Source organism: Pseudomonas sp. TWRC1-2 (assembly GCF_049896685.1).
In the GTDB taxonomy this organism is placed as follows: domain Bacteria; phylum Pseudomonadota; class Gammaproteobacteria; order Pseudomonadales; family Pseudomonadaceae; genus Aquipseudomonas.
The window spans coordinates 226481-341823 of sequence record NZ_JAFCUU010000003.1; the positions used below are offsets into that span (position 1 = coordinate 226481).

At 60.1% G+C, this 115343-nt stretch carries 100 protein-coding genes and 3 pseudogenes (2 of these 103 running past the window's edge); 50 read left to right on the plus strand and 53 right to left on the minus strand.

The genetic code is table 11. From position 1 onward, the window contains the following. Nucleotides 1-17 carry the beginning of an acyl-CoA thioesterase gene (locus ACP7B3_RS09880; RefSeq protein ID WP_003176975.1) on the minus strand. 388 nt of this gene lie to the left of the window's left edge, so 17 of the gene's 405 nt are visible here — the first part of the coding sequence; it begins with the start codon at nt 15-17; its stop codon lies beyond the left edge, outside the window. Between the two features lie 454 nt (nt 18-471). Between ACP7B3_RS09880 and ACP7B3_RS09885 the strand changes: the two genes are divergently transcribed. From ACP7B3_RS09885 to ACP7B3_RS09925, 9 genes are all read left to right on the plus strand, one after another. Then, nucleotides 472-1761 carry an MFS transporter gene (locus ACP7B3_RS09885; protein WP_426178719.1) on the plus strand — a complete coding sequence of 430 codons (1290 nt, stop codon included), beginning with the start codon at nt 472-474 and terminating at the stop codon, nt 1759-1761. 263 nt (nt 1762-2024) lie between these two features. After that, entirely contained in the window at nt 2025-3011 is a 987-nt protein-coding gene (locus ACP7B3_RS09890; protein ID WP_426178720.1) for a phosphate ABC transporter substrate-binding protein PstS, read from the plus strand. 486 nt (nt 3012-3497) lie between these two features. After that, a complete protein-coding gene (locus ACP7B3_RS09895; protein ID WP_426178931.1) occupies nt 3498-5531 on the plus strand; it encodes an ABC transporter permease subunit in 2034 nt (677 codons plus the stop codon). Nucleotides 5532-5546: 15 nt separating this feature from the next. Further along, the gene (pstA, locus tag ACP7B3_RS09900) at nt 5547-7217 is read left to right on the plus strand and encodes a phosphate ABC transporter permease PstA (RefSeq protein WP_369302823.1); all 1671 of its coding nucleotides are present in this window, start codon (nt 5547-5549) and stop codon (nt 7215-7217) included. Nucleotides 7218-7353: 136 nt separating this feature from the next. Further along, complete coding sequence (pstB, locus tag ACP7B3_RS09905) at nt 7354-8187, plus strand: phosphate ABC transporter ATP-binding protein PstB (protein ID WP_056860879.1); 834 nt, start codon at nt 7354-7356, stop codon at nt 8185-8187. Nucleotides 8188-8298: 111 nt separating this feature from the next. Continuing rightward, complete coding sequence (gene phoU, locus ACP7B3_RS09910; RefSeq protein ID WP_426178721.1) at nt 8299-9060, plus strand: phosphate signaling complex protein PhoU; 762 nt, start codon at nt 8299-8301, stop codon at nt 9058-9060. Between the two features lie 168 nt (nt 9061-9228). After that, nucleotides 9229-10125, plus strand: a complete 897-nt coding sequence (locus tag ACP7B3_RS09915; protein WP_369302824.1) for a response regulator — start codon at nt 9229-9231, stop codon at nt 10123-10125. A gap of 187 nt (nt 10126-10312) precedes the next feature. Then, on the plus strand, nt 10313-10636 hold the full coding sequence (locus ACP7B3_RS09920) for a type II toxin-antitoxin system RelE/ParE family toxin (RefSeq protein WP_426178722.1): 324 nt from the start codon (nt 10313-10315) through the stop codon (nt 10634-10636). 4 nt (nt 10637-10640) lie between these two features. Beyond that, nucleotides 10641-10940, plus strand: a complete 300-nt coding sequence (locus ACP7B3_RS09925) for a helix-turn-helix domain-containing protein (RefSeq protein ID WP_242201190.1) — start codon at nt 10641-10643, stop codon at nt 10938-10940. 45 nt (nt 10941-10985) lie between these two features. Here ACP7B3_RS09925 and ACP7B3_RS09930 read toward each other — a convergent pair whose 3' ends face one another. The 3 genes from ACP7B3_RS09930 to phoB form a co-directional block, all read right to left on the minus strand. Continuing rightward, nucleotides 10986-12326: a hemolysin family protein gene (locus tag ACP7B3_RS09930; RefSeq protein WP_010207573.1), complete on the minus strand. Its 1341-nt coding sequence runs from the start codon at nt 12324-12326 to the stop codon at nt 10986-10988. Between the two features lie 259 nt (nt 12327-12585). Continuing rightward, nucleotides 12586-13872: a phosphate regulon sensor histidine kinase PhoR gene (gene phoR, locus ACP7B3_RS09935; RefSeq protein ID WP_242201296.1), complete on the minus strand. Its 1287-nt coding sequence runs from the start codon at nt 13870-13872 to the stop codon at nt 12586-12588. 82 nt (nt 13873-13954) lie between these two features. Next, entirely contained in the window at nt 13955-14644 is a 690-nt protein-coding gene (gene phoB / locus ACP7B3_RS09940) for a phosphate regulon transcriptional regulator PhoB (RefSeq protein ID WP_003195617.1), read from the minus strand. Between the two features lie 153 nt (nt 14645-14797). Here phoB and ACP7B3_RS09945 point away from each other — a divergent pair, with 153 nt between their 5' ends. Next, nucleotides 14798-15178 carry a COG4315 family predicted lipoprotein gene (locus tag ACP7B3_RS09945; RefSeq protein ID WP_426178723.1) on the plus strand — a complete coding sequence of 127 codons (381 nt, stop codon included), beginning with the start codon at nt 14798-14800 and terminating at the stop codon, nt 15176-15178. 252 nt (nt 15179-15430) lie between these two features. Here the strand turns inward: ACP7B3_RS09945 and ubiA are convergent, their stop codons facing one another. Together ubiA and ACP7B3_RS09955 are read right to left on the minus strand one after the other, a co-directional pair. Continuing rightward, the gene (gene ubiA / locus ACP7B3_RS09950; protein WP_145158224.1) at nt 15431-16321 is read right to left on the minus strand and encodes a 4-hydroxybenzoate octaprenyltransferase; all 891 of its coding nucleotides are present in this window, start codon (nt 16319-16321) and stop codon (nt 15431-15433) included. Next, nucleotides 16321-16884 carry a chorismate--pyruvate lyase family protein gene (locus tag ACP7B3_RS09955; RefSeq protein ID WP_426178724.1) on the minus strand — a complete coding sequence of 188 codons (564 nt, stop codon included), beginning with the start codon at nt 16882-16884 and terminating at the stop codon, nt 16321-16323. The genes ubiA and ACP7B3_RS09955 overlap by 1 nt, the downstream gene beginning before the upstream one ends. A 195-nt stretch (nt 16885-17079) precedes the next feature. On the opposite strand from ACP7B3_RS09955, the gene ACP7B3_RS09960 reads away from it, so the two are divergent. The 3 genes from ACP7B3_RS09960 to ACP7B3_RS09970 all read left to right on the plus strand — a co-directional run bounded on the left by ACP7B3_RS09960 (nt 17080) and on the right by ACP7B3_RS09970 (nt 18899). Next, a complete protein-coding gene (locus ACP7B3_RS09960) occupies nt 17080-17247 on the plus strand; it encodes a rubredoxin (protein ID WP_003213373.1) in 168 nt (55 codons plus the stop codon). A 36-nt stretch (nt 17248-17283) separates the two neighbouring features. Next, nucleotides 17284-18432, plus strand: coding sequence for an NAD(P)/FAD-dependent oxidoreductase (locus ACP7B3_RS09965; protein WP_106575895.1), 1149 nt, complete (start codon nt 17284-17286; stop codon nt 18430-18432). Nucleotides 18433-18623: 191 nt separating this feature from the next. Beyond that, nucleotides 18624-18899, plus strand: coding sequence for an HU family DNA-binding protein (locus tag ACP7B3_RS09970; RefSeq protein ID WP_003213368.1), 276 nt, complete (start codon nt 18624-18626; stop codon nt 18897-18899). 609 nt (nt 18900-19508) lie between these two features. Here ACP7B3_RS09970 and ACP7B3_RS09975 read toward each other — a convergent pair. The 12 genes from ACP7B3_RS09975 to tssA form a co-directional block, all read right to left on the minus strand. Next, nucleotides 19509-19796 carry a hypothetical protein gene (locus tag ACP7B3_RS09975; RefSeq protein ID WP_145158218.1) on the minus strand — a complete coding sequence of 96 codons (288 nt, stop codon included), beginning with the start codon at nt 19794-19796 and terminating at the stop codon, nt 19509-19511. A gap of 3 nt (nt 19797-19799) precedes the next feature. Then, nucleotides 19800-24164 carry an RHS repeat-associated core domain-containing protein gene (locus tag ACP7B3_RS09980; RefSeq protein WP_426178725.1) on the minus strand — a complete coding sequence of 1455 codons (4365 nt, stop codon included), beginning with the start codon at nt 24162-24164 and terminating at the stop codon, nt 19800-19802. A gap of 12 nt (nt 24165-24176) precedes the next feature. Further along, complete coding sequence (locus ACP7B3_RS09985; protein WP_145158212.1) at nt 24177-24611, minus strand: DcrB-related protein; 435 nt, start codon at nt 24609-24611, stop codon at nt 24177-24179. Nucleotides 24612-24626: 15 nt separating this feature from the next. After that, the gene (locus ACP7B3_RS09990; protein WP_262207255.1) at nt 24627-26567 is read right to left on the minus strand and encodes a type VI secretion system Vgr family protein; all 1941 of its coding nucleotides are present in this window, start codon (nt 26565-26567) and stop codon (nt 24627-24629) included. Between the two features lie 158 nt (nt 26568-26725). Then, nucleotides 26726-29389: a type VI secretion system ATPase TssH gene (tssH, locus tag ACP7B3_RS09995; protein ID WP_426178726.1), complete on the minus strand. Its 2664-nt coding sequence runs from the start codon at nt 29387-29389 to the stop codon at nt 26726-26728. Next, the gene (gene tssG, locus ACP7B3_RS10000) at nt 29382-30425 is read right to left on the minus strand and encodes a type VI secretion system baseplate subunit TssG (protein ID WP_119737185.1); all 1044 of its coding nucleotides are present in this window, start codon (nt 30423-30425) and stop codon (nt 29382-29384) included. The genes tssH and tssG overlap by 8 nt, the downstream gene beginning before the upstream one ends. Next, the gene (tssF, locus tag ACP7B3_RS10005; protein ID WP_404485987.1) at nt 30389-32248 is read right to left on the minus strand and encodes a type VI secretion system baseplate subunit TssF; all 1860 of its coding nucleotides are present in this window, start codon (nt 32246-32248) and stop codon (nt 30389-30391) included. The genes tssG and tssF overlap by 37 nt, the downstream gene beginning before the upstream one ends. Further along, nucleotides 32245-32760 carry a type VI secretion system baseplate subunit TssE gene (gene tssE / locus ACP7B3_RS10010; RefSeq protein ID WP_242199548.1) on the minus strand — a complete coding sequence of 172 codons (516 nt, stop codon included), beginning with the start codon at nt 32758-32760 and terminating at the stop codon, nt 32245-32247. Before tssE ends, tssF begins: the two co-directional genes overlap by 4 nt. Before the next feature lie 93 nt (nt 32761-32853). Beyond that, complete coding sequence (locus ACP7B3_RS10015; RefSeq protein ID WP_005792512.1) at nt 32854-33342, minus strand: Hcp family type VI secretion system effector; 489 nt, start codon at nt 33340-33342, stop codon at nt 32854-32856. A gap of 171 nt (nt 33343-33513) precedes the next feature. Next, the gene (tssC, locus tag ACP7B3_RS10020; RefSeq protein ID WP_119737190.1) at nt 33514-35010 is read right to left on the minus strand and encodes a type VI secretion system contractile sheath large subunit; all 1497 of its coding nucleotides are present in this window, start codon (nt 35008-35010) and stop codon (nt 33514-33516) included. A gap of 2 nt (nt 35011-35012) precedes the next feature. Beyond that, complete coding sequence (gene tssB / locus ACP7B3_RS10025; protein ID WP_017135823.1) at nt 35013-35519, minus strand: type VI secretion system contractile sheath small subunit; 507 nt, start codon at nt 35517-35519, stop codon at nt 35013-35015. Between the two features lie 54 nt (nt 35520-35573). Beyond that, the gene (tssA, locus tag ACP7B3_RS10030) at nt 35574-36593 is read right to left on the minus strand and encodes a type VI secretion system protein TssA (RefSeq protein ID WP_426178727.1); all 1020 of its coding nucleotides are present in this window, start codon (nt 36591-36593) and stop codon (nt 35574-35576) included. Nucleotides 36594-36997: 404 nt separating this feature from the next. On the opposite strand from tssA, the gene tagH reads away from it, so the two are divergent. From tagH to ACP7B3_RS10095, 13 genes are all read left to right on the plus strand, one after another. Continuing rightward, entirely contained in the window at nt 36998-38335 is a 1338-nt protein-coding gene (gene tagH / locus ACP7B3_RS10035; RefSeq protein WP_426178728.1) for a type VI secretion system-associated FHA domain protein TagH, read from the plus strand. A 56-nt stretch (nt 38336-38391) separates the two neighbouring features. Further along, on the plus strand, nt 38392-38901 hold the full coding sequence (gene tssJ / locus ACP7B3_RS10040; RefSeq protein WP_404485980.1) for a type VI secretion system lipoprotein TssJ: 510 nt from the start codon (nt 38392-38394) through the stop codon (nt 38899-38901). An 18-nt stretch (nt 38902-38919) separates the two neighbouring features. Further along, complete coding sequence (gene tssK, locus ACP7B3_RS10045; RefSeq protein WP_404485978.1) at nt 38920-40254, plus strand: type VI secretion system baseplate subunit TssK; 1335 nt, start codon at nt 38920-38922, stop codon at nt 40252-40254. A 6-nt stretch (nt 40255-40260) separates the two neighbouring features. Continuing rightward, entirely contained in the window at nt 40261-41550 is a 1290-nt protein-coding gene (locus tag ACP7B3_RS10050) for a DotU family type VI secretion system protein (protein WP_426178729.1), read from the plus strand. After that, nucleotides 41547-45047 carry a type VI secretion system membrane subunit TssM gene (gene tssM / locus ACP7B3_RS10055; protein WP_426178730.1) on the plus strand — a complete coding sequence of 1167 codons (3501 nt, stop codon included), beginning with the start codon at nt 41547-41549 and terminating at the stop codon, nt 45045-45047. The genes ACP7B3_RS10050 and tssM overlap by 4 nt, the downstream gene beginning before the upstream one ends. Beyond that, nucleotides 45044-45697 (plus strand): type VI secretion system-associated protein TagF, encoded by a 654-nt coding sequence (gene tagF, locus ACP7B3_RS10060; RefSeq protein ID WP_262207243.1) that lies wholly within the window; start codon nt 45044-45046, stop codon nt 45695-45697. Before tssM ends, tagF begins: the two co-directional genes overlap by 4 nt. Further along, on the plus strand, nt 45698-46417 hold the full coding sequence (locus tag ACP7B3_RS10065; protein ID WP_106575876.1) for a PP2C family protein-serine/threonine phosphatase: 720 nt from the start codon (nt 45698-45700) through the stop codon (nt 46415-46417). After that, nucleotides 46414-49401, plus strand: coding sequence for a serine/threonine-protein kinase (locus ACP7B3_RS10070; RefSeq protein WP_426178731.1), 2988 nt, complete (start codon nt 46414-46416; stop codon nt 49399-49401). Before ACP7B3_RS10065 ends, ACP7B3_RS10070 begins: the two co-directional genes overlap by 4 nt. Next, nucleotides 49401-50105 carry an ABC transporter ATP-binding protein gene (locus ACP7B3_RS10075; protein ID WP_426178732.1) on the plus strand — a complete coding sequence of 235 codons (705 nt, stop codon included), beginning with the start codon at nt 49401-49403 and terminating at the stop codon, nt 50103-50105. Before ACP7B3_RS10070 ends, ACP7B3_RS10075 begins: the two co-directional genes overlap by 1 nt. After that, on the plus strand, nt 50105-51289 hold the full coding sequence (locus tag ACP7B3_RS10080) for an ABC transporter permease (RefSeq protein WP_426178733.1): 1185 nt from the start codon (nt 50105-50107) through the stop codon (nt 51287-51289). The genes ACP7B3_RS10075 and ACP7B3_RS10080 overlap by 1 nt, the downstream gene beginning before the upstream one ends. Beyond that, nucleotides 51282-52994 carry a formylglycine-generating enzyme family protein gene (locus ACP7B3_RS10085; RefSeq protein ID WP_242199564.1) on the plus strand — a complete coding sequence of 571 codons (1713 nt, stop codon included), beginning with the start codon at nt 51282-51284 and terminating at the stop codon, nt 52992-52994. The genes ACP7B3_RS10080 and ACP7B3_RS10085 overlap by 8 nt, the downstream gene beginning before the upstream one ends. A gap of 84 nt (nt 52995-53078) precedes the next feature. Continuing rightward, nucleotides 53079-54002, plus strand: coding sequence for a type VI secretion system-associated lipoprotein TagQ (gene tagQ, locus ACP7B3_RS10090; RefSeq protein WP_106575871.1), 924 nt, complete (start codon nt 53079-53081; stop codon nt 54000-54002). Between the two features lie 124 nt (nt 54003-54126). Next, the gene (locus ACP7B3_RS10095) at nt 54127-54501 is read left to right on the plus strand and encodes a helicase (protein ID WP_106575870.1); all 375 of its coding nucleotides are present in this window, start codon (nt 54127-54129) and stop codon (nt 54499-54501) included. A 131-nt stretch (nt 54502-54632) separates the two neighbouring features. Here ACP7B3_RS10095 and ACP7B3_RS10100 read toward each other — a convergent pair whose 3' ends face one another. The 6 genes from ACP7B3_RS10100 to exbB form a co-directional block, all read right to left on the minus strand. Further along, a complete protein-coding gene (locus ACP7B3_RS10100) occupies nt 54633-56033 on the minus strand; it encodes an aminoacyl-tRNA deacylase and HDOD domain-containing protein (RefSeq protein WP_119737208.1) in 1401 nt (466 codons plus the stop codon). A gap of 77 nt (nt 56034-56110) precedes the next feature. Then, entirely contained in the window at nt 56111-58186 is a 2076-nt protein-coding gene (gene recG / locus ACP7B3_RS10105) for an ATP-dependent DNA helicase RecG (RefSeq protein ID WP_119737210.1), read from the minus strand. A gap of 8 nt (nt 58187-58194) precedes the next feature. Then, the gene (locus ACP7B3_RS10110) at nt 58195-59115 is read right to left on the minus strand and encodes a hydrogen peroxide-inducible genes activator (RefSeq protein ID WP_015886540.1); all 921 of its coding nucleotides are present in this window, start codon (nt 59113-59115) and stop codon (nt 58195-58197) included. A 246-nt stretch (nt 59116-59361) separates the two neighbouring features. Beyond that, nucleotides 59362-60111 carry an energy transducer TonB family protein gene (locus ACP7B3_RS10115; protein ID WP_106575867.1) on the minus strand — a complete coding sequence of 250 codons (750 nt, stop codon included), beginning with the start codon at nt 60109-60111 and terminating at the stop codon, nt 59362-59364. Next, nucleotides 60108-60533 (minus strand): TonB system transport protein ExbD, encoded by a 426-nt coding sequence (gene exbD / locus ACP7B3_RS10120; protein WP_003195519.1) that lies wholly within the window; start codon nt 60531-60533, stop codon nt 60108-60110. The genes ACP7B3_RS10115 and exbD overlap by 4 nt, the downstream gene beginning before the upstream one ends. A gap of 6 nt (nt 60534-60539) precedes the next feature. After that, nucleotides 60540-61526, minus strand: coding sequence for a tonB-system energizer ExbB (gene exbB, locus ACP7B3_RS10125; RefSeq protein WP_145158163.1), 987 nt, complete (start codon nt 61524-61526; stop codon nt 60540-60542). 189 nt (nt 61527-61715) lie between these two features. Here exbB and ACP7B3_RS10130 point away from each other — a divergent pair, with 189 nt between their 5' ends. Next, complete coding sequence (locus tag ACP7B3_RS10130) at nt 61716-62573, plus strand: SDR family oxidoreductase (protein WP_145158160.1); 858 nt, start codon at nt 61716-61718, stop codon at nt 62571-62573. Between the two features lie 33 nt (nt 62574-62606). Here the strand turns inward: ACP7B3_RS10130 and ACP7B3_RS10135 are convergent, their stop codons facing one another. From ACP7B3_RS10135 to ACP7B3_RS10165, 7 genes are all read right to left on the minus strand, one after another. Next, entirely contained in the window at nt 62607-63344 is a 738-nt protein-coding gene (locus ACP7B3_RS10135; RefSeq protein WP_145158157.1) for a hypothetical protein, read from the minus strand. A gap of 77 nt (nt 63345-63421) precedes the next feature. Then, on the minus strand, nt 63422-64165 hold the full coding sequence (locus ACP7B3_RS10140) for a hypothetical protein (RefSeq protein WP_145158154.1): 744 nt from the start codon (nt 64163-64165) through the stop codon (nt 63422-63424). A gap of 56 nt (nt 64166-64221) precedes the next feature. Next, nucleotides 64222-64602 carry a RidA family protein gene (locus ACP7B3_RS10145; protein ID WP_003176922.1) on the minus strand — a complete coding sequence of 127 codons (381 nt, stop codon included), beginning with the start codon at nt 64600-64602 and terminating at the stop codon, nt 64222-64224. Nucleotides 64603-64626: 24 nt separating this feature from the next. Then, nucleotides 64627-66732 carry a bifunctional GTP diphosphokinase/guanosine-3',5'-bis pyrophosphate 3'-pyrophosphohydrolase gene (gene spoT, locus ACP7B3_RS10150; protein WP_083356111.1) on the minus strand — a complete coding sequence of 702 codons (2106 nt, stop codon included), beginning with the start codon at nt 66730-66732 and terminating at the stop codon, nt 64627-64629. A 60-nt stretch (nt 66733-66792) separates the two neighbouring features. Beyond that, complete coding sequence (rpoZ, locus tag ACP7B3_RS10155) at nt 66793-67056, minus strand: DNA-directed RNA polymerase subunit omega (protein WP_003176920.1); 264 nt, start codon at nt 67054-67056, stop codon at nt 66793-66795. 166 nt (nt 67057-67222) lie between these two features. After that, nucleotides 67223-67843, minus strand: coding sequence for a guanylate kinase (gmk, locus tag ACP7B3_RS10160; RefSeq protein ID WP_106575862.1), 621 nt, complete (start codon nt 67841-67843; stop codon nt 67223-67225). A 10-nt stretch (nt 67844-67853) separates the two neighbouring features. Then, the gene (locus ACP7B3_RS10165) at nt 67854-68717 is read right to left on the minus strand and encodes a YicC/YloC family endoribonuclease (protein WP_145158152.1); all 864 of its coding nucleotides are present in this window, start codon (nt 68715-68717) and stop codon (nt 67854-67856) included. 217 nt (nt 68718-68934) lie between these two features. On the opposite strand from ACP7B3_RS10165, the gene rph reads away from it, so the two are divergent. Next, the gene (gene rph / locus ACP7B3_RS10170) at nt 68935-69657 is read left to right on the plus strand and encodes a ribonuclease PH (protein ID WP_106575860.1); all 723 of its coding nucleotides are present in this window, start codon (nt 68935-68937) and stop codon (nt 69655-69657) included. Nucleotides 69658-69679: 22 nt separating this feature from the next. Continuing rightward, entirely contained in the window at nt 69680-70048 is a 369-nt protein-coding gene (locus ACP7B3_RS10175) for a DUF4870 domain-containing protein (protein ID WP_145158149.1), read from the plus strand. Nucleotides 70049-70106: 58 nt separating this feature from the next. On the opposite strand, the gene ACP7B3_RS10180 is transcribed toward ACP7B3_RS10175, so the two are convergent. Beyond that, nucleotides 70107-70886, minus strand: a complete 780-nt coding sequence (locus ACP7B3_RS10180; protein WP_003195493.1) for an exodeoxyribonuclease III — start codon at nt 70884-70886, stop codon at nt 70107-70109. An 82-nt stretch (nt 70887-70968) separates the two neighbouring features. On the opposite strand from ACP7B3_RS10180, the gene pyrE reads away from it, so the two are divergent. Then, nucleotides 70969-71613, plus strand: coding sequence for an orotate phosphoribosyltransferase (gene pyrE, locus ACP7B3_RS10185; RefSeq protein WP_063033848.1), 645 nt, complete (start codon nt 70969-70971; stop codon nt 71611-71613). Nucleotides 71614-71799: 186 nt separating this feature from the next. Here the strand turns inward: pyrE and argB are convergent, their stop codons facing one another. From argB to coaBC, 4 genes and pseudogenes are all read right to left on the minus strand, one after another. After that, complete coding sequence (gene argB / locus ACP7B3_RS10190) at nt 71800-72705, minus strand: acetylglutamate kinase (protein WP_017735763.1); 906 nt, start codon at nt 72703-72705, stop codon at nt 71800-71802. A 19-nt stretch (nt 72706-72724) separates the two neighbouring features. Beyond that, nucleotides 72725-74146 (minus strand): annotated as a pseudogene (locus ACP7B3_RS10195) (phosphomannomutase/phosphoglucomutase); the annotation flags it as partial. Between the two features lie 240 nt (nt 74147-74386). After that, a complete protein-coding gene (gene dut, locus ACP7B3_RS10200; protein ID WP_106575855.1) occupies nt 74387-74842 on the minus strand; it encodes a dUTP diphosphatase in 456 nt (151 codons plus the stop codon). A gap of 5 nt (nt 74843-74847) precedes the next feature. Continuing rightward, a complete protein-coding gene (coaBC, locus tag ACP7B3_RS10205; protein WP_426178734.1) occupies nt 74848-76056 on the minus strand; it encodes a bifunctional phosphopantothenoylcysteine decarboxylase/phosphopantothenate--cysteine ligase CoaBC in 1209 nt (402 codons plus the stop codon). Between the two features lie 143 nt (nt 76057-76199). Here coaBC and radC point away from each other — a divergent pair, with 143 nt between their 5' ends. Next, on the plus strand, nt 76200-76874 hold the full coding sequence (gene radC, locus ACP7B3_RS10210) for a RadC family protein (protein WP_426178735.1): 675 nt from the start codon (nt 76200-76202) through the stop codon (nt 76872-76874). 27 nt (nt 76875-76901) lie between these two features. Here the strand turns inward: radC and ACP7B3_RS10215 are convergent, their stop codons facing one another. Further along, on the minus strand, nt 76902-78494 hold the full coding sequence (locus ACP7B3_RS10215) for an ABC transporter substrate-binding protein (RefSeq protein WP_426178736.1): 1593 nt from the start codon (nt 78492-78494) through the stop codon (nt 76902-76904). 458 nt (nt 78495-78952) lie between these two features. Between ACP7B3_RS10215 and rpmB the strand changes: the two genes are divergently transcribed. Together rpmB and rpmG are read left to right on the plus strand one after the other, a co-directional pair. Next, the gene (rpmB, locus tag ACP7B3_RS10220; protein WP_003176907.1) at nt 78953-79186 is read left to right on the plus strand and encodes a 50S ribosomal protein L28; all 234 of its coding nucleotides are present in this window, start codon (nt 78953-78955) and stop codon (nt 79184-79186) included. Nucleotides 79187-79197: 11 nt separating this feature from the next. Further along, nucleotides 79198-79353, plus strand: coding sequence for a 50S ribosomal protein L33 (gene rpmG, locus ACP7B3_RS10225; protein ID WP_003176906.1), 156 nt, complete (start codon nt 79198-79200; stop codon nt 79351-79353). Between the two features lie 71 nt (nt 79354-79424). Here rpmG and ACP7B3_RS10230 read toward each other — a convergent pair whose 3' ends face one another. Next, on the minus strand, nt 79425-79787 hold the full coding sequence (locus ACP7B3_RS10230; protein ID WP_145158135.1) for a cupin domain-containing protein: 363 nt from the start codon (nt 79785-79787) through the stop codon (nt 79425-79427). Between the two features lie 230 nt (nt 79788-80017). Between ACP7B3_RS10230 and ACP7B3_RS10235 the strand changes: the two genes are divergently transcribed. Continuing rightward, nucleotides 80018-81511 carry an aldehyde dehydrogenase gene (locus ACP7B3_RS10235; protein ID WP_145158132.1) on the plus strand — a complete coding sequence of 498 codons (1494 nt, stop codon included), beginning with the start codon at nt 80018-80020 and terminating at the stop codon, nt 81509-81511. A 187-nt stretch (nt 81512-81698) separates the two neighbouring features. After that, nucleotides 81699-82841, plus strand: a complete 1143-nt coding sequence (locus tag ACP7B3_RS10240; protein ID WP_262207216.1) for an MFS transporter — start codon at nt 81699-81701, stop codon at nt 82839-82841. A gap of 124 nt (nt 82842-82965) precedes the next feature. On the opposite strand, the gene ACP7B3_RS10245 is transcribed toward ACP7B3_RS10240, so the two are convergent. Next, nucleotides 82966-84534, minus strand: a complete 1569-nt coding sequence (locus ACP7B3_RS10245) for a phospholipase D family protein (RefSeq protein ID WP_262207214.1) — start codon at nt 84532-84534, stop codon at nt 82966-82968. A 62-nt stretch (nt 84535-84596) separates the two neighbouring features. After that, nucleotides 84597-86021: a PLP-dependent aminotransferase family protein gene (locus tag ACP7B3_RS10250; RefSeq protein WP_426178737.1), complete on the minus strand. Its 1425-nt coding sequence runs from the start codon at nt 86019-86021 to the stop codon at nt 84597-84599. A gap of 165 nt (nt 86022-86186) precedes the next feature. Here ACP7B3_RS10250 and ACP7B3_RS10255 point away from each other — a divergent pair, with 165 nt between their 5' ends. Further along, on the plus strand, nt 86187-86411 hold the full coding sequence (locus ACP7B3_RS10255) for a DUF1127 domain-containing protein (RefSeq protein WP_242199583.1): 225 nt from the start codon (nt 86187-86189) through the stop codon (nt 86409-86411). Here ACP7B3_RS10255 and ACP7B3_RS10260 read toward each other — a convergent pair whose 3' ends face one another. Further along, nucleotides 86412-87704 carry an NAD(P)/FAD-dependent oxidoreductase gene (locus ACP7B3_RS10260; RefSeq protein WP_426178738.1) on the minus strand — a complete coding sequence of 431 codons (1293 nt, stop codon included), beginning with the start codon at nt 87702-87704 and terminating at the stop codon, nt 86412-86414. 115 nt (nt 87705-87819) lie between these two features. Here ACP7B3_RS10260 and ACP7B3_RS10265 point away from each other — a divergent pair, with 115 nt between their 5' ends. Beyond that, on the plus strand, nt 87820-88173 hold the full coding sequence (locus ACP7B3_RS10265) for a YkgJ family cysteine cluster protein (protein WP_016975913.1): 354 nt from the start codon (nt 87820-87822) through the stop codon (nt 88171-88173). 109 nt (nt 88174-88282) lie between these two features. Here the strand turns inward: ACP7B3_RS10265 and ACP7B3_RS10270 are convergent, their stop codons facing one another. Next, on the minus strand, nt 88283-88771 hold the full coding sequence (locus ACP7B3_RS10270) for an Lrp/AsnC ligand binding domain-containing protein (protein WP_003176896.1): 489 nt from the start codon (nt 88769-88771) through the stop codon (nt 88283-88285). Nucleotides 88772-88927: 156 nt separating this feature from the next. Here ACP7B3_RS10270 and dadA point away from each other — a divergent pair, with 156 nt between their 5' ends. The 6 genes from dadA (at nt 88928) to ACP7B3_RS10300 (ending at nt 95028) form a co-directional block, all read left to right on the plus strand. Beyond that, nucleotides 88928-90229, plus strand: a complete 1302-nt coding sequence (dadA, locus tag ACP7B3_RS10275) for a D-amino acid dehydrogenase (RefSeq protein ID WP_145158114.1) — start codon at nt 88928-88930, stop codon at nt 90227-90229. Continuing rightward, a complete protein-coding gene (locus tag ACP7B3_RS10280; protein ID WP_145158111.1) occupies nt 90201-90554 on the plus strand; it encodes a RidA family protein in 354 nt (117 codons plus the stop codon). The genes dadA and ACP7B3_RS10280 overlap by 29 nt, the downstream gene beginning before the upstream one ends. An 80-nt stretch (nt 90555-90634) precedes the next feature. Then, nucleotides 90635-91708, plus strand: a complete 1074-nt coding sequence (gene alr / locus ACP7B3_RS10285; protein ID WP_145158108.1) for an alanine racemase — start codon at nt 90635-90637, stop codon at nt 91706-91708. A gap of 116 nt (nt 91709-91824) precedes the next feature. Beyond that, the gene (locus ACP7B3_RS10290) at nt 91825-92373 is read left to right on the plus strand and encodes a cupin domain-containing protein (protein WP_017135864.1); all 549 of its coding nucleotides are present in this window, start codon (nt 91825-91827) and stop codon (nt 92371-92373) included. 182 nt (nt 92374-92555) lie between these two features. Continuing rightward, complete coding sequence (locus tag ACP7B3_RS10295) at nt 92556-92972, plus strand: c-type cytochrome (protein WP_065931891.1); 417 nt, start codon at nt 92556-92558, stop codon at nt 92970-92972. 133 nt (nt 92973-93105) lie between these two features. Beyond that, the gene (locus ACP7B3_RS10300) at nt 93106-95028 is read left to right on the plus strand and encodes an acetyl-CoA hydrolase/transferase C-terminal domain-containing protein (RefSeq protein ID WP_369301879.1); all 1923 of its coding nucleotides are present in this window, start codon (nt 93106-93108) and stop codon (nt 95026-95028) included. A gap of 147 nt (nt 95029-95175) precedes the next feature. Here the strand turns inward: ACP7B3_RS10300 and ACP7B3_RS10305 are convergent, their stop codons facing one another. Then, nucleotides 95176-95748: a xanthine phosphoribosyltransferase gene (locus tag ACP7B3_RS10305; RefSeq protein ID WP_094948722.1), complete on the minus strand. Its 573-nt coding sequence runs from the start codon at nt 95746-95748 to the stop codon at nt 95176-95178. A 58-nt stretch (nt 95749-95806) separates the two neighbouring features. Continuing rightward, on the minus strand, nt 95807-97816 hold the full coding sequence (gene rep, locus ACP7B3_RS10310; protein WP_053258644.1) for a DNA helicase Rep: 2010 nt from the start codon (nt 97814-97816) through the stop codon (nt 95807-95809). Nucleotides 97817-98084: 268 nt separating this feature from the next. Here rep and ACP7B3_RS10315 point away from each other — a divergent pair, with 268 nt between their 5' ends. Then, nucleotides 98085-99749: a putative bifunctional diguanylate cyclase/phosphodiesterase gene (locus tag ACP7B3_RS10315; protein WP_145158102.1), complete on the plus strand. Its 1665-nt coding sequence runs from the start codon at nt 98085-98087 to the stop codon at nt 99747-99749. Between the two features lie 113 nt (nt 99750-99862). On the opposite strand, the gene ACP7B3_RS10320 is transcribed toward ACP7B3_RS10315, so the two are convergent. Next, entirely contained in the window at nt 99863-101266 is a 1404-nt protein-coding gene (locus ACP7B3_RS10320) for a NorM family multidrug efflux MATE transporter (protein ID WP_404485924.1), read from the minus strand. A gap of 137 nt (nt 101267-101403) precedes the next feature. On the opposite strand from ACP7B3_RS10320, the gene ACP7B3_RS10325 reads away from it, so the two are divergent. The 3 genes and pseudogenes from ACP7B3_RS10325 to ACP7B3_RS10335 form a co-directional block, all read left to right on the plus strand. Continuing rightward, entirely contained in the window at nt 101404-102324 is a 921-nt protein-coding gene (locus ACP7B3_RS10325) for a LysR substrate-binding domain-containing protein (RefSeq protein ID WP_124418743.1), read from the plus strand. Nucleotides 102325-102491: 167 nt separating this feature from the next. Further along, nucleotides 102492-104468, plus strand: coding sequence for a methyl-accepting chemotaxis protein (locus ACP7B3_RS10330; RefSeq protein ID WP_426178739.1), 1977 nt, complete (start codon nt 102492-102494; stop codon nt 104466-104468). Between the two features lie 19 nt (nt 104469-104487). Next, nucleotides 104488-104649 (plus strand): annotated as a pseudogene (locus tag ACP7B3_RS10335) (TetR/AcrR family transcriptional regulator); the annotation flags it as partial. Between the two features lie 209 nt (nt 104650-104858). Here ACP7B3_RS10335 and ACP7B3_RS10340 read toward each other — a convergent pair. From ACP7B3_RS10340 to ACP7B3_RS10360, 5 genes and pseudogenes are all read right to left on the minus strand, one after another. Next, nucleotides 104859-105452: pseudogene (locus ACP7B3_RS10340) on the minus strand (ATP-binding protein); the annotation flags it as partial. 116 nt (nt 105453-105568) lie between these two features. Then, nucleotides 105569-106603: a S1 family peptidase gene (locus ACP7B3_RS10345; RefSeq protein WP_426178740.1), complete on the minus strand. Its 1035-nt coding sequence runs from the start codon at nt 106601-106603 to the stop codon at nt 105569-105571. Nucleotides 106604-106798: 195 nt separating this feature from the next. Beyond that, nucleotides 106799-107770, minus strand: a complete 972-nt coding sequence (locus tag ACP7B3_RS10350) for a hypothetical protein (RefSeq protein WP_426178741.1) — start codon at nt 107768-107770, stop codon at nt 106799-106801. 475 nt (nt 107771-108245) lie between these two features. Then, a complete protein-coding gene (locus ACP7B3_RS10355; protein ID WP_426178742.1) occupies nt 108246-108467 on the minus strand; it encodes a hypothetical protein in 222 nt (73 codons plus the stop codon). 113 nt (nt 108468-108580) lie between these two features. Then, a complete protein-coding gene (locus ACP7B3_RS10360) occupies nt 108581-108871 on the minus strand; it encodes a helix-turn-helix domain-containing protein (RefSeq protein WP_426178743.1) in 291 nt (96 codons plus the stop codon). Nucleotides 108872-109028: 157 nt separating this feature from the next. Here ACP7B3_RS10360 and ACP7B3_RS10365 point away from each other — a divergent pair, with 157 nt between their 5' ends. Genes ACP7B3_RS10365 through ACP7B3_RS10375 form a run of 3 tightly spaced genes read left to right on the plus strand, consistent with a single transcriptional unit; the run spans nt 109029 to nt 110443 of the window. Continuing rightward, a complete protein-coding gene (locus ACP7B3_RS10365; RefSeq protein ID WP_426178744.1) occupies nt 109029-109403 on the plus strand; it encodes a hypothetical protein in 375 nt (124 codons plus the stop codon). Between the two features lie 30 nt (nt 109404-109433). Continuing rightward, nucleotides 109434-109868, plus strand: coding sequence for a hypothetical protein (locus ACP7B3_RS10370; protein ID WP_426178745.1), 435 nt, complete (start codon nt 109434-109436; stop codon nt 109866-109868). Between the two features lie 41 nt (nt 109869-109909). Further along, complete coding sequence (locus ACP7B3_RS10375) at nt 109910-110443, plus strand: hypothetical protein (protein WP_426178746.1); 534 nt, start codon at nt 109910-109912, stop codon at nt 110441-110443. A gap of 3 nt (nt 110444-110446) precedes the next feature. Here the strand turns inward: ACP7B3_RS10375 and ACP7B3_RS10380 are convergent, their stop codons facing one another. The 3 genes from ACP7B3_RS10380 to ACP7B3_RS10390 form a co-directional block, all read right to left on the minus strand. After that, complete coding sequence (locus tag ACP7B3_RS10380; RefSeq protein ID WP_426178747.1) at nt 110447-113557, minus strand: DEAD/DEAH box helicase; 3111 nt, start codon at nt 113555-113557, stop codon at nt 110447-110449. After that, a complete protein-coding gene (locus ACP7B3_RS10385) occupies nt 113547-114359 on the minus strand; it encodes a Hachiman antiphage defense system protein HamA (protein ID WP_426178748.1) in 813 nt (270 codons plus the stop codon). The genes ACP7B3_RS10380 and ACP7B3_RS10385 overlap by 11 nt, the downstream gene beginning before the upstream one ends. 445 nt (nt 114360-114804) lie before the next feature. Continuing rightward, nucleotides 114805-115343, minus strand: the 3' portion of a protein-coding gene (locus ACP7B3_RS10390) for a hypothetical protein (protein ID WP_426178749.1). Its footprint extends 214 nt past the window's final position; 539 of the gene's 753 nt are visible here — the last part of the coding sequence; the start codon falls outside the window, past its right edge; its stop codon occupies nt 114805-114807.

The following is a 115343-nucleotide window of genomic DNA, read 5'->3' on the forward strand; positions in this document are numbered from 1 at the left end:
TGTTCGAGTTCGATCATGCCGAGGGTGCCTCTGACCCGTGACGCTTCATGGGTATTTCAAGTGGATAGCCGTCTCTGGAAAAACGTTTCAGCACCAACATACACCGCTCGATGCGTTTCTCGTAAGGCGTACTAAAGGGAAACTCTGCCAAATCGGCTGGATGGCACCCAACGACGTTTTGGCACAGCAGCCCCTCAAGACTGGGGTTCTTGCGCTTGCAGGGGCCGAGTATATCGAGACGCTAGCGCCACGACGACCTCCCGGCGCTCATTTGGTCGGCAAATCCTGGCTGTAATGCGGCTTTTTCCCGCAACTGTGCTTCTGATGGCTAATAAAGGGAAGAAACGGGTATTAACGCGCGCCTGCAAAGTGTTATTCGGTGGGCGCTGTGCTTTTTCAAGCGATTTGCTATCTTGCCAGACCCGCCGCAAGTCCCGGGCTTGCCGTCATTACTATAAGAGAAGCCTTGCCATGTCCTCCGTGCCCGCAAGCAGCGCGCAACCGTCGCGCCCGCTGACCCGCAACGACTACAAAACCCTGTCGCTGTCTGCCTTGGGCGGGGCGCTGGAATTTTACGACTTCATCATTTTCGTGTTTTTCGCCACCGTGGTCGGGAAACTGTTCTTCCCCGTCGATATGCCGGAATGGCTGCGCATGATGCAGACCTTCGGCATCTTCGCCGCCGGCTACCTGGCTCGTCCGTTGGGCGGCATCATCATGGCGCACTTTGGCGACCTGCTCGGCCGCAAGAAGATGTTCACGTTGAGCATCTTCATGATGGCCGTGCCGACCCTGATCATGGGCCTGCTGCCGACCTACGCGCAGATCGGCCTGTGGGCGCCGCTTCTGCTGCTGTTGATGCGCGTCATCCAGGGCGCGGCCATCGGCGGCGAAGTACCGGGCGCCTGGGTGTTTGTCTCTGAACACGTACCGCCGCGCCACATCGGCTATGCCTGCGGCACCCTGACCAGCGGCCTCACCGCCGGCATCCTGTTGGGGTCGCTGGTGGCCACCGCCATCAACTCGCTCTACAGCCCGGAACAAGTGTCCGATTACGCCTGGCGTATCCCGTTCCTGCTGGGCGGCGTGTTTGGCCTGCTTTCGGTGTACCTGCGCCGCTGGCTGCATGAGACGCCGATCTTCGCCGAGATGCAGCAACGCAAAACCTTGGCCGCCGAGCTGCCATTGCGCGCGGTATTGCGCGACCACCGTGGCGCCATCGTGCTGTCGATGCTGTTGACCTGGTTGCTGTCGGCCGGTGTTGTCGTGGTCATCCTGATGACCCCGACCGTGCTGCAAACCGTCTACCACTTCAGCCCGACCATCGCATTGCAAGCCAACAGCCTGGCCATCGTGACCCTGAGCCTGGGCTGCATCGCTTCCGGCGCCCTGGCTGATCGTTTTGGCGCTGGCCGCGTGCTGGTCATCGGTTGCCTGTTGCTGTTGGCAACGTCGTGGACGCTGTACCACAGCCTGATCGATCACCCGAACTGGCTTTTCCCGCTGTACACCCTGACCGGGCTGTTTGTCGGGGTGATCGGCGTGGTGCCTTACGTGATGGTGAAAGCCTTCCCGCCGGTGGTGCGTTTCAGCGGGTTGTCGTTCTCCTACAACGTCGCCTACGCCGTGTTTGGTGGTTTGACGCCGCTGGCGGTGTCGCTGCTGATGAAGGAAAGCCCGATGGGCCCTGCCTACTATGTCGCCGTGCTGTGTGTGATGGGGATGCTGGTGGGTGGCTATCTGTGGAAGCGCGGGCGCTAAAAGCCTGCAATGACGCTGTGGCGAGGGCACTCGCTCGCCACAGGGTTTGTGGTTGGCCAACGATTACAGAGTATTTCTGAAACACCGCTTCATGCGCTTCAACCCCCTCGCAAGTCCCGGATTTACTGATCTTTCCCCTTCCTGTCAGGTTTTTCACAAATGCTGGCCTTTCATCTAATTGTCACATTGCGGACATAGAGTGTTCACACGGCCTACCGATACTTGGCCCCGATCCAACTATCCCTATCTGCTAGGAGCAAGGCATGAAACTGAAACGTTTGATGGCGGCAATGACTTTTGTCGCTGCTGGCGTTGCGACCGCTAACGCGGTAGCCGCTGGTGTTGACCCGGCAATTCCGGCTTACGCCAAGACCACCGGTGTGTCGGGCAACCTGTCCAGCGTTGGTTCCGACACCCTGGCTAACCTGATGACCCTGTGGGCTGAGTCCTATAAAAAGGAATACCCGAACGTCAACATCCAGATTCAGGCTGCCGGCTCCGCCACTGCACCGCCTGCGCTGACTGAAGGCACCTCCAACCTGGGCCCGATGAGCCGCAAGATGAAGGACACCGAACTGGCGGCCTTCGAGCAGAAGTACGGCTACAAGCCAACCGCGATCCCGGTGGCTGTGGATGCCCTGGCCGTGTTCGTGCACAAGGACAACCCGATCCAGCACCTGACCATGGAACAAGTCGACGCGATCTTCTCCTCGACGCGTCTGTGCGGCGCCAAAGCTGATGTCAAAACCTGGGGCGACCTGGGTGTGACCGGCGACCTGGCCAACAAGCCGGTGCAACTGTTCGGTCGTAACTCGGTATCCGGCACCTACGGCTACTTCAAGGAAGAAGCCCTGTGCAAAGGCGACTACAAACCTAACGTGAACGAACAACCAGGTTCGGCGTCGGTTGTGCAGTCGATCAGCTCCTCGCTGAACGGCATCGGTTACTCGGGCATCGGTTACAAAACCGCCAGCGTGAAGACCGTGGCCCTGGCCAAGAAAGGCAGCACTGACTTCATCGAAGACAGCGAAGAAAACGCCCTGAACGGCAAATACCCGCTGTCGCGCTTCCTCTACGTGTACGTCAACAAAGCCCCGAACAAGCCTCTGGCTCCGCTGGAAGCTGAGTTCGTGAAGCTGGTTCTGTCCAAACAGGGCCAGGAAGTGGTCGTCAAAGACGGCTACATCCCGCTGCCAGCCAAAGTGGCCGCCAAGGCCCTGGCTGAACTGGGTTTGAAAGAAGGCAACTAAGCCTGCAAGACCTGGTGTAGATGCATGCTTTTGTGTGGGAGCGGGCTTGCCCGCGATGCTGGCGACGCGGTGTAGCGTTAAGACCGCATTGATGCCATCGCGGGCAAGCCCGCTCTCACATTAAACCGTCTACACCCCTAATTTTTTAGTCCGCTGCCAGCTCTGCTACGCGGCGGCTTTGCTGCGTCACTGCATTGTCATCTTTCTGTCATACAGGATCGCTAGGGTGTGCGCATGAATGATCTGGCCAATTCCACCATGACGACGACTTCTCCTCCCAAGCGCATTGATTTCAATACGCCTGAGCTGCAACGCAAGCGCCGCATTCGCGCGCTCAAGGATCGCCTGACCCGTTGGTACGTGTTGATCGGCGGCCTCGCCGTCCTCGGCGCCATTACCCTGATTTTCTTCTTTCTTGCCTACGTCGTCGCGCCACTGTTCCAGGGCGCCTCGCTGACCAAGGAAGATGCGCTGACGCCCGCCTGGATGCAGGACGCCGGCAAGCCGTTGATGATCTCCCTCGAAGAGCAGAACCAGGTTGCCATGCGGGTTTCCGACAAGGGCCAGGCGCTGTTCTTTGATGTGGACACGGGTGCTGAACTCAAGCGTGTCGACTTGCCGCTGCCGGCAGGCGCCAGCGTTGCGTCCATTGGTGAAGACCAGCCGGGCAGCCCGCTGGTGATCCTGGGTTTGTCGAATGGCCAGTCCCTGGTGTTCCGCCACACCTATAAGGTGTCCTACCCGGACGGCAAGAAAACCATCACCCCGGCCATTGAATACCCTTACGGCGAAACGCCGATCTTGCTCGACGAGCAGGGTCGCCCGCTGGAGCACGTCGCACTTAACGCCACCGATTCCTCGCTGGTCGTTGCCGGTTCCGCAGGTTCCTACTTGAACGTGCTGAGCCTGAGCCGCGAAGAAAACATGATGACTGGCGAAGTCACCAGCGAGCAGAAGCGTATCGAGCTGCCGCAAATGACCGAGCCGGTTAAGGCGATCTTCATCGACCCACGCCAGCAGTGGCTGTACGTGATCAACGGTCGTGCCCTTGCTGACGTCTTCAGCCTGCGCGACAAGAGCCTCAACGGTCGCTACAAACTGCTCGAAGACGGCAACGCCGAAATCACCGCCAGCACTCAGCTGGTGGGCGGTATCTCGCTGATCGTGGGTAACTCCAAAGGCGGCCTGGCCCAGTGGTTCATGGCCCGCGACCCGGACGGCGAGCAACGCCTGAAACAGATCCGTACCTTCCAGATGGGCACCGCGCCTATCGTTGAAATCACCGCTGAAGAACGTCGCAAAGGCTTCACCGCCCTCGACGCGTCCGGCAAGTTCGGCGTGTTCCACAGCACCGCGCACCGCACGCTGCTGGTCGACCCGGTGGTCGATGGCCAAGGCGTGTTCGGCCTGTCGCCACGCGCCAACCACGTCATCGTCGAAGCCGGCGGCAAGCTGCAACCGCTGTTGCTGGACAACCCGCACCCGGAAGTGTCCTGGAGCGCGTTGTGGAGCAAGGTCTGGTACGAAAACTACGACGAGCCTAAATACGTCTGGCAATCGACCGCCGCCAACACCGACTTCGAACCCAAGATGAGCCTGGCGCCGCTGACCTTCGGTACTCTGAAGGCCGCGTTCTACGCCATGTTGCTGGCCGCACCACTGGCGGTGGCCGCTGCGATCTACACCGCCTACTTCATGGCTCCGAGCCTGCGCCGCAAGGTCAAGCCGGTGATCGAACTGATGGAAGCGATGCCGACGGTGATCCTCGGCTTCTTCGCCGGCCTGTTCCTGGCGCCGTATGTCGAAGGGCATTTGCCGGGGATTTTCAGCCTGCTGATGCTGTTGCCGATTGGCATTCTGGTGGCCGGCTTCGTGTTCAGCCGCTTGCCTGAGTCGATCCGCCTGCGCGTTCCCGATGGCTGGGAAAGCGCGATCCTGATCCCGGTGATCCTGTTTGTGGGCTGGCTCTCGCTGTACATGAGCCCGTACCTGGAAACCTGGTTCTTTGGCGGCGACATGCGCATGTGGATCTCCCACGACCTGGGCATCACCTACGACCAGCGCAACGCTCTGGTAGTCGGCCTGGCCATGGGTTTTGCGGTGATCCCGAACATCTACTCCATCGCCGAAGACGCCGTGTTCAGCGTGCCGCGCGGCCTGACCCTGGGCTCGTTGGCCCTGGGCGCCACGCCATGGCAGACCATGACCCGCGTCGTCATCCTGACCGCCAGTCCGGGGATTTTCTCGGCGCTGATGATCGGCATGGGCCGTGCGGTCGGTGAAACCATGATCGTGTTGATGGCCACCGGTAACACCCCGGTGATGGAGATGAACCTGTTCGAAGGCCTGCGCACCCTGGCGGCTAACGTCGCAGTGGAAATGCCCGAGTCGGAAGTCGGCGGCAGCCACTACCGCGTGCTGTTCCTCTCGGCGCTGGTGCTGCTGTTGTTCACCTTCATCATGAACACCCTCGCCGAGCTGATTCGTCAGCGTCTGCGCAAGAAATACTCGTCGCTTTAAGAAAGGTAGAAGTCTGTGAAACAGAACTCCCTGAATGGATGGTTCAAGAGCGGCGCCCCGGGCGTCTGGATCAGCGGTGGCGCGGTGTCCATCGCGGTCATCATGACCATTGGTTTGCTGGCCGTGATTGCCGTGCGTGGCCTGGGCCACTTCTGGCCGGCCGACCTGATCCAGGCCAACTACAACGTGCCGGGCCAGGAAAACCATATCGTCATCGGCGAAGTGGTGCAGAAGGAAGAAGTGCCACGCGAGCGCCTGAAAAGCGCTGGCCTGCCGGTGCCCGACCAGGGCCCGGAGTTCATGACCCGCGAGCTGATCAAGGTCGGCAACCGCGACCTGAACGGCAACGACTTCACCTGGATCGTCGGCGAGTGGCTCAAGGACCAGACCAAGCCGGCCAACCTGATGGCCATCGAACGGCGTGAATGGGGCAACTTCTACGGCACCCTGGTCAACGTCAAACAGGACGGCAAGGTCATCGCCGAAGGCGAAGCCGCGTGGCCGGAGCTGCAGGCCCGCGTTGACCGCGTGAACAAGCTGGCTGCGCAACTCAAGAGTCTGGAAAAAACCGACATCGGCGCGATCAACGCCGGGCTGGAGCGTATCCGCCTGCACGGTCGCAAGCTGGAACTGGAAGGCAAGCTCGACGCTACCGCCCAAGCTGATATGGATTCGGACCGCGCAGAACTGAACAACCGCTACAAGGACATCGAAGCGCGCCTGGCGGACCTGCACACCCAGTTCAACCGCGACAGCCTGACGGCGCGCGACGCTAACGGCAAAGAAGTGGAAATCGGCATCGGCAAAGTGGTGCACGCCTACCAGCCGAACGCCATGGGCACGATGACCAAGGTCGGCTTCTACTTCAGCAAGGTCTGGGAATTCCTCAGCGATGACCCACGGGAAGCCAACACCGAAGGCGGGATCTTCCCGGCGATTTTCGGCACCGTGATGATGACCCTGATCATGGCGATGATCGTGACGCCGTTCGGTGTACTGGCGGCGGTGTACCTGCGTGAATACGCCAAGCAGAACACCCTGACGCGGATTATCCGCATTGCGGTGAACAACCTGGCGGGCGTACCGGCCATTGTCTACGGCGTGTTCGGCCTGGGCTTCTTTGTGTATGTGCTGGGTGGCTCGGTTGACCGTCTGTTCTTCGCCGAAGCCCTGCCGGCACCCACCTTCGGTACGCCGGGCCTGCTGTGGGCCTCGCTGACCCTGGCGCTGCTGGCGGTTCCGGTGGTGATTGTGGCCACCGAAGAAGGCCTGGCGCGGATTCCTCGGACCGTACGTGAAGGCTCGCTGGCACTGGGCGCGACCAAGGCAGAAACGCTGTGGAAGATCGTGCTGCCAATGGCCAGCCCGGCGATGATGACCGGCATGATCCTCGCCGTGGCCCGCGCCGCCGGTGAAGTGGCGCCGCTGATGCTGGTGGGTGTAGTGAAACTGGCGCCGTCGCTGCCGCTGGACGGCAATTATCCGTACCTGCACCTGGACCAGAAAATCATGCACCTGGGCTTCCATATTTATGACGTCGGCTTCCAGAGCCCCAACGTCGAAGCTGCGCGGCCACTGGTGTACGCCACCGCCTTGCTGCTGGTGCTGGTGATCGCCACGCTCAACTTGTCGGCGGTGTGGATCCGTAACCACCTGCGCGAAAAATACAAAGCGCTGGACAGTTAATTGAAGTGAACGCGGACTAAATGTGGGAGCGGGCTTGCTCGCGAAAGCGGTGTATCAGAAACACATAGGTCGACTGACCTGACGCCTTCGCGAGCAAGCCCGCTCCCACACAAATTGGTAGCACAGGGAGCATCCCATGCAACACGAAACCCACACCCACGGCATCAACATGTCGGCCCTGGGTCGCGACAAGCAGAGCCTGAGCCTGGCCCAGGAAACCGTGGCCATCGAAGTGCCGGGCCTGAGCCTGTACTACGGTGAAAAGCAGGCGCTGTTCGACGTCAGCATGAACATCCCCAAGCAGCGCGTGACCGCCTTCATCGGCCCGTCCGGCTGCGGCAAGTCGACGTTGCTGCGCACCTTCAACCGCATGAACGACCTGGTCGACGGTTGCCGTGTAGAAGGCGCGATCAACCTCTACGGCACCAACATCTACCGCAAGGGCGAGGACGTGGCCGAGCTGCGCCGCCGGGTGGGCATGGTGTTCCAGAAGCCCAACCCGTTCCCCAAGACCATCTACGAAAACGTGGTCTACGGCCTGCGCATCCAGGGCATCAACAAGAAACGCATCCTCGACGAAGCCGTTGAATGGGCGCTCAAAGGCGCGGCACTGTGGGATGAGGTCAAGGACCGCCTGCACGAGTCGGCCCTCGGTTTGTCCGGCGGCCAGCAGCAACGTCTGGTGATCGCCCGCACCATCGCCGTGGAGCCGGAAGTGCTGCTGCTCGACGAACCGTGCTCGGCACTCGACCCGATCTCCACATTGAAAGTCGAAGAGCTGATCTACGAACTCAAATCCAAGTTCACCATCGTCATCGTGACCCACAACATGCAACAGGCGGCGCGGGTTTCCGACTACACCGCGTTCATGTACATGGGCAAGCTGGTGGAATTTGGCGACACCGATACCCTGTTCACCAACCCGGCGAAGAAGCAGACCGAAGACTACATCACCGGTCGCTATGGCTAGCCCCAGCTGCACGCCGCACGTTTCAAGCGGCAAGTAAAAGCAGTTTGATCAACGACACACATCAGCTTGCAGCTTGTAGCCTGCGGCTTACAGCTTTTGCGGAGCAAACCCATGATTAGCAAAGAAGGCCTTACCCATCACATCTCCGCGCAGTTCAACGCCGAGCTTGAGGAAGTGCGCAGCCACCTCCTGGCGATGGGCGGGCTGGTGGAGAAGCAAGTCAACGACGCCGTCACCGCGCTGATCGAGGCCGACTCGGGCTTGGCCCAGCAAGTGCGTGAGATCGATGACCAGATCAACCAGATGGAACGCAACATCGACGAAGAATGCCTGCGCATTCTGGCGCGTCGTCAGCCGGCGGCGTCCGACCTGCGGTTGATCATCAGCATCTCCAAGTCGGTGATCGACCTGGAGCGTATCGGTGACGAAGCCACCAAGATCGCCCGTCGCGCCATCCAGTTGTGCGAAGAAGGCGAAGCGCCGCGCGGCTACGTGGAAGTGCGCCACATCGGCGACCAGGTGCGCAACATGGTGCGCGATGCCCTCGACGCTTTTGCGCGCTTCGACGCCGAGCTGGCATTGTCGGTAGCGCAGTACGACAAGACCATCGACCGCGAATACAAGACCGCACTGCGCGAGCTGGCCACCTACATGATGGAAGACCCGCGCTCTATCTCGCGGGTCTTGAACATCATCTGGGTGCTGCGTTCGCTGGAGCGTATCGGCGACCACGCGCGCAATATCTCGGAACTGGTCATTTACCTGGTACGCGGTACCGACGTGCGGCACATGGGCCTCAAGCGCATGAAAGCCGAAGTTGAAGGCACGGCCGATCAAATCCCTAATGTTCTGGGCGAATCTGACGATAAGTAAGGTTGCCCGAGAAATTAACGCCCGGCCTTTGGTCGGGCGTTTTCGTTTGCGGCATCTGAATTTTTTGCGCGGCAGGAACAATAAAGTCCTTCTGTGAATCGCGAGTTTTGGCAAAATGCCATCAGTCAGGCGTTTTGCGTGCCGAAGTTTTTATAGGATGAAGGGTCGATGAGTAAAGTCAGTGTATTGGTGGTGGACGACGCCTCGTTTATCCGCGACCTGGTGAAGAAGTGCCTGCGCAACTACTTTCCGGGGATCAAGATCGAAGATGCGGTGAACGGCAAAAAGGCGCAATCCATCCTGATGCGCGAGACCTTCGACCTGGTGCTGTGCGACTGGGAAATGCCCGAGATGTCAGGCCTGGAGTTGCTGACCTGGTGCCGTGAGCAGGCCCATCTCAAAGCCATGCCGTTCGTGATGGTAACCAGCCGTGGCGACAAGGAAAACGTGGTGCAGGCCATTCAGGCCGGCGTCTCCGGCTACGTCAGCAAGCCGTTCACCAACGAGCAATTGCTGAACAAGGTCAAGCAGGCCCTGCACAAGATCGGCCGCCTCGACGCGCTGATCGCCAGTGCGCCGACCAAAATGAATTCGGCTTTCGGCAACGACTCCCTGAGTGCCCTGACCGGCGGCAAGCCTGAAGCCGTCAAACCGGCGCCGGTGGCTGCGCCAAGCAAAGGCCTGCTCAACAGCCCGCCGGTGCAAACGCCAGCGGCAGCGCCGGCCGGCGGCCGTGGCCAGGGCCAGCTGCGCCTGTCCAGCGGCACCCAGCAATGCGTGATCAAGGCGCTGAGCATCAAGGAAGCTCTGCTGGTGGTACGTCGCGGTGAAGTCCTGCCGCAGGTACTGGAAAGCGCGGTGCTCGACCTTGAGCAAGGCGACAACGCCGAAGTGGCACGCCTCAACGGCTACCTGCACGCCGTCGTCGCCTACGAGCCCAAGCCCGACAGCGACTGGCTGCAACTGACCTTCCGGTTTATCGACCAGGACGCGCAGAAACTCGACTACATCTCCCGCCTGATCGCACGCGGCACGGCGCAGAAGCACTTTGTGCCGGGTGCGTGATTGCCTGCATAACGGGAATCAACCGACCGTCTGATTCCCGGTGCTTGGCTTGATTTATATCTGTTTCGATATAGGCTCTCGATAACGCATCAGTGTTATCGAGCTTTTGCTATGCCTTGAAACAAAGCTCCACTGCCGTAGCCCGAGTCGTCTATTACGCTTTTTCTTTCCAGCAAAGGAGAAGCCAATGCCCAGGCACAAGGATGTGGTGTTTCTAGGAAGCTCACTCAAGGACGTCAAGGAGTTTCCTCTCGACGCCCGAAGGGCAGCCGGTTTTCAGTTGGATCTTCTGCAACAGGGCGAACAGCCTTTTGATTGCAAGCCCATGAGAACTATCGGACGGGGCGTCAGTGAGATTCGGATCACTGAGCAATCAGGCGCGTTTCGAGTGTTCTATGTGGTCAATCGCCCAGAGGCTGTCTATGTATTGCACGCGCTGCACAAAACCACCCAGAAAACCGAAGGGTGCGATATCGAACTGGCGCGTGCCAGATTGCAGGAGTTAGGTTAAGCCTATGACAGACCCAAAAATTCACACCGAACGCTTCAGCAACGTCTGGGATGCTCTGGAGGACACTCCCCAGCAAGCCGCCAATATGCGCCTGCGCTCAAAGTTGCTGTTGGCGTTGTGCAACACCATCCGCAGTTGGGAGCTCTCTCAGAAAGCGGCCGCTGAGCGGCTCAATATCAGCCAGCCTCGGCTCAATGACGTCCTCAATGGCAAGATCGACAAGTTCTCGCTGGACGCGTTGGTCAATTTGTCTGCCGCAGCGCAGTTGGAAGTCGATATCTGCTTCTCCCCGCTGCCGGCCTGATCATCGGCGCGGGGGCGAGTTGCTCACCCCCCACGCTCTATCTGATCAATCCAGCAACAGCACCTTGGCCAGCACGATCTTCGGCCCTTTCATCTTCTTGATGATGATTCGCAAGCCTTCAACCTCCAGCACTTCTTCCTCTTCCGGCACGCGCTTGAGGGTGTCGTAGATCAGCCCGGCGAGGGTTTCGGCTTCGATGTGGTCCAGGTCGACGCCCAGCAGGCGTTCTACCTTGAACAGCGGCGTGTCGCCACGCACCAGCAGTTTGCCCGGCTGGTAGGCGAGGATGCCGCGCTCGGCCTTGCGGTGTTCGTCCTGGATATCGCCGACCAGCACTTCCAGCACGTCTTCCATGGTCAGGTAGCCGATGATCTTGCCGTCGGCTTCCTCTACCAGAGCAAAGTGCGCGCCGCCTTTGCGGAACTGCTCCAGCAACTGCGACAACGGCATATGGCGCGATACGCGCTCCAGCGGGCGGGTCAGCTCGGCCAGGTTGAACGACTCGGGGATGTGGTCCAGTGCCGCCAGTTCCAGCAGCAAATCCTTGATGTGCAGCAGGCCGACAAACTCATTGCGCACCGCGTCATACACCGGGTAGCGGCTGAATTTGTGGCGGCGGAACAGCGCGAGGATTTCCTTGAGCGGGGCGTTGAAGTCCAGGGTGACCAGGTCTTCGCGAGAGTTGGCCCAGTCCACCACTTCCAGTTCGCCCATTTCCACGGCGGAGGCGAGTACACGCATGCCTTGGTCGCTCGGGTCCTGGCCACGGCTGGAGTGCAGGATCAGCTTGAGTTCTTCACGACTGTAATGGTGCTCATGGTGCGGGCCAGGCTCGCCTTGGCCGGCGATACGCAAAATCGCGTTCGCACTGGCGTTGAGCAGGTAAATCGCCGGGTACATCGCCCAGTAGAACAGGTACAACGGCACCGCGGTCCACAGCGACAGCAACTCGGGTTTGCGGATAGCCCAGGATTTAGGGGCCAATTCACCCACCACGATGTGCAGGTAGGAGATCACAAAGAAGGCGGCAAAGAACGACACGCCCTTGATCACTTCCGGCGACTCTACGCCCACCGCGCCCAGCAACGGCTCGAGGATATGCGCAAAGGCCGGCTCACCGACCCAGCCCAGGCCCAGGGAGGCGAGGGTGATGCCCAGCTGGCAGGCCGACAGGTAGGCGTCGAGCTGGCTGTGCACGGTGCGCAGGATCTGCCCGCGCCAGCCGTTCTTGTGGGCGATGGCCTCGACCCGGGTGGCGCGCAGTTTGACCATGGCGAATTCCGCCGCAACGAAGAAACCGTTGAGCAGTACCAGGATCAGTGCAAAAAGAATCATGCCGAAGTCGGCGAAGAGTGTAGCGAGGGTGATGCCAGGGGAAGGGTCCATGATGGGGTTTTGCAGGTTCCGTGTGTTCAATAAGGGGTGACAGAAGTGCCTGAAAGGCAGGCGCAAGTCGGCCAATGTAGCGGCTGACGGGGCGCTTGCCTAGTGCCCGCTGCCGGGCGGGGCCTGCAGGAACGATACAAATCCAATGTGGGAGCTGGCTTGCCTGCGATAGCGGACTGTCAGTTGGGGGTATGTTCAGCTGACCCACCGCCATCGCAGGCAAGCCAGCTCCCACACTTAGACCGCCATCGTTCTCAGGTTATTCATCATTCCCGACCAGCCGCGAACGCGTCACCTGCGTCGGCGGAAAGTGGCAGGTAAACGTGCTGCCATGCCCCAGCACGCTGCTGATTTCCAGCCGTGCGCGATGGCGCAACAGCACATGCTTGACGATGGCCAGGCCCAGTCCGGTGCCGCCGGTGTTGGAGTTGCGGCTGGAGTCCACACGGTAGAAACGCTCGGTCAGGCGCGGCAAGTGTTTGGCGTCGATGCCGATGCCGGAGTCCTGCACGCTCAGGTGTGCGCCGTGGTCATCGGCCCACCAGCGAATGCGGATATTGCCCTTGTCCTGGGTGTACTTCACGGCGTTGAACACCAGGTTGGAAAACGCGCTGCGCAATTCGCCCTCGCTGCCTTTGAGCAGCACCAACGGGTCGGCTTCCAGGGTGATCTGCTGCCCGCGTTCGCCGGAAAGCGCCTGGGCGTCATTCTTGATGGTCTGCAACAGGCTCTGCACGGCGACGGGATGGTTGTCCGACGGGTAATCGGTGGCCTCAAGCTTGGCCAGCAACAGCAGGTCGTTGAGCAGCGTCTGCATGCGCGAGCCTTGCTGCTGCATTTGCTGCAGGGCGCGGCTCCAGCGCGGGTTGATCTCGTCGACGTTGTCCAGCAGCGTCTCCAGGTAGCCGCAGATCACCGTCAATGGCGTGCGCAGCTCGTGGGAGACGTTGGCAACGAAGTCTTTGCGCATCTGTTCCAGCTGGTGGATGCGGGTCACGTCGCGCACCAGCATCAGGTGCTCGTTGTTGCCGTAGCGCGTCAGGTACAGCTGGATGCGCACGCGGTCATTGGTGGGCGAGGGGATTTCCAGGGCTTCTTCGTAATTGTCCTGCTCGAAGTACTCCTTGAAGCGCGGGTGACGCACCAGGTTGGTCACCGGCTGGCCGCTGTCCTGGGGCGTCTTGAGGCCCAGCAGGGTTTCGGCGGCGCGGTTCCACCATTCCAGGTTGCCATCGCTGTCGAGCATGATCACCGCGTCCTTGAGCGCGGCGGTGGACTCCTGCACCCGGTCGATCACCGCCTGCAGGCGCCCGCGAACGCGTTGGTCGCGACGTTGCAAGTGGTAGATGCTGTCGAACACCTCGCCCCACAGGCCGTAGCCGTCGGGTGGTGCTTCGTCGGGTTTGTGCTGGCGCAGCCATTCATGCAGGCGCAGCAGCTGTTTGAGGGTCCAGCCCAGGTACAGACCGATGCCGACGGCCAGGCTCCAGCCGTATTGGCCGCTGACCAGGCCGACCACCAGGCAGCCGGTGATCAATAACAGCATGTGGCGGATCAGGGTGCCATGCCAGTTCTGGTTCACTTAAACATGCGTCCTTGTCAGCTGTTAAGGAAAGGGAAGGGCTGGCTCAGCCTTTGGTGGAAAAGCGGTAGCCGGTGCCGCGCACGGTTTGTACCAGATTCTCGTAGGCATCGCCCAAGGCTTTGCGCAGGCGGCGGATATGCACGTCGACGGTGCGCTCTTCCACGTACACGTTGCCGCCCCACACCTGGTCCAGCAGTTGGCCACGGGTGTAGGCGCGTTCCTGGTGGGTCATGAAAAATTGCAGCAGACGGTATTCGGTCGGGCCCATCTCGGCTGGCTTGCCATCGATGGTCACGCGGTGGCTGATCGGGTCCAGAATCAGGCCGTCGACTTCGATCGGCGCTTCGCCATCGGTAGGGCCAGCACGGCGCAGCACGGCCTTCAGGCGGGCAACCAGCTCGCGTGGGGAAAACGGCTTGGTGATATAGTCATCGGCGCCAACTTCCAGGCCCTGGATCTTGTTGTCCTCTTCGCCTTTGGCGGTGAGCATGATGATCGGGATGTCCCCGGTCAGCTCGTCACGCTTGAGGCGGCGGGCCAGCTCGATGCCGGAGGTGCCGGGCAGCATCCAGTCCAGCAGGATCAGGTCCGGCTTGCGGTCGACGATGATGGCATGGGCCTGCTGGGAGTTCTCCGCCTCCAGGCAGTCATAGCCGGCCATTTCCAACGCAACGGCGATCATCTCGCGAATGGGCGCTTCGTCGTCAACGATCAGAATGCTCCTGCCAACCATGCCTAAATCCTCTTGTCATTTAACTGTCTTGCGCCGCATTAGATAACGGAATTATTGCAGTCGTGTGACAGTAATTTAGTCGCTTGGGCAATTCTCGGCACTCTGGACTACCCTTTGGGTCCGAATCCTGACAACCACAAAAGGAAGGTTCCGATGACTCAAAGTACTTTTTCCTGGAAAGCCCTGCTGGTAACGGCCGCGTTGACGCTGCCGACACTGGCATTCGCGGCAGACCCTGCGATGACCAAAGACGGCATGTTGGTGGACCACAAGAGCATGACGCTCTACACCTTTGCCAAAGACGCCGATGGCAAGTCCATGTGCAACGACAAGTGCGCCACCAACTGGCCGCCGTTGATGGCCGAATCCACCGACAAGCCAATGGGCAAGTGGACCGTGATCACCCGTGATGACCAAAAAAGCCAGTGGGCCTACAGCGGCAAGCCGCTTTACACTTTCGTGATGGACAAAAAGGCCGGTGACATGACCGGTGAAGGCAAAATGGACGGTGCCTGGAAGGTCGCCAAGCCCTGATCGCTTAGCGGCCAGTGAGCTAATTGTGGCGAGCAGGCCTGTTAGGGCTAACAGGCTTGCTATGGTTTGAGGGCTTGTTGTGGCGAGCGGGCTTGCCCCGCGTTGGGCTGCGAAGCAGCCCCAAAACCTGACGCCTCGGTCTTTCTGACGAAACACAGTGGCCCTGAGAGGGGCCGCTGCGCGCCCCAACGCGGGGCAAGCCCGCTCGCCATGACAAGCCCGTTCGCCACAGCAAGCCCGCTTGTCACAGGGTCAACGGAACGCGTAGTCCGCCACAATCCCGACAAAAATCGCCAACCCGGCCCAGTGGTTGTGCAAAAACGCCTTGAAGCATTTCATGCGGTCCCTGTCGCGGGTGTACCAGAACTCCCAGGCAAAGCAGCCTGCCGCCGCCAGCAACCCCAGGTGGAACCAGCCGCCCAGCTCGAACCGCATACCCGCCAGCACCAGGCAGACCAGCGACAGGCCTTGCAAGGTGAGGATGATCACGCGGTCGGCATCGCCGAACAGAATGGCAGTGGATTTCACGCCGATCTTCAAGTCGTCGTCGCGGTCGGTCATCGCGTAATACGTGTCATAGCCCACCGTCCACAACAGGTTGGCGATGTACAGCAGCCACGCCGTGGCAGGCAGGTGACCGGTCTCAGCGGTGAACGCCATCGGCATGCCCCACGAAAATGCCGCGCCCAATACCACCTGCGGGTAGTAGGTATAACGCTTCATGAACGGGTAGCTCGCCGCCAACGCCAGGCCGCCGAGTGACAGCAGGATGGTGGTGGCGTTGGTCAGCAACACCAACAGGAAGCTGATGCCCATCAGCACCGCAAAAAACACCAGCGCCTCTTTGGAACTGATCTTGCCGCTCACCAGTGGGCGTTGTTCGGTGCGTTTCACGTGACCGTCGACCTTGCGGTCGGCCCAGTCATTGATCACACAGCCGCCGGCGCGGGTCAGCACCACGCCGAGCACGAAAATCACGATATTGAGCAAGGACGGCGAGCCCTTGCCGGCAATCCACAGCGCCCACAGCGTCGGCCACAACAGCAGGTAGATGCCGATGGGCTTGTCCATGCGGGTCAACTGAATGAAATCCCAGGCCCTGGGGTTCAGGTGGTTCAGGGACTTGAGCAGACGTTGATACATCAGCAGTTCTCCGCACGGTCATGCAACGCCTGCCAGAAGCGCGGCAGGAAAATTTCCGCCACCAGCACGCTCAGCTGCCCGCGATCAAAGCGCGAGCGGCGTCCCCATAACCCGTCGGCCTGGTCCGCGGTCGGCAGCCATTGCCGTGGGTAGTGGCACACCTCGATGGCCTGGCGGGTGAAGGCGTGGTCGCAAAACAGCAACTCGCCCAGCGAACGGCTGCCCAGTTCGTCCATGTGCAACCCGTCGCCTTGCAAGGCACTGCGCGCCGCCACGCTGCGCGCGAACACCCACGGCTGACCATGGCCGCGCAGATACACCTCGCGCACCCAACCGACAGTGGCCGGGACCAGGCTCAGCGCCGCGCATTCATCGTCGCGCAACGGCTGCCAGCCTTCGAACAGCGGCGTCACGCTGAAGCCATCGTCGGACAGCCCCGTCAGCCGCCGCGTCAGCGAGCCTTCGTCGAACAGCCAGTCAAGGGTCAAGGGCGCTGGCAGTGGGCTCAGAAGGCTCTGGGTCAGCCATTGGCAAGCATCGGGAGGGGCGATTGAGTGCGGCACGGTGAGTCAGTATTGGCAGCAAAAGAGGCGGCGAGCTTACCATGGCATCCTGAGCTTTTGCCGGGCTGAACCGGCCGTTTGCGCCGAACATGCTTGCATCTGCCGGCTCCGATCAGTACAAAACGCCCTGAGCCGCACGGCAACGTTGGTCTATCGACCGTCGGCCAAGATGCCTGGACCCTGAGGAAGCAAGTAATGAAGAAGTGGCAATGTGTAGTCTGCGGCCTGATTTATGACGAAAAAGACGGCTGGCCGGATGACGGTATCGCACCGGGCACCCTGTGGCAGGACGTTCCGGAAGACTGGCTGTGCCCGGACTGCGGCGTGGGCAAAATGGATTTCGAAATGATCGAAATCGGTTAATCATCGATTTTTGAAATGTACTTCAAGGAGAAAGGAATGAACGCACCTGTCGTGATCATCGGCACAGGATTGGCCGGTTACAACGTGGCCCGGGAGTTTCGCAAGCTCGACAGCGAGACCCCGTTGCTGCTGATCACCGCAGATGACGGGCGCTCCTACTCCAAGCCCATGCTCTCCACCGGCTTTGGCAAGAACAAGGAAGCCGACGGCCTGAGCATGGCCGAACCGGGCGCCATGGCCGAGCAACTCAAGGCCGAAGTGCGCACCCACACCCGCATCAGCGGCATCGACCCGGGCCACAAACGCCTGTGGATCGGCGAGGAAGCGGTGATCTACCGCGACCTGATCCTGGCCTGGGGCGCAGAAACCGTGCGTGTCCCGGTTGAAGGCGACGCGGCTGAGCTGATTTTCCCCATCAACGACCTCGAAGATTACGCGCGCTTTCGCGCCGCCGCCGCCGGCAAACGCCGGGTGCTACTGCTCGGCGCCGGCCTGATCGGCTGTGAGTTCGCCAACGACCTGATTCTCGGCGGCTACGAAATCGACCTGGTGGCGCCGTGCGAGCAGGTCATGCCGACCCTGCTGCACCCGGCGGCAGCCGCCGCCGTGCAAGCCGGGCTGGAAGGCCTCGGCGCGCGTTTCCACCTGGGCCCGGTGCTCAATCGCCTGCAGCGCACGGCTGATGGCCTGGAAGCGCATCTGTCGGACGGTGAAGTGATTCACTGCGACCTGGTGGTCTCGGCCATCGGCCTGCGCCCACGGGTGGACCTGGCTGCCGCCGCCGGCCTGCAAATCAACCGTGGAATCATGGTCGACCGCCACCTCAAGACTTCCCACGCCAACATCTACGCCCTGGGCGACTGCGCCGAAGTCGATGGTCTGAACCTGCTCTATGTGATGCCGCTGATGAGCTGCGCCCGCGCCTTGGCTCAGACCCTGGCCGGCAACGCCACGGCCGTGAGCTACGGGCCGATGCCGATCACCGTGAAAACCCCGATCTGCCCGCTGGTGGTTTCCCCACCGCCACGCGGCACCGAAGGCGTGTGGAGCGTCGAAGGGCAGGGCGCCGACATCAAGGCCTTGTGCCGCGACGCCAGCGGCCGCCTGCTCGGCTACGCCCTGACCGGCAGCGCCGTGATGGAAAAACTGGCCCTGAACAAAGAACTTCCGCCGTTACTGGCGTAAATACCGGTCGTTCTGTCGGAATCAGCACGTTCTTACCTCTATAAAGGTCGCCGCGAGACTGGCGGAGCGTGCGAGGGCATGCCATCCTCACTCCCGTCTGCCGCAGAGTAGAGCCTGCGGCGCCTTGGGCGCTGCTCCACAAGAGAGCAGCACGGACATAACAACAAAAAACCGTCAAAGAGGCTTCACTTATGCGTAAACCAGAACTCGCAGCCGCCATCGCTGAAAAAGCGGATCTCACCAAAGAACAGGCCAACCGCGTACTCAACGCCGTTCTCGAAGAAATCACCGGCGCCCTGCATCGCAAGGACAGCGTCACCCTGGTTGGCTTCGGCACCTTCCTGCAACGCCACCGCGGCGCCCGCACCGGCAAAAACCCGCAAACCGGTGAGCCAGTGAAAATCAAGGCCAGCAACACCGTTGCGTTCAAGCCGGGCAAGTCGCTCAAAGACAGCGTCAACCCGTAATCGCGGGACCGTCTGAAGGGAGGCGGGATGGGAAAAAATGGGCACGCCGACTGGGTTGGGTGCCCATTTTTTGGTTTAAGAGGCTTCTAGAGTATTGGTTTCGATAGCGATTGTTTGTACAGATAAAATGCTTCATCTGTAACATGAATGACGTGCCAATCAATAGATTGCAATATTGGGGCAATTAATAGCTCTCGCAAGTCACCTGTTAATTTACACTCTTCCAAAAATCCACAAGGTCTTGTTTTGACGCTTTAATCAATTCACCTCTAAAGAATCTGCGGTTTCCTTTTGTTATTACAGAATTATGTGCGACGTAGTAGTGCTGGACAGTTAAGTATCGCTCGAGGTCAATCAATGTCTCAATGATTTGGCTTGGACTGGTTGATAGCGTCGAGTGTGATATGTCTAAATAGATAGATTCTTTGTCTTCACATGCGCCGAGCTCAGAGCTTTTTAGCTTTCCAAAGCAGTAATGATTTCTCATGTATTTACTTTCACAAAATAACGTGAGTTTATCGCTCATAAATTTATGACGTGTAATCGACTTGGAAAAGTATACAAATAATTTTGTTGCAGGGATTTCCTTTTGACGTTTTTAGTCGTTGCTTAAAAAGGCAGGTTGTTTTTAATTGTTGAGAGTTTTTCTATCTCTGCACCCTTGTTTGTAAGGTAAGTCAGTGCAGAGTCTAAATTTTCAAAAGTTTTAAGTTCTTCATTCTCATTGTCTTCGATCATATCAATTTTGGACTCTTCGATTGAAAAGAAATAAGTGTGATAAACGTTTTTCTGTTTTTTTAAGGCGTATTGAAATATAAATGATCCCCCATCTATCTTGCGAATCTCCTCGTAACCGCGGCGCTTTCCAGCGTTGAGTGCTTCTATTAGATTATTCATTCTCTACCCTGTGATATCAATGCGAACCATTGTTCCGTCGGCACGTTTAATGTTGACGTGTGGCAGCTCGCCATGCCCTGTGCCTTTAGGGTCATCGTGACCATAAACTCGACCGGTTTCCTTGTTGATAGGATAGTCCTTTCGATACCGAACTTTCCCATCTCTCTTTTTAAATTGATCCATTTTGTTTTTCTTTCTTATGCCTTGAGCGTCCTGGGATCCAATGCCTCTGACCTTTTGGCTATTAGGAAATGCTTCGGCCAATAGCTCATTCGCTTCTTTTTTGGTTTTCACCTTCACAACGGTTTTTTGAGGCCCATTGCGCAAGGCATCCACTTTCTTTGCGCAAGGCGCCAGACCCAATGGGTCTGACCACATAAATGGGTTGGGTGAGTAGGCATAGGTATTCAATCCTCCTTCCAGTCCAATTGGATCAGGAGTTGTGAAACGTCCTATCTCCGGATCATAAAACCTGAACGTATTGAAATGCAGCCCCGTCTCCCGGTCCAGATACTGCCCCTGAAACCGTAGATTTTGTTCCTCGATGTAATAAGGCTCGCGCGCCTCTTCCAGCGTGTTGCCCCACACCCGATAAGTCGCTTGCCAGACGCTGTGTCCGTCAGCTTCAGTCAGTTGCTCCGGCAACCCGTTCAGGTCGTTGTGGTAATAACGAATTTTCTGCAGTGGGCCGTCACCGTCGACGCGGGCCAACGGTTGATAGCCGCCGTCGTCTTCATACACATAAAGACTGGTTTGACTGTGCTTGTGCTCCTGCAACAACCGCAGCCCATCCCACATGAACCGGGTTTCCCCCAACGGATACCCATCGCTGCCATGCTCGGTTTTTTCAACCCGCCGCCCCAGCGGGTCATACGCCATCCTGACCACGCTACCGCTTTCATTACGCACTTCAACCAACCGGCTTTCTGCGTCATACACAAACCGCTGCACGCCACGCTTGGCGCTGCGTTTTTCGATCATTCGTCCAAACGCATCGTAGCGATAACGCTTGTCCTGATAGGTCAGCAGCTTGTTATGCACCACCAGCCCGGCGCCCGTCTGCGGGCCGTCGAGCAGGTTGGCGGCGGCATCGTAGGCGAAGGTTTCGCGCTGGCCGTGCAGGCTGTCCTGGCTTGCGATGATGCGGCCGGTGGCGTCGTAGTGCAGCAGTTGACGGTGTTGTGCCGCGGGTTGCTGGTCGAGTTTGCCGATCAGGTTGTCGGCGGGGTCGTATTCGAACTGCTTTTGCGTCGCCGCAGGCATCAGCGATGGCTGGCTGTTAAGGCGGCGTTGGCGTGAGCGCAGGCGGCCGCTGCGGTCGTATTCGCTGCGGGTGCTGAGCTGGCCTTGGGTGCGCAGCACTTCGCGGTGCAGGCGGTCGCGTTCGAAGTCGCTGATGACCTGGCCGTCGAGGTTGATCTGGTGCAGGTGGCCGCTGCCGTAGTACAGGCGATTGAGCCAGCGCCCGTCCGGCAGTTGGGTCTGGATCAGGTTGCCGAGTTCGTCGTAGTGATGTTGCAGCTTGCCGCCGGCACTTTGTTCGGCAAGCAACTGGCCGACTGCGTCGTAGGCGAAACCCAACGCCTGGGCATTGCCTTGCAGATCAGTGAAGGTGACCGCCGTGAGCTGATCCACCGCATCGTAGCTATACTCAGTGCGGCCATCGTCGGTGGTCTTGGCGACCAGTCGGCCGACCGCATCACGCTCCAGCCGATGAACGATGGGCGCTGGCGGCGTTTCGGGGACCACCGCCAAGCCATTGCCATAAGGCGCTGGAACGGCAGTCACCGCTGTGATGTTGTCCAGCCGGTCGTAGTCGTAGCGCTTGGCGCTGCCGTCGAGGTCTTGCTGTTCAGCCAGCCGATCGCCGGCATCCCACGCAAACCGATAGCTTTCACCGTTTTCATTGACCAACGCTTGCAGACGCCCGTAGCTGTCGTAGCCGAACTGCACCTGGCGACCATGGGCGTCGGTGCGCTGGCGTACCTGGCCTCGCCGGTTGTGTTGATAGAGCGTGGTGTGCCCGGCGGGATCTGTATAGCCCACCAACTGCCCGCTGGCATCGCGCTGGAAATGTTCGGTGCGGCCATCCGGCAGTTGGCTGCTGAGCAATCGGCCCTGGGCGTCGTAGCTGAATTGGGTACGCTCACCGAGGGCATCGGTGATGAGCTGCAAATAACCGCGCTCGTCGTAGCTGAAGCGCGTTGGGTAGCCCGAGCAATCAATATGCTCGACCAGTTGCCCGAACGGGTTCCAGCGCAGTTGTTTGCTTTTGCCGGTGGCGTCGATGATTTCCACGACCTGGCCGTGGGCGTCATAACGATAGCGGGTGATGTAACCCAGCGGATCGGTCTCGGCGATGCAGTTACCGCGTGGGTCGTAGCGATACTGCCAACTGTTGTCGGCGGCGTCGGTTTCCACCAGCGGCAATGCCCAATGTTCCAGCCACAAGGTCGAATCACTGCGGCCCAGCGGGTCGGTTTCGCCGATCAGGTTGCCGCTCTCGTCGTAGTTGTAGGCATAACGCCCGGCCTGTGGGTCGGTAGCGCTGAGCAACTGACGTTCGTCATTCCACTCAAACAGCCAAGTCTGGCCGAGGTTGTCGCTGTACTGAATGATCTGGTGCTGAGTGTTCCAGTACCGCGTACTCACACGCTGCAGGCCGTCGGTGATGCGCGTAAGACCGGCCTGCAGGTCATAGTCGAACTGGTAAGCGTCGCCCTCATCGGTCCAATGCCTAACCACGCGCCATTCCAGGCCTTCGACCAGTGCCCACTCATAGAAACAGCGCAATCCGGTGGGCAATTGATGTTCCACCATTCGACGCCCGGCATCGTAGACGAAGCGCCGCTGGACTTGATCTGTTGCATCACGCACTTGCGCGAGATTGCCCGCCGCGTCGTAGCCGTAGCTCACGAGCACTTCGCGACGTTGATCCGGGTAGAGGCGCTCAATATGAGCTACATGACCCTGATCACGGATCAGCTCAACCTGAACCAGATCGAACGTGTCGCGCAGGCGTACCAGGCGTCCGGCTTCGTCATAGTCGATATAGATGCGGTTGTCGTTACGATCACCCAGTTGGGTCAGACGCAGTCGCGACGGGTCTGCTGGAGCAGCTTCGAACAAGCGGTACACGCCGTCGTCGCTTTCGATCAGCAACTGCCCATTCAGGTGTCGCCGTACCGCAAGACCTTCACCGGCACTGAATACTGCGCCGCCCAACGGAATCGAACCCATGTCGATGGGCCGGCCCTGTTCATCGGTGTAGACCAGCGTTTCGCCGCCCTCGGGATGCGGCTGGATGTCGACGCACACTTCGTAGGCCACGCTCCAACCGGTACCGAACAGGCTACCTTGGCGTTCGTCGCGGCTGTTGTAAAAGCGCTGCCAACCGATCGGCAAAATGCCCGGCAGCACGAAATCCAGTTCCTCGACATCGCCGAGTATCTTCGCGCCCGTTGCAGCATGCACCGGGTTCGACGAGCCCATCGCGGCGTTGGCCGCAGCGCCCATCGCGCTGCTGATGGCCATCGACGTCGCGCCGCTGACCAACATGCACGGTAACTTGCTGAAGAACTTGCCCTTGCCACCCTTGAGCATCAACAGTGCCGTGACCGCCAGCCCGACGCCTGGCGTCTTGCCGCTGCGAATTTCACGCACCACCACCGAACCGCCACCAATGGTCACGTTGGAGGAAATCAGCCCCGACGACACCACCGTCGCATCGCAGGTACTGCGATCACCGCTGCGCACGGCAGGTTGGCCGTTGATCGTGACCTTTTCCGAACCCTCGGCCAGAAACTGCGGCGGCATTGGCGGGTGCTTCATGCACACGACCAGGTCCAGCGGCTTCGGCACGGCACCCGGCGCGGGCGTCGCGACGGTGGGGCGCCACATCTGCGAGAAGAACCCCTCGGCCATGTCCAGGTAGCTGGGCTCCGGCTCAGGTTTGGTTTCTTCCAGCTCAGTGCCGGCCGGGGTGACATGGGAGCTGATCGCCCCAGCCGCGCGGGCGGCGGGAATGTTGTTGGTCAGCGTATTGGTGGACCCGGTGAGAATATTCGCCTGCACCGTGGGTGGAAACAGCGCGTTGCTAAAGGCGTCGCATATCTTGGTCAGCCCTTTGTCCGCGCCACTTTTGCTCATGGCCAGGCCGACAATCGTGCCCACCACCGCACCCAGCAGGAAGCAGCCGAGGCCGCCGGTGGCCACGGTGATACCGGTGGCCGCAACCACGGCAGCCGTTGCCACGGCAGTGATCGCGATATTGGCCGCCACTTCCAGCACACCGCCAAGGATGTCCGCCATCATCGAAGTGTGGGACAGCGCATCGCCCATCCGGGCCGCCCATAACGCGTCAGACATGCAGGCTGCTCATCAAGAAACAGCGTCGAACGACAGCGAATTTTTTATCAATGCCCAATGCGCCGCCTCGGCATCCCCAAGCTTCTCCGCCTTCACATAACTCAAGGCGAGCATCTTGCGCGTACCCGGCAGCACCAGCGCCAGCTGGTACTGGAAAACCTTGTCATTGCCCTTGTTGAACTGGCTGCGCAGTTCAATGCCTTCCACCTCTTGGGCGGCGCCCAAACGCACGGTCACGCTCGGTTGGCAGCGCAAGTCCTGCACCTGTTTTTCCAGGCGCTTGAGCTGGTCATCGAAGTTGCTGTGCAGGGTCTCGCCTTCGGTGAGAAAGCTGCGGCTGATGATCAATGACGTGCCCAGTTCAGGGAACTTGAGGATATTGATCGACGCGTCCTGAAGCTCGGCGGCCGGCAGTTGGAACTGGAATTCGTTGATTCGGTACGTCATGGCAAACAGGTCTCGTCAGGAGCTTTTAGGCGCGGGGAATGCGGCGTTGATATTGGCGTCGATGCTGGCTTTCATGCCCTGGCCATCGGGCGTCGCGCCGGGGCCGCCGCCGTTGTTCAGGTGCAGCACGCCGCCGGTATTGAATTCGGCATCGCCGCTGGCGTGGAAGCTGATATTGACGCCGCTCAGGTTGATCTGCCCGCTGGCGTTCAACTCCAGGATGCTTTTGCCGCAGACCAGGCGCAGGTTTTCGCCCACTTCAATCACGTAGCTCTGGCTGATGCTGTCGGTCTTTCTCAGGCCCACCGAAAGGATGTCTTCGTGCTTGACGATGCGCACACGGTTATTCCCAATCGTCACCGTCTCGTTATGCCCAATGCTCTTATTGCGGTCATGCCCCACCGAGTGGCTTTCATCCACCTCCACCACGATGTCCTGATTGCGCTCGGCATGGATGTACAACTGCTCCAGCCCCTTCTTGTCCTCCATGCGGATTTCATTGAAGTTGGCTGGTGTGCCGCCCTTGCTCGAACGGCTTTTCATGCCGCTCTGGGTCGCGTTTTCCGGCAGGTCGTAAGGCACCGTTTGCTCGGCGTTGTACACACGGCCGGTGATGATCGGCCGGTCCGGGTCACCTTCCAGGAAGCTCACAATCACTTCCTGGCCGATGCGCGGGATCTGCATCGAGCCCCAGTTCTTCCCGGCCCAGGATTGCGACACGCGAATCCAGCACGAGCTGTTTTCGTTGGATTGGTCGTGGCGGTCCCAGTAGAAGTGCACCTTCACGCGGCCGTATTGGTCGGTCCAGATTTCCTCGCCTTTGGGGCCGACCACCAAGGCGGTCTGCGGGCCTTTGACGATGGGCCTGTGGGTGTTCGCCAGCGGGCGGAAGCTTTGCTGGGCGTCGATGCACGTGAGGCTGCTTTCGAACTGTGCCGAACCCGAGCCGCCACCGCTTTCCAGGCTTTCCTGGACGATGTAATAGCGACAGCCAACGATCAGGTATTCGCGGTTCTGGTCCTGGCGGCTGAAGCCGGTGAGGCTGAACAGGTGGCCTGAGCCGAGGCCACGCGCATTGCCGCTGAACTCGATCTGTTCATGCAAGGTTTGCAGGGCTTCGATGCGAGTGCGCGCATAGTGCTCGCCGTCTTCGCTTTGCACATAGGTGCCGGGGTAGTCGTACAGCGGGTAGTCGCCGGCGGTGTGCGGGCGTGGCATCGCCGAGCGTACGTCGATGCTGGCGCTGGGGCGCTGGAAGTCATAGTCGTTGAGCTCCAGCGAGCCCGGTTGCACTTCGTGCGCCAGGTGCCAGTTGTGCATGTGGTCGCGTTCGCGCTGCTGCTCGTCCTTGGGGTAATACGGAATCGACGCGTAGCCCGGCACCGTGGTGTGGGCGCCATAGGCGTCGGCCAGCACCAGCACATGGCGGTCCGGTTCATGGCGGAAGAAGTAGTAGATGCCTTCCTGTTCCATCAAGCGGCTGACGAAATCGAAGCTGGTCTCGCGGTACTGCACGCAGTACTCCCACTCGCGGTACGGCCGGCTCAGGGCGTCTTCGAAGTCGGAAAAACCCAGGTCGCGAAATACCTGCTTGATGATCTGCGGGATGCTCAGGTTCTGGAAAATCCGGCAGTCCGAGGTGCGGCTGAGCAACCAGAACCACGGGCGCAGCGTCACCTGATAACTGGCGAACTGGCCTTGGTCGATGTTCTGGCTGCACCGCGCGACGATGCCGTGGAAGTGCCGCTCGCCACCGTCTGCCAGTTGCAGGCCCACGCTCATTGGCTTGCCCAGCAACTGGTTGAGGTCGATGTTGGCGTCCAGCGAGGTCAGTTGCAGCTCATAGTTGAACAGCCGCCCCAGCTCTTCGCCGCCGCCCATTTCATTGAGCAGCAGCACATCCGGCCCCAGAGGGCTGGTGACTTTGGCCAGGCGTGAGGCTTGGTTGAATAGCATCGGTTAACCCGTAAATTGCCTAGTAACTGAAGAAACCAGCTCTAAATGTGGGAGGGGGCTTGCCCCCGATAGCGGTGTGTCAGTTGATGCATGCAGTGACTGATTCACCGCCATCGGGGGCAAGCCACCCCCCCACATTTGGACTGCATCTCGTCAGATCAATCGGCGTCGCTGAAGTCGTAGTGCAATTCATTATCCCGGGTGCTGATACGCACACCCGCCAGCGCCTTGCCTTCGAGCATGCGCGTGAGGAATTCACGGCTCATGTCCGGCAGCAGGCTGTTGGTCAGGATGGTGTCGATCATGCGCCCGCCGCTTTCGGTTTCGGTGCAGCGCGAGACGATCAAATCGACCACCGCGTCGTCGTAGTCGAAGGCGACTTTGTGCGTTGTCTCCACACGCTTTTTGATGCGGCCCAGTTGCAGGCGGGTAATTGCCTTGAGCATCTCGTCGCTCAGCGGGTAGTAAGGAATCGTCACCAAACGGCCGAGCAGTGCCGGCGGGAAAATTTCCAGCAATGGTTGGCGCAACGCCTTGGCGATTTCTTCCGGCTCGGGAACATTCGCCGGGTCTTTGCACACCTGAGAAATCAACTCGGTGCCGGCGTTGGTCGTCAGCAGAATCAGGGTGTTCTTGAAGTCGATCACGCGGCCTTCGCCGTCCTCCATCACGCCCTTGTCGAACACCTGGAAGAAGATCTCGTGCACGTCCGGGTGGGCTTTTTCCACCTCGTCCAGCAGCACCACGCTGTAGGGTTTGCGCCGTACCGCTTCGGTCAGCACACCGCCTTCGCCGTAGCCGATATAGCCCGGAGGCGCGCCCTTGAGGGTCGACACGGTGTGGGCTTCCTGGAACTCGCTCATGTTGATGGTGATGACGTTCTGCTCGCCGCCGTACATGGCTTCAGCCAGCGCCAGCGCGGTTTCGGTCTTGCCCACACCCGAGGTGCCGGCGAGCATGAACACGCCAATCGGCTTGCTCGGGTTGTCGAGGCCGGCGCGGGACGTCTGGATGCGCTTGGCGATCATCTGCAGGGCGTGGTCCTGGCCGATGATGCGTTTTTTCAGGTGCTGGTCGAGGTTGAGCACCGTCTCCAGTTCGTTGCGCGCCATGCGGCCCACCGGGATGCCGGTCCAGTCGGCGACCACCGAGGCCACGGCCTGGTAATCCACCGTCGGCAGGATCAGCGGGGTTTCGCCTTGCAGGGCGGTGAGGCGTTGTTGCAGGTTCACAAGTTGTGCGCGCAACTCATCGTTGCCGCTGTCCACAACACCGGCTTTCTCGCGCAGGGTTGCACGGGTGGCGAGCAGCTCATCGACCAGGGTTTTCTCTTCGGCCCAGCGGCTTTCCAGGGTTTCCAGGCGTTCACGTTCGGCACTCAGCAAGGCTTCGCTGTTGCTCTGGCGTGCGCCGATGGCGATGCCGATGGCATGCTCGCGGGCGATGATTTGCAGCTCGGTTTCCAGCGCTTCGATGCGACGGCGGCTGTCGTCGACTTCGGCCGGCACGGCGTGCAGGCTGATGGCGACGCGGGCGCAGGCGGTGTCCAGCAAGCTCACGGATTTATCCGGCAGCTGGCGCGCCGGAATGTAGCGGTGCGACAGCTTCACCGAAGCTTCCAGGGCTTCATCGAGGATCTGCACCTGGTGGTGTTTCTCCATGGTCGAGGCCACGCCGCGCATCATCAGCAGCGCCTTGTCTTCCGACGGCTCAGCCACTTGCACCACTTGGAAACGGCGGGTCAGGGCCGGGTCTTTTTCGATGTGTTTTTTGTACTCGGCCCAGGTCGTGGCGGCCACGGTACGCAAGGTGCCACGGGCGAGGGCTGGCTTGAGCAAGTTGGCGGCGTCACCGGTCCCGGCGGCGCCACCGGCACCGACCAACGTGTGGGCTTCGTCGATGAACAGGATGATCGGCTTGGGCGAGGCCTGGACGTCTTCGATGACCTGGCGCAGGCGCTGTTCGAACTCGCCTTTCATGCTGGCGCCGGCTTGCAGCAGGCCCACGTCGAGGCTGCGCAGCTCTACGTCTTTGAGCGCGGGCGGCACATCACCGGCGACGATGCGCAGGGCAAAACCTTCAACCACGGCGGTCTTGCCCACACCGGCTTCGCCAGTGAGGATCGGGTTGTTCTGGCGCCGACGCATGAGGATATCCACCAGTTGGCGGATCTCTTCATCACGCCCGACGATAGGGTCGAGCTTGCCGCTGCGCGCCTGTTCGGTCAGGTCAACGGTAAAACGCTTGAGGGCTTCCTGCTTGCCCATCGCGCTCGGTGCCATGGCGCCGCTGGCTTCGCCGGGTACAGCGCCGGCGTTGAAACCGTCGCTGGCACTCAACGCATTTTCGGGCGAGTCGCCGACGTATTCGTCGAAGCGCTCGCTCAGCGCTTCAGCTTTGATTTTGTCGAACTCGGGAGACAAACCCAGCAGCGCGTGGCGCAGGCTCGGGGTCTTGAGAATGCCGAGCACCAGGTAACCGGTGCGCACCTGGCTCTCGCCGAACATCAGGCTGCCATAGACCCAGCCGCGTTCCACGGCTTCTTCCACATGGGACGACAGGTCGGTGATCGACGTCGAGCCCCGTGGCAGGCGGTCCAGTGCTTCAGTCAGGTCACGGGCCAGGCGCGCCGGTTCCACGTTGAACTGGCGAATGATGCGGTGCAGGTCCGAGTCCTGCAGTTGCAGCAACTGGTGAAACCAGTGGGCCAGTTCCACGTACGGGTTGCCCCGCAGTTTGCAGAACACAGTGGCGGCTTCGATGGCCTTGTAGGCCACGCTGTTGAGTTTGCCGAACAGTGCGGCGCGACTGATTTCACCCATGCTCTGGATTCCTTGAGGTGGTGGCGTGGTCGGCGTAATGCCGAGCCAGGATTAGGTCGTTGGCGTCATGCTCGGGTCGGCCGAGCCAGGTGTTGAAGCCCAGGCGGAACTGGCCATTGAGCTGCAGCGCCGGTACTTCGGGTTGTTGCAAAACCAGGTTCAGGTCCCAGTCCAGTTCATGGCCCAGGTACTCGGCCACCCACGCCACCAGCTCATTGAACGGCTGGCTGCCGGGCAGCATGCCCATGTAGTCATCCAGCGTGAGCGGGCCGAGGCGGATGCGGAATTTATGCTGGCGGTCCCACACGTGGCTGCCCAGGCAGAAGTCCACGCCCAGTTGGTTGGCGCTGACACTCACGCGGCTGCGCTCGGGCAATTCCAGCCATTGGCCGACGTATTCTTCTATCTCCACCGGCAGGCCGAAATACTCGCTCAGAATCGCCTTCAGGCCATCCGGGTAGCGGGTTTGCGCTGACAGGTGGCCGCTGTAATGCAGCTTCGCGGTGTCAGGAATCAGCCCCTGATTGAGCAGGCTCGGCATGCCCCGGCCACTCAGCGCCGCCAGGCGTGCGGACCAGTAATCATCGTCCGGGCGGTCGTGGCTGACTGTCGGCCGCGCCTCGGCCCAGGCCCGGTAAAACAAGCTGAGCAGCCGATGGTGGAACACATCCAAAAACTGTTTGCTGGTGCTGTCGGCGTTGTTGCGCTGACGTTCGCGCACGTACTCGGTGATGTGCAGTGGCAATGGGCCGTTGGGGCCGCCGAGGCCGAAGAAGAACTGCTCCAGCCGCGCCGGTTTGCCGTCGCCACCGGGATCGACCGAGGCCAAAGTGGCCGGGGCGAAGGTGCAATCGGCCTGTTGCCCCAGGCGCAACGGGTCATCCGCCAGGCGTAGGGAATGGCCCAGGCGCGGCAGCTGCGGCGATTCGCACTCGATACGCCGCAGCGCCTGGAAGAAATCGTATTCCCAGGGCTCCTGATGCATCGCATCCAGTGTGTTCACAGGGTCGGACGCCGCCCGGGCTTGGCTTTCCATCGCATGATCTCGCCGCGTTCGGTGGTACGGATCACCGTCTCGGTAAAACTGTTGATCGACACGTAGCGTGCCAGGAAGCGCTCCAGCACCGCACCGAGCAGAAACACGCCGGTGCCGCGAAACGCGTTTTCATCGAATTCCAGGGTAATTTCCAACCCGCGGCCAAACACAATCGGGCCAGGCATCGGCAGGCGCCGGGTCACGGCTTTGCTGCTGACTTCGCGCAGGCCTTCGATCTGCAATTGCAGCGCCGCGTCGTTGCTGTCGCCGTACAGGCGCAGCAGTTCACGCAAGGCGCCGGCGCCCTGGCCCTGTTCGCTCAGCGACAGGTAATTGAGCGACAACTGGCTGATCAGGCGCCAGGCCTTGGCGTCATGCGCGTGGCTGGCGCGTGGGCGGCTCGGGCCCGCGACGCAGCGCACCGACAACACGGGCGCGCTGTCGGCCAAGGTGAAGTCGGTCTTGCCGTTGCCCACGCTCATGAACAACGGCAGATCGCGGTTAGTGCACAGCGCGGTCACGCCGAGTTGGCGCAGGTCGTGGCGGTAGGGCGCTTGCTGGCTGTCGACCAGGCTGACAAAGGTTTCGCTGCCCACGTAGGTAGAGCGCGGGCCGTTGCGGCGCTGGTCGCTGGACAATACGCGCGGCTCGCGGCGCAGCGTGTAGTAAGCCTGATCGCGACCATAGCGTGACGGGTCGCGCACCGCGTAGAACGGCAGGAACGGCTGCTCCGGCCCGGTGCCGTGGCCGGTGATGCCGCTCAGCGAGTGAATCTCGAAATCCATTGGCCGCGTGCGGTCGGCAATCACGTGGTGTTCGTTGACGCGGTCAGACAAATGAATACGGTCCACGCGTTTGGGGAACAGGTTGATCGCCGGCGTGCAGAACGGCATGAACTGCGCCGCGCCAACACTGCCTTCCAGGCTCGGCTCGTGGCGGTCGAACAGCACGATCAGTTCCAGCTCCTGGCCGTCGCAGCGTTTGACCGCGCGGCTCAGTTCGGCGAATTCGACGAACAGGAAGCGGTGGGGCAGGGCGAAGTATTCCTGCAACAGCCGATAGCCCTGGAATGCGCGGGCCACCACCGGCATGGCCGCGTCGGCGTCGTCAAAGCCGCGCGAACGCAACGCGTCCTGCGGCAGGCGCTCGACCCAATCACCGCCGGGTTTGCGCGCAAACACCGCGCAGGCGTTGCCCAGCAGTTGTTCGTAGAGGCGAAACGGCTGCTCATCGGCGCCGCTGAGGTACAGCGGCAGGCTGTCGAGGTCGAGGCTGTTGAACGGCAATTCGGCGCCGGTGCGCAGGGTCAGACGCAAGCCAGCCTTGGCCTTCGGCTCGCTGGCGGCCAGGCGGCCGAGCACGGCGGCGGGGTTGCCGAAGTACTCGGCGCCGCTGACCTGCAACGGCCACAGCGTCACCGGGTGCGCGGTGCGGTACTCGCAGCAGGTCTGGGTTTCGCGGCCCAGTGCTGCGCGCAACACGGTGTCGCGCGGCAGCGGGAAGCCGCTGGCCAGCGAGCCTTCATCCGGGTCGGTCTGCAATTGCACCACGGTCATCGACGGCGTCGGCGCCAAGTAGTGCGGGTAGGCGATTTCCAGCAGGTTGTGGGTGAACGTCGGGTACTCGGCGTCGAGCTTGAGCTGCACGCGGGCGGTGAGGTAGGCAAAACCTTCGAGCAGGCGTTCGACATACGGGTCGGCGCAGTCCATACCGGACAGGGTCAGCCGACTGGCGATCTTCGGGTATTCCTTGGCGAACTCGGCGGCGCTTTCGCGCACGTGGTGCAGTTCCTGGTTGTACAGCTCCAACAGGCGCGGGTTCATGGGCGCCTCCGCTGGTCGGCATTCACCACGCGCACATGGCCGGATTCCAGGTCGAGGTCAGTTTGCAGCAGCAAGCGCAATGGCACCGGCTGCGCCCACAGGTCGCCTTCGATCTCGAAGCTCAGCGCGTTGTGGTTCATCTCGCCGTGGCCGATGCGGGCTTTGACGCGCAACGTGTGGCGCAGAATACGCGGCTCAAAGGTGGCGATGGCCTGGTAGATCAGCGCTTCCAGCGCCTTGATGTCCACGCTGGACACGCTGTTGCCCGCCAGTGCCGGCAGGCCGTAATTGACCACCGACGTACCGGCCGGGGTGTGCAGCGTGGCATCGGCATCCAGCAACGACGTGGTGTTGAGCAGCCACGCCAGATCGCGCAGCACCGAGGCTTTCAATTGGGTCAGGGACAGCACGCGTTTGTCGGCGCTTTCCTTGGGATTGGTTGGGTCGTCGTCGGTCAACCGGTCCAGCAGGGACGGTTGCAGACGGTCGCGGGAAGCGATTTCAGTTACCACCAAAGCAGCTCCACGGACGGGTTGTGAGAGGGACGGTTTCTGCGAGGGGCCGATGCCTGGGGCCGTGGCGGCGAGCCACGGCCACCGGGTTTATCAGCGCTTGGTGTTGGAACGGATGTTCCAGCCAAACTTGATCGCGCCGCCGTCTTTGGTGCCGTCGGCTTTCTGCGGCTGGTAGTCGACCATCACTTGGGCGAAGTTCAGGGTGACGTTTTCGGTCAGGCGATCATCGGTGCCCGAGCCGCCGGTGCTCAGGGACGTGACCAGCACTTCTTCCAGGTTGATCACCATGTACTCGACCTGGCTTTCGCCACCGGCCTTGCGCACGGTCAGCTTGACCTTGTCGATGTGCTTGCCGCTGGCGCAGTGCATCATCAGGTTTGGCGATGCCTTGTCGACGTACTTGGTCAGCGACAGGTCCTGGATATTCACCTTGCCCGCACCGCCGCCACCGCCAACGTGCATGTTGCCGGACTGGGCCATGCCCCAGCTCCAGTTCAGCACGTCGATTTCGTCCTTGTGGGCCTTGTCCATGGACTCGCCCTTGATGTCGCCGATCTTGATGAAAATATCAACAGCCATGTTTTCTCCCTGTGTGGCTCTTGCCACTGAATTTGAGTAACTCCAAATGGGCAGTGCCTTTGTGTGGGAGGGGGCTTGCCCCCGATGCAGGCACCTCGGTGTGTCAGTCACACCCCAGTGATGCTATCGGGGGCTAGCCCCCTCCCACAGAAGAGCCAGCTCATCCGTGGGTTAGGCGCTTTTCGCCGAAGGCAACTTCGATACCAGGCGCAACGACACGGTCAGCCCTTCAAGCTGATAGTGCGGGCGCAGGTAGAACTTGGAGTTGTAGTAACCCGGGTTGCCTTCGACGTCTTCCACGATCACTTCGGCGGCAGCCAACGGGTGCTGGGCCTTGGTGGTTTCGGTGGAGTGCGCCGGGTCGCCGTCGACGTAGTTGAGGATCCAGTCCTGCAACCAGCGCTGCATCTCGTCCTTCTCTTTGAAGGAACCGATCTTGTCGCGCACGATGCACTTCAAGTAGTGCGCGAAACGGCAGGTGGCGAACAGGTACGGCAGGCGCGCGGCCAGGTTGGCGTTGGCGGTGGCGTCCGGGTCGTCGTATTCGGCCGGTTTCTGCAACGACTGGGCACCGATGAAGGCGGCAAAGTCGGTGTTTTTCTTGTGCAGCAGCGGCATGAAACCGTTCTTCGCCAGTTCCGCTTCACGGCGGTCGCTGATGGCGATTTCGGTCGGGCACTTCATGTCCACGCCACCGTCATCAGTCGGGAACGTGTGGGCCGGCAGGTTTTCCACCTCACCGCCGGATTCCACGCCACGGATGCGCGAGCACCAGCCGTAGTGCTTGAACGAACGGTTGATGTTCACCGCCATCGCGTAGGCGGCGTTGGCCCAGGTGTACTTGGAGCTGTCGGCGCCGTCGGTGTTTTCTTCGAAGGCGAAGGCTTCCACCGGATCGGTCTTGGCGCCATACGGCAGGCGCGCCAGGAAGCGCGGCATGGTCAGGCCGATGTAGCGCGAGTCTTCCGATTCACGCAGCGAACGCCAGCCGGCGTATTCCGGCGTGGTGAAGATTTTGGTCAGGTCGCGCGGGTTCGACAGTTCCTGCCACGAGCCCATGCCCATCACGGTCGGCGACGCCGCAGCGATGAACGGGGAGTGCATGGCGGCGCAGACTTTCGACAGCTCGCCCAGCAGTTCCACGTCGGGTGGCGACTGGTCGAAGTAGTAATCGCCGACCAGGCAGCCGTACGGTTCGCCGCCGAACTGGCCGTATTCTTCTTCGTACATCTTCTTGAAGATCGGGCTCTGGTCCCACGCGGTGCCCTTGAATTTCTTCAGGGTCTTGTGCAGGTCCGGCTTGGAGATGTTGAGCACGCGAATCTTCAGCTGCTCGTCGCTCTCGGTGTTGTTGACCAGGTAGTGCAGGCCACGCCAGGCGCTTTCCAACTGCTGGAAATCCGGGTGATGGATGATCTGGTTGACCTGGGCGGTGAGCTTGGCGTCGATGGCGGCGATGATCGATTCAATCGACTTGATCGCGTCATTGGACACCAGGTCCGTCTGTGCCAAAGCCTGTTCGGCCAGGGTGCGCACGGCGGTTTCCACGGCTTCGCGGGCACGCTCGGTCTTGGGTTTGAATTCTTGCAGCAGCAGGTTGGCGAACTCGCTGGCTTCTTCGGTGGCACCCAGGATCTGGGAGCCTTCGCGGGCGGTGTTGTCGGTCATGATTACTGGTCCCCTGCAGGCTTAGGCGCGCTGGCAAGTGCCTGAAGCAGTGCCGGGTCCTTGATCGCCTTCATGATGATTTCTTCAGCGCCAGTCTTGCCGTCCATGTAGGTCAGCAGGTTGGCCAGCTGGGTGCGGGCTTCGAGCAGTTGCTTGAGCGAATCGACCTTGCGGGCCACGGCGGCCGGGCTGAAGTCGTCCATGCTTTCGAACGTGATGTCCAGGCTCAGGTTGCCTTCGCCGGTCAGCTCGTTCGGTACGTGGAACGCTACGCGTGGCTGCATGGCCTTGAGGCGCGAGTCGAAGTTGTCGACGTCCACTTCAAGGAACTTGCGGTCGGCCACGGGTGCGAGCGGTTCGGCAGGCTTGCCGGCGAGGTCGGCCATCACACCCATCACGAAGGGCAGCTGGACCTTTTTCTCGGCGCCGTAAAGCTCGACGTCGTACTCGATCTGCACTCGAGGCGCACGGTTGCGCGCGATGAATTTCTGAGAACTTTGCTTCGCCACGTTGCTGCTCCTGGTCGCTTGAGCGACGGTGTTGTTACTGCACAGCCGGGCGGCTTACTCGCCGTCCGGGCCGCGCAGGTTTTCAAATTGGGACATGCCGTCGGGGATCAGATTGCGCACGATGGCCGCGAAGTCGGCGTGCACCAGATTCTTCGCCCGGTTCAACAGCACCGGCAGCGGGCTCGAAGGCTCGTGACGGGTGTAGTACGCAAGGATCTTGTCGAGGCTGCGCAGCACGTCATCGCGGCTGGCGATGTCGCCAGTGGGGCGCGGTGCGGCGGGGGCAGCGGCGAAATCGACCGAGGGGGCATTGTCGTCACTGACGGCCTCGGGTTCGCTGCTGGTATCGCTGTTCGGTACGAATTGGTTGAGGACTTGCAGCGCTTGCTTGAGCGGTTGCTTCAACAGGCTGAGGTCCACGCCCTGGGCCGAACCGACCTGGTCGCTGACCTGTTGTTCGATGGCTTCGCAGGCGGCGCGCGCGGCGCTCAAGGCATCGCGCGTGGCTTGCAATTGTTCGGGATCGCTGTCCAGAAATGCGGCGTTGAGTTGCTGGGCACCGAGCTGTTCGTCGGGGAAACTCATCAAGCCGCTGGCGTTCAGCGCAGCACGCAGGCTCACCGGCCCGAACGTGCGCGAGCGCGTGAGGATGCTTTCGCGCAGCAGACGAATGGTCGCGTCGCTGGTCAGGCCAGATAAGGCATTGATGCGTACGGTGGGGTCATTATCGTCGTCGGCATCCAGGCGCGGGTGCAGGTCGGCCCAGTACTCGCGCAGCAGCGCGTTGATCAGCGTGAGGACTTCGGCCAGCCCGGCCACACCCTGAAGGGCGAGGGAGCTTTGCAACAGAAAATGGGTGATGCGCAGGTCTTTGCTGCGCTGCAACAAGTCGAGGCTTTGCTGCTGGATGCTGCGCCATTGCGGTGGCTCAGCGGGCAGGATAGCGTCGCCCATGCTGCGCTCGGGTTGGCCCTTGGCGTCACGCTCCAGTTGGAGAAATTGCGCGTCATATTCCATGTCTTCGCCACAGGGCGAAGTCGCGGAAACGGCGGCGAGCAGCAACGGCACATCCACTTGATTCGATCTCCCTATCAGCCCGTTAGATGCCGGGCAATGCATGCATTAGTTGCGCGATGAACTTTGCATGTTTTCTTGGTCATATAGCCAGAGTGCCACTACCGTGCCATCACTGATGTTCAAGAAGTTGTGCATTTTTGGTGTAGTAGTTACGCCTTGTCAAGGTAAGCTATTCGCCCTCTGTGACAGATGTGCGGTGCTTAACACCCTGCGCGACTGGCGGGTCGAACGGCGCACCAGGACAGGATTTTTGTCATAGAAGCCAGTTAAGATCACCGATCATGCTGGTAAAAGCCTATTTTTACGGTCGTTAACGCGACTGGCGGTATCTCTCGGGAAGCCTGGCTCCTTCAGGTAGACCCTTGGATAGACCGCGCGCGATGTATCAGCAAGGAGGCAAGATGTCGCTGTGCTTGACTATCACTAGTTATCACAAGATCACCCCTGGGCAATGCCCTGAAAAGTCCATGAATCAGGGCGTGATGGCTATTGGCCGCAGTTCTGATAATGACTGGGTATTGCCAGATCCAGAGCGCCTTGTCTCCTCGCAACACTGCGTTATTCAATACAAAGATGGCCGTTACTATTTAACCGATAACAGCACCAACGGCGTTGAATTGGTTAACGCCGGTATTCGTATGCGCCGAGGGAACAGCGAACCGTTGCAAGACGGTGAATTGATCCGCATCGGCGACTACGAAATTCAGGCGCGTATCGACTTCAACGTGCAAGCCATCGATAGCCAGCCGTTTACCGGCGATTCGCCGAACAGCTTCGAGGCGTTGATGGGCGCGGTGGTGAACGCGCCCGCGCCGACGCCGGTAATCGCACCGCAGTTTCATGGCGCCTCGTCGATGGACACGCTACCGGACCTGTTCGATTTCCTCACCCCGACCGCCGTACCACCACCGACCGTGGCGGACCATGTGCCGTCCGAGCAACACGACTTTCGCCCGCCGACCCCCGTTGCCATGCCAGTGGTGGAGAAGCCGGCGCCGTCAGCCTCGGTGATTCCCGAAGACTGGGACGTGTTTGGCGACACACCCGCGCCCGTGGCCAGTAGCCCGACGCCCGTTGCACCGCCTCCCGTGCCGCCAGTCATGCAGTCGCCGCCCGTGGTCGAGCCCGTGCTCCCCGCGGCTGACAGCCAACAGCCCGACCTTTTGCAAGCCTTCCTGCGCGGCGCCGGCCTCGACCAGTTGCGCCTGGACAAGGCCGATGCCTGCGCGCAGATGGAGAGCATCGGCCGCAGCTACCGGTTGATGGTCGAAGGCCTGATCGACGTATTGCGCGCCCGCGCCAGCCTCAAGGGCGAGTTCCGCATGCAGCAGACGATGATCCGGCCCGCCGAAAACAATCCGTTGAAGTTTGCGCCCAATGCCGATGAAGCCTTACTGCTGCTGCTGCGTCATGGAAACCAAGCGTTTATGGCGCCGGACATCGCCGTGCGCGACAGTTTCGACGACCTGCGCGCCCATCAACTGGCGGTAATGGCCGGTGTAGAAGCGGCCATCAAGCACTTGCTCGCGCGCTTTGAGCCGGCGCAACTCGAAGAGCGCATGGGCAAGCCCGGCGGGCTGTCGAGCATTTTCAACGGCTCGCGCCAGGCCCAGTACTGGCAGCAGTTCACCGAGCTTTACAGCAATATCTCGCGCGAAGCCCAGGAAGATTTCCAGGACCTGTTCGGCCGCGAATTCAGCCGAGCCTACGAAGAACACAGCGCACGACAGCGTCGCTAAACCGCAACGCAGTAATGGATAAAACGGATAGCTAAGTACGTCATTGAGGACGCAGGATGATTCCCAGGTTTTTACTCGCAGTCGCCACGGCGCTGCTGCTGACGGCGTGTGCCAAGGATGCCGCCAAGCCCGAGGCGGCCACTGAAGCCGAAGCGGACACCGCCGCCATCGAACTGCATTTTCACGCCATTGCCGGGCTCAACCCCGGCGCCAACGGCCAGGCCGCTCCGGTTCGCGTACGCATCTTCGAACTGAAAAACGCCGCCACCTTCAGCCGCTCCGACTACTTCGCGCTGGCTGATCGCGCGCAATCCACGCTCGGCCTCGATCTGCTGGACCAGGACGAAGTGATGGTGCAACCCGGCCAGCAACTGAGTATCCAGCGCAACCTCGACCCGTCCACGCGCCAGATCGGCCTGCTGGTGGGCTATCGCGAGTTGGACCGCGCGCAATGGCGCACGGTGCTCACCGTCCCGGCACGCCAATACACCGAATACCAGATCAGCCTCGATGTGCGCGCCGTACGCGCCGACGTCGTGGTTCCCCCATCCAGCCCTGCCCAATAAGAAGCAAACGGAGCTCCCATGTCCTGGAACAATCGCGTGGTCTGGTCGGAAGGCATGTTCATCGGAACGCAGCACTTCCAGCAGCATGACCGTTACCTGGAAAACCTGATTGACGCCCGCAGCCGCCCGTTGTCCGCCGGTGCCTGGGGGTTTTCCGAATTGCTCATCGACCAGGGCCTGCTGGCCCAGGGCAAGCTGGCGATTGTGTCGGCCCGTGGCCTGTTGCCGGATGGCACGCCGTTCAATATTCCCCAGGATGACCTGGCGCCGAGCCCGCTGAATATCGACGACAACCTGCGCGATGGCCTGGTGTACCTGGCCCTGCCGCTCAAGCGTGCAGGCGCGCGTGACACCGTCGATGACGGCGAAGACCTCGGCGCCGCGCGTTACGTGAGCCAGGTGCGTGAAGTGCGTGATGACAACGCCCCGTTCGAAAACCGCGCGCCCGTGGCCGTGGGCTCGCGTGCGTTGCGCCTGCTGACTGCGCAGGATGGCATCAGCGATTACGCCGCCATCGGCCTGGTGCGCATCAAGGAAAAACGCGCCGACCGCGCGCTGGTGCTCGATGACACCTACATCCCGCCCGTGCTGGACGTGGCCGCCAGCAAACCGCTGACGGCCTTTCGCAGCGAATTGCTGGGCCTGCTGCACCAGCGCGGCGAAGCCCTGGCCGGCCGCGTGGTCGCCTCGGGCGCCGGTGGCGCGTCGGAGATTGCCGACTTCATGCTGCTGCAACTGGTCAACCGCGCGCAGCCGCTGCTCCAGCATTTCAGCCAGTTGAGCCCGCTGCACCCGGAGCGTTTTTTCAGCGAACTGGTGAGCCTGGCCGGCGAGTTTTCCACCTTCTCGACGTCGGGCCGTCGCCCCCAGGAATACCCGCAATACCAGCACGATGACCTGTCGCTGAGCTTCACCCCGGTGATGGCAGCCTTGCGTGAGGCGCTGTCGATGCTGATCGACAGCAAAGCCACACCGATCCCGATTGTGGAGAAGGCCTACGGCATTCATGTGGCCATGCTCGCCGACAAAACCCTGCTCGACAGCGCCAGTTTCATCCTGGTGGTGCGCGCCGATGTGCCCGGCGAAACCCTGCGCGCGCGTTTCGGCCAGCAGAGCAAGGTCGGCTCGGTGGAGCACATCCGCGACATGGTCAACCTGCAACTGCCGGGCATCGGCCTGCTGCCGCTGCCGGTGGCGCCACGCCAGATTCCGTACCACGCAGGCAGCACCTATTACGAGCTGGACCGTGGCAGCGAGCACTGGCAGCAACTGAATAACTCCGGCGGCTTTGCCTTCCACATCGCCGGGCAATTCCCGGGTTTGAACCTGGCCTTCTGGGCGATCCGAGGATAATCCGCGATGCATCCCAATGATGATGACCGCACCCAGTTCATGCCGCGCCCGGGTGGCCGTGCGCCGGAACCTGCGCGTGCAGAGCCGGCGCCGCTGTCGGTGCCGGCCGCGCCGATCCTGACCGGCAAAAGCCAGGGCCTCAACCCGCTGGAAAGCGCCGCCGGCCCGCTGTTGGCGCTGTTGACGCGGCTGCGCAACACCATCGCGCACCCGGCACCGGCCAGCCTGCGTGCGCAGTTGCTGGGTTACCTGCGCCAGTTCGAAGAGCGCGCCGAAGCCGCTGGCGTGGCGCGCAATGAAGTGCTGCTGGCGCGTTACGCGCTGTGCACCGCACTCGATGAAGCGGTGCTCAGTACGCCGTGGGGCAGCACCAGCGACTGGGGCAAGCAGAGCCTGCTGATCACGGTGCACAACGAAGCCTGGGGCGGTGAAAAAGTCTTTCAGTTGCTCGACCACTGCCTGCAAAGCCCGCGCGAGCGCCCGTACCTGCTGGAGCTGTTGTACCTGTGCATGTGCCTGGGTTTCGAGGGCCGTTACCGCGTGATGAACGACGGTCGCAGCCAGCTTGAAGCCTTGCGTGAACGCACCGCCGCCGCCATTCGCAGTGCGCGTGGCGAGCACGAGCGCGAGCTGTCGCCGCACTGGCGCGGCGTGACCGTGGCGCGTGATCGCCTGGCGCAATTCATGCCGCCGTGGATCGCCGTGGCCATCGGCCTGGCGCTGCTGCTGGCCTTGCTGTTCGGCTTGCGCATGAAACTGGCGTCGGATGCCGAGCCGGTGTTCAAGAACATTCATGCCCTGGGCGAGATCCCGGTGCAGGCCATCGACCGTCCGGTGGCGCAGCCCAAAGTCATCGAGCGGCCACGCTTGGCCGGTTTCCTGGTGGAAGACATCAAGGCGGGCCGCGTGGCGGTGGAAGACAAGGTCGACCGCTCGGTGGTGACGATCCGGGGCGATGAGCTGTTCGCCTCGGCCAGCTCCAGCATCGTCGATGACTACCAGCCGCTGATGCTGCGCATCGCCGACGCCATCCGCAAGGTCAAGGGCCAGGTGCGCGTCACCGGGCACAGCGACAACCGCCCGATTGCCACGCTGCGCTTCCCGTCCAACTGGGCGCTGTCCGAAGCCCGCGCCAAGTCGGTGCTGGAGATCCTGGCCGCCAAGACCGGCCAGGCAGACCGCTTCAGCGCCGAAGGCAGAAGTGACACCGAGCCTGTGGCCACCAACGCCACCGCAGAAGGCCGTGCCCGCAATCGTCGGGTTGAAATCACCGTATTGGCGGAGGGCGTCGAGTGAAGGCGTTTTTCAGTTTCATGATTCGCTGGGTGATTCCCGTGCTGGGCCTGATCGCCCTGAGCCTGATCATCTGGTTTGTGGGGCCGCTGCTCGATGTGCTGGTGCCAGAAGGGCGGCGCTGGGCGCTGATCATTCTGGTGTTTGCGGTGTGGATCGCATATCGCGTGTTCCGCATTATCCAGGCCCGCCGCCAGGCCGCCGAAGTGATGCGCAGCCTGGCCGCGGAAACCCCGGTCGACCCCAACAGTGTCGCCACCGCCGAAGAACTCAGCACCCTGCGCCAGCGCATGGACGAGGCCCTGGCGCTGCTGAAAAAGGCCAAGCTCGGTGGCGATGAACGCCGCAACCTTTACGAGCTGCCGTGGTACGTGATCATCGGCCCGCCGGGTTCGGGCAAGACCACCGCGCTGGTCAATTCCGGCCTGCATTTTCCACTGGCTGCGCAATTGGGCGCGGGTGCGGTGCGGGGCGTCGGTGGCACGCGCAACTGCGATTGGTGGTTTACCGACCAAGCCGTTTTGCTCGACACCGCGGGCCGCTACACCACCCAGGACAGCAACTCGACGGTGGATAAGGCGGCGTGGCTGGGCTTTCTCGACCTGCTGAAAAAGCAGCGCTCGCGCCGCCCGATTGATGGTGCGTTTATCGCCATCAGCCTCTCGGACCTGCTGCTTGGCACGGACGCCGAACGGGCTGCCCATGCGGCGGCGATTCGCTTGCGCATCCAGGAGCTGTACACCCAGTTGGGCGTGCGTTTCCCGATTTACCTGATGCTGACCAAGCTCGACCTGGTGCCGGGCTTCATGGAGTTCTTCGACAACCTGAGCAAGGAAGAGCGCGCCCAGGTGTGGGGCATGACCTTTGCGCTCGATGACGGCAAGCACAGCGACAGCCCGTTGGCGACGCTGCAAAGCGAGTTCGCCGGCCTTGAGCAGCGCCTCAACGAACGTTTGGTGGGGCGCCTGCAACAGGAGCGCGACCCGGCCCGGCGCGATCTGATCTACGGCTTCCCGCAGCAGTTCGGCGCTTTGAAGGATTGCCTGCAAAGCTTCCTCGAAGGCGTGTTCAAACCCAATGCCTTTGAAGAGCGCGTGCTGCTGCGCGGCGTGTACTTCACCAGCGGCACCCAGGAAGGCAGCCCGATTGATCGCCTGATCGGCGCCATGGCGCAAAGCATGAACCTGGACCGCCAGCACCTGGCGCGCCAGAGCGGCACCGGACGCAGTTACTTCATCGAGAAACTCTTCACCGCCGTGGCCTTCGCCGAGCGCGGGCTGGTGGGTGTGAACCCCAAGGTCGAGCGTCGACGCAAGTGGATCGCACGCGGCGTGCTGGCAGCCACCGTCGCCTTGGTGGTGGTAGTCAGTGGTTTGTGGTGGGTGAGTTATCGCGCCAACCAGGCGTATATCGCCCAGGTGGATCAGAAGGTCGCGCCGTTGGGCCAGGCTGTACAGAACCTCAGCCCGGCGCAGCGCGAAGTGCTCGCCGTGCTGCCATTGCTCAATGCGGTGAAGAGCCTCGCGGGTGATTCGCCAAGCTGGTCCGAAGGGCTGGGCCTGTACCAGGGCGACATGCTCGAAGCCGAATCTGCCAGCGTCTACCGCAAGCTCTTGATCGCCGTGTTTGCGCCTCGCCTGGTGACGCGCATCGAAGAACAACTGCACGGTGGCGGCAATTCCGATTTCCTGTACGAAGGCCTCAAGGCCTACCTGATGCTTGCCGATGCCGAGCATTACGACCCGGACTTCATCAAGGCCTGGATCGCTCTCGATTGGGACCGCAACCTGCCGCGCGACCTGCCGGCCGACCAGCGTCAGGCGCTGACCGAGCACTTGCAGGCGTTGTTCGAACGCCACCCGCCAAACGCGCGCCTGGACCCACGGCTGATCGACGACCTGCGTCGCCAGCTGCAACAACTGCCGGTGGCCCAGCGCGTCTATGACCGGGTCAAGCGCCAGAAGCTGCCCGACGGCATCCCGGACTTTCGCATCAACGAAGCCGCAGGCCGCGATGCTGCGCTGGTGTTCAGCCGCAAAAGTGGCAAGCCGCTGGGTGAGCCGCTGAGTGGGTTCTTCACCGCCAAGGGGTATCGCCAGGCGTTCTTGCTGAGCAGCCTGAACCAGACCGGCACCCTCGCCGAAGAGCAATGGGTGCTGGGCCGTGAACAGGCCGACCAGCAGAACGTGGTCAGCCTCGCTGCCGACGTGCGCCGCTTGTACTTCCAGGACTACCAGCGCCAATGGGACGCCTTGCTCGCCGACATCGACTTCGTGCCGATCACCAGCGTGGCCCAGGCGGCCGATGTACTGCGGGTGATTTCCGGCCCGACCTCGCCGCTGAAAAAACTGCTGGTGGCCGTGTCCAAGGAAACCGACCTGCAAGCCGAAGAGCGCCAATTGGCGGCCAAGGGCGTGCCGGTGGAAGGCGGCGTCGACAAGCTCAAGGAGCGCCTCGGCAGCCTGCTCGGCCAGGAACAACCGACCGCCAACGCACCGCAAGCGGCAGACGATCCGGTGACCGCGCACTTTGCCGAGCTCAACAGCATCGTCAGCAAGAATGAAGGCGAACCCGCCGCCATCGACGGCCTGCTGGCAGACATGAACGCGCTGTACGTGCAGGTCAGTGCCATGGTCGGCGCCAGTGGCGACGCCTTGCTTGGTGAGGCCAAGAACCAGGCGGCGGCTGCGGCTACGCGGGTCAGCCTGAATGCCGAACGCCAGCCGCCGCTGGTACAGGGCATGGTCAAGTCGGTGGTCAACTCCGCTACCAACAGCATGATGGGCGGCGTGCGTAACCAACTGAACGCGGCGTGGGTCAGCGAAGTGGTCAACGTGTACCGCCAGTCGCTGGCCGGACGTTATCCGATGTCGCCGGGCAGCGCTCGCGACGCCACGCTGGATGACTTCGGTCAGTTCTTCGGCGTGGGCGGGGTGATGGACAACTATTTCCGCAAGTACCTGCAGCCTTACGTGGACACCTCCGCGCAGACCTGGCGCTGGCAGCCGGGCGCCGCGCAAAAGCTCGGGATTGCGCCAGGCGTGTTGCAGACGTTCCAGCGTGCGGCGGCGATTCGTGATGCGTTTTTCCGCGCCGGTGGTACGCAGCCCATTGTGCGTTTCGAACTTAAACCGGTGTCGATGGACCCGACCATCACCCAGTTCCTGCTTGATCTGGATGGCCAGCAATTGAGCTACGACCACGGCCCAAGCCGCCCGGTCGCCATGCAATGGCCGAACCCCGGCAGCATCGGCGTGGTGCGTATTTCGATCATGCCGCCGTCGGCCAGTGGTCGTTCGGGCGTGACCCTGGACGGCCCGTGGGCCTGGTTCCGCTTGCTGGAACAGTCGGACCTCACCGCCGGCAACTCGCCGGACCGTTTCAACCTGCGCCTAAGGGTGGACGGGGCGAGCATCGCCTACGAGCTGCGCGCCAACAGCGCCTTCAACCCGTTCAAGAGCCGCGTACTCAGTGGCTTCAGCCTGCCGGAGCGGTTATGACGACGCTGGGTTTCTACGGCAAGTTGGCCAGCCGCGGTGACTTTGTCAGCCGCGCCTTGCCCCAGAGTTTTATCGGCCCGTGGGACAGCTGGCTGGCGGCAGGTCTGCTGGCCAGCCAGAACAGCCTGGGCGGCGACTGGCTCAATGTGTACCTGGTCAGCCCGTTGTGGCGCTTTGTGCTGGCGCCGGGTGTGTGCGGGCCGGACGCGGCGGCAGGTGTGGTCATGCCGAGCATTGACCGGGTCGGCCGGTATTTTCCGTTGGCGGTGGTGGCGTTGCTCGATCACGACACCAACCCCGCATCCCTGGTGGGCGGGCCGGACACCTGGTTTGAGCAGGCCGAAGAGCTGCTGCTCAGCACACTGGATGCCGGCGCGACCTTTGAAGGTTTCAACGATGGCATCGACAAACTCGGCATCCCGGCCAGTGAGCAACGCGCCGTGGACAGCCGCTTTGCCGGGCTGCAACGCGTTGCCGCCACCGTGCCCCACAGCCGCATGACCGCGCTCGCCGAACAGGCCTGCGAGGGCGCGAGCCTGTGGTGGGGGCGTGGCTCGCAGGTGATTTCCCCAGGTTTATTGCGGTGTCAGGGTTTGCCTGCCGCCGGCGATTTTGCGCAGTTTTTGCTCGGACAAGAAGGTGTGGTGTAGATGGGGGCGACGTTCAAATCCGCGAGCAAAAGCCATGTGGGCATGGTCCGCCAGGTCAATGAAGACGCCTGCCTGGACCTGCCGGAAAACCGTCTGTGGGTGGTGGCCGACGGCATGGGCGGGCACGCGGCGGGCGACTACGTCAGCAGCCTGATCGTCGACAGCCTGCGTGCTGTGCCGGTGGGGCGTTCCCTCGACGAATATTCGGCGGCCCTGCGCAATGACCTGATCCGCATCAACGCAACCGTGCGCGAAGAAACCGCCAACCGTGGCGTGACCATGATGGGCAGCACCGTGGTGGTCCTGGCCGCACGCGGCTTGCGCGGCGTGTGTTTGTGGGCCGGCGACAGCCGCCTGTACCGCCTGCGCGACGGCGTGTTGGAAGGCATTTCCCGCGACCACAGCTACGTGCAGGACCTGCAAGACAGCGGCTTGCTCAGCGAAGCCGATGCCCGTGTGCACCCTCGCGCCAATATCGTCACCCGCGCGATCGGCGTGGAGGCGCAGTTGGAGGTGGCGGTGGTCGACCTGCTGATTGCGCCCGGTGACAGCTACCTGCTGTGCAGCGACGGCCTGAACAAGACCGTCGAGGATCATGAAATCCGCGAAGTGCTGGGCCATGACGCGCCGGATGAAATCGTGCGCAGCCTGGTGCACCTGGGCCTCAACCGGGGCGCGCCGGACAACATCACCGCCATTGTCGTGAAGGTTTCGCCATGAACATCGTGATTCCGGGTTATGACATCGAAGGCGAGATCGGCGAAGGCGCCATGGCCAGCGTGTACCTGGCGACCCAGCGTTCGCTGGAGCGCAAGGTGGCGTTGAAAGTGATGGCGGCGGCGCTGGCGGCGGACCCGAGTTTTTGCGAGCGTTTCCTGCGCGAGGGCAAGACCCTGGCGCGCCTGTCGCACCCGCACACGGTGACCATCCATGACATCGGCAACGTCGGTGAGCTGTATTACATGGCCATGGAATACCTGCCCAACGGCACGCTCAAAGAGCGCATTGCCGCCGGCCTGACACCGGAGCAGGGCGTGACGTTGATCCGCCAGATCGCCTCGGCGCTGGGCTATGCGCATGCTCAGGGCCTGGTCCACCGTGACGTCAAGCCGGCGAACATTCTGTTCCGCGCTGACGGCACCGCCGTGCTGTCGGACTTCGGCATCGCCAAGTCTCTGGATGACCGTACCCAGTTCACTCAAGCCGGGTTTGCCGTGGGCACGCCGAGCTACATGAGCCCGGAGCAGGCGCGGGGCCAGGAGATTGATGGCCGCGCTGACCTCTACGCACTCGGCGTGGTGCTCTATGAAATCCTCGTCGGCGAGTTGCCTTACAGCGGCACCGATGCACTGTCCACGGCGCTGGCGCACCTGACCGAACCGCTGCCGGAATTGCCGGTGCACCACGGCCGTTATCAGGAGGTGTTGCGCAAGCTGTTGGCCAAGGATCCGGCGGAGCGTTTCCCGGACGCGGCGGCGTTGCTGCGCGCGCTGGACCAACTGCCGGCCGACTCGCCGGAAGCCACGCTGGTGCGGCCGTTACCGATTCCGCTGAGCTTCGACCTGGCCGGGATGACGCCGGTGTCTATCGACATTCCGACCGACAAACCCCAGCCGCAGCCAGTGCGCCAACCGGTGGTGACGCCGACCCAACACAGCAACGTGTCCGAGCAGCGCCGTGGGCCGGTGCTGGCCTTGGCTGCAGTCGCAGTAGCTGTCGCGCTTGCCGTCGGTGGCGCGAGCTACTGGTGGTTGAGCCGCGGCGATACGCCAGCGGCGCCGCCCGCTGCGGTGGTGCCGAAAACGCCCGCGCCTCCCGAAGTAAAAACGGTTGTGGCCGATGCGGACGGCGGCCAGCGCCCCTTGCTGATGGCGGGCAAGAAGACCCTGTTCCAGCGGGTGCTGAGCAAACCGGGCGCCAAGCTGTCCCACGATGCCGGTGGTGCTTCCAACGAGGGGCTGCCGGCGTTTTCCGTGCTCTACGTTTACCAGCGCAAAGACGTCGATGGCAGCCCGTGGCTGCGCGTCGGCGCCGCCACCGATGGGCGCAGCGACGGCTGGTTGCCGGCCGCCCAGGTCAGCGACTGGAAGCAAAGCCTGGTGCTCAAATTCACCGAGCGCTCGGGCCGGGCGCCGGTGATGTTCCTGCGCCAATCCAGCGAGGTGGAAAAACTGTTGGCCGACCCTGCGGCCGCCAAAGGCGTTCTGGCCAAGGCGCAGAAGAACAGCGAAGACAATCAACAGGTGTTGGCGCTGGAGCCGACGGCCAGCGCGGTGCCGCAGGACCAGTTCTACCTGCTGCCGATTTTCGACTCCAAAGAGAGCTTCGACGAAAACGGCCAGCCGGTGCAGTTGCTCAATGTGGCCTCTATCGACCCCGGCAGCAGCGCGGCTGCCAAGCCGGCCGCCCGAGCGATCAACACCAACGCCGACGCCTTCCGTACCGCCGTGGTGCTGGTGGTCGACACCACCGTGTCGATGCAGCCTTACATCGACCAAGTCCGCGACGTGGTGCACGAGCTGCAAACCCGTATCGCCGAGCGCGGTGAGCTGGACAGCGTCAGCTTCGGGCTGGTGGGATTTCGCAACAGCATCAAGAAAACCCCAGGGCTTGAGTACGTCGCCAAGACGCTGATCAGCCTCGATCAGGGCCGCGACCCGCAGCGCTTTCTCGACATGGCGCGGCAGGTCAAAGCCTCCACCGTGTCCAGCCACTCGTTCAACGAAGACGCGTTTGCCGGGGTGATGCAGGCCGTGGATGGCATGGACTGGTCCGGCTACGGTGGGCGCATCATCCTGCTGGTCACCGACGCTGGCGCACTGCGCAAGAACGACCCGTTTGCCGCCACCCAGATGAACGAAGCCGAGGTGCGCCAGGCCGCGCTGGGCAAGCAGATCAAGATCTACGCCCTGCACCTGCGCACCGACGCCGGCAAGAAAACCCATGCCGGTGCCGAAACCCAGTACCGCGTGCTCACCGCCGACGCCAACCCGCAGATCGGCGACCTCTACACGCCAGTGCCGGGTGGTGATGTGCGCAAGCTGGGTGAGCGTGTCGATGAGATCGGCAGCGTGTTCGCCAACCTCGTGCACCAGGTGCGCAGCAACACGCCGCAGCCGGTGCCGCTGCTGAGTGCCGCGCCGACCTTGGCCGACAAGTCCGCGGCCGTCGGCTACGCCATGCACATGGATTTCCTCGGCCGCAAAACCGCGAGCCAGGCGCCGCAACTGGTCAGCGCCTGGACCGCCGACCGCGACCTGACCAACCCGGCGCTGCCGGCGTTCCAGGTGTGCGTGATGCTGACCAAATTGCAGCTCAACGACCTGCAGCAGTCGCTGAAACTGATCGTCGATGCGGCGCGCAAGACCCAGACCTCGCCCAAGGATTTCTTCCAGGAAATCGCCAGTGCGTCGGCCTACATGAGCCGCGACCCGCAAGCCCTGCGCAAGGGCGGCAACCTGGCCGACGGCGGCATCCTCGGCGAATACCTGGAAGGGCTGCCGTACCGCAGCAAGTCGCTGAACATGACCCAGGATTTGTGGTTGTCGTTGAGCGTGGCCGAGCAGGAAGACTTTATCGACGAGCTGGATTCGAAAATCCGCCTCTACGAAACCTTTCACAATGATGTGGCCAACTGGGTCCGTTTCGGCGATGCCGAGCCGGGCGATGCGTTGTACCGCGTGCCCTTGTCGACGCTGCCGTGATGCTGAACCTGAGCGCAGTGCACAAAAGCCGCGGCGTCGGCAGCCAGCGCTACAGCCTGGTGATTCCGGCGCTGGCGCTGCGCGCGGGTGAGCAGTTGGCAATCGTCGGGCCGAGCGGCTGCGGCAAAAGCACCTTGCTCGACGTGCTGGCGCTGGTGTTGGCGCCGGATCAGGTTGGCCGGTTTGAATTTGATCAGGTCGATGTCGGCGCTCTGTGGCGCGCCGATCAGCAGTCGACGTTGGCCGCGCTGCGCAGCACGCACTTGGGCTATGTGCTGCAAACCGGTGGCCTGCTGAGTTTTCTCGATGTGCGCAGCAATATCGCCTTGTCCCGGCAACTGCTGGGGCTCAAGGACGACGGCAGCATCGCGCGTTTGGCCGAGCAGTTGGAGATCAGCGATCAGTTGGGCAAGAAACCGGCTGCGCTGTCGGTGGGCCAACGCCAACGCGTGAGCTGCGCCCGTGCACTGGCCCACGCGCCGCAACTGGTGCTGGCGGATGAGCCGACGGCGTCGCTTGACCCGCTGAACGCCGAACGCGTGATGCAGGCGCTGCTGGCCCAGGCCCGCGAACATCGCGCGGCCTGCGTGATCGCCACCCATGACGAGCCGCTGGCCCGCGCCAGTGGTTTGCAGGTGCGGCGCATCAGTTGCCGCCGTGACACCGACGGCGGCGTCACGGCCACCCTCGGGGAGGCGTACTGATGCGCATCGGTCTGGTGGCGTCTCTGGCCTGGCAGGATTACCGCAACGACGCCTGGCTGTCGGCCTGTTCGGTGCTGGCATTGGTGGCCGTGATCGCGCCGTTGCTGGTGTTATTCGGCCTGAAATTTGGACTGGTTAGCAGTTTGACCGAACGCCTGGAGACCGACCCCGCAACCCGTGAAATTATTCCGTTGGGCGGCGGTCGATTCAACGCAGCGTTTATCGAGCAACTTGCCCAGCGTCGCGATGTGGCCTTCGCCGTGCCGCGTACCCGCCAGATTGCGGCGACCGCGCAGGTGGGCACGCTGACCCTGGAAATGCTGCCGACTGCAGCGGGTGATCCGCTGCTCGTGGGGTTGCCGATGCCTCGGGGCCTGGACCAGATCGTGCTGAGCCACACCGCCGCGGAAAAACTCGCGGCGCGGCCTGGCGATTGGCTGGAGACCAGCTTTGCGCGGCAAGTGGCAGGGCGCGTCGAAGCCCAGCGCACGCGGTTGCAGGTGCTGGCGGTGCTGCCGCTGGAAGCGTTTGCGCGGGACGGTTTGTTTGCCGATTTGCGCCTGCTGGAAGCGGCGGAAGATTACCGCGACGGCCGCGCGGTGCCGGCGTTGAGTTGGGACGGTGACGCGGTGGGCGTGACTGAGCAGCGGGTTTATCCGGCGTTTCGTCTGTATGCCCGCAACCTCGCCGATGTGGAGCGGTTGCGGGTGTTTTTCGCCGGGCAGAATCTGTTGGTGTCGACCCAGGCGAACGCCATCGCCCAGGTGCAGTCGTTGAGCCGCAACCTGTCGATCGTGTTCTGGATCATCGCCGGTTTGGCCTTGGCGGGCGCATTTGCGGCGATCTTCGCCGGCGTGTTGGCCGCCGTGGCGCGCAAGCGTCGGGAATTGTCGGTGTTGCGCTTGCTGGGGTTTTCCACAGCCGGGCTGTTGTTGTTTGTGGTGGTGCAGGCGCTGTACAGCGCAGGGTTTGCCGCCGTGCTCAGTGCCGGGTTGTATGGCCTGGCCGAGGCGGGGTTGAACAAATTATTCGTGCAGGTGCCGGGCGAATACGCCTGTCACCTGTTGGCGCCTCATTACGCCCTGGCCCTGGCTGCAGTCCTCGGCGTCAGCGCCGTGGCGGCGGGTTGTGGCGGTTGGCGAGTGGCGCGTATCCAGGCTTCTGAAGGAATCAGAGATGTATAAGTTACTGGGCGCCGCGATGGCGCTGAGCTTGGCTTCAATGGCGTGGGCGGATGAGGCGAGTGACAAACTCGACAACCCCAAACCGTTGCCCGATGACGTGAGTCTGCCGCTGCCGTGCGAAGGCAACATGGTGTTCCGCTACGCCTATGTGCTGGCCCAGGGCACCCTGGATGACCGCGAGATCAGCCTCGGTTACCCCTTTGCCGAGGGTGAGGCGGGTTATCAGCAGTCGTTTATCTCCGGCTACCGACGCGACTTTATCAACGGCCAGTTCACGCTCAAGGATTTGCCCAAGGACTGGAACGCAGTCATTGCGCCCTTGATGCCGAAGACCGACGCCAAAACCCCGCTCAAGCCGATGCTGTACTTCATCGGCAAGTACGAAGTCACCGCGCGTCAGTATGCCCAAGTGATGTCCCAGGCACAGTCGCTCGCCAGTGGCGAGCCGGCGCCAGCCTGCGATGCGCCGACCGGCATGGCTGCACGCTTGCCCAAGGTGAAACTCTCGCGCTTTGAAGCCGAGCGCTTCTCGGCGGTGTACAGCGCCTGGTTGATGAAATACCACCGCGACTTGCTGCCGGTCAGTGGTCGTGGGTCTTCGGCCGAAGACGGTGGCCTCGGTTTTGTGCGCTTGCCCACCGAAGTGGAATGGGAATTCGCCGCGCGCGGTGGCCAGGCAGTGAGCCGTCAGGACCTCGAAGGGCGGCTGTTTCCGCGCCGTGTCGAAGGCAGCGAAAGCGACGGGCCGCTGGGTGATTACGCGGTGTTCAATCAAGTCGCCGGCGGTACCGGCCAGGCGGCACGCCTGATGCCCATCGGCACCAAATTGCCCAACCCGATCGGCATGTTCGATGTGATCGGCAATGCGGCGGAAATGGTCCAGGAATCGTTCCAACTGGTGCACGCCGGGCGCCGTCAGGGCACCTACGGCGGCTTTGTGGTCAAGGGCGGCAACTACCTGGAAGGCGAGGGCACGCTGTTCACTGGCATGCGCCGCGAATACCCGCTGTTCGCCGCCGACGGCACCGAGCAGAGCAACGAGACCACCGGTTTTCGCGTGGCGATTGGTGCGTTGTCCGCGCCGCGTTCGCGCTACAAGGAGCTGTTCGCGCAGTGGCAGAAAGAAGGCCGCCTGGCCTCGCTGACCGACGCCATCGACGACGCCCAGGACCCGACCAAGCGCCTGGACAGCATCATCGCCGCCAGCGTCGATCCCAAGCTGCAAGCCGAACTGGGCCTGGTCAACGAAGAACTCAAGCGCAACGTCTCGCTGATCGCCCAGCAACGCGAAGAGGCGGCGGGCAACCTGATTCAATCGGCCGCGCTGGTGGCCGAGACCATCAGCAACTACAACATCCGCCTGATGAACTTGCAGAAGAGTCGCCAGCAGGCTCTGGACAACAAGGACGCGGCCAGCGCGCAGCTGTTTGCCACGGCCATCGACAACGGCCGCAGCGCGCTCGACGGCGCGGTGGCGATCTACATTGACAACCTGGCCACCGGCACGCGCTACACCGACGCGGTGATCCAGGCGCAGTTTCAACGAATCAAGGAAGAGTTGGATCGCAAGCCAGTGCTCGGCAAGAGCCTGGTGACGCGCGCGACACTGTTCGTTCGCCATGTTGGCAACTACCGCAAACAACAGCGGGCCGACCCGGCAACGATTTTGAAGGAATTGCTCGCAGCGAGCGGTCAGCGGTCTTGATCGCTGGTTGTATGGCGAGCTTGGAAGGGACTCAGGCGGCGGTGGGCCGTGCTGGGCAAGTCAAACTTAACAGAGAACACACCTATGCTTTTTTCCCGTAAGGCGGTTTCCAAGCGTCACTTGCTGCTGATCGCGGCTGGTTTCAGCACCGTGTTGACTGGCTGCGCCACGTCGCCGGCGTCCAAGGTCGCGTCGAGCACCAAGGTCGAGTACTACCCGAACTGCTACGAGCCAGTGCAGCACCTGCGCGCAACCGACTCGGACATGACCAAGTCGGTTGTTACCGGTGCGGCCATCGGCGCTGCCGGCGGTGCTCTGCTGGGCGCGCTGACCGGCGACTCCGACAAGCGCGGCCGTAACGCTGCCATCGGTGCCGCGGGCGGCGCCCTGGCGGGTGGCGCGGCGGGTTACTACACCGAGCGTCAGAAGCAGATCAGCGATGACAACCAGCGCATTGCGTCCTACGCGGCTGACGTCAACAAAAGCGCCTCGGACATCGATCGCAGCACCGCATACGCCAAGGCGTCCCAGCAGTGCTACCAGAGCGCATTCACCAAGCTGGTGGCTGATCGTAAAGCCAAGACCGTCAACGACACCGAAGGCCGCAAGCGCCTGGCGGAAATCGTTTCCGGCCTCAAGGAGTCCAATGACCTGATCGTCGCGGTCAACGGCAAAGCCAGCGAAGACCTGAACAACTACACTCAGGCGTACGAGCAAGACCTGCAACAAGTGGGTGTGCAGCGTGCCGACGTGGTGACCGTGGCCACCGCTGATACCACGCCGGTGGTGACGCCGGCCAAAGGCAAAAAAGCCGTCAAGCCGGCGAAAAAAGCAGCGCTGCCGACCGTGCCGAAAGAAGCGGTCGCCACCGAAAAAACCATCCAGACCGCGCAGACCAAGCAAGCTGAAAGCAAGCAGGTCGCCAGCGCCGGTAAAGCGCAGATCGAAGGCACTTGCCGCGATCCAAACCTGGCCGACTGGGCGCCGGTGCCTTGCCCTAACGTTTAAGTAACATGTTGCTATAAGCGTTAAACGCCAGCCGATCTCCCGCTAAAGCGCGAGATCGGTGGCGTTCCTCCAACAAATCGTTACACTGCTTCGGCCACTTAATAATGATACCGAGGCCGTGTGCATGAAATTTCGTCTTCTGCTGTGGGTGCTTGGCCTGATGATGGGCAAAGCCAGCCGCACCAATCCTGCTTTCCAGCAACAGCTGGGTGACAAAGACCTGGCGTTCCAGTTGCAGACCCTCGACGGCAAAGTTGCCCGTCACTTCATCGTTAAAGACCAGCGCATCACCAGCCGCTCAGGGGTTCACCCGCAGCCTGCGTTTGCTATCGCCTTCAAAGATGCCGCCTACGGCTTCGCCACGATGCAGGCGAAGAACAAGCAACTGGCGTTCATGACGGGGATTCAGGACAAGTCGATTCAGATCAAGGGCAACCCGGCGCTGGTGATCTGGTTCCAGGGGCTGACCAAGTATTTGAAGCCGAAGAAAAAGAAGTAAGTCTTTCAGTTCGACCGAGTTGAGTTCATCGCCGGCAAGCCAGCTCCCATATATGACTGCATTCCAAAGGTGGAACTCGGTCGAATGTGGGAGCTGGCTTGCCGGCGATAGCGGTTTTTCAGGCGAAGCAGTTAACCCTGGCTGAACTGCGATGCCAGCTCACGCAACAGCACCTCGGCATCCAGTACTTTGCCGACCACTTCCTCGGCCTTGTCACGGCTCAAGCCCAAACGCTCAAGCAGCGCATCCGGAATCGCCTCATCCGGCCCGGAGCCAATGCCACGGCTGCGCAACAAGCGAACCGCCAGGCACACCAGGTTCGGGTATTCGGCATATTGCCCGTCGTAGGTCGGGTCGTGCTGGAAGCGCAGGGCGGTGGACAGTTCGTCCGGCATGTCCCAGTAGCGCATCAGCCAGGCACCGATCTGCTCGCGGCTGATGCCCAGCAAGTGTTGCTCGACATAGCTGTGGCACAGGTGCGGGTTGACCTCCAGGTGACGGCAGATCAGCGAGAAGTGCGGCGGAAACACGTGGGCCAGCAGCAGATAACCGAAGTTATGCAGCAGGCCGGCGAGGTAGGTCAGGCCGGCTTCCGGGCGCTGGGCGCGTGGCATGGCGCGGGTCAGGCCTTCGATCACGGCGGCGGTGTAGATCGACTGGTGCCAGTACGGCGTGGACTGGTGCGGGTGGTCTTTGGGCAGGCTCAAGGTTTTACCCAGGGCCAGGCCCAACGCCAGGTTGATCACCAGATCAAAGCCCAGCACGCGCACGATGGCGTCTTCAACTGAACGAATTTTGCCTGGCGAGGCGTAGTACGGCGACGCGGCCCAGCTCACCACTTGGGCGGCCAGGGCCGGGTCGGTTTCCACTACGCCAGTGATGTCATCGATGGTGGCGTTGGGGTCGACGCGCAGCTTGATGATCTTCTGCGCGGTATCGGCCAGCGGTGGAATCTCGATGGTCGCTTCCAGGCGTTGCTGGATACGGCGGGCGGTGAACGCCTGCATCGCCTGAGTGATTTCCTCGCGGTCATCATTGGGGCGGTCGAGGTTCGGGCGAATGTTGCTCAACGGCTCGCCGAACTGCCCGGCGCTGGCTTTGGTGAGCATGGTCTTGAAGTCGCTGCTGGCGATTTCCAGCAACAGCCCGGCTTCGCCTGAATGCACCAGCAGGCTCGGTTCGCTCAGCAGGCTGCCTTCGTACAGGCAGGGCGAACTGGTCAGGGCCGGCAGGCCTGGCAGCAGGCTCAACTCATGCTTGGCTAACATGCGCTCGATGCGATCCGGCGACACCGCGGTAAGGCGGCGGCCGGTGAGTTCGGCGAGTCGGTTGAGGTCGAGCAACTGGCTCTGCGGGAACAGCACCATGAGGGCGCCAACGGCATCTTCCAGCAAGACCGCCTGGACCTTTTGCGCGGGATTCAGGCCAGCCTGTTCGGCGACTTCCGTATAAGGAATGGCGAGCTTTGCGAGCAGAGCCCGAATGACCGGCGGGGCGGTCAGTGGGGCTGTGGCGAGGGCTACTTCTGACATGGCCTGATCCAATTTCTTACAGTCACCGAAGTATAACCAGCTTGATACAACTGTTGGTTGGATAAGTGAGTCAGGCGTCACACTTGGCCGTATTGCTGCCCATGCCGTAGCCAGCGATCGAGCAACGGGCTGACGTGATCCGGCCAGCGTTCGAGCAGCGCTTGCGCCGCATCACGCACGGCGGGTAGCAGGTCAGCGTCGCGCATCAGGTCGGCGACCTTGAATTGCAGCAGGCCGGTCTGGCGGGTGCCGAGCATTTCACCGGGGCCACGCAGCTCGAGGTCTTTTTCGGCGATGACAAAGCCGTCGTTGGTTTCGCGCATGATGCCCAGGCGCTGACGACCGATCTGTGACAACGGTGGATGGTAGAGCAGCACGCAATGGCTGGCAGCGCTGCCCCGTCCGACGCGGCCGCGTAATTGGTGCAATTGGGCCAGGCCCAGGCGCTCGGGGTTTTCGATGATCATCAAGCTGGCGTTGGGCACGTCCACACCCACTTCGATCACCGTGGTGGCCACCAGCAATTGCAGGTTGCCCGCTTTGAATTCGGCCATCACCGCAGCTTTTTCCGCAGGCTTCATGCGGCCGTGGATCAGCCCGACCTTGAGTTCGCCCAGGGCACTGGTGAGGTCTTCATAGGTGGTTTCGGCGGCCTGGCACGTCAGCTCCTCGGACTCTTCGATCAGCGTGCACACCCAGTACGCCTGACGGCCTTCGGCGCAGGCACCGCGCACGCGCTCGATCACTTCCACGCGGCGGGTGTCGGTGACCAGCACGGTGTTGACCGGGGTACGGCCGGGCGGCAGTTCGTCGAGGATCGAGGTGTCGAGGTCGGCGTAGGCGCTCATGGCCAGGGTGCGTGGGATCGGTGTTGCGGTCATGATCAACTGGTGCGGACTCATGCGCCCGCCCACGCCTTTTTGGCGCAGGGCCAGGCGCTGCTGCACGCCGAAGCGGTGCTGTTCGTCGATGATCACCAGCGCAAGGTTTTTGAACTTCACTTCGTCCTGGAACAGCGCATGGGTACCCACCACCATCGGTGCGCCATTGGCGATCTGTTCCAGCGCCGCCGCGCGCACTTTGCCCTTGAGTTTGCCGGCCAGCCACGCCACTTCCAGGCCCAGCGGCTCGAGCCAGCGCTTGAAGGTTATGAAGTGCTGCTCGGCGAGAATCTCGGTGGGCGCCATCAGCGCCACTTGGTAACCGGCTTCCAGTGCCTGCAAGGCGGCGAGGGCGGCGACCACGGTCTTGCCAGCGCCCACGTCACCCTGGATCAGGCGCAGCATTGGTTCTTTCTGACTGAGGTCGTAGGCGATTTCATTGCCAACCCGTTGCTGGGCCCCGGTTGGCGCGAAGCCCAGGTTCGCCAGGTATTGCGCAGGCAAGCGCGTGGCCTTGGGCATCGCTGGCGCGCGCAGGGAGCGCATGCTTTCGCGCAGGCGCTGCTGGGACAGCTGGTGAGTCAGCAGCTCTTCAAAGGCCAGGCGATGTTGCGCCCAGTGATGACCCAGGGCCAGCTCGTCGACATCGGCATCGGCGGGCGGGTGGTGCAGATAGCGGATGGCATCGTCCAGCGGCGCCAGTTGGTAATCGCGGGCCAGTTCCACCGGCAGCCAGTCAGGCAGGCTTTTGGGGCCGAGCATGGTCAGGGTCTGCATGCACAGTTGGCGCAGGCGTTGTTGGGTCAGGCCTTCGGTCAGTGGGTAGATCGGCGTGAGGGTGGTATCCACCGGCGGCGGTTCGTCGCCGGTAATGGCGCGGTATTCGGGGTGGTAAATTTCCAGGCCCGACGCGCCAGGCCGTGCCTCGCCGTAGCAACGCACGCGGGTGCCGCGCTTGAGGCCTTCCTTCTGGGCGTTGCTGAAATGGTAGAAGCGCAGGCTAAGGCCACCGGTTCCGTCCTGCAGGCGTACGACCAGACTGCGGCGCTTGCCCATCACCACATCCGCGCCACTGACGGTGCCTTCGACCACCGCGTCCTGCCCTGGGCGCAGATGGCCGATGGGCACGACGCGCGTGCGGTCCTGATAACGCAGGGGCAAGTGGAACAGCACGTCCTGGAGGTTCTCCAGGCCGACCTTGGCCAACTTCTCGGCCATGGCTTCACCGACACCCTTGAGTGCGGTGACCGACACGTGCGACAGCTCAGTCATACCCTGGCTTAGCTCGCAGCAGGCGGCTTGGCCACCGAGCACAGACGGATCGAGTCGGCGAGGATCTCAATGGCTTTCGGGCGTGGGAAGCTGGCGCGCCAGGCGATCGCCACGGTGCGGAATGGCACCGGCGGCGTGAGTGGGCGCACTTCGATCACGCCGGGGGCGTAGTGATGACTGTCCACTGCTGAGAGCGGCAAGATCGAAATACCCAGGCCGGACGCGACCATGTGGCGGATGGTTTCCAGCGAGCTGGACTCCACGGTGGTGTGCTTGGCGCCGTCGTTGCCTTTGGTCAGGGTCGGGCAGGCTTCGAGTACCTGGTCGCGGAAGCAGTGGCCTTCGCCGAGCAGCAACAGGCTCTTGTCGTTGAGCAGGCCGGCGTCGATGGTGTCTTTTTGCGTCCACGGGTGGGAGGCCGGCATCAACACGTAGAACGGCTCGTCGTAGAGCGGCAAGGTCAACACGTCCGCTTCGTTGAACGGCAGGGCGATGATGATCGCGTCCAGCTCGCCGTTGCGCAGTTTGTCGCGCAGCACGTGGGTGAAGTTTTCTTCGATATACAGCGGCATCTGCGGCGCGACGCGGTGCAGTTGCGGAATCAAATGCGGGAACAGGTACGGGCCAACGGTATAGATGGCGCCGACTTTCAGCGGTGCAGTCAGCTGGTTCTTGCCGGCCTGGGCCAGCTCGCGAATGCTTTGGGCTTGTTCCAGCACCTTTTGGGCCTGGGCGACAATGCCTTCGCCCACTGGCGTGAGGCGTACGGCGCTCTTGCTGCGCTCGAAAATCAGCACACCGAGTTCGTCTTCAAGCTTTTTCACACCCACCGACAGCGTCGGCTGGCTGACATGGCAACGCTCGGCCGCGTGGCCGAAGTGCTGCTCTTGGGCGAGGGTCACGATGTAGCGTAATTCTGTAAGAGTCATAGCGGGCGTCCATGAGGTTGCGAGCCAAGCATACCGGCTGCAATCGATAGACGCACGTTATCAGAACTTTGCTGGGGATTGAGCGGGGAGTGGCTCGGATTTAACTGAAAAATGGATTTTTAGCGGCAACAAGCAAAATGTGGGAGCGCACTGGCTCGCGAATGTGCGGCGTCAGTGACGAATGTATCGACTGACACTGCGCTTTCGCGAGCAAGCCCGCTCCCACATAGGCCCGCTTCGCAGTCCTTAGCGGCGACGCTTCTCGATGTTGTAAACAAACGGCGCGACGATCTCGACGCTGCCGCCTTTCAACATGTCGGCCGGTGGCTTGGGCAATGGCTGGGCACGACGAATCATGTCCAGGGTCGCGCGGTCCAGGTCGGCGTTGCCGGAGCGGCCCACCAACTCGTAGGACAGCACATTGCCTTCGGCATCGACCACGAAGCGCAGGCGGTTAAGCCCCTCTTTGCCACGCTGTTGAGCGCCTGGCGGGTATTTCTTGTACTTCTGCAAGTGCGCCAGCAGGGTGCCTTCCCAAGACGCTTTTGCTGCTACCTGGGCTGGCGACGGGCCGGGCACGGGTTGAGCGGATTTTTCAGCCGGCGCATTGGTCGGTGGGGTTTCGCTCGGCGGCTCTTCGGAAGGCTTCTCCTTGGGCGGCTCGGGCTTTTTCTCCACAGGCTTGGGCGGCTGGGGTTTGGGCTTGGGCTTGACCGGCTTGGGCACCTGGATCGTTGGCTTGGGCGCCTCGGCCAGTTTCGGCAAAGGCAGCTCTTCCACTGGAGCCGGCGGCTGTGGCGGCGTGACCACCTTTGGCGGCGCGGGTGGCGGTGGTGCCGGCATCGGCGCCAGGTCGATGACCATGGCCGCCGGTGGCAGCGTCACCGGATGCGGCGCGGACCATTGAAGCGCGATGATGATCGCGACGGCATGCACGCCCAGCACGACGGCAAGGCTGGTGCCATAACGCGTCAGTTTGTGGCGCGTCGTGATCATTTCTTGGCTGCCGTCTCAAGTCCGACCAGGCCTACCTTGAGGTAGCCGGCTGCCCGCAGGGCATCCATCACGCTCATCAGGTCGCCGTAGTCCACGCCCTTGTCGGCCTGGAAGAAGATCGTCGTGTCTTTCTTGCCTTGGGTCTTGGCGTCGAGCACCGGGCCCAGGGTTTCAGCTTTGACTTCTTCTTCGCCCAGGAACAGGCGTTGGTCCGCCTTGACGCTGAGGAAGATCGGCTTCTCCGGACGCGGCGCAGGCTTGGCGCTGGAGGCCGGCAGATCGACCTTGATGTCCACGGTGGCCAACGGTGCCGCCACCATGAAGATGATCAGCAGCACCAGCATCACGTCAATAAACGGCGTGACGTTGATTTCGTGGTTCTCGACGAGTTCATCGTCGCCTTGATTCAAATGCAGGCCCATGGCCGATTACCCCACTTTCACCATGTGCGGTTGCGAGCTGCGCTCGGTAGGGGCGTGATCGAGGTCGCGGCTGACCAGCAGCAGGACTTCTGCCGACGCGTCCGATACCTGAGCCTTGTAGCCGGCAATCGAACGGGCGAAGACGTTGTAGATCACCACCGCAGGAATTGCGGCAACCAGGCCCAATGCGGTTGCCAGCAGGGCTTCGGCGATGCCTGGGGCAACGACGGCGAGGTTGGTGGTCTGGGTTTTGGCGATGCCGATGAAGCTGTTCATGATGCCCCACACGGTACCGAACAGACCGACGAACGGTGCGGTGGAACCGATAGTGGCGAGCACGCCGGTGCCGCTGCTCATGTTACGACCGCAGGCCGCCACCAGGCGCTCGAGGCGGAAGCTGACGCGTTCCTTGATGCCTTCTTTTTCGCGGGTGTTGACCGACAGGCGCATTTCTTCCAGCGCGTCGTGGACCAGCAGGTTGGCCAGGGTGCCCTTCTTGGTAGCGGTGTCGCTGGCTTCCTTGAGGGTGGTGGCTTTTTTCAGGTGGACGATTTCAGTGCGCAGACGACGCTTGGCGCCCAGCAGCTCGAAGCCCTTGGCGATCCAGATGGTCCAGGTAATGATCGAGGCGATGGCCAGGCCGATCATGACGGCTTTTACCACCACGTCAGCGTTCTGGTACATGCCCCACGGGGACAGGTCATGGGCCATGCCCAGGCTGTTGTCTTCTTCCAGTACAACACCGGAGTCGTCGGCAGGCGCAGGCGCAGGGGCTGCGGCCTGGGCCGGGTCGGTGGCCACAGGTGCTGCGGCAGGGGCTGGCGGCGTAGCTGCATTCTGCTGGGCCGCGGCCGGGGTGGCTGGGGCGGTCGCGTCAGCGAATGCGGCGGTCGGTGCCAGCAGAACGCTGAACAGCAGCGCAGCAATCGCACGCCAGGCGCGAGATGGGCTGAGAGGCTTGGTTGGCGAAGCGGGGTTTGTATTACGTGTCATGCTGGCCGGACCTGAGAGAAAAAAATGAGTGATCGTCCTGCCAGACCCTGGTGGGTCGAGGACAAATGGGCGGTTATTATTGCAAGTAATTCTTGTTAACAAAAGTAATACAGTTACTTAATTTGTCCTTTTGCTGGCCGCTGGTCATCTTCGGCGGCTAATCTGCGCCTTTAAGAATGGAGTTTTGTGATGTCTGCGCCTTCTGTTGTGATTGCCGGTTGCGGCGATGTGGGTAGTCGGCTGGCTAGCCAATTGCTGGCCTCGGAATGGGAGGTTCATGGCCTGCGACGTGATATTTCACGCCTTCCAGAGGGTGTCATCGGCATCGCCGGTGACCTGTTCAAAAAGGATTGCCCTGACACTTGGCCAATCGGCGCAGTGGATTACCTGGTGTATTGCGCCGCTGCCACCGACCACGATGAGGCCGGCTATCGTGCGGCGTACGTGCAAGGGTTGCAGCATGTGTTGGAGTGGCTGAACGACTACGGCCAGGAGCCCAAGCATTTGCTGTTTGTGTCGAGCAGCAGTGTGTACGGCCAGCAGAAGGGTGAGTGGGTCGACGAAACGTCCGACACTCAAGCGAAGGGGTATTCCGGCCAAGTCATGCTGGAAGCTGAGCAAGTGGCGCTCAATAGCGGCATTCCGGCGAGCATTGTGCGGTTGACCGGTATCTATGGGCCCGGCCGTGAATGGCTGCTGACCCAAGTGCGCCAAGGCTATCGCGTGGCAGTTGATCCCCCTTTATATGGCAACCGGATTCACGCGGATGACGCTGCCGGATTGCTGGCCTTCCTGCTGCGGCATGTGGAGCAGGGCGGTTCGCTGGATAGCATTTACATCGGCGTTGACGATGCGCCCGCGCCCTTGGCAGAAGTGGTGGGTTGGTTGCGCGACTACATGGGCGTGACCGAATGGGCTGACGACGCCAGTGTGCGCCGCGCCGGCAGCAAGCGATGCAGCAATGCCCGAGCCAAGGCGTTGGGTTGGGTGCCGACCTACCCGACTTATCGCGAAGGGTATGCGGCGATCCTTGAAGGTAAGTGCTAGATGTGAAAAAGGAGCCGTGAGGCTCCTTTTTTGTTACTGCTTTTCCAGCAGCCATTGGCGTGGCCCTGGGCTGAGCTGGGGGATTTCGTCTGGCTGGGAAAGGTTGATCGCCTGCAGAATTTCCAACTGTTTGCCGTAGCGCACGAAAATCCAGTCGTCGCCGACAGCGCCTTTGCCCAGATAGATGACGTCATTGCCGGCACCTTGAGTGGCGCAATCGCCTCCCAGGCACAGTTCGTAGCGGTCATTATTGCCCAGGCCGGACACGCCGCCGTCGGCGCTGAACCTCACAAGGTTGCCTGTGCCGTGGCCTTCAATAATTTTCCACTGACCGCCCATGTAAGCTGAGTTCAGGGCTTGCCTGAACGTGGTGCCCCACTTGGCACCTGCGGCAGCGGGTTGGGTGGGGCGGCTAAACGTTTGGCCTGCGTGAATCTTGCTGGTCTGTTGGACCAGTTGCTTGCCGTTCAATTGCAATTCGTCGCTGCCATGGCCGTTGTAATCCACCGACCAAATGCCAGGCGCCTTCGGCAGCAGCTGGCCTTCACCCACCTCGAACGCAGTGCTCAATTGCGCTTTGCCGGTACGGGTGTCGATGTTCCATTCCAGGTTCATGCCGTTGGCGTCCAGGGCTTTAAGCAGCGGCCGCCCCTGGGCGGCGGTATCGATGGCGGCCTGGTTGATCCATAGCCCGCTGATGTCCGCGGTTTGCTGCTGTATCTGCGTGCAGCCGCCCAGCAGGATCAGGCTGATGAGGAGTAGCGTGTGCATGGAGTGGCCCGTCTGCTGGTGAAAAAACCATGGCGCAGACTAAAGAAAAAGGAGCCGGTGGGCTCCTTTGTTCTGTATCACTGTTTTTCCAACAACCACTGCCGTGGCCCCGGCGTAAACGAAGGCACTTCATCCGCCTGCGCAGTGTTCACGGCCTGGAAGATTTCCAGCTGCTTGCCCTTGCGCGCGAAGATCCACGGGTTGCCCTGGCCGTTGAGTTGCAGCCAGATACTGTCGTAGCCGCCGCTCATTGAGGCACAGTCACCCGCCAGGCACAGCGAGTACCGATCCACACCGGGCAAACCGGCGACTTTGCCGTCAGCCTGGAACTGCACCGTGGCGCCGTCGCCGTTCCCGTCGGTGATCTTCCAGTCGCCACCCATATAGGCGGCATACAGGGCGCGCTCGAAGTTGGCGCCCAGTGGCGCGCCTTCGGGGGCTGGGTCATTGGCACGGGCGAACAGCTGCTCAGGCTCATTGTCATTGGCCACTTGCAGCAGTTGTTTGCCTTTGCGCTTGAGTTCGGTGGCGGAGCTGCCGTAGAAATCGACGCTCCAGGCGCCGGGCTTTTCACCGAGCAGCTTGCCTTCGGCGACTTCAAAACCGTTGTAGTAACGCGCCTGCGAAGCCTTGGTGTTGACCTCCCATTCGAGGTTCGGACCATAGGTTTGCAGCGCTTCACGCAAAGGGCCGCCCTTGGCTGCCGCGTTGATGGCGGCCTGGTTGATCCAGGTGCCGCTCACATCCAGGTCGGCGGGGTTGCTGGCGCAGCCGCCGAGCAACAAGGCGAGCAACGAAGAGGCTACAAGCGCTTTGCGCATCACGAAATCCTTCTGAAACGAAGTCGGCGCAGCCTGTGGAGGCTGCGCCGGGTGTTTTACTCGATGACCAGAATCGCGTCCATCTCAACCTGTGCGCCCTTTGGCAGGGCGGCAACGCCGATAGCGGCGCGGGCTGGGTAGGGCTGTTCGAAGTACTTGCCCATGATCTCGTTGACCTTGGCGAAGTGGCTCAGGTCAGTGAGGAAGATGTTCAGCTTGACGATGTCTTTGAACGAACCGCCAGCGGCTTCGGCCACCGACTTGAGGTTTTCGAAGACCTGGACGGTTTGTGCTTCAAAGCCTTCAACCAGCTCCATGGTCTTTGGGTCCAGTGGAATCTGGCCGGACATGTAGACAGTGTTGCCCGCCTTGATCGCCTGGGAGTAAGTGCCAATGGCGGCAGGGGCTTTGTCGCTGGTGATAACAGTCTTGGTCATGAGTGACTCCTTGTAAGAGATCGGCTATGCGCGCATGCGGGTGATGCGAATCACCCCGGTCAGGGCGCGCAGTTTCTTGATCACGCGGGCCAGGTGCACGCGGTCGTGCACGCTGACCACCAGCTGGACCACGCTGATGCGGCCATCGCGCTCATCCATGCTGATTTTCTCGATATTGCCGTCGGCCGCGTTGACGCTGCTGGCCAGCAGGGCGATCAGGCCGCGCTGATGCTCCAGTTCAACGCGCAGCTCGACGTTGAATTCGCCGGTGACGTCCTTGGCCCACGAGAGCTGGATGCATTTCTCGGGGTTGTGGCGGATTTCAGTGATATTGCGGCAGTTGTCCAGGTGCACGACCATGCCTTTACCAGCCGACAAGTGGCCGACAATCGGGTCGCCCGGGATCGGCGTGCAGCACTTGGCGTAGCTGAGCACCAGGCCTTCCGTGCCGCGAATCGCCAGCGGGCCTTCGGGGCTTGGCAGCTGTTCGCCTTCGCCGAGCAGGCGCCGGGCGACCACATACGCCATGCGGTTGCCCAAGCCGATGTCTTCCAGCAGGTCTTCGATGGTTTCCTGGCGATACTCGTGGAGCATCGCTTGCACGCGCTCGGCCGGGATCTTCTCCAGGGCGCTGTCGAAACCATTGAGCACCTTGTTCAGCAGGCGTTCGCCGAGGCTGATGGACTCGGAGCGGCGTTGCAATTTGAGCGCGTGGCGAATGTGTGTGCGCGCTTTACCGGTGACCACGAAGTTGAGCCAGGCCGGGTTCGGGCGCGCGCCGGGTGCGCTGACGATCTCGACCGTGGAGCCGCTTTGCAGCGGCTCGGACAGCGGCGCGAGACGACGGTTGATCCGGCAGGCAATGCAGCTGTTGCCCACGTCGGTGTGTACCGCGTAGGCAAAGTCGACCGCCGTGGAGCCTTTGGGCAGCTCCATGATCCGGCCTTTGGGCGTGAACACGTAGACCTCGTCCGGGAACAGGTCGATCTTCACGCTTTCGATAAATTCCAGGGAGTTGCCGGCACGTTGCTGCATTTCCAGCACGCCCTTGACCCACTGGCGGGCGCGGGCATGCGTGCCTTTTGGCTGTTCGTCGCCGCTGGACTTGTACAGCCAATGCGCGGCGATGCCGTTGTTGGCCATCTCTTCCATTTCCCGCGTACGGATCTGGATCTCGATCGGCACCCCGTGCATACCGAACAGCGTGGTATGCAGCGACTGATAGCCGTTGGCCTTGGGAATGGCGATGTAATCCTTGAAGCGGCCTGGCAGGGGTTTGTACAAATTATGTACAGCGCCCAGCACGCGGTAGCAGGTGTCGACCTTGTCGACGATGATCCGGAACGCGTACACGTCCATGATCTCGTTGAAGGCCCGACGCTTGCCGCGCATTTTTTTGTAGATGCCGTAGATGTGTTTCTGCCGGCCGCTGACTTCGCCTTCAATCTCGTCGATCGCCAGGCAATGGCTCAGCGACTCTTCGATCTTGTTGACGATTTCCTTGCGGTTGCCCCGGGCGCGCTTGACCGCCTGATAGATGCGCGCAGAGCGCATCGGGTGCATGGCCTTGAAGCCGAGATCTTCGAATTCGATGCGGATGGCATGCATGCCCAGCCGGTTGGCGATGGGCGCATAGATTTCCAGGGTTTCCTTGGCGATGCGCCGGCGCTTTTCGCCGGACAGCACTTCCAGCGTGCGCATGTTGTGCAGCCGGTCGGCCAGCTTCACCAGGATGACCCGAATGTCTCGGGCCATGGCCATGGCCATCTTCTGGAAGTTTTCCGCCTGGGCTTCGGCCTTGGTTTCGAAGTTCATTTGGGTCAGTTTGCTGACCCCATCGACCAGTTCGGCCACGGTTTCGCCAAATTGCGCACTGAGCGCTTCCTTGGCGATGCCGGTGTCTTCGATCACGTCATGCAGCATCGCAGCCATCAAGCTCTGATGGTCCATGTGCATGTCGGCAAGAATATTGGCCACGGCAAGAGGATGCGTGACATACGCCTCACCACTGCGGCGGCGTTGGCCGTCGTGTGCTTGTTCGGCGTAGAAATACGCTCGGCGGACCAGGTTGACCTGGTCTGGGCCGAGGTAGGTCGATAAGCGATCGGCGAGGGCGTCTATGCTCGGCAAAGTGTTAACTCCTGCCGTTGGCTGTGACCCCGCGCCGTGCTACGTCGACCAGGCATAGGCTTAGACGGCCTCGTTGGACTCGTCCTCGAACGCTGCAAACAGCGGTTCGTCTTCAACGATTTCAGCGTTGGCGATGAACTCGTAGCTCATCAGGCCTTCTGCGATTTCACGCAGGGCTACAACGGTAGGCTTGTCGTTTTCCCACTGGACCAGGGGCTCTTTGCCGCCAGTGGCCAGTTGACGGGCACGCTTGGTAGAGAGCATGACCAGCTCAAAGCGGTTATCCACGTGTTCTAGGCAGTCTTCAACGGTTACGCGGGCCATGGTATTCCTCGGAGCGAATGCAAGATGCGCGCTGCCCGGCTGGGCGAGCGGACTGAACAGTTTAAAAAATCACCAGCGTTTAGGGAAGCGCTGATTTTCCCGCGGCCTCGCAAAACGGCTACAAGTGCCAATGTAAAGCCCTTGCAGCGGTTTTGGGAAGGGCCAATCAGCCGAGCAGTTCGGCGAGTAATTTGCCGAAACGCTGCTGTTGGCGTTTTTGCTGGAGCTGATTGGCGCGGAAAATCGCCTTCAAATCGTCCAGGGCGCTGGCGAAATCGTCATTGATGATCAGGTAGTCGTAGTCGACGTAGTGGCTCATTTCGCTGACGGCTTCACGCATGCGGCCTTCGATGATCTCGTCACTGTCCTGGCCACGGTTGGTCAGGCGCTGGTGCAAGGCTTCCAGCGACGGCGGCAGGATAAAGATCGAGCGCGCCTTCGGCATCAGTTGGCGCACTTGCTCGGCACCCTGCCAGTCGATTTCCAGGATCAGGTCGTGGCCTTCGTCCAGGGTCTGCTGCAGGTGGCTTTGCGAGGTGCCGTAGAGGTTGCCGAACACTTCGGCGCGCTCCAGGAAGTCGCCGTGCTCGATCATCTTGACGAACTCGGTGCGCTCGACGAAGTGGTAGTGCACGCCGTTCACTTCGCCCGGGCGCATGGCGCGGGTGGTGTGCGAGACCGAGATGCGGATCTGCTCGTCAGCGTCGGTCAAAGCCTTGACCAGGCTGCTCTTGCCCGCGCCCGAAGGGGCGGAAATGATGTAAAGGGTGCCGGTGCTGTGGGTCATGAAAGTTGCCTTACTCAATATTCTGTACTTGTTCGCGCATCTGCTCGATCAACACTTTGAGGTTGACCGCAGCTTGTGTGCTGCGCGGATCAAACGCTTTGGAGCCCAGTGTATTGGCTTCGCGGTTGAGTTCCTGCATCAGGAAGTCCAGGCGCCGACCAGCGGCACCGGCAGACTTGAGCACGCGGCGCACTTCGAGGATGTGGGTGCTCAGGCGGTCGAGCTCTTCGGCCACGTCACTTTTCTGCGCCAGCAGCACCATTTCCTGCTCCAGGCGCGTCGGGTCGAGGTCGGCCTTCATGTCAGTGAAACGGTCCAGAACCTTCTGGCGCTGCGTGGCGAGCATCTGCGGCACCAACTCGCGCAGGGTGACCACGTCTTCCTCGATCGCGCTCAGGCGCTCGCTGATCAGGCGCGCCAGTTCGGCGCCCTCACGCTCGCGGCCGGCCTTGAGCTCCTGCAAACCCTGGTTGAACAGGGCGAGGGCTTCGGCATTGAGGGCCTGCGGGTCGGTGGCGTCGGCCACCAGTACGCCGGGCCAAGCCAGCACTTCCAGCGGGTTCAGCGCGGCGGGTTGCTTGATCAGGCCGGCGATGGTTTCAGCGGCGGCGACCAGTTGCGCGGCGCGGTCGCGGTCGATCTGCAGCGGCTTGCCGGTGCTTTCTTCGGTAAAACGCAGGGTGCATTCCAGCTTGCCGCGGGAAATGCCCTGGCGCAGCGCTTCACGCACGGCGCCTTCGAGGTCGCGGAAGGATTCCGGCAGACGCAGGTGCGGCTCCAGGTAACGGCTGTTGACCGAGCGCAGTTCCCAGCTCAGGGTGCCTTGGACGCCGGCTTTTTCGACGCGGGCGAAGGCGGTCATGCTGTGCACCATGGAGGTACCTCGCGATGCAGTCCCGCAAATACGGGCTGATGGGTAAATTGAAGCCGACAGGCTGCGAAGGCGCAGGATTGTAGCGCAGTGAGGCGAACGCGCCCAAACAATGGGCGCCAGGCCCGCCACTCGTAACCGAATTTTTTAGAAGTGCCCCGAATCGGCTGGCGGCTCTATAATGCTCGGCAGTTTTTCGTCCTCCGTACAGGTATCCCCTATGAAACGTCCAAGTGGTCGCGCTGCCGATCAGCTCCGCTCGATCCGCATCACCCGCAACTACACCAAACACGCCGAGGGATCTGTACTGGTCGAGTTTGGCGATACCAAGGTGATCTGCACCGTCAGCGTCGAAAACGGCGTGCCGCGCTTCCTCAAGGGCCAGGGCCAGGGTTGGTTGACCGCCGAGTACGGCATGCTGCCGCGCGCCACCGGCGAGCGTAACCAGCGTGAAGCCAGCCGTGGCAAGCAAGGCGGCCGCACCCTGGAAATCCAGCGCCTGATCGGCCGTTCGCTGCGCGCAGCCCTGGACATGTCCAAGCTGGGCGACGTGACCCTGTACGTCGATTGCGACGTGATCCAGGCTGACGGCGGCACCCGCACTGCCTCCATCACCGGCGCCATGGTGGCCTTGGTTGATGCGCTGAAAGTGATCAAGAAGCGTGGCGGCCTGAAAGCCGGCGACCCGCTCAAGCAGATGATCGCTGCCGTGTCGGTGGGCATGTACCAGGGCGAGCCTGTATTGGACCTGGACTACCTGGAAGACTCGGCTGCCGAGACCGACCTCAACGTGGTAATGACCAGCAGCGGTGGTTTCATCGAAGTGCAGGGCACCGCCGAAGGCGCGCCATTCCAGCCGGCCGACCTGAACGCCATGCTGGCCCTGGCCCAGAAAGGCATGACCGAAATCTTCGAACTGCAGAACGCCGCACTGGCTGACTGAAACGGCCGCAAGGAGCAACGCCATGAGTGACCACCAACTGCCTGTGCCCACGCCTCCTTACGAAGTGCGTCAGGGCGCGATGTTGTGTCACCTCGCGGCGTTCCTGGGGTTTGTGTTTCCCTTCGGCAGTGTCGTCGGGCCGCTGATCCTGTGGCAGATGAAGAAGGAAGTGGACCCATTCATTGATGATCAGGGCAAGGAGGCCTTGAACTTCCAGATCACCGTGGCCATTGCCTGGCTGGTTTGCATCGTGCTGGCTTTTGCGGTGATTGGTTTTTTCCTGATGACTGCCCTGGCAATCGCCACGGTGGTGCTGACGATCATCGGCGCAATCAAAGCCAGCAAGGGGATTGCCTATCGCTATCCCTTTACCTGGCGATTGGTCAAATAGTGAGCGCCCACAAAAAAACCGACAGCGATGTCGGTTTTTTTGTGCCTGGAAAAAGACCTTAGATGGTCAATGTCCAGTCGTAGTCCACGATCAGCGGCGCGTGCTGCGAGAAGCGTGGCTGACGCGGCAGGCGTGCGCTGCGAACAAAGCGGCGAAGCCCCGGGGTCAGCAGCTGGTAGTCGAAACGCCAGCCCAGGTTAAGCATCTCGGCCTGTTCGTTATCCGGCCACCAGCTGTACTGGTCGCCTTCGCGGCTGACTTCGCGCAGGGCGTCAACATAGCCCATGTTGCCGACAATCTCGTCCATCCAGGCCCGTTCCGGCGCCAGGAAGCCCGGGGATTGCTGGCTGTCGCGCCAGTTCTTGATATCCAGCTTCTGTTGCGCCACGTACAGCGAGCCACAGTAAATGTACTCGCGACGTTTGCGTCGCTGTTTATCCAGATAACGGGCGAAATCGTCCATTAGCTTGAACTTCTGGTTCAAGTCTTCATCGCCGTTCTGCCCCGAAGGGAGCAGCAAGGTCGCGATGCTGACCTTGTCGAAATCGGCTTGCAGGTAGCGCCCGTAGCGGTCGGCTGTCTCGAAGCCGAGGCCGCTGATGACCGCCTTGGGTTGCAACCGCGAGTACAAAGCCACGCCACCTTGGGTGGGCACTTCGGCATCGCAGGCATAAAGGAAGTAGCCATCCAGTTGGAAGGCTGGGTCGTCCAGTTCAAAGGCGGAGGCGCGGGTGTCCTGCAGGCAGATGACGTCGGCATTCTGTGCTTGCAGCCAACTGAGCAAACCACGCTCGACTGCAGCCTGAATACCATTGACGTTCACACTGATGATCCGCATAAATGGCCCCAAAAATCGCGTGCGTGTATGATACACGCCGTCTACCTAATTAGCTAAATCCGTGGTATCTGAGGCTTTTTTCATGCAGGCGTATCAACGCGATTTCATTCGTTTTGCCATCGATCGCGGCGTTTTGCGCTTCGGTGAGTTCACTTTGAAGTCCGGGCGCACTAGCCCGTACTTCTTCAATGCAGGCTTGTTCAACTCGGGTTCGGCCCTGGCTCAGCTGGGTCGTTTCTACGCGGCAGCCATCGTTGAAAGCGGCATTTCCTTCGATGTTTTGTTTGGCCCAGCCTACAAGGGCATCCCGCTGGCAGCCGCGACTGCCGTGGCGTTGGCTGAACATCACGGGCTGGATCTGCCGTGGTGCTTCAACCGCAAAGAGGCCAAGGCACATGGCGAAGGCGGTAGCCTGGTTGGGGCTCCGCTCAAGGGCGACGTGCTGATCATCGACGACGTGATCACCGCCGGTACCGCCATCCGTGAAGTGATGCAGATCATCGCTTCCCAAGATGGCGCCAAGGCCGCCGGCGTGCTGATCGCGCTGAACCGTCAGGAGCGCGGCAACGGTGAGTTGTCGGCCATTCAGGAAGTGGAACGTGATTTCGGCATTCCGGTGGTGAGCATTGTGTCGCTGAACCAGGTGTTGCAGTTCCTGGAAGACGATCCGCAGCTCAAGCAGCATTTGCCGGCGGTTAAGGCTTATCGCGAGCAATTTGGTGTCTGACACTGATTTCTCTGTGTGAGAGGGGGCTTGCTCCCCATAGCGGTGTATCAGTTGATTGATTCAGCACTGATCCACTGCTATCGGGGGCAAGCCCCCTCCCACATTTTGATCTGCAGTGTTTTCAAATCCTGCAAACAAAAAGGCCCCGCTCAATTCGATTGAGCGGGGCCTTTTTGTTTCTAGTGCTTAAGGACGCTTGCGATTACTTATCAGCGTGCCCACACCGGTATCGGTGAAAATTTCCAGCAGGATTGCATTTGGCACGCGGCCATCCAGGATCAGCGAGCTGCCGACGCCGCCTTGCACGGCTTCCAGCGCGCAACGGATCTTCGGCAGCATGCCGCCGTAGATGGTGCCGTCGGCGATCAACTCGTCCACCTGCTGGGTGGTCAAGCCCGTCAGCACCTTGCCTTCCTTGTCCATCAGGCCGGCAATGTTGGTCAGCAGCATCAGCTTCTCAGCCTTCAGCGCTTCGGCCACTTTGCCGGCTACCAGGTCGGCGTTGATGTTGTACGACTCACCGTTGGCACCGACGCCGATTGGCGCGATCACCGGGATGAAGTCGCCTTTGACCAGCAGGTTCAGCAGGTCGGTGTTGATGCCGATCACTTCACCTACCTGGCCGATGTCGATGATTTCCGGCTGGGTCATCTCCGGCGTCTGACGGGTAACGGTCAGTTTTTTCGCGCGGATCAGCTCCGCGTCCTTGCCGGTCAGGCCAATGGCGCTGCCGCCATGACGGTTGATCAGGTTGACGATGTCTTTGTTGACCTGGCCACCGAGGACCATCTCCACCACGTCCATGGTCTGCGCGTCTGTAACGCGCATGCCATCAATGAAGTGACTCTCGATCGACAAGCGCTTGAGCAGGTCGCCGATTTGCGGGCCGCCACCGTGCACCACCACCGGGTTGATCCCGACAGCTTTCATCAACACGATGTCGCGGGCAAAGCCGGTTTTCAGCTCTTCGCTTTCCATGGCATTGCCGCCGTACTTGATCACCAGCGTCTTGCCGACGTAGCGTCGAATGTAAGGCAACGCTTCGGACAGGACCTTGGCAGTATTGGCAGCGGCTTCGCGTTCGAGGGTCATTCAGGGCTCCGGTAAAAAATCAGAACGGTAATTGGAGATCAGGGGCAACACGTTTCAACTGGGCGTGGAACACGTCCTTGATGCGCTGCAACTCAGCCTCGGTATCCGCCTCGAAACGCAGGACCAGCACCGGTGTGGTGTTGGACGCGCGAACCAGGCCCCAGCCTTTGGCGTAATCGACTCGCACACCATCAATGGTGGTCAGGTTGGCGCCTTCACCCCATTGCGCATCGTGCAGTGCGTCAATGATGCTGAATTTGCTCTCCTCGGTCACATGGATATTGATCTCTGGCGTAGAAATATCATTCGGGAAGGTCTGAAACAGCTCCTGCGCCGTGGATTTTTCCTTGCTGAGGATCTCCAGCAGACGGGCGGCGCTATAAATGCCGTCGTCGAACCCGAACCAGCGCTCTTTGAAGAACACGTGGCCGCTCATTTCGCCGGCCAACAGCGCGCCGGTTTCCTTCATTTTCTTTTTGATCAACGAGTGGCCGGTCTTCCACATTAGTGGGCGACCGCCGTATTCCTTGATCAGTGGGGTGAGGCGGCGGGTGCACTTCACGTCGAAGATGATTTCGGCGTTGGGGTTACGGGCCACCACGTCACGGGCAAACAGCATCAGCAGGCGGTCGGCGAACACGTTCTCGCCGGTGTTGGTCACCACGCCGACACGGTCGCCGTCACCGTCGAAGGCCAGGCCGACGTCGGCGCCGGTTTCCTTGACCTTGGCGATCAAGTCCACCAGGTTTTCAGGCTTGCCCGGGTCCGGGTGGTGGTTAGGGAAGTTGCCGTCAACGTCGCAGAACAACGGAATCACTTCGCAGTTCAGGGCTTCGAGCAGTTGCGGGGCAATCACGCCGGCCGCGCCGTTGCCGCAGTCCACCACCACTTTCAGGCGGCGGGCGAGTTTGACGTCGCCCGTGATCTGGTCAGAGTAGCGTTGAAGAATATCGACTTTGGTGATGCTGCCGGTGCCGGTGGTCAGATCGTTGGTCTTCAAGCGCTCGTGCAGCGCTTGAATCTGTTCGTTGGCGAGGGTGTCGCCGGCGATGACGATCTTGAAGCCGTTGTAGTCCGACGGATTATGGCTGCCGGTGAGCATAACGCCGGACTTGCCAGCCAGTACGTTGGCTGCGTAGTACAGCGCAGGAGTCGGCACCAGGCCCACATCGCTGACGTGGCAGCCGCTGTCGGCCAGGCCCTGGATCAGTTGCTCCACCAGCTCCGGGCCGGACAAGCGGCCATCGCGGCCTACCGATACATTGGGTTCGCCCTGGGCCAGGCTTTGGGAGCCGATGGCACGGCCGATCCAATAGGCGGTTTCGGCGGTCAGGGTCTTGGGCACGACGCCACGAATGTCATAGGCGCGAAAGATGCTGTCGGGAAATGTCGGGGCTACTCGGGCTGCGGTACTCATCGCGGGGGGAAACTCCATCTGAAGGGGGCAAAGCTGGCCTTAAAGTGGCTGACCGGCAGGCTCAAACTGAAGGGTATGACGGCGTTTTCGGCAGAGAGTTCGTGGTGCAAAAGTGCCATCGGAGCTGGCACTCCGTGCTTATGGCTGCGTAATGTGTTGATTTCAATGATGAAATCTCGCTGATTAATTCCGCGCATTCTTCGTCCTGAAAAGCCTTGCGGTGGCATCGGGCCGGACAAAAGCGCCCGGCCTGATTCAGCTTAGTCAGTGGCTGCCGGAATGCCCAAAACCGCCTGCGCCGCGTTGAGTCTCATCGAACTCCTGAACCAGTTCGAAGTGCGCCTGCACCACCGGCACCAGCACCAGTTGCGCGATACGCTCGCCAACAGCAATGTTGAAGGCGGTCTGGCCGCGGTTCCAGCACGACACCATCAACTCGCCCTGGTAGTCGGAGTCGATCAGGCCGACCAGGTTGCCCAGCACAATGCCGTGTTTGTGGCCCAGGCCGGAGCGCGGCAGGATCAATGCCGCCAGGCCGGGGTCGCCAACGTAAATCGACAGGCCGGTAGGGATCAGGAGGGTCTGGCCGGGTTCAAGAACGGTGTCTTGCTTGAGCATGGCGCGCAGGTCCAACCCGGCGGAGCCTGGGGTGGCGTAGGCCGGCAGTGGGAATTCGTTGCCGATGCGTGGGTCGAGAATCTTGGCTTGCAAAGCGTGCATGTCAATTAAACCTGGTTCAGCCGTTGGGCGATAAATGAGATCAGTTGGCGGGCAATCTTGCCTTTGCTGGTCTGGGCGAAAACGGTGGCGTGCAACTCGCGGTCGATCACGCTGATGGCATTTTCCTCGCTGTTGAAGCCGATGCTCGGGTTGGCGACATCATTGGCAACGATCAGGTCGAGGTTTTTGTCTTTCAATTTGCGTGCCGCGTAGTCCAGCAGGTGCTCGGTTTCGGCGGCAAAGCCGACGCTGAAAGGGCGGTCCGTACGCGTGGCGATGGTTGCCAGAATGTCGGGGTTGCGCACCATTTGCAGGAGCAGGCCGTCGCCGCTTGTAGGGTCTTTCTTAAGCTTTTGCGGGGCTACGACTTCCGGGCGGTAGTCTGCAACCGCCGCCGAGGCGATAAACAGGTCGCAGGGAATGGCTGCCTCGCACGCCGCCAGCATGTCCCGGGCGCTGACTACGTCGATTCGCGTGACCCGATCAGGCGTCGGCAAGTGCACCGGGCCGGTGATCAAGGTGACACGTGCGCCTGCCTCAACCGCCGCTTCGGCCAAGGCAAAGCCCATTTTTCCTGAGCTATGGTTGGTGATGTAGCGCACCGGGTCGATGTTTTCCTGAGTCGGGCCGGCGGTGATCAGCACGTGTTTGCCGGTGAGGGCCAGGTGCTGGAAACACTCGGCGGCGCACAGCGCCAGGTCGGTGGCTTCGAGCATGCGGCCCATGCCGACGTCGCCGCAGGCCTGGCTGCCGGACGCCGGGCCGAACACCTTGAGGCCTCGGCTTTGCAGGAGCTGGGTGTTGGCTTGGGTCGCCGGGTCGCGCCACATGGCCTGGTTCATGGCCGGGGCGATGGCGACGGTGGCGTCGGTGGCCAGCACCAAGGTGGTCAGCAGGTCATCGGCGATGCCTTGGGCCAGGCGGGCGATCAAGTCGGCGGTTGCGGGGGCGATCAGTACCAGATCGGCCCATTTGGCCAGCTCGATATGGCCCATCGCGGCTTCGGCCGCCGGGTCCAGCAGGTCCAGATGAACCGGGTGGCCGGACAGGGCTTGCATGGTCAGCGGGGTGATGAACTCGCTGCCGCCGCGGGTCATGACTACGCGCACTTCGGCGCCCTGGTCCAGAAGCCTGCGAACCAGCTCTGCGCTCTTGTAGGCGGCAATGCCGCCGCCGACGCCGAGAACGATGCGTTTCCGATACAGACGCTGCATTGGTTTGCCTTTCCAGTTCAGTGATGCCAGTTCAGTGACGCCTGCGATGCCCCCTCCCCAGGAGAAATCGCACGCAAAAAAGAGGGCTTAAGATAACACAGCGTCCGCCGGGCAACAGCGGCGCACATGCACACGGAGGTGGGATGAGTATTCGCGATTGGCCTGTGGCGGAACGTCCGCGGGAGAAGCTTTTGGAATGGGGCGCGGCAACGTTGTCGGACGCCGAACTGCTGGCGATCTTCCTGCGCACCGGGGTGTCGGGCAGAAGCGCGGTCGACCTGGCGCGCCATTTATTGACGCAATTTGGTGGCCTTCGCCCGCTGTTGGAGGCCAACCAGACGCTGTTCAGCCAGCATTTGGGGTTAGGGCCGGCAAAGTTTGCCCAGTTGCAGGCCGTGCTGGAGATGTCCCGGCGGCACATGGCCGAGCGCCTGCGCGCGGACTCGGTGCTGGAAAGCCCGCTGGCCGTGCGTGATTACCTCAAGGCGCTGCTGCGCCATGAACCCCACGAGATCTTTGGCTGCCTGTTTCTCGACTCGAAGCACCGCGTTCTGGGGTTTGAGGCGCTGTCCCAGGGCACCATCGACACTGCCATTGTTTACCCGCGGCAAGTGGTCAAGCGTGCGTTGGCGTACAACGCGGCAGCGCTGATTCTGTGTCATAACCATCCTTCGGGGAGTGTCGAGCCGAGTGCGGCTGATCGAAAATTGACCAAGTTGCTGCAAAAGGCGTTGGAGGTGGTGGATGTGCGGGTGCTGGATCACATCATCGTCGGCGATGGTGATCCATTGTCGATGGCGGAATACGGGTGGATGTAGCCCCGCCCACAAGGGCGGGGCAGGTCATCAGGGCTTGACGCTGACTTTCGAGAAGTCCTGGCGCCCGAACGGGCTCACCTGATAGCCCTCGACATTCTTGCGTGTCAGGGCAAACGCGGTCGGATGCGCCAACGGCAGCCACAACGCCTGCTGCTGGATTTGCGCCTGGGCCTGTTGATACAGCTTGCTGCGCACGCCTTGCTCGCTGGTGGTCTTGCCGGCGCTGATCAGTTTGTCCAGCGCTGGGTCGCAGTAGCGGGCGAAGTTGGTGCCGGATTTTACCGCCGCGCAAGAGAACTGCGGGGTCAGGAAGTTATCCGGGTCGCCGTTATCGCCGGCCCAGCCCATGAACAGCAGGTCATGTTCACCGGCCTTGGCGCGGCGAATCAGTTCGCCCCATTCGATCACACGGATCTCTGCCTGGATGCCGATCTTGGCCAGGTCTGCCTGCAACAGTTGTGCGCCCAGGTTAGGGTTGGGGTTCAGCAGGCTACCGGTCGGGCGTGTCCAAATGGTGGTCTTGAAACCGCCTTTGAGCCCCGCGCGGTCGAGCAGCGTCTTGGCCTTGGCGATGTCCTGTGGATAACCCGGCAGGTCTTTGGCATAGCTCCAGGTATTGGGTGGATAAATGCCATTGGCCGCCTCGGCGGTGCCTTCAAACACAGCCTTGAGGTAGCTGTTCTTGTCAAAAGCCAGGTTGATTGCCTGGCGCACTTCCGGCTTGTCCAGCGGCGGATGCTGGCTGTTGATGGCCACGAATGCAGTCATGAAGGCAGCGGTTTTCTCCACCTTCAATGCCGGGTCTTTTTCGGCCTCGCCTACATCCAGCGGCTTGGGCGAGAGGGCGATCTGGCATTCGTCGCGATGCAATTTCTGCAGGCGCACGTTGGCGTCCGGGGTAATGGCGAACAGCAAGTTATCCACAGCCGGTTTGCCGGCGAAATAGTCCGGGTTAGCTTTGTAGCGAACCACGGCATCTTTCTGGAACCGTACGAAAACAAACGGGCCGGTGCCGATCGGTTGGCTATTGAGTTTCTCCGGGGTGCCGGCCTTGAGCAGCTTGTCGGCGTATTCGGCCGGGTAGATCGAGGCAAAACCCATGCTCAGCGCGGCGAGGAAGGTCGAGTCGGCGTGATCGAGCGTGAAGCGCACGGTCAGCGGGTCGAGGGCGTCGATCTTCTTGACCAGCGTCGGCAACTGTAGCGACTGGGCATGCGGGAAACCGCTCTGGGCGATCTTGTGCCATGGGTTGGCCGGATCGAGCATGCGCTCGAAACTGAAGCGCACATCTTCGGCGGTGAGGGTGCGGCTTGGGGTGAAGTATTCGGTGCGGTGGAATTTCACATCCGGGTGCAGCTTGAAGGTGTACGTCAGGCCATCTGGCGAAACGTCCCAACTGTCCGCGAGGCTCGGCACCAGCTTGCCGCTGGCGGCGTCGTAATCCACCAGGCGGTTCATCAGGACGTCGGCCGAGGCATTGGTAGTGGTCAGCGAGTTGTATTGCACCACATCGAACCCTTCAGGGCTGGCTTCGGTACACACGCTCAAACTGGTAGCAGCCAGGGCCGTCGGCGTAATAAATAGAGGGGCTAGCAATAGCGGTAGGGCAGCGAGGCGCATGTTCGGTTTCCTTTGCAGATCGAAGGCCCATCTGCGAGTGCAGTCTGGAAAAAGCCTACCGTAGTGGTCTGATTGATAAATGACCAGTCCATTTTTGCCTGTGCTTTTGGCGCAAATGCTGTTTTGATGGCGCCTCAGCGCGTTTCGCCGCGCACTTCATCGTGCGTGCGGGCGCTGTAAATCATTCTGTGCGACGAGCGGTCGGCTGTGACAGCGGCCACTCCTGGCAACGGTTCAGGCGTCTGTCGCCAAGATTTACGCCGGTAAAAACACACGGGCTGTTGTTGCACCTTGGTCTTTCTGGTATAAAGCAGCGCTCTTTTCTAGGGGCCCGGTTCCTTCACTGTAGGTGTAGCCGGTAAGACCCTTAAAGAAACGCGGCGCCTGGCGCCAAATGACTGAGAGATTAAGCGGCCAACCCATGCCGGGTTGGGCATGTGGTTTTAGAGGGCTGAGGCATGTCGAGAGTCTGTCAAGTTACCGGTAAGGGTCCGGTGACTGGGAATAACATTTCCCACGCAAATAACAAAACCCGTCGTCGTTTCCTGCCGAACCTGCAGCATCACCGCTTCTGGGTTGAAGAAGAGAAACGTTTTGTTCGCCTGCGTGTATCTGCCAAAGGCATGCGTATCATCGACAAGCGCGGCATCACTGTCGTGCTGGCCGAAATCCGCGCCGCTGGCAAGATCTAAGGAGCTTTATCATGCGTGAATTGATTCGAATGATCTCTAGCGCCGGTACTGGTCACTTCTACACTACCGACAAGAACAAGCGTACTACCCCGGACAAGCTCGAAAAGAAAATGTTCGACCCGCGCGTTCGCAAGCACGTGATCTACAAAGAAGGCAAAATCAAGTAATTGATTTTCTTCCTTGTGAAAAAAAGCCCGTCTCTCACGAGTCGGGCTTTTTTTTGCCTGTGATTTGCTGATCAGGCTTTCTGTTCGAACACCACGTAGATCTTGCGGCACGGTTCCAGCACTTCCCAGGTGCCGCTGAAACCCGCGGGGATCACGAAGCGGTCGCCAGCACGCAAGGTCTTGGCGTTACCATCGGCATCGCGCAGCACCGAAACGCCCTGCACGATTTCGCAGTACTCATGCTCGCTGTAGTTGACCTTCCATTGCCCGACTTCACCTTCCCAGACCCCGGCGCTCATCTGGCCGCACGGGCTGTTGTAGTGGTTGTAGAGGGTTTGCTCGGGATCGCCCTTGAGGACTTTTTCGGCAGCAGGCCGGTAGCGTTCGGGGGCGGTATTGGCTTGGCTGAAGTCGACGATGTCCTGGATGCTCATGTGCGTGTCCCGTCTGGCCTGCGGTTGGAGAGTCCAAAGTCTATGTTTATTAAAATGAACATCGCAAGGGCGTTTACCGGCGTTGTGTCAAATATATTGAAACACCCCCAGCCGCTGGTTTAGGGTGGCAGCTGCCTTGAGCCGAACAGCAGGCTGGCCGGGCAAGAATTCTTTGAGGCTGCCGGGGGACATCACCTGGCCCTTGTATTCAATAAGAGGAGGACACTCGCATGACCACCCTGACCCGTGCCGACTGGGAACAACGCGCCAAGGATCTGAAGATCGAAGGCCGCGCCTACATCAATGGCGAATACACCGCCGCTGTTTCCGGTGACACGTTCGAATGCATCAGCCCGGTCGATGGCCGCCTGCTGGCAACCGTCGCCAGCTGCGACGCCGCCGACGCCCAGCGCGCTGTAGAAAATGCCCGCGCCACCTTCAATTCCGGCGTCTGGTCACGTCTGGCACCGGCCAAGCGCAAGTCCGTCATGATCCGTTTCGCCGCGCTGCTCAAGGCCAATGCCGAAGAGCTGGCCCTGCTCGAAACCCTGGACATGGGCAAGCCGATCAGCGACTCCCTGGGCATTGACGTGCCTGGCGCAGCCAACGCGCTGAGCTGGAGCGGCGAGGCCATCGACAAGATCTACGACGAAGTCGCCGCCACGCCGCACGATCAATTGGGCCTGGTGACCCGCGAGCCGGTCGGCGTTGTCGGCGCGATCGTGCCGTGGAACTTCCCTCTGATGATGGCCTGCTGGAAACTCGGCCCGGCGCTGTCCACCGGTAACTCGGTGATCCTCAAGCCGTCCGAAAAATCCCCGCTGACCGCCATCCGCATCGCGGCCCTGGCCGTTGAAGCCGGTATTCCAAAAGGCGTGTTCAACGTGCTGCCGGGCTACGGCCACACGGTTGGCAACGCGCTGGCGCTGCACATGGACGTCGACACCCTGGTGTTCACCGGTTCCACCAAAATCGCCAAGCAGCTGTTGATTCGCTCCGGCGAGTCCAACATGAAGCGCGTGTGGCTGGAAGCGGGCGGCAAGAGCCCGAACATCGTGTTCGCCGATGCTCCGGACCTGCAAGCGGCGGCCGAATCCGCCGCTGGCGCCATCGCCTTCAACCAGGGCGAAGTCTGCACCGCCGGTTCGCGTCTGCTGGTGGAGCGCTCCATCAAGGATAAATTCCTGCCGCTGGTGATCGAGGCCCTCAAAGGCTGGAAGCCAGGCAACCCGCTGGACCCGGCAACCAACGTCGGTGCGCTGGTGGACACCCAGCAGATGAATACCGTGCTGTCGTACATCGAAGCTGGCCACGCCGACGGCGCCAAGCTGGTTGCGGGCGGCAAGCGCACCCTGGAAGAAACCGGTGGCACTTACGTTGAGCCGACGATTTTCGACGGCGTGACCAACGCCATGAAGATTGCCCAGGAAGAAATCTTTGGCCCGGTTCTGTCGGTGATCACCTTCGACAGTGCCGAAGAAGCCATCGCCATCGCCAACGACACCCAATACGGCCTGGCCGCAGCGGTGTGGACTGCGGATATCTCCAAGGCGCACCTGACGGCCAAGGCCTTGCGCGCCGGTAGCGTGTGGGTCAACCAGTACGATGGCGGCGACATGACCGCGCCGTTTGGTGGCTTCAAGCAGTCCGGTAACGGTCGCGACAAGTCGCTGCACGCGTTCGACAAGTACACCGAACTGAAGGCGACCTGGATCAAGCTGTAACCCTGTAGGAAACACCGCAGGCCAAATGTGGGAGCTGGCTTTTGTGGGAGCTGGCTTGCCTGCGATAGCATCACCGAGGTGTGACTGACACACCAAGGTGCTTGCATCGCGGGCAAGCCCGGCCCTCACATAGGCTCGCTCCTACAGTTCGTTTGAAACCCTGAAAATTATCCACAGGAGCGTGGACATGCGTTGGGCGACTTATTTCGCCGTCCTGGCCTCAGTACTGAGTGTCGGCCTGGCCCTCGGGGTCAGCATGCCGCTGGTGTCCCTGCGCCTTGAAGGCTGGGGCTACGGCAGTTTCGCCATTGGGGTGATGGCGGCCATGCCGGCCTTCGGCGTACTGCTGGGCGCAAAGGTCTCCAGCCGCATGGCCTCATGGCTGGGCACCGCCAACCTGATGCGCCTGTGTCTGTGGGCCGGTGCAGTGTCCATCGGCCTGCTGGCAATCCTGCCCAGCTACCCGGTCTGGCTGGTGTTGCGGCTGATGATCGGGGTGATCCTGACCATCGTATTTATCCTTGGCGAAAGCTGGATCAACCAGTTGGTAGTGGAGCAATGGCGTGGCCGCCTGGTGGCGCTGTATGGCTGCAGTTATGCCTTGAGCCAGCTGTCGGGGCCGCTGCTGCTGGGTCTGATCGGCACCGACCATGATTACGGCTTCTGGGTGGGCGTAGGCCTGCTGATGGTCGCGCCATTGCTGTTGCTGGGGCGCTCCGGCGCGCCGACGGCTGAATCCTTCAGTGTCACCTTTGGCGACTTATGGCGTTTTTGCCTGAGCCTGCCGGCGATTGCCTGGGCGGTCGCTTTATTCGCGGCGTTCGAAGCGATGATTCTGACGCTGCTGCCGGTGTATTGCCTGCAACAGGGTTTCACGGCCGAGGTCGCCTTGGCCATGGTCAGCACGGTAGTGGTGGGCGATGCGCTGTTGCAATTGCCCATCGGCGCATTGGCTGACTACCTGCCGCGTCGCACGCTGTTCTTGAGCTGTGCGGTGCTGTTGCTGATCTCGAGCCTGGCGATTCCACTGCTGATACACACCCCGCTGATCTGGCCGGTGTGGGTGATCTTCGGCGCCAGTGCCGGTGGGTTGTTCACCTTGTCGCTGATCCTGATCGGCGAGCGTTACCGCGACGATGCGCTGGTGCGCGCGAATGCTCACGTGGCGCAGTTGTGGGGCATCGGTTGCTTGATAGGGCCGTTGGTGGCCGGTGCGGGCAGCCAGTGGATCAGCGGGCACGCGTTGCCGTTGCTGATGGCGGCCGGCGCGTTGGGGCTGGTGGTGCTGCTGTTGCGTCAGGGTGCATTTGGCGTCGCACAGCCCGCCTGATTTGAAACGGGATCGAATGTGGGAGCGGGCTTGCTCGCGAATACGGTGTGTCAGTTAACGGCAATATTGACTGATCCACCGCATTCGCGAGCAAGCCCGCTCCCACACTGGATCTTCATTGTTCCTAAAGCATCCGCTCCAGACCGACTGAAGTGGCAAACCAGGCATTAAACCTGCGCCACCAATTGCCGGGTTCATCGGTCAGCGTGTGCAGTTGGCCGTTATCCTCAGTGACCCATACCACTTGGCCATCCTGCAATTTCGCCTGGTAGCTCAACGCCGGCGCCATACCTTGCAGCGCCAGGTTGCGCACGTGTTCCGCCAGCTCGGGGCTGTCCACCAGCACGCCGACTTCGGTGTTCCACAGCACTGAGCGCGGGTCAAAATTGAACGAGCCGATAAACGACTTTTCCCGATCAAAGATCATCGCCTTGCTGTGCAGACTGGAGTCCGAGCCGTGCAGCGAGCCCCGGCGAAACAGATGCGGGCCGCTGCCTGCACTGGGGTCGCCGGGTTGGCGGCGCAGCTCGTAGAGTTTTACGCCGTGCTCCAGCAGTGCCTTACGGTACGGCGCATAGCCGCCATGTACCGCCGGTACATCGGTGGCTTCGAGCGAGTTGGTCAGCAAGCTCACAGACACTCCCGCGTCGGCTCGGCCGGTCAGGTACACGAGCCCAGGCTGGCCGGGGACGAAATACGCCGAAATCATGATCAGCTCATGGTTGACGCCTTCAAGCTCCGGCGCCAGTTGGGTGGTCAGCAGCAACTGCGGGTCCGGGTCGGCCTTGGCCAGCACCTTGCTCGGCGCGTCCCACAGCGCCTGGTTCCAGGCCCAGATCAACTCGCGGCGCCAGATGCCCATGCGTGGTTGGGTCTGGTAGGTGCGCAAGCGGTTGTACAGCGCATGGTTCTGTTGGCGGGACTCGGCGAGCGAATCTTGCAGGCGCACGCGGGCGGCGGCCAGGTCACGTTTGGAGGGGCTGTTGGAGACAAAGTCATCAATCGGTTTGCTCAGCGCGCTGTTCCAGTACTGATCGAAGCTGTGCCCGAGTTGCTCGGCCACCGGGCCCACGCTGAGCATGTCGATATCGGTGAAATTCAAGTTGGGCTCGGCGTCGAAATACTCGTCGCCCAGGTTGCGGCCGCCGACGATGGCGACGCTGTTGTCCGCCAGCCACAACTTGTTGTGCATGCGCCGATGTTGCAGCGACAGGTTGAACAGGCGCCCCATGGCCCGCGTGACGCCGGTGCTGCGGCCCAGGTGCAGCGGGTTGAACAGGCGAATTTCGATCTTCGGGTGGGCGGCGAGGGTGGCGATGACCTGGTCGAGACCGTCGCTGGTGGTGTCATCCAGCAGGATGCGCACGCGCACGCCGCGGTCGGCCGCCTTGAGCAGTTCGTCCACAAGCATGCGCGTGCTGATGCCGTCGTGGACGATGTAGTACTGCAGGTCGAGGCTGCTCTGGGCGTTGCGGATCAGTTCGGCGCGGGCCATGAAGGCTTCGCTGCTGTTGGGCAGCAAACGAAAACCTGAGCGGCCTTGATGCGGCGCCGCCTGCGCCTGGATCGACCGGCCGAATGAGGATTGCGCGGCGGGCAGGGCGTCGCTGGGGATGCGCGGCGTGTCGACTGTTGCGCAGCCGCCCAGCGCCAGAGCGCCCAGCAGGAAAAACGGTAAAAGCCGTTGGATCATCAAGGGCGCTGCTTCCAGGTCAGGGCGATTGTGGGCATATGACGGCTAATTCCGGCGAAAGGTCAGTCTGGCGTCTCGGCGAGCATCTTGATCGCGGCGGCGCCGACTTTGCGTACTGCTTCTTCAATTTGCGGCGTCGGCTTGGCAGCGTAGTTCATGCGCAGGCAGTTGCGGTATTTGCCGGAGGCGGAAAAGATACTGCCTACCGCCACCTGTACGCCTTGTTCGACCAACACGCGGTTGAGCTTGAGCGTGTCGAAGCCTTCCGGCAGTTCCACCCAGAGCATGAAGCTGCCTTGAGGCCGGCTGGCGCGCGTGCCGGCCGGGAAGTAGCGGCTGACCCAGTCGAGCATCAGGTCGCGATTGCGCTGGTATTGAGTGCGCATCCGCCGCAAATGCGGTTCGAAATGGCCACTTTTCAAGAACTCGGCAATCGCGATTTGTGGTTGGGTCGCGGTGGAACCGGTGCTGATGTATTTCATGTGCAGCACCCGCTCCAAGTAGCGCCCGGGCGCTACCCAGCCAATGCGTAAACCGGGCGCCAGGGTTTTCGAGAACGAGCTGCACAGCAGCACGCGGCCGTCTTCATCGAAGGATTTGATCGTGCGCGGGCGAGGGTAGCTGTAGGCCAATTCGCCATACACATCGTCTTCAATGATCGCCACGTCAAAGCGCTGGGCCAGGGTCAGCAACGCACGTTTGCGTGCCTCCGGCATGATGTAGCCCAACGGGTTGTTGCAGTTGGGCGTCAGCTGAATGACCTTGATCGGCCACTGTTCCAGCGCCAGCTCCAGCGCTTCAAGGCTGATGCCGGTGATCGGGTCCGTGGGGATTTCCAGGGCCTTCATGCCCAGGCCTTTAAGGGTCTGCATGGCGCCGTGAAAGCTTGGCGAGTCCACCGCGACGATATCGCCCGGTTCACAGATCGCGTGAATGCTGGCGGACAGCGCCTCATGGCAACCGGTGGTGATCACGATGTCTTCGGCTGTCAGCTGGCAGCCGGAATCCAATGACAGGCGTGCAATTTGCTCGCGCAATTCCATACAGCCGAGGATGTTGTCGTAATACAGCCCCGGCAGATCCTGGCGGCGACTCACCCGTGCAAGGCTGCGCAGCAGGGGTTTCATGGTCGGTGACAATACATCCGGCATGCCACGGCCCATCTGTATGACGTCTTTGCGCGGCACCGCGCGTATCAGTTCCAGCACCTGGTCCCATTGCGAGATTTCCACCGGCCGCTGGGCCGGGCGGCCTACTTCGGGCAGCGCCGGCAGCTCGCGCCCAACCGGCACAAAGTAGCCGGATTTGGGCTTTGGCATTGCCAGGCCGTTGTCTTCCAGCAAGCGATAGGCTTGTTGCACGGTGCTCAGGCTAACCCCATGTTCAACGCTCAACGCGCGCACAGACGGCAAGCGATCGCCGGGACGATAGAAGCCCTGTTCGATGCGCGTGCCGAGCAATTCGGCGAGGTTGACGTAAAGGGTCATGGCGGTCGCTCCCGAGGACCAGTACAGATAGGCGGAAAATACAGGATTCAGGCGATCATGGGCAGTATCTGTATGGATTTAATAAAGATGCGTTGAATCTGTCATGGTTTTGCCGTTGCGCTCACGCTAGTCACTCATGGCAACAAGCAAATGAGGGGCAGCAAAATGAGCGGCATAAGCGATGTGCGTCTGATGTTACACAGTCAGGAATTGCAGGCAGGGCAAGAGCGCGCGACGGCGCCGCGGGATATCAGCCGCTGGCGTTTGTTCTGGCACCGCCGTCACACGCGCAAAGCCTTGCTGCACCTGACTCGCGAACAACTGCGCGACGTCGGGCTGAGCGTCGAACAAGCGCGCGAGGAAGGCCTGAAACCGTTCTGGCGCGATTGATCAGACCAGCTCTTTGAACCGGTGCCAGAGCATTCCCAATGCCAGCAGCGGCGAACGCAAATGTTTACCGCCGGGGAAGGTGATGTGCGGCACTTGGGCGAACAAATCGAAACGACCCTGCTGCTGGCCGCTGATGGCTTCGGCCAGCAGCTTGCCGGCCAGGTGCGTGGCATTGAGGCCGTGGCCGGCGTAGGCCTGGGCGTAATACACATTGGGTTGATCGGCCAGCCGGCCAATCTGTGGCAAGCGGTTGGCGCCGATGCCGATCATGCCGCCCCACTGGTAGTCGATCTTCACGTCGGCCAGTTGTGGGAACACCTTGAGCATTTTCGGACGCATGTAGGCACCGATGTCCTGTGGGTCACGTCCGGAATAATGGCAGGCACCGCCGAACAACAGGCGGCGGTCGGCGGACAACCGGAAGTAATCCACCGTCACCCGTTGATCACACACGGCCATGTTCTGCGGCAGCAGGTGGGCGGCCTGGGCTTCGCTCAATGGTTCGGTGGCGATGATGTAGCTGCCGGCGGGCAGCACTTTGCCGCTCAGGTGTGGGTTGAGGCCATTGAGGTAGGCGTTGCACGCCAGCACCAGGGTCTTGGCGCGCACATTGCCAAGGGCGGTGTTCACGTTGACTTCAGGGCCATAGTCGATGCGTGTTACTTCGGACTGCTCGAACAGCTTCACGCCCAGCTTCTGCGCGGCGGCGGCTTCGCCGAGGGCCAGATTCAGCGGGTGCAAATGGCCGGAGCCCATGTCGATCATGCCGCCCACGTAGCGGTCGGAACCGATCACGCTGCTCATCTGGTTGGCTTGCAGCAGGCGCACTTCATGGCGATAGCCGAGGCTGCGCAGTTCTTCGGCATCTTCGGCCAGGTCGTGCAGGTGCTGAGGTTTGTTCGCCAGGTCGCAGTAACCCCAGGTCAGGTCGCAGGGGATTTGATAGCGCTCGACGCGCTCGCGCACGATCTCCACGGCTTCCAGGCCCATCAACTTCATCTGGCGCACACCGTCGGTGCCGATCACGTTGGCAAACTGGTCCAGGCCATGGCCGACGCCGCGAATCAGCTGGCCGCCGTTACGGCCACTGGCGCCCCAGCCCATCTTGCGCGCCTCCAGCAACACCACGCTGTAACCGCGTTCGGCCAGTTCCAGGGCGGTGTTGAGCCCGGAGTAACCGCCGCCAATTACGCACACATCGGCGCTGACCTCGCCCGTCAACGCCGGGTAATCGGGTTGTGGGACGCTGCTGGCGGCGTAGTAGGAAGCGGTGTGCCGGGCGCTGGCGGTCATGGGGAGCATCCCTGTTTGGAAAATTTGACGCAGGATACAGCGGTCGGACGAAGCTGTCTGCGCAGGGCGTTTTGCGTCAGAATCCACGCCTATTCGCCGTCCGGTATGTGTTCCGATGAGTTGCAACAGTCAGAAAATCAGCGCGCTGCGTAGGCAGATTCCTTCGTTCGAGTGTGTTCCGGGTTGCCACGATTGCTGTGGGCCGGTGACGACCTCGCCCGAGGAAATGTCGCGCCTGCCACGCAAGACCGCAGCCGAGCAGGACGCGGCCATGGACGAGTTGAACTGCGTGCACCTTGGGCCCAACGGCTGCACGGTGTACGACGAACGCCCGCTGATCTGCCGGTTGTTTGGTACCACCAAGACCTTGCCGTGCCCCAACGGGCGGCGGCCCGTGGAGCTGATTCATCCGCGGGTTGAGAAGCAGATCCACGAATACATGGCCAGCACCCGGCAAGTCTTGGTCTAGGTTTTTACTGGTTAAAAATTGTGGGTGCGGGCTTGCCTGCTATAGGGGTGTATCAATCACACCGCTATCGCAGGCAAGCCAGCTCCCACCTTTGCGCACGTTGAATCAGTTAATCCGGAATCGGCAGGTTCAAGCTCTCCTTGACCTCTTCCATCACGATATAGCTCTTTGATTCGCGCACATGGGGCAACTTGAGCAAGATGTCGCCGAGCAATTTGCGGTACGAGGCCATCTCGGAAATGCGCGCTTTCACCAGGTAGTCGAAGTCACCCGACACCAAATGGCACTCCAGCACATGGGGCAGTTTGAGCACGGCGCGGCGGAATTCTTCAAAGGTGTCGCCGGACTTGTAATCGAGGCTGATCTCGACAAATACCAGCAAACTGCCCTTCAAATGCTGCGGATTGAGCCGCGCGTTGTAGCCCATGATGATCCCTTCGCGTTCCAGGCGGCGTACGCGCTCGGTGCACGGCGTGGTCGACAGCCCGACTTTTTCCCCCAGCTCCGTGAATGAAATGCGCCCGTCGGTTTGCAGGATGCGCAGGATATTGCGGTCGATCTTGTCCAGCTCCCGCTTGGTCTGGGTGTTGGTACGCATAGGGGATACGCCTCTGTGAAAAGGGTTTTTGCCGAGAATTGTCGCCAAATATAGGCATTTATATAGTGAAATGCACTGGCAATTGCTTTTTATACTGCGCTCATCATTGCTCGAATAACACACGTCAGCGGCCAAGCCCGCGATGAGGATATAAAAATGCGCGTTCTGGTCTTGGGTAGCGGCGTCATTGGTGTGACCAGTGCGTACTATTTGGCGCGGGCCGGCTTTGAAGTCGTCGTGGTCGACCGTCAGCCAGCCGCTGCCATGGAAACCAGTTTCGCCAACGCCGGCCAGGTGTCGCCTGGTTACGCCTCGCCCTGGGCGGCTCCGGGCGTGCCGCTCAAGGCGATCAAGTGGCTGCTGCAGCGCCACGCGCCGCTGGCGATCAAGGCCACCGCCGATATCGATCAATACCTGTGGATGGCGCAGATGCTGCGCAATTGCACCCAAAGCCGTTACGCAGTGAACAAGGAGCGCATGGTCCGCCTGTCCGAGTACAGTCGCGACTGCCTCGATGAACTGCGTGCCGAAACCGGCATTGCCTACGAGGGTCGCAGCCTCGGTACAACGCAATTGTTCCGCACCCAAGCCCAGCTGGACGGCGCGGCCAAAGACATCGCCGTGCTCAAAGAGTCTGGCGTACCGTTCGAGCTGCTCGACCGCGCCGGTATCGCCCGCGTTGAGCCGGCCCTGGCCAGCGTCACGGATATTCTTGCTGGCGCGCTGCGCCTGCCGAATGACCAGACGGGCGACTGCCAGATGTTCACCACGCGCCTGGTCGACATGTGCAAGCAGTTGGGCGTGGAGTTCCGCTTCGAGCAGGACATCCAGCGCCTCGACTGCGCAGGCGACCGCATCAATGGCGTGTGGATCGACGGCAAGCTGGAAACCGCAGACCGTTATGTACTGGCCCTCGGCAGCTACTCGCCGAAACTGCTCAAGCCGCTGGGGATCAAGGCACCGGTGTACCCGCTCAAGGGTTACTCGCTGACCGTGCCGATCACCAACCCGGCGATGGCACCGACCTCGACCATTCTGGACGAGACCTACAAGGTCGCGATCACCCGTTTCGACAACCGCATCCGCGTTGGCGGCATGGCTGAAATAGCCGGTTTTGACCTGTCGCTGAACCCGCGCCGGCGTGAAACCCTGGAGATGATCGTCAACGACCTTTATCCTCAGGGCGGCGATTTGACCGAAGCCACATTCTGGACCGGCCTGCGCCCGACCACACCCGACGGCACGCCGATTGTCGGTGCCACGCCTTTCAAGAACCTGTTCCTCAATACCGGGCACGGCACACTTGGCTGGACCATGGCCTGTGGCTCTGGTCGTTTGCTGGCCGACCTGATGGCGAAGAAAACTCCGCAGATCAGCGCCGAAGGCCTCGATATTTCCCGTTACGGCAACCACCAGGAGTCCGCAAAACATGTCAATCCAGCGCCAGCTCACCAATGAGCGCATGAGCCAGATCGTTGTTCACAGCGGTACCGTGTATCTGGCAGGGCAAGTCGGCGACGACATGAGTGCCGGGATTGAACAGCAGACCCGTGAAACCCTGGCCAATATCGAGCGCTTGCTGGACTTGGCCGGCACCGACAAATCCAAGCTGCTGTCGGTGACGATCTACTTGAAAGACATCGACGCCGATTTCGCCGGCATGAATGCGGTGTGGGACAAGTGGCTGCCTAAAGGCGTTGCCCCGGCCCGTGCCACGGTTGAAGCCAAGCTGTGCGAACCGGAAATCCTGGTAGAGCTGTCTGTCGTGGCCGCGCTGCCTTAACCAACGATCCCTCTCCCGGTGCCGGCGCTGTCTGTCGGTGCCGGTTTTTTCTTCACTCTGCCGCCTAGAAGCCTGCCGCCATGCGTCCTGCCCGTGCCCTGATCGACCTCCAAGCCCTGCGCCACAATTACCAACTGGCCCGTGAAGTCACGGGGGCCAAGGCCCTCGCCGTGGTCAAGGCCGATGCCTATGGCCACGGCGCCGTGCGCGTGGCCCAGGCGCTGGAAGCTGAGGCGGATGGTTTCGCGGTGGCGTGCATCGAGGAAGCGCTGGAGCTGCGTGCCGCGGGGATTCGCGCGCCGGTGCTGTTGCTGGAAGGGTTCTTCGAAGCCGACGAGCTGCCGCTGATCATCGAGCATGATTTCTGGTGCGTGGTGCATTCGCTGTGGCAGTTGGACGCAATTGAGCAGGCCCGGTTGAGCAAGCCGCTGACCATCTGGCTCAAGTTGGATTCGGGCATGCATCGTGTCGGCCTGCATCCCAAGGATTACCACGAGGCTTACCAGCGCCTGCTGGCCAGCGGTAAAGTGGCGAAAATCGTATTGATGAGCCACTTCGCCCGTGCCGACGAGCTCGATTGTGTACGCAGCAATGAACAAGTGGCGGTGTTTGAAGCGGCGCGCCAAGGCTTGTCGGCCGAGGTGAGCCTGCGCAACTCGCCGTCAGTGATGGGCTGGCCGAACGTCTCCAGCGACTGGGTGCGCCCAGGCATCATGCTCTACGGCGCCACGCCGTTTGGTGAAGACCAGGCGATTGCCGCGCGCTTGCAGCCGGTGATGACGCTCGAATCCAAAGTCATCTGCGTGCGCGAACTGCCGGCCGGCGAGCCGGTGGGCTACGGCGCCAAGTTCATCACACCCAAACCGATGCGGATCGGCGTGGTCGCCATGGGCTATGCCGATGGTTATCCACGTCACGCGCCCACTGGCACACCGGTGTTGGTGGCGGGCCAGCGCAGCCAGTTGCTGGGCCGTGTATCCATGGACATGCTGTGTGTCGACCTCACCGACGTGCCGCAGGCCGGGCTCGGTTCCACCGTGGAGCTGTGGGGCAAAACTATTCTCGCCAGCGACGTTGCGACTGCTGCCGAGACCATTCCCTACCAGATCTTCTGCAACCTGCGCCGCGTGCCAAGGCTCTATTCCGGGGCTTGAACAAGGCCTACGAGTGGAGCTGACCAGGATTTAGGCCCAAGTGTTGTAAATACTGAACGCTGTCGCCATGATAACGCTCAATTACAACAACGCCTGAATCCTAGGAGGCTCCTGCATTGGACGTCGGCGAACGACTGCAATCCATCCGTAAACTGAAGGGTCTTTCCCAGCGCGAGCTCGCCAAGCGCGCGGGTGTCACCAACAGCACCATTTCGATGATCGAAAAAAACAGTGTCAGCCCCTCGATCAGCTCCTTGCGCAAGGTGCTGGGCGGCATCCCCATGTCGATGGTCGAGTTCTTTTCCGAGGAGATCCTCCAGGAAAAACCGACCCAGATCGTCTATAAAGCCAATGAGCTGATCGACATATCGGACGGCGCCGTCACCATGAAACTGGTTGGCCGCGCACACCCGAGCCGGGCGATCGCGTTTCTCAACGAAATTTACCCGCCGGGCGCCGACACCGGCGAAGAAATGCTCACCCACGAAGGCGAGGAAACCGGGATTCTGGTGGAAGGTCGCCTGGAGTTGGTGGTCGGTCTTGAAACTTTTGTGCTCGAAGCCGGCGATAGCTACTACTTTGAAAGCACCAAGCCCCATCGTTTTCGCAACCCGTTCGACGTGCCGGCGCGACTAATCAGCGCAGCCACACCCGCGAACTTTTGACACAAGAGGCGTGCTGCCAGCGTTGCAGACACTCCCGCAGCTGTATTCCGCACGGCCGAATCTCCCTTTAGTTAATAGGGTTGTTTCGGCCGGACGGGCTAACCGTTATACTTTCGCCGCCTGCGAAACCGTGGCCGCAGGCGTGAATAGCCACCATTGAGGGTGAACGCGTGAACCTAATTATGAAAATGCTGGCTGCACCAGCAACCGTACTGGCCCTATGGGCTGTCAGCGCTCAAGCTGCGACCAATGATGAAATTGCCAAGCGCCTGGAACCTGTCGGCCAAGTCTGTGTTCAGGGCCAGGAATGCAAAGGGATGGAAGTGGCGGTGGCAGCCGGTGGCGGCGGCGGTGCAAAAACGCCGGATGACGTGATCGCCAAGCACTGCAACGCCTGCCACGGCACCGGCCTGCTGGGCGCACCGAAAATCGGTGACACCGCTGCCTGGAAAGACCGCGCCGATCACCAGGGCGGCCTTGACGGCCTGCTCGCCAAGGCGATCACCGGCCTCAACGCCATGCCGCCTAAAGGCACTTGCGCCGATTGCTCGGACGACGAGCTTAAAGGCGCGATCGAGAAGATGTCGGGGCTTAAATAAACCGATCTTCGCCAAAAAGCCGCTGCCCAGCGGCTTTTTTGTGCCCGTGATTTAAGTTTGCAGGCTGTTCATTGCAGCAAAGACCCGGCAAGCTCGGTCCAACCCCTAATCATGGAATGTTCAGGAGGGTCGGATGGTGCAGTTGTGTTCAATCGAGCAAGCAGTTGACGACGTATTGGCGCGCTTGCCCGCGCATATCCACATGGGCATGCCCCTGGGCCTGGGCAAGCCCAACCTGTTCGTCAACGCGCTGTACCGGCGCATCGCCAAGTTGCCGGAGCGGGCGCTGACGATCTACACCGCGCTGGCCCTGGGTCGTCCGACCTTGGGCGACGGTTTGCAGAAGCGCTTTCTCGAGCCCTTCATCGAACGCGTATTTGGCGACTACCCCGAGCTGGATTTTCTCGCCGACCTGCACAAGGACAGCCTGCCCGCGAACATCCGCGTGCAGCAGTTCTTCATGCAGCCCGGCAGCCTGCTCCACAGCGCATCGGCGCAGCAGGATTACGTCAGCAGCAATTACAGTCATGCGGCGCGCGACATCAACGCTGCAGGCCTGAATCTGGTGGCGCAACTGGTGGCCAGCAGCACTGAGCATCCGGATCGCCTGAGCTTGAGCTGCAACCCCGACATCACACTCGACCTGCTGCCGATGATCGAAAAGCGCCGTGAGGATGGCGAAACCATCCTGATCGTTGGCCAAGTGCACTCCGATCTGCCCTACATGCCGGGCGATGCCGAACTGGGCATGGACGCGTTCGATTACCTGATCGACGCAAAGGACAGCACCACGCTGTTCTCCACACCCAATATGCCGGTGGGCCTGCAGGACCACTTTATCGGTGTGCATGCCAGCACGCTGGTGCGCGATGGCGGCACGTTGCAGATCGGTATCGGTTCCATGGGCGATGCGCTGACCGCCGCCTTGCTGGCGCGCCAGGCGGATAACGAGGCTTATCGACTGCTGCTCACCGACCTTGATGTGTATCAGTGGGCGCCCCTGATCAGCCGCGAAGGCGGTGTGTCGCCCTTTGCCCGTGGCCTGTATGGCTGCAGCGAAATGTTCGTTAACGGCCTGCTGGTACTGGCCGACGCCGGCATTATCCGGCGCAAGGTTTACCCGGATGTGGCGACCCAGGCGCAAGCCAATGCCGGCACGCTGGACGACGCGGCGCAACCTGACGGCGTGTCGATCCATGGCGGTTTCTTTCTCGGGCCGCGCAGTTTTTACCAGCGCCTGCAGGAAATGACGCACGCCAAGCGCCTCGAATTCAACATGACGCGCATCAGCTACATCAACGAGCTGTATGGCCAGGAAGAGCTCAAGCGCCTGCAACGCCTGGACGCGCGGTTTATCAACAGCGCGATCATGGTGACCTTGCTCGGCGCAGGTGTGGCCGATCAGCTGGAAGATGGCCGCGTGCTCAGCGGCGTCGGCGGGCAGTACAACTTTGTTGCGCAAGGCCATGCATTAGAAGGCGCGCGTTCGATCCTGATCCTGCGCAGCTGGCGCGAGTCGGCCGGGGAGGTCAGTTCCAATATTGTCTGGGAGTACGGCCACTGCACCATTCCCCGGCACCTGCGCGATATCGTCATCACCGAGTACGGGATTGCCGATTTGCGTGGGCAGACAGATGCCAAGGTGATCGAGGCGCTGCTGAATATCACCGACTCGCGCTTTCAGAACGACTTGATCGAACAGGCGCAAAAGGCCGGCAAATTACCCAAGGATTTCCAGCTGGACCCACGCTTTGCCGACAATACGCCGGAGCGGCTCAAGGGTATTCAGGCGCGGCATCACCGGCTGTTTCCGGAGTATCCGCTAGGCACTGACTTCACGGATGAGGAGAAGGATTTGTTGCGCGCTTTGAACTGGCTCAAAAGCAAATTCAAGCTGACGGAGATTCTGGAGTTGGGCAAGGCGGCGCTGGATGCACCGGAGCCGGAGGCGTTTCCTGAGCATCTCAAACGGATGCGGCTGGATAAGCCAGACGGGCTGAAAGAAGATCTGTACCAGCGCCTGTTGCTCGCCGGCCTACAGGCCACCGCACACTAAAAATTTCCACGAAACCAAATGTGGGAGGGGGCTTGCCCCCGATTGCGGTGTATCAGTCACCCATGTGTTGGCTGACCCACTGCTATCGGGGGCAAGCCCCCTCCCACATTTTGATCTGTGTTCACTTGGGGTTTGCGGTGCTGCCCATTATTCGATGAACGTGACCACGCCACCGGCCAGCGACTTCACGCGCGCCAGCGACTCAACCCGATAACCCTGCGCATCCAGCTCGGCACGGCCACCCTGGAACGACTTCTCGATCACAATCCCCAAACCCGCAACGGTCGCGCCGGCTTGTTTGATGATCGAGATCAGCGCCTGGGACGCCTTGCCGTTGGCCAGGAAGTCATCGATCACCAGCACGCGGTCGCTGCTGGTTAAGTGACGCGGGGAGATCGCCACGGTGCTTTCGACCTTCTTGGTGAAGGAATACACGGTCGCCGACAGCAGGTTTTCCGTCAGGGTCAGGGACTGCTGCTTGCGGGCGAAAATCACCGGCACGCCAAGGTTAAGGCCGGTCATGATCGCCGGCGCAATGCCCGAGGCTTCAATGGTGACGATCTTGGTGATGCCCGAGTCCTTGAAGCGCTCGGCGAATTCGTCGCCGATCAGTTTCATCAGCGCCGGGTCGATCTGGTGGTTCAGAAAGGCGTCGACCTTGAGTACCTGATCGGAAAGCACGATGCCTTCTTCGCGAATTTTCTTGTGCAGTGCTTCCACGGAAAGCTTCCTCTAATGGCGCGGTGTGCGCCGAAAGTAGATTAAAAAGTAGTCGATTCTAGCGCTTTAACATCGCGCGTATGTCCGCCAAGGCGGTATTGCCGCGAACGGCTTTCACCTCGGTCGGGGTGTCGTCATTGCCTTCCCAGGCCAGATCGTCCGGCGGTAGTTCGTCGAGGAACCGGCTGGGGGCACAGTCGATGATTTCGCCGTATTGCTTACGCTTGGCGGCGAAGGTGAAGGCCAACGTCTGACGCGCGCGAGTAATGCCCACGTAGGCCAGGCGCCGTTCTTCTTCGATAGTGTCGGCTTCGATACTGGAACGGTGCGGGAGGATTTCCTCTTCCATGCCCATGATGAACACGTAGGGGAATTCCAGGCCCTTGGACGCATGCAAGGTCATCATCTGCACGCCTTCGGCGCCGTCTTCCTCTTCTTGCTGGCGCTCGAGCATGTCGCGCAGCACCAGCTTGCCGATGGCGTCTTCGACGGTCATCTCGCCGTCTTCGTCTTTTTCCAGGGTATTTTTCAGCGCCTCGATCAGGAACCAGACGTTGCCCATGCGGTAATCCGCGGCTTTGTCGCTGGAGCTGTTGGTGCGCAGCCAGTTTTCATAGTCGATGTCCATGACCATGCTGCGCAGCGCGCTGATCGGGTCTTCGCCGGCGCACTGCTCGCGCACCTTGTCCATGAAGCGCTTGAAGCGCGACAGTCGGTCGGTGAAGCGTGTGTCCAGGTGCTCGCCCAGGCCGATTTCGTCGGTGGCGGCGTACATCGAGATTTTGCGTTCAGTGGCGTAGTTGCCGAGCTTTTCCAACGTAGTCGAACCGATTTCCCGGCGCGGCACGTTGATCACGCGCAGGAAGGCGTTGTCGTCGTCCGGGTTCACGATCAGGCGGAAGTAGGCCATCAGGTCTTTTACTTCCTGGCGTCCGAAAAAGCTGTTGCCGCCCGACAGGCGATACGGCACCTGATGGTGCTGCAATTTCAGTTCGATCAGCTTGGCCTGGTAGTTGCCGCGGTACAGGATCGCAAAGTCGCTGTAGGGCCGGTCGGTGCGCAAGTGCAGGCTGAGGATTTCCACGGCCACGCGCTCGGCTTCGGCGTCTTCATTGCGGCAGCGGATCACGCGGATTTCGTCGCCGTGGCCCATCTCGCTCCACAGTTGTTTTTCAAACTCGTGGGGGTTGTTGGAGATGAGCACGTTGGCGCAACGCAGGATGCGGCTGGTGGAGCGGTAGTTTTGCTCCAGCATCACCACTTTCAGGGACGGATAGTCGTCCTTGAGCAGCATCAGGTTTTCCGGGCGCGCACCGCGCCAGGCATAGATCGACTGGTCGTCGTCGCCCACCACGGTGAACTGGTTGCGCGTGCCGATCAGCATCTTCACCAGCAGGTATTGGCTGGCGTTGGTGTCCTGGTATTCGTCCACCAGCAGGTAGCGGACCTTGTTCTGCCATTTTTCGAGGATGTCGGCGTGTTCCTCGAACAGCTTTACCGGCAGCAGGATCAGGTCGTCGAAGTCCACCGCGTTGAACGCCTTGAGCGTGCGCTGGTAGTGGGTGTAGACGATGGCAGCGGTCTGTTCCTTGGGGTTGCGCGCGTTTTCCAGGGCCTGGGGCGGCAGGATCAGGTCGTTTTTCCAGGCGCCGATCATGTTCTTGATCTCATCCACGCCGTCGTCGCCTGCGTATTCCTTTTGCATGATGTCGGTCATCAGCGACTTCACATCGGTTTCGTCGAAGATCGAGAAACCGGGCTTGTAGCCCAGCCGCGCATGCTCCTTACGGATGATGTTCAGGCCCAGGTTGTGGAAGGTACACACCGTGAGGCCACGGCCTTCGCCGCCCTTGAGCAGCGTGCCGACACGCTCTTTCATTTCGCGCGCCGCCTTGTTGGTAAAGGTCATGGCGACGATGTACTGGGCGCGGATGCCACAGTTCTGGATCAGGTGCGCGATCTTGCGGGTGATCACGCTGGTCTTGCCGGAGCCCGCGCCGGCGAGCACCAATAGAGGGCCGCCGACGTAGTTCACGGCTTCTTGCTGCCGGGGATTGAGTCGGGACATACAGAATTCAGGGAGTCGTTGTTCAAAAGGGCGGGCATTTTAACAGGCTCGCAGGATTCTGCTCTCACAGAACGACAGTGTGACGTACCACTCGATCTAAATTTGCCGGTTTTGATACTTTGCCGCAGGATGTGTGGGCCTTCTGTCCTGAAGATCGGGACGAATGCTTACAGTCAGCGTATTTGATAACCCTTATCATTGGTGATTATCAGGCCGCGCGTCATAATGCCCGCCGCCAACGAAATTTTGCAGAGTCTAGGGAGCTAGCTTGTCTACGCCTGTCGAACCCTTGCGTTTGCTGCTACTGGCCGATGAGCCAGCGTGGGCAGCGTTGTTGCGCGAGTGCCTGGCGCCGATGGGCGATGGGGCTGTGCTGATCAGTGCGCCCAACTGGGACTCGGTGAGTCGTCTGTTCGATGACGACCACTCGGCCGTGTTATTGACCACGCCCAGCCTGCAACCCTGCCCCGGCCGTTGCAACTTGCCGTGCATATTGTTGTTGGAGCAGGAACCTCTGGTTTCGCCGCTGGGTGTCAGCGATTGGTTGATCCGTGACGTATTGGATGCCGATACATTGCGCCGCTGCCTGCGCCATGTCCGCGAGCGCGGCGTGCTGGAGACCACCTTGCAGCGCCTGGCCGAACAGGACCCGCTCACCGGGATCGCCAATCGCCAGGGTTTCCAGACCCTGCTGGCGGCGCGTCTGGTTGAAAACGAAGGCCGCGGCCTGGCGCTCGGCCACCTTGACCTCGATAACTTTCGCCATGCCAACGACGCTTTAGGCCATCAGGCCGGTGACCGGTTGATCCTGCAAGTGGTCTCGCGCCTCAAGAGCCAGCTCGAAGCCGGGGACCAGTTGGCACGCCTGGGCAGCGATGAGTTCGCCCTGCTGATTGATACGCGCCGCGCGCCCCAGCGTGCCGAATGGATGGCCGAACGCATCACCGAAGCCATGGCCGAACCCTATTGGGTGGATGGCGAAAGCCTGTTGATCGGCTGCAGCCTGGGCGTGGCGCATGCCCGCGCGCGCGCTGGCGCCGACCCGCTGATGTGGCACGCGCACATCGCCATGCAGCAAGCCAAAAGTACGCAAGGCTGCACCTTTCATATCTTCAACGAACGCATCAACCGCAACGCGCGCAGCCTGGCCGACCTGGAAAGTGAACTGCGCCGCGCATTGCGCCGCGACGAGCTGGAACTGCACTACCAACCGCGCCTGGACCTGGACGACGGGCATATTGTCGGCCTGGAAGCCTTGGTGCGCTGGCGCCATGGCGAACGCGGCCTGTTGCCACCCAGCGAGTTCGTGCCGCTGGCCGAACAGAGCGGCCTGATTGTGCCGCTGGGCTACTGGGTGATCTCCCGTGCCCTGCGCGACATGCAAGACCTGCGCGAACGCGGCCTGCCGCCGCTGCACATGGCGGTCAACCTGTCGTTTCGCCAGTTCCAGGACAGCCAACTGCTCTCGACCCTCAGCCGGCTGATTGCCGAGCGCGGCGTGGAAGCACAGTGGCTGGAGTTCGAATTGACCGAAACCGCCGTCATGCGCCGCAGTGACTTGGTCAAACAGACCATGGACGCCCTCGGCCGCCTGGGCGTGCGGTTTTCCCTGGATGACTTCGGCACCGGATTCTCGTCGTTCGTGCACCTCAACAGCCTGCCGATTGCCTTGTTGAAGATCGACAAGAGCTTTGTCGGCGGCATGGAAGAGCGCGAAGAGAACCGCAAGCTGGTGCACGCCATGATCAACCTGGCGCACAACCTCAACCTGGAAGTGGTGGCTGAAGGCGTTGAAACGCCCGAGCAACTGGCGCTGTTGCGCTTGTTTGGCTGCGATCAGGCGCAGGGGTATTTGATCAGCAAGCCATTGCCGTTGCCGGAGTTGGTGGAATACCTGACATTCGGCAAAAGCCAGCAGGCTTTGCTGGGCTGAACTGGCTTGTGTGGGAGCTGGCTTGCCTGCGATGCAGGCACCTCGGTGTGTCAGGCCTATCCAGGTGATGCTATCGCAGACAAGCCAGCTCCCACATTGACCGAGTACAGTCTCTAGTCTGGCTGCATGGCTTGGAATTCAGCGCGAATTTCCGGCTCCCGCCGAATCATCCTTTTCATCTTCGCCTCAAACGCCCAGGTCAAACTGACGGCCGCGCAGGCCAGGCCCAACGCCAAGCCCCACCACACACCGGTCGGCCCCCAGCCGAGGGTGAACGCCATCAACCACGCCGCCGGCGCGCCGATCAGCCAGTAGCAGCCCAAGCCCACCAGAAAGGTCGTCTTGGCGTCCTTCAACCCACGGATGCAGCCCATGGCGATGGTCTGCACACCGTCGAACAATTCGAACCAGGCCGCCACGGCCAGCAGGCTGACGGCCAGGACGATGACGTCGTGGAAGGCTGGGTCGTTATGGTCGAGGAACAGCCCGATAAGCGCATCGGAAAACAGCCACAGCACTGCGGCAAATCCCAACATCACTGCCGCACCGAATCCGATGCCGACCCGCCCGGCCATGCGCGCTTGCAGCAACTGCCCGGCGCCGTAATGCTGGCCGATGCGCATGGTGATCGCGTACGACATCCCCGCCGGCACCATGAACGCTACCGAGACGATTTGCAGGGCAATCTGATGCGCCGCCAGTTGCGTACTGCCCATGGTGCCCATGCACAGCGCCGCGAAGGCAAACAAGCCGACCTCCACCGCATAGGTGCCGCCAATCGGCAGGCCCAGGCGCCACAGCTCGCGCAGATACAGGGTGTTGAGGCGCAGCAGGCCTGAACTCAGCGGGTAGGCGGCGTAAGCCCGGTTGCTGCGGATGTACCACATCAGCGCCAAGGCCATGCTGTTGGCGACAATCGCGGTGACCAGGCCAATACCCATCAATCCCAGTTTCGGCAGGCCGAACATGCCTTCTATCAAGGCGTGGTTGAGGACGTAGTTGAGCACCGTGCCGCACAGGCTGATCACCATCACTGGCGTGGCTTTGCCGATAGCGCTGGTAAAGCCGCGCAAGGCCATGAAGCTCAGGTAGCCGGGCAGGGCGAACGGCAGGATGGTCAGAAATTGCCCCGCCGCGTGCACGTTGGTTTCGGTCTGGCCAAACATCAGCAAGACGGGCTTGAGGTTCCACAGCAGCAAGCCGGCCACCAGTGCCATCAGCCAGGCAAGCCACAGCCCGGCCTGGGTCAGGCGGGTGGCGCCTTCGATGTCGCCCGCGCCGTGGCGGATGGCCACAAGCGTGCCCACTGCAGCAATCACACCGATGCAGAAAATCGCCACGAACGAATAACTCGCCGCGCCCAGGCCGCCGCCGGCCAGGGCTTCGGGGCTCAGGCGGGCCATCATCAGCGTGTCGGTCAGCACCATCAACATGTGCGCCAACTGTGAGGCAATCAACGGCCCCGACAGCCGCAGAATGGCCCAGAGTTCAGTACGCACCGGATGCTGCATGGTCATCACGCTCAAAAAGTCAGAAGGTTGGGGAGGGGTTGATTCTCGGCGCTCCCAACGCATTACACAAAAGGATAAAAGCGATCGTTCGCATGATTAAAACTCATGGTAGGGTTTGGGCTTGCTCTGTCGGAGGTTTCCCTATGCCACGTCGTCTCCCTCCGTTGTACGCCTTGCGCGCATTTGAGGCCGCTTCACGGCACAACTCCTTTACCCGCGCGGCAGAGGAGCTGTCGATCACGCAAAGTGCCGTCAGCCGGCATATCCGCACACTCGAAGAGCATTTTGCCTGCCGCCTGTTCCAGCGCAGCGGCCGCAACCTGCAGCTCACCGAAGCGGCGCGCTTGCTGCTGCCCGGCGTGCGCGAGGGTTTCGCTGCGCTGGAGCGCGCCTGCCACACCCTGAATGCCGAGGACGACATCCTGCGCATGAAAGCGCCGTCGACCCTGACCATGCGCTGGTTGCTGGCGCGGCTCAGCCGCTTCCGGGCGTTGCAGCCGGGCAATGAGGTGCAACTGACCAGTGCGTGGATGAGCGTGGACGAAGTGGACTTCAACCAAGAGCCGTTCGATTGCGCGGTATTGCTGAGCTACGGGCACTTTCCGGCGGACTGGGAGGCAAGCTACCTGTTCCCCGAACTGCTGATCCCCGTGGGCGCCCCCAACCTGCTGGCAGACGGGCCGTGGGACGTAACGCGCCTGGCGTGCGCTGAGCTGCTGCACCCCACGCCCGACCGCCGCGACTGGCGCAATTGGCTGCAGCGCATGGGGCTGGCATCTCAGGTCTCGCTCAAGGGCGGGCAGGTGTTCGACACGCTTGAGCTGGGCATGATTGCCGCAGCACGGGGTTACGGGGTGTCGATGGGCGATTTGCTGATGGTCGCCGAAGACGTGGCCCAGGGACGATTGAGCCTGCCGTGGCCGACCGCCGTGGCCAGTGGCGAAAATTACTACCTGGTGTGGCCGAAAACCCGCCCCGGTGGTGAGCGTTTAAGGCGCTTGGCAGAATTTCTCCAGGGTGAGGTCAAGGCCATGGAGTTGCCCCAGGTCGAGCGCCTCGACTGAAGCATTTGTGCAATCGTTTGCGCGATACCCCTGTGAATCGCTCAAGTATTCCTCGCGCCCGCCGAATAAGGTGTGTTGGAACAACCGTGCACCAACGTTTCCCACTCGATAATTTGCCGAGTAGCGCTATGAGATCAGGATGATCCTGGCCTCGGCCAGGAGCTGTCATGTCTCAACCTCGCGCTCGGATTGCCTCCCAGTTAGGCCTCGCATTAGCCGTGATACTGGCTGTCGTCATCAGCGGCAGTACGGTTTTCGCCTTGCGGTCGCTCGACTCCGCCAACCTCGACACCCGCGAGGAACACCTGGCCAGCGAAGCGCGTTTGCTCGCCGACCAACTCAATACCTTCCACAGCACTTTGCGCGAAAGTACCCAGCGCTTGAGCGGGCTGTTTGAAAAGCGCTTCGGTGCGGGGTTGAATGTGCGCGGCGAGCAGCCGGTCGCAGTGGCGGGTGTACAAACCCCGAGCCTGTTCCTGGGCAACAACCTGTTGAACAACGATTTCGATGAGGTCGATGAATTCAAGGATACCTCCGGCGGCGTGGCCACCGTATTTGTGCGCAGCGGCGAAGACTTTGTCCGCATCAGCACGTCCCTGACCAAACAAGACGGCAGCCGCGCCATCGGTACGGCGCTGGACCACCAGCATCCGGCCTACCAACGCCTGCTTGCCGGGCAAAGTTACGTCGGCCGTGCGGTGCTGTTCGACCGCTCCTACATGACCCAATACACACCGGTGCGCGATGCCGGCGGCAAAGTGATTGCGGTGCTGTTTGTCGGTTTCGACTACACCGACGCCCAGAAAGCCCAGTTTGAAAACCTCAAGCGCTTCCGTATCGGCAAAACGGGTTCCCTTGCGCTGCTGGACGAACAGAAACACTGGCTGGTGCCCCCGGCCGGCGTGCAGGCGCTGGACCAGGCGGTACCGGTGATGCTCGACCTGGCCAAAAAACCGGGCGAGGGGCGCTTCTGGAGCGACAAGAACGAAGATTTCTACAGCGTCTCGGTGCCGTTTGAAGGCGGCCCGTGGTCGGTGGTGGCGAGCATGCCGAAATCCGAAATTCGCGAGGTGACCTGGGCCGTTGGTATTCGCCTGGTGATTGGCAGCGTGTTGGCAATGTTGTTCGCGGTGGGCGCGGCGGTCTGGCTGTTGCGCAGCAAGTTGCAGCCCCTGAGTGACCTGGTGCGTCAAGCCGAAGCCCTCGGCGCGGGTGACTTGAGTGTGCGCCTCAATGTGTCCAGTAATGACGAAATAGGCCAATTGGCACGCAGCTTCAACCAGATGGGTGAAGCCCTGTCGACCATGGTCTCGCATATCCGCAAGGCCGCCGAAGAGGTCAACAGCCGAGCCCAGGCCTTGTCCGGTTTGTCGGGTGGTGCCTATGAGGGCATGGAGCAGCAGTCCGGCGAAATCACCAGCATGGCCGGCGCGGTGGAAGAGTTCAGCGCCACCTCGCTGAACATCGCCGATAACATGGGCAACACCGAACGACTGGCCCAGGAAAACGCCCAGCAGACGCGCATCGGCCGTACCTCGATGCAAGAGGCGTCGTCGTCCCTGGAACATATCGCCACCGCGCTGAACAGCACGGCCACGGTGATCAATACCCTCGGCCAACGCTCCCAGGAAATCGGCGGGATTGTCGGCGTGATCACCTCGATCGCCGAACAGACCAACCTGTTGGCGCTCAACGCGGCCATCGAGGCCGCCCGCGCCGGTGAACAAGGCCGTGGTTTCGCCGTGGTTGCTGACGAGGTGCGCAACCTGGCCTCGCGCACCCGCCAGGCCACCGATGAAATCTCCGGGATGATCCACAGCATTCAGCAGGAAACCGGTAATGCCATCAGCACCATGGAACACGGCAATGCGTTGATGCAGGAAGGCCTGTCGCGCAACGCCGACGTGGCTTCGGCGCTGGCGCGTATCGACGAGCAAAGCCGCTCGGCCGGTCAGCAATTTGCGGCAATTACCACGGCAACCCAGGAACAGAGCAGCACCGCGACGTTGCTCAGCAGCAATTTGCAGAGCATTGCGCTGGCCAACAGCGAGCAGCGTGAAGTGGTGTCGAACCTGGCCGTTACCGCCAAAGAGCTGGAAACCCTGGCGGCCGGCCTGCGTCATGAGGTTGATCGGTTTCGTTGAGGCTTAGCGCTCGCCCGACGTTTTGCGCTGTGATCCGCCCCAACGCGCAGCCCGGCAGATCTTCGCCATGGCGATGGGGTATGCCGATGACTTGATGCTGAATCCTTCTACCGAGTCGGCAGAGGCGGCGCTGGATGAAGTGATGGAAGTGGCGAGGCTGTTGCTGGACTTTCCCGCATAGGCCGCCATTCCGCACGCTCCTGTGGAGAGCGGTCCAGTTTTGTGGCGAGCGGGCTTGCCCCGCGTTGGAGTGCGAAGCGCTCCCAGTGCGGCCGCCATGTTTCAACTGTTGGACCGCGTCGCCGGTTTTTAGGGCTGCTGCGCAGCCCAACGCGGGGCAAGCCCGCTCGCCACACCAAACCCGCTTGCCATGGATTTTGCGTTTTCAGGCTAGCTCACCGCCGCAGGCCGATATTGCAATGCCTCGGCCAAGTGATGCCGAGCAATATTCTCAACCCGCTCAAGGTCTGCCAGCGTGCGCGCTACCTTGAGCAAGCGATGTGCCGCGCGCAGCGACAGCGTCAGCCGCTCGCAGGCGCTTTCCAGCCAGCCTTCATCGGCTTTCGCCAATTGGCAGTGTTTGCGTAACCCTGGCAAATCCAGAAAGGCATTGGCGCAACCCTGGCGCTTGAGTTGGCGCTCGCGGGCGTCGGCCACCTGTGCCGAGGCCTTTGCAGTGTTATCGCCAGGCTGCTGGGTCGGGTTAAGTGCGGTGGTTTCCCGGGCGACGGTAAGGTGCAAGTCGATCCGGTCCAGCAGGGGGCCGGAAAGTTTGTTGCGATAGCGCTGAATCTGCTCCGGCGTACACCGACAGCGTCCACTGGGCTCGCCCATATACCCGCAAGGGCAGGGGTTCATGGCCGCCACCAGTTGAAAACGTGCCGGGAAACTCACTCGGTCGCGGGCACGAGAAATGACGATGTGTCCCGATTCAAGCGGTTCGCGCAGCACCTCCAGGACCTTGCGATCGAACTCCGGCATTTTGCTGTTTTGCGATTTTTTAGCAAATGTTGTCAGTGATATGAGAACGCTTTCTTCAACGTCAGCCAGTGTGAGTAGCCAAAAGCGAATACAGAAACGTAGAGCATTGTGAATCTAAACTATGCAGGCGCCATGAAATCATCAGTGCCAATTCTATTCATGGTCTTTTTCACTTTGAATGGGTGGCCGAGCGAATTACCCACAGACACGGCATCTTCACTTGAGGCATGAACACTGATCAGCCTAGTCTCATCTTCGGAAAATACGCCCCAACACAAACGCCAACCCGGCGCGTCCAGCGTCGGTGCGAAACTCTCGATCCTGTGACTCATGCCAAGATCTACTGCATACCCTGTTCCCGGAATACCCGGCTCAGCTCGGATTGATCGACTAACAATTCCAATAACTTCCCCATCACGATTGAAGACGGGGCCGCCGCTCATACCCGGCGGCCAATCGCTTTCTACCTCAATCACAGGGCTGGGATTGGAAGTGCTAGCGCCGTGCGGGTGGACGGCTACGATCCGTCCGTAGGCACCAAACATGCCTTCGGATAAGAGCAATCTCTGCGGTGTGTCCAGCTCAGAGAGGTCTAACTCAGGAAAACCAACGGCGAGCACCACATCACCGATGCTTGGCTGCCAACCGTCCTTTCGCACGGCGAGTGTTTGCGGGGGACGAACACCTTTACCGAGTGGCGAAGCCTTCAAGACAGCTAAGTCAAAAGCGACTTTACGCTCTGCCTCTCCCCTCAAAGCAGCCATTGGATCGACGGCATCCATTGTCACGACGTTAAACCCCTCTACGGGCACAAAGCAGTCGGGCGGAATAGAAGTCTTGCCATAACCGAGCGCATGCATGCCCAGAAAAAGAACTGGCCGACTCTGCAATTCGCTCCCGGTAAAATCAACCACATGATGCGCCGTCAAGAATGAGCCGAAACCATCAATGTTGAACGCCGTTCCAGAGCCATAGAGCCGCCCAGCGGTGTCCTCTCGAAACACCGGCACAATGGCATTTCTGATACCGAAAGGATCTTGAATTCTAAAGGGCGAGAAAGGGTTACCCCATTCTGGAACCAGGGGTAAGCGTCCTTCCCGCAATTTAGCGGAAGCCTCATTCGTTGCAATGATGAACGGTTCAAACTTCTCCACGCCCTTCTCCTTTTATTAAATATAGTCCTTGCGACTAAGGGCTTGCGTCGAGTGAGCGTTAGCCTTTTTGCATCAGAGCCTAAGTGGCTGCCGACTCAGTGAGCAAGAGCAGGTTAGTGATCCCACATCACGTCTCATGATGTCCTTTCTACCGTCAGGCAAGCTTACCTTTAATAAAGCGGAAGGCATGGGCTGTCACCAGTCAGTGAAGTCTAGGACGTTCACCTCCCGCACTAAGTCGAAATGTTCAGTCCGCAGGATTTTTTCCCAAAAATTCTCACGCTGGAATCGAGTACCAGCTCCACTCCATTCAACTACCCGGATTGCTGCCGTTCGGGCATAAGCCGCTAGTACGTCGTTGAGGTGAACATCGCCACCCGAATATCCGAATACGATTATTTCCTCTGCCTCATGGCAGCAATCGTGGAGGTAATCCCAATAGGTTGAAAGGACTTCGGAGGCACCAATTACGGACCGCTTATGGATGACGTGCGTCAAGACGATATGGTTTGAGATCTCCGCAGAATTCATGGTTAACATGTCTCGCGTCATCTTCCGAGCAGCGCCGCGCCTGTCGTCGTAGAAGAGAGGGGACCCATGCAGGTGCAGGTAATAGCCGAAATCATTTCCGTATCGACGCTCAAGCGTCTCCGCCCCAAACCCCCCGTCTATCATGCCATCGACTAGGTAGCCCCTGTAGCCGCCGTTCATGAAACCGGCGTCGATTAGCGCTCCATAGAGCAGTCGGTCGTAATTTAAAGTAGCGATATTTGATTTAGTTTCACGAATGAAATCGAAAAGCGGATCAAGAAAAGTTTCGGGTAGTGATCCGTCGTACAAGTGCAGGTTGGACGCGACCCGGTGTATATACTTCGCGACAGCTGTCGGAAATTCCTGACCTTCAGCGGACAACCAATGAACGTCTTCATCGCCAATTTTGTTGAGCATGTTGCACGCGGCGACGACGACGTGGAGCGTGTCGAGCTGATCTTCGCCCCGCGGCGCCTCGCCGTCGTTATCTACACAGCGACCGACCAACGTTTTTTGATGATCAGGTATGTGGCGCGGATGATCCCACACGTCTTCCAGAGCACGCTCTAAAGAGAAGTGCTGTTGGTCCAGAGCCATTCCGAGACCATTGCCAAATATTAGCGTCTTCCTTGCCATACCAATTCCTTAAGTTCGACATCCCGTTCGTCATGATCGTATGTCAAAAAGCTACTACTGAATAGCTCGACAGGTAGCGTAGCGGTGTGCGCCTTCTAGAGGACTGCTGGTCGTGAAGTCCGACGGCATGTGAACGTATAGCGAGCAACTATTTCTAACCGACTTGGCCTTGAAAGGTCTGATCTACCCATGGCTGTCCGGATAGCAATATGCAGTTTTTGCAGATTGCTGCTGTTCTACTTCGACTACGTGATAGGACAGTGCAGAAAGATTGCGGCGTACTTTCCATTAACGGCAGCGGTACAAAGGTTTGCTGCTCACCTTGCAAATACCCCAAATTCGCTTGAAGTGGTATGTGGTTCCTGACGCTCCTCAGACGCTCAAATTCAGGTGCCACCTTCCGAGCCAACCAATCGTGCTAGCTGAGTTGGATCAGGGAGGGCTTGGGAGATGGCGAGAGGATAATCATCACGGATCAGGCAAGCTCGTCGTCTAACTCCGACAGTCGGTCACATTTGCGTTCAACGTCCGAAGTGATATCGGAATAGATAATAAATGCGCCATCCCGATTGATTGTCTCTCGTGCAGCGGTGACCACGCCATGGAATGCAACGCTGTCTCTGTCTTGAAGCAGTTGATCCCAACTGGTCTTCGTGATGAACAAGTTATTATCTTCGTAGTACTGCGCAATTTTCATAGGTGATCCTGGGGTGATAGCAACTGTTCTTAGGGCGTCGAGGGTACGTTTAGGCGGCGTTTAGGTTCTTAAAACGCAAACACAGCGGCCTAATCGATTTTGTACTGAGGATATCAAGGGCTGCCCTGTTCCAACGCACCAAGGTCAATTTCGATGGTTTCCAGTAGCGCATTCAGGGGCTGGTGAGCAGCGATGGCTTGCTGATAGCTGAGAGCTAGCAGCGAGAGCGGGTGCACACCCAGAACGTTAGCTAAGGCTTCCACGACCTCCAGATTAGGTTGGCTCACACCTCTCTCCAACCGGCTTATGTGCTCCCTAGATACTACGGTTATGAAGTCCTGCTGGCTAAGACCGCGAGCTAGCCGAAGCTTGCGTAGCGCTGCCCCGAATGAGTTGTCGGCCATTATTTTTCATCGCAAAGCTTTACATGAAGCCAGAATCCGGGCTAAATTGATGTGACATCAATGTCACATCTGATGGCGTTTCTGTTCTGCAATTCCAGGTGCGAGCATGGGGTGGCGGACACAAATCTGGGTCAAAACGGTTTTCAGGAATTTGAAGATGAATGACGAGTTAGAGAGAAGTCTTCTGAGCAAATATCCAGCGATTTTTGGCGAATACACCGGTTCAATCAGCCGGTCGACGTATTGCAATGTCGAGTGCGGCGATGGTTGGCATAATTTGCTGGATACCCTATGTCATGACATTCAGGCTTACGTTGATGCTGAGCATGTGCAGCAAGTGACTTTTATTCAAGTCAAAGAGAAATTTGGCCAACTGCGGATTTACTACAACTTAGTTGACAAATATGTAGATGACTTAATCAAGGAAGCCGAGAGGCAGTCGAGGTCAATTTGCGAATATTGCGGGAACGTAGGTAGCTATCAAAAAACTAGCTCCGGGTGGATACAAACTGTATGCCCCGATTGCCGATAAGAAAAATCTGAATGGCACTAGGAGATTACTGTGTTTGAAACTCACGCTAAAGATATAACCCCATCACCTTTCGATTATGATGAGGGATTATTAGAATTGGCCGTTGTAAGGCAGCGGTTCCATGCCGAGTGGTTTTACGTTGCTCAGCACATTCGGTCCGATGAAGGAGAGCTATCTAGCAATATGTTGCTTATCGACGATATTAATGAGTTCAAAGCTTTAGTCAGTGAGCCTACTACATCTTCTTGGATACGCGATATATACCTGGTAACTCCCGCAGCAGTCAACAAAGCAGGAGTTTGGATGATAGATCTCCTACTAGAGATGAAAGAGGTAACCCCCTCCCCAACATTAGTGAACAGAAATTTTATTTATAAGGTTAATAACGCTGCTGGTTATTACTTCTCGACGAGAGTTGACGGAAACTGGGAGGGTCTACCATCTAAAACTCTATATCGGAGATAGCCAGTGCCGTAATTCGCACCGTTTAAGAAAGGATCTGAAGTATGGATAATCTCACGAAATTACCTATTACTAAGAAAATGATGATGGCAAATACTCCCAATGCCGTTGACACTGCAAAAGCCAGAATGAAAAAGTCTACTTATTATCGAGCAGACGACGACACTCCGTTCTTCGTTCTTTCATCAATAGTATCCTCACCTAGACTATTTGACGTTTTTTGGAAAGAGGTGCCTCCCGACGCATTCGTAAAAGCTGGCGACACATTCGTAGAACAGTACACAATGCTGTGTGATAGTCGGCAAAAAACGTATGCGATATCTTGGAATGAATGGAAGGACATGGATGGAGTATACGCGGAGGTAGAGCAATATGAAGACGACGACACGTCTATTTCAAAAATTCAGGTCTGGCCATACGATCCTCGTACACTGACCTCCGCGCAGATGGTACTTAGTGTTGGCTTGAGCTTCACAGAGGAAGAGCTTAAGGAAGAACCTAGATTATGTGGTGCACTTCGGGAACTTATGAAAGAATTTCGAGTTGAATATTTTTGGGGGCCTCGTGTATACGGATAGTCCTTAACGGACTTTTATTTCGGAAAAAACAGATGGTAGTGAAGATAGCGCTTCGACTAAAAGCTCGGGATTGTTCTTTAGTATCTGGTGATCAATGATGTTTTTTCTGAATATCACTTTTTCGAGGACTTTCGAAACATGCTTACAAACTTCCCTGTCTGCATATCCTTTGCTATGCAGCCACAGATGCAACTCATCAGAGAGACCAAGCTTCAGTTGATTCTGAAGTGCACGAGTTTTAGTTAGCAATTCTTCGTCCATAGATTTGCCTTCGACTATGTCGGCTATCGACCCCACCAGCAGCATTCCATCATATGCAAGAGCGGCGCAAAAATCGACTATGTGCTCTTGAGTGACCTTATAATTTCTAGTTTTTGCTCGAACCGTAAACCGGTTCTCACGAGCGTATGAAAGCAGTCCAAAATAACTGTCCCCCTTGCACCACCGCTTTGCTAACTCAACCGCACTAGTTTCCGGTCGCATATTTAAAATTGTTTTATTTTTTGAGAATTTCCGAATTATTTCCCAGCACGGGTCCAGTAGTTCTATGGAAGAGTCGCATAATTGAAGATCCCATATGTTAGAATCAATCCAAGCTTCTATAAACAGTAGCTGATCGAGACCAAGTAAAGTTTTGCCGAAGTAAGAGTACTTCTCTTTAGGGATTGCTTGGAGTCGTAGATGAATTGCCGAAAATACCTGAAGTAGTTGCTCTTTCTGGTCATCTTCTGCCAAATGATACGCCAGTGTCTCACGCGCCAGTCCTAGAAAGGAGTCTATTTGAAGCAATGACTGATCATCTTTGAGCATAGATAGGAAATAGCTTTCAATAGCGCTAAGTGTTGACTCTTTCGAATCCATCTCGATCATCAATGGTGCTACATCAATGCCGGACTCTTCTGACCAAGTAATCCATTCAGTGCGCCTAGCCGACGGTCTAGCTACGAATTGAAGAAGATCATCTTTGGCATTTTCAAATTCAAAAGGCTTTATAATTTCCATTAAGCTACTGATACAAACTTCCGAATTGGTGAAATCTAATAGAGCTAACGTTTTCCACCATCGGTCTCTACCTAACCAAACATGACGGCTATCATAAATTTTAGGGTTTGTAAAAATTATACCTCCCTCCGTATGATATCCAGATCGACCAGCTCGACCTATGAGATTCTGAAACTCTCTAGTGGAAATCTTGCGGCCACCCTGAATTACCTGCGATATGAGCAGATATTTTATAGGAAGATTCACGCCTTGCGCCAATGTTGAAGTACAGATTACAAAGTGTGCAGCTTTCTTATCCATTGCCCACTCTACCGCAAGCCTGAGACCATTTGGCACGGCTGAGCTATGAGGAAGAACCCCCAATGAAATGGCTTTTGAATAGATATGCTCGTCGGAAAAATGCAGTTCTGACAGGAACTGGATTTTGGCTAGTTCATTAGTATTAGATATAGTGTTAGGCTTTGGAGTTAGAAACCCGCGCTCATATATATCAACAATAGTTTGGCTGTGGTTTATAATGGATCTCTTATCGCCGCAGAAAATTGCTACTGGTCCCTGGTGGCAAAGTTTCAGTCCCAGATAGCAGGAGATTTGTTGGGGCTTATTCTTCGCAGGGAAAATGAGATCTTCATTTTCTCCCTCTTTGCGACCTAGATTTATTTGCTGGATGAGTTGTGGTACATAGAGGCCGCTTGCAAATTTGTTACTCTGGTCAAGATAGCTTAGCTGCCCCATATCTGTTTTCCAGCTGAGAAAAGCAACGCTTTTGATCGAAGGCAGCCAATTACTACCTTGAATATACTTACCTGCCTCACCGTTAAGCCATTCGCCGATTGTTTCGGCATTTGACATAACTGCGGAAATTAAAACTTTTTGGGCATAGGGAGGGATAGTTTGTTTGAGTGAGGCGATGAGTAACTCATATGTAACTCCTCGCTTACCACTATCGAACTGGTGCCCTTCATCGAATATCAGAAGCTCTATTTTTTCTGCCAGAGACGGCTCATGCCTAAGTAGGTAGACGAGTTTTTCTGGTGTGGATACGAGGATGGTATGTTCGTGCGGCCCTTTATACGCTTCTCCTAAGAGAAATTTTAAAAATTCTTGTTCATCTTCATCGACGTTCGTGATATCCCTAAGCTCATTGACGTTAACCGAGTCGTATTCAAAAGAAGCGGCGAACCCTTGTGAAATTTCTCGACATAAAGCTCGAAATGGTGCGACTACAACCGCAAGCTTGGCTCGGCCCGAAAGAAAGGCGCTTCTGACGATCAATTCAGCGGACTTTGTCTTTCCAGCGCTCGTCGGCATTTGTATGACTGCCGACGCGCCCTTCAGTACACCTAGGTTGCCAATCAGGCGTTGTGCGGGCCAGAACTCCTTCATAAAGTGATCTTTTGCAAGAGTTTGCTTCCACCGTTCTAGTTCCAGACCGGTAAAATTTGGTAAGCAAGAAATCGACGAATTATCAATTTTTCTTTTAACCAAAGCAGTGATAGTGTCAGCGAGCAGCACTTCCCGATCCGTGCCACTTTGGTAAACTTCAGTTCGGAAGGCTGAAAGCTCATCTAGCACGTCAGATAAGTCGGCCTCCATGTGAATAAATGAGCGGTAAGTTCTCGCAATATTAAATATTAACGAGTTATAAGGTGCTTTGGGGACTAACTTGAAGCCATTCTTTAGATCAGATTTTAACAACCAAACTAAAAGATTCTCCATCCCGCTTTCCGTCAATGGCTTAGCTGTATCGGAAAAAGTTTTAGCTAATACCAAGGAGCTTCCAGGCATGTCGGCAAGATAGTAAGATGCTGAGCTTAATATTCTCAGATATTCATCTGATCCTGCGTTCAGTCGAGCGATACTCATAGATTCGAAGTATTGACCTGCAAGTACTAGTTGTTCCTTAAGGGTTTCTTTTAGTATCCAACGTTCATCGTTAGCTCTGGACTCAAGTGCGGCTAGTTCACCAAGAATTCCAATTGTGAATACTAATAACCGCTTTGGGTCTTGGGGCAAAGTAATATGATATTCCTCGTCAATTCCGAATTCGTATTGCTTCGCTTTTGCACGAGTTATATCTAGTATATTCCTGCCCTTCATCTCAAGCTTCATCGGCGGCTCTCTGGTAAAGCGCGTGAATCAAAGCCATCAGATGGTTAGCGCTTACAACTAGTAACTCTAGCTTTTCAGCATTGGGGTGATCAGTGGAGGTCGAATTAGATATAACTTCCTTTTGAAGTGCGGACGTAGTATATACCGCTGCTGCGCCATACCGACGCTTACAGGGATAGTCGGGCTCACGTTGAAATCTATCTATTAGGAGAACGCCTTCAACGTCATTTCTGTCAAAAAGCTTTTGTTTCATAGTGCTCAGAGATTCTGCTATACGCAACTCATCTTTAATCGAGTGATCAATCGCGTTCTGTAGCACATTACTTTTGGAGTTTTCGCTTGCTTTAGCTTTAATTTCAAAAACTAGTAATTCATCGTTTTCGCTGACAATGTCTTGTAGTTTCTTAAATGCGATTACATCTGAACCCCTAGTTGATTCATTTGTACCGCCCTTGCGATCATAACGAGTTCGAGGAATTTGATAATTTCTAACGTATTGCAAATAATCAGCAATAAGTATTTCCGCAAAATCGCCTGCTCTCACGCTCGGGCCTGGGGGGATTGTCTCGTGCGGAAATTTTTCAGCAAGTAAATATTCTGAATTTGTAAGCATTGGGTTCTTGAGAAAATTTAGTTGATCATCACGGCAGTAGTGGTTCCGAAAGTGGCTTGCCCATGTAGACATTATCTTTTCATCTAACGCATCGTGATTAAGGGCAAAAACAGGAATTGGTAATCCACAGGCAGAAGTATAAGTATCTATTTGCTCAAGCCAGGCGAGGTGAGGAGCTAGCAATGACATGTCACATCCCATGTGTCCATCATGATCAAACTTTAAGCCTATAGTATTTACACTCTTTTTCTGGAATCTACCAGTGCCACGTTGGCTGTGAGTGCTGTTTCCGATTCGCGCTATACAGCCCAGTCAGAACGGTCAGATTACTGGCGCCACGCAGATGTCGACTGCTATCGTTGGATTCTAGGGAGTGTTGGCGCCGCCCTCTCTGATAGCTACGCCATGACGAACCCGATTGAGTTCGAGAAGAAAGGTAAGGTTTTTACCGCGTCTGCTGCGAGAACACCCCGGAAGCATCGGAGGATTTTACGCACCCAATTTTCCAACCAAGCTGCGTAAATTCAGGAATAAACACGGGGCTTTGTTGAAAAAATGGGCAAGCGGAGTGTTTGATGGATTAGTCTCTAGCGATGCAAAAAATGCGACTTGTCGGCCGCCATCCCAGGCTCAGCTAGTGGTATTCAGTGAACAGGGCGTACTGCTTTTGCTCTTCTGATGACAAATATCTTTTGCTATCAAACCGAGTATCTAAGCTGTCATACAACATTTGTATATGGTTAGAACTGTTGTTGCTACTTTCAAGCATTTTTTTGTAGTCTTTTGTAGCATCTGATCTCGATGAGTTTATGCCGAAAGAAAATATGCCGAAATCCCAAGTAGATCCACTGCTATGAATACCAATCTTGAAGTGGCTACCAAGTGCGGTTCGCTCAACACCCATTGCCAATACATATGGACAAGCCGATGCGCACAGTGGGGAGGTTAAAGTAAGATCGACTGCCGTGAAATATTTTTCAGCCATGCAGGTGTTTTTGTGAGTTTTATTAATCCACTCACCTATTTGAATTGCTGCTTCTTTGCTGCCGCCCCTAGTTGCGAAGCATATGGTATTTATCTGGTGTTCATTAGCTAAAAGCTTGATCTTTTTGATCATTCCTTCATCTATATATCCTGATAACAAGAGTACATCGTCTATGCACGTTTTGCCGT

Excerpts from the sequence above, each read along its gene's own strand:
- ACP7B3_RS09885 (WP_426178719.1), top strand. The coding sequence starts at position 472 with ATGTCCTCCGTGCCCGCAAGCAGCGCGCAACCGTCGCGCCCGCTGACC.
- ACP7B3_RS09890 (WP_426178720.1), top strand. The coding sequence starts at position 2,025 with ATGAAACTGAAACGTTTGATGGCGGCAATGACTTTTGTCGCTGCTGGC.
- ACP7B3_RS09895 (WP_426178931.1), top strand. The coding sequence starts at position 3,498 with ATGCAGGACGCCGGCAAGCCGTTGATGATCTCCCTCGAAGAGCAGAAC.
- pstB (WP_056860879.1), top strand. The coding sequence starts at position 7,354 with ATGCAACACGAAACCCACACCCACGGCATCAACATGTCGGCCCTGGGT.
- phoU (WP_426178721.1), top strand. The coding sequence starts at position 8,299 with ATGATTAGCAAAGAAGGCCTTACCCATCACATCTCCGCGCAGTTCAAC.
- ACP7B3_RS09915 (WP_369302824.1), top strand. The coding sequence starts at position 9,229 with ATGAGTAAAGTCAGTGTATTGGTGGTGGACGACGCCTCGTTTATCCGC.
- ACP7B3_RS09920 (WP_426178722.1), top strand. The coding sequence starts at position 10,313 with ATGCCCAGGCACAAGGATGTGGTGTTTCTAGGAAGCTCACTCAAGGAC.
- ACP7B3_RS09925 (WP_242201190.1), top strand. The coding sequence starts at position 10,641 with ATGACAGACCCAAAAATTCACACCGAACGCTTCAGCAACGTCTGGGAT.
- ACP7B3_RS09930 (WP_010207573.1), bottom strand. The coding sequence starts at position 12,326 with ATGGACCCTTCCCCTGGCATCACCCTCGCTACACTCTTCGCCGACTTC.
- phoR (WP_242201296.1), bottom strand. The coding sequence starts at position 13,872 with ATGCTGTTATTGATCACCGGCTGCCTGGTGGTCGGCCTGGTCAGCGGC.
- phoB (WP_003195617.1), bottom strand. The coding sequence starts at position 14,644 with ATGGTTGGCAGGAGCATTCTGATCGTTGACGACGAAGCGCCCATTCGC.
- ACP7B3_RS09945 (WP_426178723.1), top strand. The coding sequence starts at position 14,798 with ATGACTCAAAGTACTTTTTCCTGGAAAGCCCTGCTGGTAACGGCCGCG.
- ubiA (WP_145158224.1), bottom strand. The coding sequence starts at position 16,321 with ATGTATCAACGTCTGCTCAAGTCCCTGAACCACCTGAACCCCAGGGCC.
- ACP7B3_RS09960 (WP_003213373.1), top strand. The coding sequence starts at position 17,080 with ATGAAGAAGTGGCAATGTGTAGTCTGCGGCCTGATTTATGACGAAAAA.
- ACP7B3_RS09965 (WP_106575895.1), top strand. The coding sequence starts at position 17,284 with ATGAACGCACCTGTCGTGATCATCGGCACAGGATTGGCCGGTTACAAC.
- ACP7B3_RS09970 (WP_003213368.1), top strand. The coding sequence starts at position 18,624 with ATGCGTAAACCAGAACTCGCAGCCGCCATCGCTGAAAAAGCGGATCTC.
- ACP7B3_RS09975 (WP_145158218.1), bottom strand. The coding sequence starts at position 19,796 with ATGAATAATCTAATAGAAGCACTCAACGCTGGAAAGCGCCGCGGTTAC.
- ACP7B3_RS09980 (WP_426178725.1), bottom strand. The coding sequence starts at position 24,164 with ATGTCTGACGCGTTATGGGCGGCCCGGATGGGCGATGCGCTGTCCCAC.
- ACP7B3_RS09985 (WP_145158212.1), bottom strand. The coding sequence starts at position 24,611 with ATGACGTACCGAATCAACGAATTCCAGTTCCAACTGCCGGCCGCCGAG.
- ACP7B3_RS09990 (WP_262207255.1), bottom strand. The coding sequence starts at position 26,567 with ATGCTATTCAACCAAGCCTCACGCCTGGCCAAAGTCACCAGCCCTCTG.
- tssH (WP_426178726.1), bottom strand. The coding sequence starts at position 29,389 with ATGGGTGAAATCAGTCGCGCCGCACTGTTCGGCAAACTCAACAGCGTG.
- tssG (WP_119737185.1), bottom strand. The coding sequence starts at position 30,425 with ATGGAAAGCCAAGCCCGGGCGGCGTCCGACCCTGTGAACACACTGGAT.
- tssF (WP_404485987.1), bottom strand. The coding sequence starts at position 32,248 with ATGAACCCGCGCCTGTTGGAGCTGTACAACCAGGAACTGCACCACGTG.
- ACP7B3_RS10015 (WP_005792512.1), bottom strand. The coding sequence starts at position 33,342 with ATGGCTGTTGATATTTTCATCAAGATCGGCGACATCAAGGGCGAGTCC.
- tssC (WP_119737190.1), bottom strand. The coding sequence starts at position 35,010 with ATGACCGACAACACCGCCCGCGAAGGCTCCCAGATCCTGGGTGCCACC.
- tagH (WP_426178728.1), top strand. The coding sequence starts at position 36,998 with ATGTCGCTGTGCTTGACTATCACTAGTTATCACAAGATCACCCCTGGG.
- tssJ (WP_404485980.1), top strand. The coding sequence starts at position 38,392 with ATGATTCCCAGGTTTTTACTCGCAGTCGCCACGGCGCTGCTGCTGACG.
- tssK (WP_404485978.1), top strand. The coding sequence starts at position 38,920 with ATGTCCTGGAACAATCGCGTGGTCTGGTCGGAAGGCATGTTCATCGGA.
- ACP7B3_RS10050 (WP_426178729.1), top strand. The coding sequence starts at position 40,261 with ATGCATCCCAATGATGATGACCGCACCCAGTTCATGCCGCGCCCGGGT.
- tagF (WP_262207243.1), top strand. The coding sequence starts at position 45,044 with ATGACGACGCTGGGTTTCTACGGCAAGTTGGCCAGCCGCGGTGACTTT.
- ACP7B3_RS10065 (WP_106575876.1), top strand. The coding sequence starts at position 45,698 with ATGGGGGCGACGTTCAAATCCGCGAGCAAAAGCCATGTGGGCATGGTC.
- ACP7B3_RS10070 (WP_426178731.1), top strand. The coding sequence starts at position 46,414 with ATGAACATCGTGATTCCGGGTTATGACATCGAAGGCGAGATCGGCGAA.
- ACP7B3_RS10075 (WP_426178732.1), top strand. The coding sequence starts at position 49,401 with ATGCTGAACCTGAGCGCAGTGCACAAAAGCCGCGGCGTCGGCAGCCAG.
- ACP7B3_RS10080 (WP_426178733.1), top strand. The coding sequence starts at position 50,105 with ATGCGCATCGGTCTGGTGGCGTCTCTGGCCTGGCAGGATTACCGCAAC.
- ACP7B3_RS10085 (WP_242199564.1), top strand. The coding sequence starts at position 51,282 with ATGTATAAGTTACTGGGCGCCGCGATGGCGCTGAGCTTGGCTTCAATG.
- tagQ (WP_106575871.1), top strand. The coding sequence starts at position 53,079 with ATGCTTTTTTCCCGTAAGGCGGTTTCCAAGCGTCACTTGCTGCTGATC.
- ACP7B3_RS10095 (WP_106575870.1), top strand. The coding sequence starts at position 54,127 with ATGAAATTTCGTCTTCTGCTGTGGGTGCTTGGCCTGATGATGGGCAAA.
- ACP7B3_RS10100 (WP_119737208.1), bottom strand. The coding sequence starts at position 56,033 with ATGTCAGAAGTAGCCCTCGCCACAGCCCCACTGACCGCCCCGCCGGTC.
- recG (WP_119737210.1), bottom strand. The coding sequence starts at position 58,186 with ATGACTGAGCTGTCGCACGTGTCGGTCACCGCACTCAAGGGTGTCGGT.
- ACP7B3_RS10110 (WP_015886540.1), bottom strand. The coding sequence starts at position 59,115 with ATGACTCTTACAGAATTACGCTACATCGTGACCCTCGCCCAAGAGCAG.
- ACP7B3_RS10115 (WP_106575867.1), bottom strand. The coding sequence starts at position 60,111 with ATGATCACGACGCGCCACAAACTGACGCGTTATGGCACCAGCCTTGCC.
- exbD (WP_003195519.1), bottom strand. The coding sequence starts at position 60,533 with ATGGGCCTGCATTTGAATCAAGGCGACGATGAACTCGTCGAGAACCAC.
- exbB (WP_145158163.1), bottom strand. The coding sequence starts at position 61,526 with ATGACACGTAATACAAACCCCGCTTCGCCAACCAAGCCTCTCAGCCCA.
- ACP7B3_RS10130 (WP_145158160.1), top strand. The coding sequence starts at position 61,716 with ATGTCTGCGCCTTCTGTTGTGATTGCCGGTTGCGGCGATGTGGGTAGT.
- ACP7B3_RS10135 (WP_145158157.1), bottom strand. The coding sequence starts at position 63,344 with ATGCACACGCTACTCCTCATCAGCCTGATCCTGCTGGGCGGCTGCACG.
- ACP7B3_RS10140 (WP_145158154.1), bottom strand. The coding sequence starts at position 64,165 with ATGCGCAAAGCGCTTGTAGCCTCTTCGTTGCTCGCCTTGTTGCTCGGC.
- ACP7B3_RS10145 (WP_003176922.1), bottom strand. The coding sequence starts at position 64,602 with ATGACCAAGACTGTTATCACCAGCGACAAAGCCCCTGCCGCCATTGGC.
- rpoZ (WP_003176920.1), bottom strand. The coding sequence starts at position 67,056 with ATGGCCCGCGTAACCGTTGAAGACTGCCTAGAACACGTGGATAACCGC.
- gmk (WP_106575862.1), bottom strand. The coding sequence starts at position 67,843 with ATGACCCACAGCACCGGCACCCTTTACATCATTTCCGCCCCTTCGGGC.
- ACP7B3_RS10165 (WP_145158152.1), bottom strand. The coding sequence starts at position 68,717 with ATGGTGCACAGCATGACCGCCTTCGCCCGCGTCGAAAAAGCCGGCGTC.
- rph (WP_106575860.1), top strand. The coding sequence starts at position 68,935 with ATGAAACGTCCAAGTGGTCGCGCTGCCGATCAGCTCCGCTCGATCCGC.
- ACP7B3_RS10175 (WP_145158149.1), top strand. The coding sequence starts at position 69,680 with ATGAGTGACCACCAACTGCCTGTGCCCACGCCTCCTTACGAAGTGCGT.
- ACP7B3_RS10180 (WP_003195493.1), bottom strand. The coding sequence starts at position 70,886 with ATGCGGATCATCAGTGTGAACGTCAATGGTATTCAGGCTGCAGTCGAG.
- pyrE (WP_063033848.1), top strand. The coding sequence starts at position 70,969 with ATGCAGGCGTATCAACGCGATTTCATTCGTTTTGCCATCGATCGCGGC.
- argB (WP_017735763.1), bottom strand. The coding sequence starts at position 72,705 with ATGACCCTCGAACGCGAAGCCGCTGCCAATACTGCCAAGGTCCTGTCC.
- dut (WP_106575855.1), bottom strand. The coding sequence starts at position 74,842 with ATGCACGCTTTGCAAGCCAAGATTCTCGACCCACGCATCGGCAACGAA.
- coaBC (WP_426178734.1), bottom strand. The coding sequence starts at position 76,056 with ATGCAGCGTCTGTATCGGAAACGCATCGTTCTCGGCGTCGGCGGCGGC.
- radC (WP_426178735.1), top strand. The coding sequence starts at position 76,200 with ATGAGTATTCGCGATTGGCCTGTGGCGGAACGTCCGCGGGAGAAGCTT.
- ACP7B3_RS10215 (WP_426178736.1), bottom strand. The coding sequence starts at position 78,494 with ATGCGCCTCGCTGCCCTACCGCTATTGCTAGCCCCTCTATTTATTACG.
- rpmB (WP_003176907.1), top strand. The coding sequence starts at position 78,953 with ATGTCGAGAGTCTGTCAAGTTACCGGTAAGGGTCCGGTGACTGGGAAT.
- rpmG (WP_003176906.1), top strand. The coding sequence starts at position 79,198 with ATGCGTGAATTGATTCGAATGATCTCTAGCGCCGGTACTGGTCACTTC.
- ACP7B3_RS10230 (WP_145158135.1), bottom strand. The coding sequence starts at position 79,787 with ATGAGCATCCAGGACATCGTCGACTTCAGCCAAGCCAATACCGCCCCC.
- ACP7B3_RS10235 (WP_145158132.1), top strand. The coding sequence starts at position 80,018 with ATGACCACCCTGACCCGTGCCGACTGGGAACAACGCGCCAAGGATCTG.
- ACP7B3_RS10240 (WP_262207216.1), top strand. The coding sequence starts at position 81,699 with ATGCGTTGGGCGACTTATTTCGCCGTCCTGGCCTCAGTACTGAGTGTC.
- ACP7B3_RS10245 (WP_262207214.1), bottom strand. The coding sequence starts at position 84,534 with ATGATCCAACGGCTTTTACCGTTTTTCCTGCTGGGCGCTCTGGCGCTG.
- ACP7B3_RS10250 (WP_426178737.1), bottom strand. The coding sequence starts at position 86,021 with ATGACCCTTTACGTCAACCTCGCCGAATTGCTCGGCACGCGCATCGAA.
- ACP7B3_RS10255 (WP_242199583.1), top strand. The coding sequence starts at position 86,187 with ATGAGCGGCATAAGCGATGTGCGTCTGATGTTACACAGTCAGGAATTG.
- ACP7B3_RS10260 (WP_426178738.1), bottom strand. The coding sequence starts at position 87,704 with ATGACCGCCAGCGCCCGGCACACCGCTTCCTACTACGCCGCCAGCAGC.
- ACP7B3_RS10265 (WP_016975913.1), top strand. The coding sequence starts at position 87,820 with ATGAGTTGCAACAGTCAGAAAATCAGCGCGCTGCGTAGGCAGATTCCT.
- ACP7B3_RS10270 (WP_003176896.1), bottom strand. The coding sequence starts at position 88,771 with ATGCGTACCAACACCCAGACCAAGCGGGAGCTGGACAAGATCGACCGC.
- dadA (WP_145158114.1), top strand. The coding sequence starts at position 88,928 with ATGCGCGTTCTGGTCTTGGGTAGCGGCGTCATTGGTGTGACCAGTGCG.
- ACP7B3_RS10280 (WP_145158111.1), top strand. The coding sequence starts at position 90,201 with ATGTCAATCCAGCGCCAGCTCACCAATGAGCGCATGAGCCAGATCGTT.
- alr (WP_145158108.1), top strand. The coding sequence starts at position 90,635 with ATGCGTCCTGCCCGTGCCCTGATCGACCTCCAAGCCCTGCGCCACAAT.
- ACP7B3_RS10295 (WP_065931891.1), top strand. The coding sequence starts at position 92,556 with ATGAAAATGCTGGCTGCACCAGCAACCGTACTGGCCCTATGGGCTGTC.
- ACP7B3_RS10300 (WP_369301879.1), top strand. The coding sequence starts at position 93,106 with ATGGTGCAGTTGTGTTCAATCGAGCAAGCAGTTGACGACGTATTGGCG.
- rep (WP_053258644.1), bottom strand. The coding sequence starts at position 97,816 with ATGTCCCGACTCAATCCCCGGCAGCAAGAAGCCGTGAACTACGTCGGC.
- ACP7B3_RS10320 (WP_404485924.1), bottom strand. The coding sequence starts at position 101,266 with ATGACCATGCAGCATCCGGTGCGTACTGAACTCTGGGCCATTCTGCGG.
- ACP7B3_RS10325 (WP_124418743.1), top strand. The coding sequence starts at position 101,404 with ATGCCACGTCGTCTCCCTCCGTTGTACGCCTTGCGCGCATTTGAGGCC.
- ACP7B3_RS10330 (WP_426178739.1), top strand. The coding sequence starts at position 102,492 with ATGTCTCAACCTCGCGCTCGGATTGCCTCCCAGTTAGGCCTCGCATTA.
- ACP7B3_RS10350 (WP_426178741.1), bottom strand. The coding sequence starts at position 107,770 with ATGGCAAGGAAGACGCTAATATTTGGCAATGGTCTCGGAATGGCTCTG.
- ACP7B3_RS10355 (WP_426178742.1), bottom strand. The coding sequence starts at position 108,467 with ATGAAAATTGCGCAGTACTACGAAGATAATAACTTGTTCATCACGAAG.
- ACP7B3_RS10360 (WP_426178743.1), bottom strand. The coding sequence starts at position 108,871 with ATGGCCGACAACTCATTCGGGGCAGCGCTACGCAAGCTTCGGCTAGCT.
- ACP7B3_RS10365 (WP_426178744.1), top strand. The coding sequence starts at position 109,029 with ATGAATGACGAGTTAGAGAGAAGTCTTCTGAGCAAATATCCAGCGATT.
- ACP7B3_RS10375 (WP_426178746.1), top strand. The coding sequence starts at position 109,910 with ATGGATAATCTCACGAAATTACCTATTACTAAGAAAATGATGATGGCA.
- ACP7B3_RS10380 (WP_426178747.1), bottom strand. The coding sequence starts at position 113,557 with ATGAAGCTTGAGATGAAGGGCAGGAATATACTAGATATAACTCGTGCA.
- ACP7B3_RS10385 (WP_426178748.1), bottom strand. The coding sequence starts at position 114,359 with ATGTCATTGCTAGCTCCTCACCTCGCCTGGCTTGAGCAAATAGATACT.